This window comes from Gordonia heveisoli, from assembly GCF_030315745.1.
Classification (GTDB): Bacteria; Actinomycetota; Actinomycetes; order Mycobacteriales; family Mycobacteriaceae; genus Gordonia.
On sequence record NZ_JASXSH010000004.1, the window covers coordinates 1 to 115343 of the forward strand.

The window sequence follows — 115343 nt, forward strand, 5'->3', positions numbered from 1 at the left end:
TGAACATGCTCTGAAAGCATGTTCGGTGTCAGGTCCTCGGAATTCGCCGTCGTGTGGTGTATGTGGTCGCAAGCTCGTCAAGAACGGCAGCACCAGCGCCGGGCGCACCCGCTGGCGCTGCAAGACCTGTGGTGCCTCGTTCACTCAGTCGCGCCCCGACATCACCCGCAAAGCCCAACTCGTAGCGTTCGGGGCCTGGCTACTCGATGGCCGAAAGCCCGGCGAACTGGCCACCAGCACCCGCACCTTCTTCCGAGAAACAGCCTGGTGCTGGAACATCACGATCCCGCCACCACCGCCCTCGACGACACCCGCGGACGTGCTGATGCTCGACGGCACCTACTTCCAGTCCTGGTGCCTACTCATCGCCTTCGACGGCCGCCACGTCATCGACTGGCAATGGTGCGATCGGGAAAAGAAGATCGCCTGGCAACAAATCCTGGCCCGGCAACCAGCCCCGAAAGTCGCCGTCATCGACGGCGGCACCGGACTACAGGCCGCGCTCGCCGAAGACTGGCCTCACACCCGCATCCAACGCTGCTACTTCCACATCTTCCAAACCGTCCGCCGCCACCACACCTACCGACCACGACTGGACGCCGGCCGCGAAATACGGTCGCTGACAAGAGCATTGATGAATATCCGCAACCCCGACCAAGCGGTGTTGTGGCTGGGCGCTTACAACGACTGGGAACAACGCTGGGACAGCTTTCTGCGGCACCGCACCTACGCCAGAGCGCATACCACCCGCCCTACCGGCGTGCCCGAACATCGCACCTGGTGGTACACCCACCGCGACCTACGCATGACCCGCGGCATGTTCCGGCGCCTGATCACCGGCAACCAACTATTCACCTGGATCGACCCCGCCCTCACCACCGAGGACCACCCCTTGCACCGCACCACCTCCCCACTAGAAGGCGGCCCGAACAAGGCCCTCAAAGACCTATTCCGCGCGCACCGAGGCCTGCCCACCGAACACGCCCGACGCGCAGCGGAATGGACACTGAACAGCCTCACCACCCACCCACACCAGCCATGGACACTCGTCCGACCCCAGCACTACAACCCACCACCAGCACGACCGGCCTCCACACCCGAGGACGACCACATCGGACCCGACATGGGCACACACTTCAGCTGGGAAGACGGCAACGGCATCCAAACCGGCTGGGCCGGACGATCACGCCGCTAACACCTCGACACGCCGACAGCCATACACACATTTTGGCAATTAACCCGCAATTGAAAAAGCCCCCGGGATTACCGGGGGCTTTTCAGCAAGGTGGCCAGAGTCGGGATCGAACCGACGACCTTCCGCTTTTCAGGCGGACGCTCGTACCAACTGAGCTACCTGGCCGGAAGGTACGGTGTGCACCGAAACCTTTTGCGACCCTGACGGGACTCGAACCCGCGACCTCCGCCGTGACAGGGCGGCGCGCTAACCAACTGCGCCACAGGGCCTTGCTGTACTGCATATTCAGTTATCCGCGTGACACGTTACCGCACCGCGCAGGCGTACCCCCTACGGGATTCGAACCCGCGCTACCGCCTTGAAAGGGCGGCGTCCTAGGCCGCTAGACGAAGGGGGCCGGTGTTCTCCGTTGGGAGCTCGATCAGCTTAAGACACCGCGAGCTCAAAGCACAAATCGCTAGGTCGGCCACCACCCGCACCCTATCTGACCTGCACTCTCCCATCCGCAGACCGTGCTGCAAACCGCTTCTGGCACACAACTCCAGATAGTGATGGCCACCACATTTTCGCCCATCGGCATTGAATCGGCGTACAGGGCCCGGCCCGTGTCCTGACCCATGAACGACAAAACCCCCCGGCCCAGAGGACCGGAGGGTGATGGTGAAGCGGAGTGCCCCCACCAGGGCTCGAACCTGGGACCTGCGGATTAAAAGTCCGTAGCTCTACCAACTGAGCTATAGGGGCAAGCCCCGCGAGCGGGGCCGAGACGAGCTTACAGGCACGCGTACGAGATGCCGCGCCGGACACCCACCGTGTCTCGCAGCAGCGATCGGTCTGAGATCAGCCAAGCGTCATCCGACAGACTGCGATCCGCACGTCGTGGGCCCCATCCCGGCTTCGAGCACCAGCGGTCCCACTACTGTGACTCGGATGACGACACCCCCGATGACGCCGCAGTGGCACAACAATCCCAACCCCCCTCCCCCAGGATGGCCGACGCAGACGCCGCCGAAATCCCGCACCGGCGTGATCGTGGTTCTGTCACTGCTCCTGGCGGCGTTCATCGCCGCCACGTGCGTCCTCGCGGTGCTCTACGCGACTTCTTCCGACGACGATTCCGCAACGAGCCAAGCGGACGCACAGCAGTCTCAAGCGGCTGCGGTCGACGCCTCGCGGGCCGAGGCGGTCGACGTCGCGCGGAAGGTGGCAACTGCCATGATGTCGCTCGACTACCGGCAGCCAGACGCTCCCGCCGCTGCGATCGCACCGCTAAGTACCCCCGAATTCGCCGCGAAATGGCGCAAAACCCTCGACTCCTCGCGCACCGTGTACGAAACGTCCAAGGTGGTGACAACCGGCACGGTCAGCCACGCCGCGGTCGAACGTATCGACGCCACGACCGCCACCGTGATCGTGTTGGCCGAACAGAAGACGTCGAGTCTCATCGCCCCGCAGGGATCGACCACCAAAACCCAACTGATCGTCGAGCTGAACAGAGTCGACGGCAAATGGCTCGCCGACGACGTCACGGTCATCTGACCGTCGCGACGGGCTTCGACCGGCCGTCAGCGGGGTCGGGTGATGATGGTTTGTCCGGTGCGGGGGTTGTGCCAGCTGATGCAACGGTCGGCGTGCATGGTCGGTATCCATAGCCCGAGGTGTTTGCGGTGGTGGTCGGGTGTGCACAGCGGGATGAGGTTGGCTGCGATCGTCCATCCACCGAGTTCGGGATGATCGGGATCGAAGGGGACGAGGTGGTCGAGTTCGCATTCATCGGCCGGCCGCCCACACAGGGGGTAGCGGCAGATCTTGTCGGTGGCGATGATCTGTGCCCGCAACCGCGGTGATGGCCGGTACCGCAACGCTCCGGGCGGGGGCCGGGTCAACCCGCCATGCCCGGCCGGGTCGATGATCGGCGCCACCTCGGTCCCGGCCACTACCAGCCCGGTGGTGTCGATGGTGAGTGGATAAGGTTGTCCGAGACCGGTATCGACAATGTCGGCGGCATGGGCGGCATCGAGTGCACCATGGCCGAGTAGATGTGGCACCGCGATGCCTGCGGGATCGGTGAACACCGTCAACGACGGCACCACCAGCCCCGTGTCAGAGCCCGCGTCCTCGGTGGCGGGCTCTGGTGTAGTGGATTCCGATGGTGGGGTGGTGTTTTTGGGACAGTCGGCACGTCCACACGCACACCTCAGGTGCGCCTGGGGTAAGCCGTGCAGTTCGGCCAGCGCGGCGACGCGTTGCCGCCCGATCGGCCGGGGGTCATCGATACAGATACGGGCGTCGATGAGTGCGGCGATCTGTTTGGCCAGCAACACCCCATGTTCGGCCGGGACGGTCGCGGCGATGGTGGCGTGGCCGTGCGCGTCACCGGTGATGACCACGTTCTGGTGGCGTTCGGCGAAATCGTCTCGCGCATCGACGGCTTTGTCGGGGTCCAGGGAGATGACCAGTTCGTCGAGTTGATCGCGTAACGTCCGATCCGCGGTATATCGCTCAGCAAGGTCCAAGGCCACCGCCTGCGCACCATCACGTACCTCGGCATCGAGCAGCATCAATGCGTGGGCGATCAGGGTGATGCGGGCCAGACTGTGCTCACCGTTGAGGAAGGACCGCCGGACCAGGGGCAGGTCGACGAGTAGGTCGGCCAACGCCACCCAACGGGCGGCCTGGCTACGAGAAACCTTCAACTGCAACGAGATTTCCCCGATCGCCGCTTTCATCGCAGCATCGGTGATCCGGCGACCATGGGTATGGGTGGGACAACGGCGGGGACGGGAGAACTCGTCGAACACCGCCAGCCCGATGCGGTACGCCAGATACACGGTGCGTGCCTCGGCCTCCCGGGCGAAGCGATGCACCATCCGGGCATGACCGGCAACCCGCTCGGCGGGCAGCGACGCCAGGAACGCTTCCGCGCTGTCCTCGATTGCGGCCGTCATCCTCAATCACCCCCTGGCGATACCCGGTTTCGATTGCTGCCCACAACCTATCGCCAGCCACCGACAAAATTGATCGCGCGACCAGGCCGGCCGACATTCACACATCCGACACCGTCGACGCCGACGCGCCCCGAACCGTAGGATCAGGCGACCGGCAAGCGGCTAGGGGGAGATCAATCGATGATCGGTGACGTGCTGAGCTCATATGCGGCGCGATTCGGACGTATGCATGCCGCACTGTCGGCCGTCATCCCCGACAATCCCACCCTCGCCCCGCCGGTCACGCAGCAGCAGTACGCGATCTCGCCGATGGCGATGTGGGCCCAACTCGCGCTGCTCGGTTCGGTGTCGGAACAGGCTGCGCCGGAACTGTTCGGCGACGCCGCGCGCACACGCGAGGCTCTGTGGAATGTCCTGGACCAGCCGCACCCCGGCTGCACCATCTCATCGATGCTGTGGCTCGGTCACGGGATCGACCTACCCGGCATCGACGCTGTCGCAGACAAACTCGCCGAACGCGGCCACTGGACCGGCCGCGGTATTCCCGACCGCTTCGACATCGAGCACTGGACGCGTCAGCGGACCGGCGGCATCATCGCCGAAGATCCGTCCGGAGAACATGATCCGATTCACTTCCAGCCATTCTCGGCCGCCCCACCGGCACTCACCGCCGCCGTCGCCGCGGTGACCGCGGGAACGTGGCCGATGCCGCTGGAGATCTGCCCGGCCGGGGAACTCGGTGACGACTGGCCGATTTCCCGGGTGCTGCGCAGCTCGGGTCCCGACTGTGGACTCGTCCGCGACCGCGTACTCGGACTGGTCGGTCTCACCCTCAACCGCTGTCCCAACGGACTTTTCGTCGCATCGGTGATCGCCGACCCGCACCGCAGTCCCGACGAGGTCAACGCCGCCGCGCTACGCGTCCTGCGACGGTTCTCCTCCGGCGAACGCGTCTTTCTGACCAACGCCCAGCTGAGTGCGGGCGAGGGCGACTGGTGGCGGGTCGGATCGAGCCCACTGTACGCGGGTGGATTCGTTGAACAGCAACATAACTCATCACTGATGCCGGCGTGGTCGACGACTGGCTCCTACGACCTGATGACCTACGGTCTCGATCACTGGCGAACATTGCACGAAGGTGTCGTGAAACGTGTCGGTCCGCCCTACGACACCGCACTTGCCGAACACACCACGCACCTGGAGTTCACCGCGACGGGGTTCACCGCGGCCGGGGTGAGCGGTAGTTCGATCGTCGCGGGCGGCTTACTCACCGCACTGCTCGCCGACACGATCCCATCGGAGGAACCCGACGCACTGTTCACCCCGGCCACCGGCGGGACGATCGTCGAACTCGAATACTGCCATCCGTTCGCGGTGATCGTCGGAACATCATCGGAGGCCAGCGGCCATCTGTGGCAAGGGGTTCCGCTGTACTCGGCCTGGGTGGCCGAGGTGACCGAAGCCGTCCGGTAGTCGCGCCGGTCAGGATTCGGCGAGCGGTCCGCGAGCGGTGACGGCGGCCGTGACCGTGTCGATCGCCTCGACGAAGGGCGGGATGAACCATTCGGCGCCGAGGACGCAGCAGGCGTGTCCGCCGTCGACGTCGAACCGCCGGGCACCCGGTATTCCGTCGACGAGCAACTGCTGACGCGCGGGTTCGACAACCTTGTCACGAGTCGAGACGACCACGGCGGTCGGCACATCGACTTCGCCGAGCCAGTCGCGGGAGTCGAAGCGCCCCAATCCATCCCCGAAGTCACCCAGATGCGACAGCGGCGTCGACAAGAACTGGCGGATCGCCCACAGCGCGGCATGGCCGGTGGTGTCGTCGAGCCGCTTCGCCGAGGGCCGGGGCAGGATCCGGTAGAGCGGGGTGAGCAGCCGTCCGGTCCGGTGCGCCTGGGCCCGATGCTGCGGGTCGTTGGTGGTGAAGTACGGCCCGGTCGAGCACAGCACCAGTCCGCCGACCCGATCGCGATGTCGTCGCCAGGTCAGCTGCGCGATACCGCCGCCCATCGAGAAGCCGGCCGCGGTGAACCGGTCGATCCCCAGCACGTCGGCAAGTGCGACGACGTCGTCGGCGCAGTCATCGAGGTCGAATCCCGGCGAGGTGATACCCCGACCGTGCCACCGCTGATCCATCGTGATGACCCGATAGCGCTCGGTGAGCGCCGACAGGCTCGGGTACCAGCAGAGCAAGCCCGTGGTGAGTACCGAATGCAGCAGGAACACCGGCGGGGCCTCGCGCGGACCGGAGTCGGTGACGAAGGTCTGACCGCGTCCGGGCAGGTCGACGAGCCGACCGGCCGGCAATCCGGCCACCGGATGGGGTTTGAACACATGGTTGGCGGCTCGCATCGAACCGCTGACGAACTTGGGTGCCACCCTCATGACGCTACGCGCGCACGGGCGTGAAGGTGGGATGGTCACCCGCTTCGATCGGGTCGCGGGAAATGCCGACCAACCGATCGGGTGTGATCTGGGTCATGTCATGCTAGAGGGATGCTGGATATCGCGCGCCCCAAGATCGAGGGGTCGATCGCCGTCGGCGAGAACAAGCGACGGATCGGGTTCGCCGAATACGGTGAGGCCACCGGCCGCCCGATGGTCTGGCTGCACGGCACCCCCGGTGCCCGGCGCCAGATCCCCACCGAGGCTCGCGAACATGCGGTGACCCACGGCATCCGGCTGATCGGCATCGACCGGCCCGGCGTCGGGTCGTCGACGCCGTATCACTACGCCAACGTCGCCGCCTTCGCCGACGATCTCGCCAAGGTGGTCGACGCCCTCGGCATCGACGAGTTCGCGGTCATCGGGCTCTCCGGTGGCGGGCCGTACACGCTGGCGGCCGCGCATGCGATGCCTGAGCGGGTCGTCGCGGCGGGGATTCTCGGCGGTGTCGCACCGCGCGTCGGCCCGGAGGCCATCGGCGGCGGTCTGATGGAACTGGGCAGCTTCGTCGCCCCGGCGGTCGAGGTGGCGGGCGCCCCGATCGGCAAGGTGCTCAGCACGATCCTGGGCGTCGCACGACCGATCGCCGATCCGGCGATCCGCATCTACGGCCGCTTCTCCCCCGAGGCCGACCGGGCGGCACTCGCCCGCCCCGAGTTCCGGGCGATGTTCCTCAACGACCTGCTGCACGGCGGCCGCCGCCGCATGGAGGCCCCCTTCAACGACATCGTCGCCTTCGCCCACGACTGGGGTTTCCGGGTCTCCGACGTCACGGTGCCGGTCCGGTGGTGGCACGGCGACGCCGACCACATCGTCCCCTTCGAACACGGCGAGCACATGGTCTCGCTCCTCCCCGACGCCAAGCTGTTCATGCTCCCCGGCGACAGCCACCTCAGCACCCTGAACATGGCGACCGACATCCTCGACGAGATCGCGACGTTGTGGGATCAGCGTGCGGCGTTGCGTTAGCGCGACTGCCCGGGACATCCGGTGCTACCCGATTGCGAACCCGGTCAGACGCTCGTGATGTGGATGTCACAGCACTGAAAGCTGCTCACGACACTCGAACCACCGCTCACGGCGCAGTCGCCGACAATCCGGCCGCGAGGCCGAGGACGACAGCCATCAGCATCACCTCGGCGACGCCGTGGCGAACCGAGACCGCCTCGGACATGCGGTGCCGGGATGCCGCGGGCACCCAGGTGCGCCGGTGCCACCAGCCCAGGCCGGCCAACGCCGACAGTCCGGCGAGTTTGGCCAGCAGGATCCGGCCGTAGCCGGTGGTGGCCAGTTCGGTGATCCCGCCGACCTCGACCACCCCGACGATCACCCCCGTCGCCGCGATCACCCCGACCGCCCACACCGCGAACCGGGAGAACTCGGGAAGGGTTGCCGCCCAGCCGGATCGGCCCCGCAGGGTGAGTACCATCGCGGCCAGGGTGCCGCACCACCAGGCGGCGGCCAGCGCGTGCGCACCGACCAGTACCGGACCCCAGACATGCAGGGAGGCATGGCCACCGACCGCGGTCGCCAGCACACCGACCGCCGCGACGACCGCGACCGCCCGCACCCCGATGACCACCGCGGTGAGCAGGTCGACGCTCACCCACGCCAGGATCAGCAGCGCGGCCGCGGCCGAGACGAGTTCGGCGGCACCGGAGCTCATCGCGGTACCGAACTGATCGATGTCGACGTCGACCGCCGCCACCCCGGACTGATCCGCGGTGCGCAACCAGCCGGCCACGACCGACGCCGACAACCACAGTGCCGCAAGGACACCGATGATCCGTGTGGATGGCTGTGCCCCCAGACTCGGCAACGCGCCGAGCCCGAGCAGGACGGTCGAGGCTCCGAGCGCAATCGACGCGGGCAATGCCACCGCGCCGGGCCCGTCGGGGCGGGCGAGTACCCAACAAACACCCACCCCGACGAGCAGCACGGGCAATGCGGTGGCGATCAGCAGATCACCGGTGCGGGCCCGCATCATCGACGATCAGGACTTCCCGGCAGATCCGGGCTTACGCCGACCGAGCCAGAACACCACGCCGAGTCCGACGATCAGTATCAGCGCACCGCCGACGAGGAACGGCACCACCGACAGACCGTCGCCTTCGGAGCCGGGCTGCTCGCTCTCGGCGAGCGGGCCGGGGGTACCCCCACCGGCGACCGTCAGTTCGAAGGAGCGTCGGCCCTCGATCGGGTGACCGTCGCCGGAGGTGACCCGGAAATTGATCCGGTACTCACCGACCGGCCCCAGTTCCCGCAGCGCGACGCTGATCGTCGCGCCGTCCACCCGCGGGTCACCCTGCTGCCAGTAGTGACCGTCCGGGCCGACGACGTTCAGCGTCGCGAAGGACGACTGCAGATCCTCGTTGAAGGTCAGGGTGACCTGCGCCGGGGCGGTGGCGAGTTTGGCGCCGTCGGCCGGGTCTGAGGACTTCAGACGCGAATGGGCGGACGCGGCCGGAGCAGCCCATGTCCCCACCACACCCACACAGAGCAACAGGGCAGCGATCATCACCAACGGCAGGCGGCGCATCGTGGTTCTACGCATCGTCGGACCCCGATTCGGTCGAGGTCGTCTCCGTCCGGCGCGACCGGGTCAGCGCCGCGACCGCGACAACCGTGCCCAGCGCACCGATCAGCAGCCCGATCCCCCCGATCCAGCGGGCCGTGTCGTCCGTCGCGTCACCGGGGGCCGCCATCTCATGCGCGTCGTGATCGTCCGGCATCGACGCGGCCGACGATGCGGGCGGGGTCTGGCCGTGTCCACCGTGATGGTCGCCCGTACCTGCCGGCAGGGTCAGCGTGGGTGCGGGCCGCTCGGGCTCGCTGCCGTCCGGATTGGCGGGCTGGGTCCACTCCACCTTCTCGCCGCTCTCATAGATCTGCACGGTCGGCAGGCTCACACTCGCCTGCTCGGGGAAGGCCCCGCCGAGCAGCCGGAACTCGCCGAACTGCCCGACTGGGATGCCCTGGCCGCGATCGGCCGTCCAGACGATGCCGGTGACGGTGTCCGAGGCGGTGTCCTTGACGACAACCGCCTTCCAGCCCGGCGAGGTCTGCGGGTACGCGCGTTTGAGATTGGGCAGGGTGACCCGGACGGAGACGGTCGGGGTGTCGGATTCATTGGGCACCACCAGGGTGACGACCCCGGCCCCACCCTGGGTGACGGTCGGCGCGTTGGCTGTGACGTGTGCCGATGCGCTCGGTGCGGCAAGGAGGGAGGCGAGACTGACAGCCGCGGCGGCCGCGGTTGGGACGAGCAGGCGGCGGGTCGCCGTGGCGACGCGCACGCGGGAAGAATTGCGAAACACGAGGAGTACCTCTTTCGACGGCAGGGTCCATCGGCCGGCGAACCGGCGCGACAGCGGGACGGGCGATCAGCGGCCGGCCGGCGGCCCGCGCACTCCAGCACCACCCCACGCCACCGTGGCGGGCGCGAACACCCGGCGCGCAAGGACCCGCGGGCGGGTGGCCACCAGCGGCACCCGCGACGCGGTGATCGCCGCGATCGTCGCGGTCAGCAGATCGGCGCAGGCCGCGGCCACGACCACGGCCACTGCGGTGACGGGGATGGCCACCAGGTGGCTCCCGATCATCGACGGACGGCCGTCGTGCCATCCGTGCGACGGATCGCCGAGCACCAGCGCCCAGTGGCAGGCGACCTGTGCGAACCCCAACAGCGCCGCGACGCCGACGACGGCCGTCGCGCGCGACCGCCCTCGCACACCGTCGACCGTGGCCAGCAGTGCGCCGATCGCGGCGCACAGGGCCACGCCCCGCGCACTGGCAGCAGTGCCCGACGCCACGCCGTGGGCGGCCACCGCGATCGCCGGCACGGCCACCCCGACGCCGACACGCGTCAGCATGTCGGCCGGTGAACGGGTGTCGGCGGGCATGACCTGCATCTTAGGAGGTCGGCGTATCCCCGGCCGAGTCGGGCGAGATCGTCCTGCGAAGGCCATGCGGATGGAAGAATGAGCCGTATGCCGCACGTACCCCCGGGCGTGGAGATCCGTGAACTGCAGTCCCCCGACGAACTCGACGAACTCGTCTCGATCTTCGACGACGTCTGGCGCCCCGACCCGGGCAGGCGTCCGGTCACCACCGACATGCTGCGCGCCCTCTCCCATGCGGGCAATTACGTCGCCGGGGCCTTTCTCGGCGATCATCTGGCCGGCGGCAGTGTGGCCTTCTTCGGCACTCCGATCGGCGAGAACCTGCACAGCCATATGACCGGGGTGTCGCGCCGCGGTCGTGGCCACAGCGTCGGACATGCGCTGAAGATGCATCAGCGGGCGTGGGCGTTGCGACGCGGGCTGACGACGATCACCTGGACCTTCGACCCGCTCGTCGCACGCAACGCATATTTCAACTTCGCCAAACTCGGTGCGCGACCCCGGCATTACTACGAGGACTTCTACGGCGATATCGGCGACGAACTCGGTGGCACCGACGACTCGGACCGGGTGCTGGTCACCTGGGCCCTCACCGAACATCCCGACGAACTGGCCGAACGACTCGACGCCGACGGCGACCCCACCGCCGAGTCACTGCTGGCCACCGGCGCTGTGCTCGGGATCGACACCACCGATATCGCACGCCCGACGACCGACCTGACCCCGGTGACTCACGACGCGACGGTGGTCATCCCGATCCCCCGCGACATCGAGACGCTGCGCCGCACCCGACCCGTCGAGGCCTCGCGTTGGCGACTGGCGCTGCGTCGGTCATTGTCGCCGCTACTCGTCGACGGCGAGGCGGCGCGTTCGGTCCGCTTCCTCCGGACCGGACACTATGTGCTCGGCCCGGCCGGGTCGGCGGTGCCATCGCCGTCGAAGTCACCCTCGAAGTCGCCGTCGGGCGTATCGACCAGCACGACCACGCTGGGAGCGGGACGCGCGTGAGTGTTTCGATCGATCTGCCACCCGCGGCGTGGTCGGCATATCCGCACTCCCTCGCCGACGTGTTGCCCGCGATCGCGACCGCCTTCGGTCTGGACCCCAGCGCGGGCCAGACCTCCACCGACGTTCCGGCGCTGCACATACCCGAACGCAAAGACGTCGTACTGCTTCTGGTGGACGGACTCGGATCGGTGTTACTCGACGAATTCGCCTCGTACGCGCCGACATTGGCATCGATGCGCACCCAGACGCTGCGCGCCGGGTTCCCCGCGACGACAGCCACCTCACTCACCAGCCTGACCGGCGGGACCGCGTGCGGGGTACACGGCATCATCGGTTACAGCTTCCGGCCCGGGGATGAATGTCGCACCCGGGGATCGCGCCGGGTACTCAACGCGCTGCGTTGGTCGCTGGACAGCGCGGACGGCCCATCGGCCCTCGTCACCTACCCGCCCTCCCTGGTGAGCAATACTGCCGACGAACCATCGAGCGGGTTGGAGTGGTTGTCGCACAACGGAGTCCGGATCACCTATGTGATGCCCGGCGAATTTCGCGGTTCGGGTCTGACACAGGTAGCCTTCCGCGCCGCGGGTCGCTACCTACCCGCGGTCACCCCCGACGGCATCCGCGCCGCGGTGGGCGGCGTACTCGCACGCAACAGTTCTCATCTGCGCTTCGTCTACGCCTACTTCAGTGAACTCGACATGGCCGGTCATATCCACGGCCCGGGGTCGTCGGCCTGGCTGGAGAAGCTCGCCGTCGTCGACCGCCTGGTCGCCGACCTCGCCGCCGACCTCCCCGTCGATGCCTGCCTGCTGGTCACCGGCGACCACGGCATGATCGCCGCCGAAAACTCCGTCGACATCGACGCCGCACCGACCCTGCGTGCGGGTGTCGCCGACATCGCAGGCGAGGCCAGGGTTCGCCACGTCTACGCGCAGCCACACGGTGCCGACGACGTGCTGGCCGCCTGGACCGCCGAACTCGACGGATCCGCCCACGTGGTGAGCCGCGAACAGGCCATCGACGAAGGCTGGTTCGGCACACCAGTGACCTCCGCCGTCGCGGAACGGATCGGCGACGTCGTCGCCGTGGCCCGCGGGGCGACGACCCTGATCCGCAGTGAACACGAACCGGTGGAGTCGCGGATGGTGGGCCACCATGGCGCGTGGACGGCGGCCGAACTGCTGGTGCCGCTGCTCGACGTCGCCACCTGAGCCTGCCCGACGTCGGGTCAGAATGCGGGCGCGACCGCGACACACGGCACCGGTGGCGCATGTGCCGGATCGAGCGCCCCGAGCACCAGTGCGGCCGCTCGTGGATCGGCGGTGAGCGCGAGATGGTCGGCGTGATCGCGTGAACATCCCTGCTGTACAACGATATTGGTGACGTAGATACCGGGCGGGCCGGCCAGTAGACCCGCGGTGTATGGCGTCACGATCTGGTCGTCGCGGGTGACGATATTGGTGTACCGGATGCCCGGCACATAGGGCGTCGGCTGACGGACCGCGGCGTTGAACGATCGATCCCGGGGCGGGGCAACACATCTCGGGCATGGCTCACGCGGACCCCCCGGCAACCCCAATCGGTCGCGGAACCAGGCGATCGTCTCGCCGCGGGTGTCGTCGGAGTCAGGTCCCTGCCGCCAGTACGGCGCCAGCGACACATAATGCGCGACCGCCCCAGCGCCGCCGAGATACTTGATCCAGTAGGTGGGGATCTCGGTGCCCATCGAATGCCCGACGATGTCGACCTGGCGGGCACCGGTCGATGTGAGGACCTGTTCGGCGAACAGTTTGATCTGCCAAGCACTGTCGACCTTGGGCCCCATGCCGCCGATCGCCGACGACGGCCAGATGCCGCTCAGCGCACCGTAGGTCGGGGCGAAGACGCAATAGCCTGCGTTGTGCAGGACCGGCGCAATCGTGCCCCAATTGGTCTGACGGCCCCCGCCGCTGCCGTGCAGCAGGATCACCGGTCGCGGATGTGCGGCGCTGGGCCGACAGCCGAAGTCGTTGGTGCCCGGCAGGGATCCACCGGGATTCCGCAGTTCGGCGATGATGCCGCTGCGGTAGCTGTAGTCGACCGGCAGCGGCGCCGCGCCCGCCCGACCACCGATACCGACGACCGCGAGGACCACGACCAGCGCCGCGGTCACCGCCGGCCGTCGGGACTCTGCCCGCGCCCACCTCGCCCTCATCTCACTCACCGACCTCCCTGCGGTCCAGATCCCTGCCGTCCCGATCGGTACCGTCCTGCTCATCTGCCAGATCCAGTCGTACCCCGAGCAGGCGGACCGGACGGTCGAGTTCGAAGCGGCCCAAGAGGTCTTCGACCACCGGAGCCAACGCCGCGAAATCGTCGGTCGGCGTGGGTAGTTTGCGGGATTTGGTGCGCGTATAGAAGGTCGAGGTCCGGACGGTCACGGCCACCCGAAAGGGCATGCGGCCCTCGGCGCGTACCTGTTCGAGCAACTCGCGCAGCAAGTCGGTGGCCGCCGCGGCCATCTCCCCCGGCCGGGTGAGGTCGGTCGCAAAAGTCCTCGACTTCGAATGTGAACGCGCCACCCACGGTTCGACGGTGATGGTCGCGTCGCCGCCACCGCGGCTGAGCACATAGAGCCAGTTGCCCTGGTGCGGACCGAACCAGCCGATGAGCTCATCGCGTCCGGTCGCCACCAACTCGTCCACCGTACCGACCCCGTGCTGCCCCAGCTTCGCAGCCGTTCTGGGCCCGACACTCCACAGATCCTGGGTCGGGCGCTCACCCATCAGCTCCGCCCAGTTGCGCTCGTCCAGACCGAACACCCGAGTCCCCTCGAGTCGCTTGGCGAACCCGGTGGCCATCTTGGCACGCTGTTTGTTGTCGCTGATGCCGACACAGCACAACAGCCCGCAGCGCTGCCGGACTTCGTCGACGATGCGGGCGGCGATGTCGGCGATCGCATCGTCATCCGGGGCGTCGACCTCGGAGCCGAGCGGCCCGACCCCGACATACGCCTCGTCCCAACCCCACACCTCGACCGGATATCCCTGCGCGCGAAGAACATCCATGACCTCGGCGGAGGCCGTGTCGTAGGCGCCCATATCCAGCGGCAGGTACACCGCGTCGGGCAGCTTCCGGTGTGCCGCGCGCAGTGGCATGCCGGCCCGCACCCCCGCTTCCCGCGCCTCATACGACGCGCAGGTCACCACCTTGCGGGCCTCGGTCGGATCTCCGTTGCCACCGACGATCACCGGCACACCGGCCAGTTCGGGGCTTCGTATCCGCTCGACCGATACCTGGAACTGGTCGAGGTCGACGTGCAGGAGCCACCGATACCGTTGCGGCGTGCCAGTGCTCACCTCTTCGAGGGTACTGGCGGGCGCGGCCGTCCGGTTCTGCGCCAACAGATCCGGCAATCCGGACCGCAGATGTCCGCGATCGCGCGTAGACACAGAACCGCAAGCACGCTCGGATTCCACCACCGACCACCACGGAGGACACCATGGACTGGACCCTCGAAGTCGCCTTCCTACCCGTCACCGACGTCGACCGCGCCAAGGATTTCTACACCTCGATCGGCTTTCACCCCGACCACGACCTGAGCCCGGGCGGCGGAGTCCGCTTCGTTCAGTTCACCCCACCCGGATCGCACTGCTCGATCGTCTTCGGCGAAGGTCTATCCGACCAACCCCCGGGCTCGCCGAGCGAGCTGATGGTCTGCGTATCCGACATCCATGCCGCCCGCGAGCACCTGCTTGCCGCCGGGGTGGACGTGGGTGAGGTCGACATCCAGCCGTGGGGGCACTTCGTCTACTTCACCGACCCCGACGGCAACCGCTGGTCGGTGCAGTACCTGCCGGACCGCCATCAGACCTAGTGGGTGGATTTGCTGGTGATCCAGTCGATGGCCGCCAGCCCGATCGCCGACAGGACGAAGACGCAGTGGATGATCGTCTGCCACATCAGTGTCTCCGACGACAGGCTGCTCGCCTCGATAAACGACTTCAGCAAGTGGATCGACGAGATGCCCACGATGGACATCGCCAGCTTCACCTTGAGCACATTCGGATTCACATGGCTCAGCCATTCCGGCTTATCCGGATGCTGCTCCATCCGAATCCTGGACACGAAGGTCTCATAGCCGCCGATGATGACCATGATCAGCAGATTCGCGATCATGACCACGTCCACCAGCCCCAGGACGATGAGCATGATCTCCTCTTCGCCGAGTCCGGCGAAGTCGGTGATCAGGTGGACGAGTTCTTTCCAGAACAGGACGACGTAGACGGCTTGCGCGACGATCAGGCCCAGATACAGCGGCGCCTGCAGCCAGCGGCTGATGAAGATCGTCGACCCGACGATCTTCACGAAGGACGGTTGGTCGGCCACGACCGGAGCGGGGTCGCCCGCCGGTGGCGCCGGCTCGGATCTGGGCACCTGCGGGTCGTCGATCTGGCTGGTCATGCGCACACCACCAGAGGTAGCGAGGAACCGATATCGCCTGTGCGGCGCGAGGAGAACATGAGCAGAAATGGTACCGAATAGTCTGTTTTGCCTGCTTTGCGACCGGCCGCGAGCACCCACATCCCATCGGCGATACTGAGGAGCGCCCCTTCACCCCGAGAGGACTCACCCCGTGAATCGCGTCACCGATTCGGCCGTGCCGCTGTGGAACACCTCAGGCGCGCTCGTCGTCATCCTCGTGCTGGCCGCGATGTTCGGGGGTACCGCACGCTGGCTGCTCCGCCGCCGTGCGCACCTGAACATCACCACCGGCATCGTCCTGTCGATCCTGGGCTCGGCGCTCGGGCTCTTCATCGCCGGCGCCATCGACCGCCACCTCCGCGTGTGGAGCCCCCTCACCGTCGCCATCTCCCTGGTCAGCTCGATCCTGGCGGTCGCAGCCTACGGCGCGGTCGCGGCACATTTCCAGCGGCCGGTCCCGGTCGACATCGCCGCGTTGATCGCCGCAGGCGAATCGGCCGACGTCGAGTTCAAGTCGACAGCACGCATCAACATGCGAACCGGGGACAAGGACCCTCGGATGGAGCAGGTCATCGTCAAGACGGTGTCGGCGTTCCTCAACGCCGACGGCGGCACCCTGCTGGTCGGAGTCGCCGACGACGGGGAACTGCTCGGCCTCGACGCCGACTACGGGACCCTCAAGGTGCCCGACGCCGACCGCTTCGAACTGTGGCTGCGAGACCTCTTCACCACCGCACTGGGCCAGAATGCGGCCGCGGCGATCGAGGTCGTCGTCGAGGAACTGGCCGCCGGGGACGGAAACACCCGGCCGGTGTGCCGCATCGGATGCTCCGCCTCACCCCGCCCGGTCTATCTGCGTCCCGGGAAGAACGCCGCCCCCGAGTTCTGGGTCCGCACCGGCAACTCGTCGCGCCAGCTCGGCGTCGACCAGGCCAGCGAGTACGTCATGCACCGGTGGCCGTTGGGCGTCGGCTCGGCCACCGCGGCTCAGCTGAAGGCCGCAGTCCGGTTCTCGGCCTGACCACCTTCGCTCCCGCACCCGGCACGGTGCTGTAACGGAACCAAAGGTGCCCCGGGCGCGTCCAAGAAGGACATGACCTCCGACCGCACCAGTGGCGCCTGCACCTCCGGCGTCTACTCACTTCGGGAACTCGCGGCGCGCGCATTTGTCGTGTATCAGCGCTGTCGACAAGCGCCCTGCGATTCCATCGGGCACACGGTTGCCCCGGAATCTGGGTTCCGCCGGGTCACCCGGAAACCCACGTTCGGCGCAGCAAACACATGAAGTCGAAACCGCGGCGTGCCGGGCCGTTCCGGTGGTGCCAGGGATACGGTCGGCCACAGCGGGTGATCGCCGCCGTCGACTCGGTTGCGCTGGCGCTCGGCTGCGCGGCACGCTGTCTGCCTGCCGAAGAGTGGATCGCGACCACCGACTCGATCCTCAACTCGACCGACTGGACCATCCCCGACCTGCAGGCGCCGATGGGTCCCACGCCAGACGAAACCTTCCCCACAACGACACAACCCCCGCACTTACCAGGAGTGCGGGGGTCGCGTCGTTCGAACTGTGGGTGACTACCGGTAGTCGTTGGAGAAACCGTAGTCGTCCAGCGGCACCGCAGCGCCGGCCGGAGCACCGAAGGTACCGTCCGGGCTGTAGTAGGTGTCGTCGTAGGACGGCACCGCGTAGGCCGCCGCACGGGCTTCCTCGGTCGGCTGAACCTGGATGTTGCGGTAGCGGTTGATACCGGTACCGGCCGGGATCAACTTACCGATGATCACGTTCTCCTTCAGACCGATCAGCTTGTCGCTGCGGCTGTTGATGGCCGCATCGGTCAGGACACGCGTGGTCTCCTGGAACGACGCCGCCGACAGCCACGAATCGGTCGCGAGGCTCGCCTTGGTGATACCCATGAGCACCGGACGACCGGCAGCCGGCTCGCCACCCTCGGTGACGACCTGGCGGTTGGCCGCCTCGAACTCGGCGCGCTCGACGAGCGAACCGGGCAGGAACTCGGTGGAACCGTGATCGATGATCGTCACGCGACGCAGCATCTGACGCACGATGGTCTCGATGTGCTTGTCGTGGATCGACACACCCTGGCTGCGGTAGACCTCCTGGACCTCGTTGACCAGGTGGATCTGCACCTGGCGCGGGCCCATCACGCGGAGCACCTCGTGCGGGTTGGCCGAGCCCTCCATGAGCTGCTGACCCACGTCGACATGATCGCCGTCGGCGAGCAGACGCTCGGAACCGTCGTCGTGCTTGAACACACGCAGACGCTGACGCTTGGAGATCTTGTCGATGACCACTTCCTCGGAACCGTCGTCGGGGACGATGGTGATCTTGTAGAAGCGGTCGTCGTCCTCCAGGCGAATCCGGCCGGAGACCTCCGCGATCGGCGCGACACCCTTGGGCACGCGAGCCTCGAAGAGCTCCTGGACACGCGGCAGACCACCGGTGATGTCGTCACCGACGCCACCCTGGTGGAAGGTACGCATCGTCAGCTGGGTACCGGGCTCACCGATCGACTGGGCGGCGATGATACCGACGGCCTCGCCGATGTCGACGAGCTTGCCGGTGGCCATCGAACGGCCGTAGCAGTGTGCACACACGCCGGTGCCGGTCGCACAGGTCAGGACCGAACGGACCTTCACCTGCGTGATACCCGCACCCAGCAGAGCCTCGATGGCCGGGTCGCCCAGGTCGTGTCCACGTTCGACGACGACGTTGCCGTTCTCGTCGACCGCATCCGCGGCCAGGGTCCGGGCGTACGCCGAGGTCTCCACATGTGCGTCACGGATGATGGTGCCGTCGGCACTCTTCTCCGCGAGCGGCACGATGATGCCGCGCTCGGTGCCACAGTCGGTCTCGCGAACGATGACATCCTGGCTGACGTCCACCAGACGACGGGTCAGGTAACCCGAGTCAGCGGTACGAAGCGCGGTGTCCGCCAGACCCTTTCGGGCGCCGTGCGTGTTGATGAAGTACTCGAGCACGGTCAGGCCCTCACGGAACGAGGACTTGATCGGACGCGGGATGAACTCACCCTTCGGGTTGGTCACCAGACCCTTCATGCCCGACAGGTTACGAACCTGGGTCAAGTTACCGGTGGCACCCGACCGCGGGATCATGATGATCGGGTTGTCCTCGGGGTAGTAATCCTCCATGACCTTGCCGACCTCTTCGGTGGCCTGCTTCCAGATCTCGACCAGCGCATCACGCCGCTCGTCCGGGGTGAGGGCACCACGCTGGAACTTGCGCTCCAGTCCGTCGGCCCGCTCCTCGTAACGCTCGAGGATCTCCGCCTTCGCCGGCGGCACCAGAACGTCGGACATGGCGACGGTGACACCCGAACGGGTAGCCCAGTAGAAGCCCACGTCCTTGAGCTTGTCGACGGTCTGCGCGACGACGATCATCGGGTAACGCTCGGCGAGATCGTTGATGATCGCGGCCTGACGCTTCTTCGGCATCTGCTCGTTCACGAACGGGTACTCCACCGGGAGCAGCTCGTTGAACAGCACCCGACCCAGGGTCGTGGACGCATCCCAAGCCTGGCCGTAACGCCAGCCCTCCGGGAACTCCTGCTCCTCGATGTCGGCCGGCGGACGCTGGTTGGTCAGACGCACCTTGATCTGCGACTGCACCGTCAGCGCACCGCGGTCGACGGCCATGATGGCCTCGGCCGGGGTCGAGTAGACGCCACGCTCGACGTCGTCGGCGGTGGCCGGGGTGAACTCGCCTGCCGCACCCTCCTTGAGGGTGGTCAGGTAGTACAGACCGGTCACCATGTCCAGACGCGGCATGGCCAGCGGGCGACCCGAGGCCGGCGACAGGATGTTGTTCGACGACAGCATCAAGATGCGTGCCTCGGCCTGCGCCTCCGCCGACAGCGGCAGGTGCACGGCCATCTGGTCACCGTCGAAGTCGGCGTTGAAGGCCTCACACACCAGCGGGTGGAGCTGGATCGCCTTGCCTTCGACCAGCTGCGGCTCGAAAGCCTGGATGCCCAGTCGGTGCAGGGTGGGTGCACGGTTCAGCAGCACCGGGTGCTCGGCGATGACCTCTTCGAGGACGTCCCACACCGCGGGGCGCTGACGTTCGACCATGCGCTTGGCCGACTTGATGTTCTGCGCCTGGTTCAGGTCGACCAGACGCTTCATCACGAACGGCTTGAACAGCTCGAGCGCCATCAGCTTCGGCAGACCGCACTGGTGCAGCTTGAGCTGCGGGCCGACGACGATGACCGAACGGCCCGAGTAGTCGACACGCTTACCGAGCAGGTTCTGACGGAAACGACCCTGCTTGCCCTTGAGCAGATCCGACAGCGACTTCAGCGGACGGTTACCCGGTCCGGTGACCGGACGACCACGGCGACCGTTGTCGAACAGCGCGTCGACCGACTCCTGCAGCATCCGCTTCTCGTTGTTGACGATGATCTCGGGCGCACCCAGATCGATCAGTCGCTTGAGGCGGTTGTTGCGGTTGATGACACGACGGTAGAGGTCGTTGAGGTCCGAGGTGGCGAAGCGGCCACCGTCGAGCTGGACCATCGGACGCAGCTCCGGCGGGATCACCGGCACGGCGTCGAGGACCATACCCAGCGGCGAGTTGCCCGACTGCTGGAAGGCCGCGACGACCTTCAGCCGCTTGAGCGCACGCAGCTTCTTCTGGCCCTTACCGTTGCGGATGGTGTCGCGCAGCGACTCCGCCTCGGCATCGATGTCGAAGGTCTCCAGGAGCTTCTTGATCGCCTCGGCGCCCATCGAACCCTGGAAGTACTCGCCGTACCGCTCTTCGAGCTGGCGGTAGAGCTTCTCGTCGATGATCAGGTCGCCGGGAGCGAGCTTGACGAACTTGTCCCACAGCTCTTCGAGCGCGTCGAGCTCACGCTGGGCGTGATCGCGCATACGGCGCATCTCACGCTCCGCGCCGTCCTTGACCTTGCGGCGGACGTCGGCCTTGGCACCCTCGGCCTCCAACTCGGCGAGATCCTGCTCGAGCTTCTGCTGACGCTCGTTCAGGTCGACGTCGCGCTGATCGGCGACAGCCTTCTTCTCGACCTCCATCTCGGCCTCGAGGGTCGAGAGTTCGTTGTGGCGCAGTTCGTCGTCCACCGCGGTGATGACGTAGGCGGCGAAGTAGATGATCTTCTCGAGATCCTTCGGCGCCAGGTCGAGCAGGTAGCCCAACCGGCTCGGCACACCCTTGAAGTACCAGATGTGGGTGACCGGGGCGGCGAGCTCGATGTGGCCCATCCGCTCACGGCGCACCTTGGCCTTGGTCACCTCGACACCGCAGCGTTCGCAGATGATGCCCTTGAAGCGCACCCGCTTGTACTTGCCGCAGTAGCACTCCCAGTCGCGAGTAGGTCCGAAGATCTTCTCGCAGAACAGGCCGTCCTTCTCGGGCTTGAGCGTGCGGTAGTTGATCGTCTCCGGCTTCTTGACCTCACCGAACGACCAGTTGTGGATATCGTCGGCCGTGGCCAGGCCGATCTTCAGTTCGTCGAAAAAGTTGACGTCGAGCACTTGTTACCTTTCCAGAGCTCTGCGGTCGTAGGTGGTGTCAGTTGGCGAGGTCGTCGACCGTGGCGGACTCGTTGCGCGACAGGTTGATACCGAGGTTGGCCGCAGCGCGTTCCAGATCCTCGTCGTCGGTGTCGTGCATCTCGATCGCCGCGCCGTCGGAGCTGAGCACCTCGACGTTCAGGCAGAGCGACTGAAGTTCCTTCAGCAGCACCTTGAACGACTCGGGGATACCCGGCTCGGGGATGTTCTCGCCCTTGACGATCGCCTCGTACACCTTCACGCGGCCGACCACGTCGTCCGACTTGATGGTGAGGAGCTCCTGCAGGGTGTAGGCGGCACCGTAGGCCTGCATCGCCCAGCACTCCATCTCACCGAAGCGCTGGCCACCGAACTGGGCCTTACCGCCGAGCGGCTGCTGGGTGATCATCGAGTACGGGCCGGTGGAACGCGCGTGGATCTTGTCGTCCACCAGGTGATGCAGCTTGATGATGTACATGTAGCCGACCGACACCGGGTACGGGAACGGCTCGCCGGAACGGCCGTCGAACAGCGTCGCCTTGCCGTCGCCGTTGACCATGACCTCACCGTCGCGGTTGGGCAGCGTCGAGGACAGCAGACCCGTCAGCTCCTCCTCACGCGCACCGTCGAACACCGGGGTGGCGGTGTTCGTGTCGGGCTCCGCCGCGTACATGTCCTCGGGCAGCTTCGACGCCCACTCCGGCACGCCCTCGGCGACGTTGATGTTCCAGCCGGCCTTGGCGATCCACCCGAGGTGGGTCTCCAGAATCTGGCCGATGTTCATACGACGCGGAACACCGTGGGTGTTCAGGATGATGTCGACGGGGGTGCCATCGGGCAGGAACGGCATGTCCTCCTGCGGGAGGATCTTGCCGATGACGCCCTTGTTGCCGTGGCGGCCGGCGAGCTTGTCGCCGTCCTGGATCTTGCGCTTCTGGGCAACGTAGACACGGACCAGTTCGTTGACGCCGGGAGCGAGATCGTCGTCGTCGTCGCGGCTGAAGACGCGAACACCGATGACCTTGCCGGTCTCACCGTGCGGCACCTTCAGCGAGGTGTCGCGGACCTCACGGGCCTTCTCACCGAAGATGGCGCGCAGCAGACGCTCTTCCGGGGTCAGCTCGGTCTCACCCTTCGGGGTGACCTTGCCGACCAGGATGTCGCCGTCGCGGACCTCGGCACCGATACGCACGATGCCACGCTCGTCGAGGTCGGCGAGGACCTCGTCGGAGACGTTCGGGATGTCCCGGGTGATCTCCTCGGCACCGAGCTTGGTGTCACGGGCGTCGATCTCGTGCTCCTCGATGTGAATCGAGGTGAGGACGTCCTCTTCCACGAGGCGCTGCGACAGGATGATCGCGTCCTCGTAGTTGTGGCCCTCCCACGGCATGATCGCGACGAGCAGGTTCTTGCCCAGCGCCATCTCGCCGTTCTCGGTGCACGGACCGTCGGCCAGGACCTGACCCGACTCGACGCGCTGTCCCTCGTCCACGATCGGACGCTGGTTGGCGCAGGTGCCATGGTTGGACCGGGCGAACTTGCGCATGCGGTAGGTGTCGCGGGTGCCGTCGTCGGCCATCACGGTGATGTAGTCGGCGGAGACCTCCTCGACCACACCGGTCTTGGCGGAGACGATCACGTCACCGGCGTCGACCGCGGCACGAAGCTCCATACCGGTACCGACCAGCGGCGACTCGTTGCGGACCAGCGGCACGGCCTGACGCTGCATGTTCGCACCCATCAGGGCGCGGTTCGCGTCGTCGTGCTCGAGGAACGGGATCATCGCGGTGGCGACCGACACCATCTGACGCGGCGAGACGTCGAGGTATTCGACATCGTTGGCGCCGACGAACTCGACCTCCGAACCCTTCTTACGCACCAGGACACGCTCGTCGGTGATCCGACCGTTGAGGTCGTAGGAGGTGTTGGCCTGACCGATGAGGAAACGATCCTCCTCGTCGGCGGTCATGTACTCGATGTCGTCGGAGACGACACCGTCGACGACCTTGCGGTACGGGGTCTCGATGAAGCCGAACGGGTTGACCCGCGCGTACACCGAGAGTGAACCGATCAGACCGATGTTCGGACCCTCAGGGGTCTCGATCGGGCACATGCGGCCGTAATGCGACGGGTGGACGTCGCGGACCTCGAGGCCGGCACGCTCACGGCTCAGACCGCCGGGGCCCAGCGCCGACAGACGACGCTTGTGGGTCAGACCCGACAGCGGGTTGTTCTGGTCCATGAACTGCGACAGCTGGCTGGTTCCGAAGAACTCCTTGATCGCCGCCACGACAGGCCGGATGTTGATCAGGGTCTGCGGGGTGATCGCCTCGACGTCCTGGGTGGTCATGCGCTCACGCACGACACGTTCCATACGCGAGAGGCCGACGCGGATCTGGTTCTGGATCAGCTCGCCGACGGTACGCAGACGACGATTGCCGAAGTGGTCGATGTCGTCGACCTCGATCGGCACCTCGATGCCACCGGGGCCGGTGACCGAGGACAGGCCGACGGTGTGCGGGTCGGCGTCGTGCAGGCGCACCAGGTACTCGACGGTGGCAGCGATGTCCTCGCGGGTCAGGGTCGACTCGCCGGTCATCGGGTTGCCGGTCAGACCGAGCTTCTTGTTGACCTTGTAGCGGCCGACGCGGGCCAGGTCGTAGCGCTTGTCCTTGAAGAACAGGTTCTCCAGCAGGTTCTCCGCGGACTCCTTGGTCGGCGGCTCACCCGGACGCAGCTTGCGGTAGACCTCCAGCAGCGCCTCATCCTGGTTGGCGGTGTTGTCCTTCTCCAGGGTGGACATCATGATCTCGGAGAAGCCGAACCGCTCCGCGATCTCCTCGGTGGTCCAACCGAGCGCCTTGAGCAGCACGGTGACCGGCTGACGACGCTTGCGGTCGATACGCACACCCACGGTGTCGCGCTTGTCGACGTCGAACTCCAGCCACGCACCGCGACCCGGGATCACCTTGACGGTGTGCAGGGTCTTCTCGGTGGTCTTGTCGATCGACGAATCGAAGTACACGCCCGGGCTGCGGACCAGCTGGCTCACCACGACACGCTCGGTGCCGTTGATGATGAAGCTGCCCTTGTCGGTCATGATCGGGAAGTCGCCCATGAAGACGGTCTGCGACTTGATCTCACCGGTGTTGTTGTTGATGAACTCCGCGGTGACGAACAGCGGCGCCGCGTAGGTCATGTCCTTGTCCTTGCACTCCTCGACGGAGGCCTTGACCTCGTCGAAGTGCGGGTCGGTGAAGGACAGCGACATCGAACCGGAGAAGTCCTCGATCGGGGACAGCTCATGCAGAATGTCTTCGAGACCCCCGGTCGGGCTCTCCTCACCGCGCGCGATGGCCTTCGCACGCCATTCCGGGGAACCGACGAGCCATTCGAAGGAATCAAGCTGGAGATCCAGGAGGCCGGGAACCTCCAACGGCTCGCTGATCTTTGCAAAAGACGCGCGATGCGGCGCGCCCGGGATTGTTGAGGTGGACTGGCGGTTGACTGCCAAGATGCGTCCTTCCAACACGACGTGTTCACTATGCGGTGAGTGGCTTGAGGGCCGTTCGCTGGTGTCGAACCTGAATCGGCGATAACCACAGCACACACGCAAAGTGGGCCGGAAGGAATCGATAGATGGACAGGAGGCAGCCAGCGCAACGTCCAACTGTATCAGAAAATAGACGGACTTTGTCAAGTCTGACCGGAATCAAATCCAGGTCGGACGCCAAGTCACGTCTGGCAGCATCTCCGCGCCGGTGGCTGCCTTCGCATCAATCGCTGGTGACAGCGTGGCCCCACAACGCCCCGACGTCAAGCGCTACGCGCGTTTTCGTCGAAGAAATCTCGGTTCCGGCGACGACGGAAGAAGTCGTACCGCACCAACGAGACCGACGACGAACAACCGCCAACGAACGACAGCCACGATGAACGACACGACGCGGTCCCCCGGAGGGAACCGCGTCGGACGTTCGGAGACCGCGATCGGCGGATCAGGCCTGCGGCAGCTGGTTGACCGGGGTGATCGTGGAGAACAACCACTGGTCGCCGCTGCGGGTGGTTTCTGCCAGCACACCGGGTGCGCCGCTGTTGACGGCGACGCCGTTCACCGACTGGCTCACGATGAGGTAGGCCACCACGGTGGCCGAGTCACCACTGGACGACAGATCCCGTACGCCGACATTCTCGACGCGACATTCGGCGATCGCCTTCGTCTTGGTCAGCACCTGGCGCTGAGTCGGAAGGTAGTCACGGAAGTTCTTCAACGCCTCACCGGTCAGCACCGTCTCGGCGGTCTTCGCCCAGCTGTCCACATCCGGCCCGGGGTAGGCGATCGCGGAGCAGAGCTTGGCGCGGACCTGCGCGGTCAGCTCGCTGGTGGCCGCACCGTCGACGAATGCCTTGTTGTCGGGGCGCGCGCCGGGATGAAAGGCCGCGACGGTCGCGAAGACCGCGAAGACCGCGGCCACCGCCGCCAGGATCGCGATGGTCCGACGGCTCAGCCAGCCGCCATCATCCCGCACGCCGGCTTGCGCCCGACGTCGGGGTTCGGCCGGCCGGGTGGTCGTCGTCGCCGACGCCGCACGTTTGCCTCCAGCGTCACCGGGACGGATCGTCGACACCCGCGACACCGGACGGGTACGGGTCGGCGGCTCGGTGGTCTCAGCGTCTGCATCCTCCGCTTCGGCCTCGGCCTCGATCGTCACCGTCTCGGCGTCAGCACCGCCCGACTCGGTCTCGGCACTGTCGGTCTCGGCGCTGTCGGTCTCGGCGCTGTCGGTCTCGGCGCTGTCGGTCTCGACACTCGGGACCTCGACCGTGGTGTCCTCAGCCGTGGCGTTCTCGACTGCGGTGTCCTCAATACGCGTACGGTCGCCGGCCGCAGGGGTCCGCCCGGCGACCTTGGGCCGGTACCCGGACTTACGGTTCGGTTTGGGGGCCATCAGTTGCCACCTCCCTGGGGCTGCGGAGTCTGGGCAGGTGTCTGGGGCTGCGGGTTCGCACCCTGGCCGGTGTCGGTGAACTCGATCGCGTCGAGCGGCACCACCTGACTGGCCTTCCAGACATCGCCGTCACCGCGCAGCATGGTGAGCAGGAAGCCCATCGTCGCCGGATCACTCTTCTTGCCGTCGACCACCCCGACGACCGCCACGTAGACGAGCACCTTGGCGGTGCCGTCGTCGGCATTCACCTCGGTGGCCGCCGCCGTCCGCGGGAAACCGACGGTCCGGCCCGGCTGCCCGTTGGACTTGCGCAGCGGCTCCACCAGCGAGGTCTGGATCTGCTGCTGAACCTGCTTGAGCGCATCCCCGGTGAACGAGGCGTTCAGGTTGCGATTCCAGTCCTCGAGCTTGGCCGGGTCGATCGTGGTCACATTGACCATCGCCTGCTCGGCCGCGTCCGTAGCCTCATCACGGGCCTGTGCCGTCGGCTTGTCGACGAAGTAGGCCTGATAGGCGTGGTAGCCGAAGACGCCGGCGCAGACCACCGCGGCGACCACCGCGAGTACGGCGACCACCGACAGCACGCGCCAGGTGAGCACCTCGCGGTCCGTCGATGTGTCGTTCGTGGTCGTCGGGGCCGGCGCACCGGCCTTTCCCGCTACCTTGCGGGCCGGGCCTGTTCGCCGCGCACCACGCTGCTTGTCTGTCTTACTGCTCATCGGGCGTCACCTTAACGATCGCACCTGAGAACGCGCCAATCTCGCACACGGCGAGGCCGACCTCGGGAAACGATCTCGACTACTGCTATTTCGGATGCACACCCAACAGCGCCGCGAGCTGCGTGGCCAGCGGGTTGAGGTTGAGCTTGTCCGGATCTTTCTTGGGCGTCTTGTCCCACGGCTGCGGGTAAGCCGGATTGGCGAACACGGCGCGCTCGGCACCGCGAACACCGGTCGGGTTGCCCTGCGGCACCGTACAGCGAGCGTTCGTGTTGAACGGGAACTCGTCGTAGTGCACGTCGAAGGACGGGTCACGACGCTTCATCTCGTTGATCATGTTGCGCGTGCCCTCATAGCCGCGAGTACACGACGCCGGGTTGTTGGTCTCCAGCACGATGCCGAAGTGGATCTGCCCATCCCCCGGTGCCGGGCTGTGGCTACCTGCCGACAGTGCCGACAGCATCGCGAAGGTCGCCGACGTCGCGAACGCGGTCGGTTCGATCGTGCGGACCACCTCGGAGAGGTCGGCCACGACCTTGGTCATATCTCCGCCGTACTGCTGGATCAGCTTCGAGATCTGCGTTGCCGACAAGGTGCCGGTGGTCAGCAGGCGGCGCAGGTCGGGGTCCGCCGACACGAGCGTCGCCGTCACCAGGTTCAGACCGTTCGCCCACGCCAGGATCTCGTCGGACTGCTCGGCCTGGGTGGCCAGCACGACATTCGAATTGCCCAGCAAGTCGATGGTCTCGCCGATGTTGTCCGCACCGGACTGCGCCAACTTACTCAACGAATCGACCAGGCGGGTCATGTTCTCGTTCTGGCCGTTGAACGCCTTGCCCAACTCGGTGATCACCGTGTGCAGGTCGTCGACCGGAATCGATGAGGTGAAGTCCAGCGCCGAGGAGACCACATCCTCCAGCGGCGGCGGCAGCTCCGACTTGGTGATGACCGAACCGTCCTCGAGGAAGGGGCCCTCGGCTGACGGCGGTCGCAGGTCGATGAACTGCTCACCGATCGCCGACCGTTCGGCGACAACGGCGACGGCCGACGCGGGGACGTCGGGGGCCGACGAATCGAGGTCGAGTGTGACGTCGACACCCTTCTCGGTCAGCTTCAGTTCGCCGACCCGGCCAACCGGAACACCCTGATAGGTGACCTCGGCGTTGGTGAAGATGCCGCCGCTGTCGGGCAGTTGCACGGTCACGTGGTAGACACCGACACCGGCCAACTTGTCCAGGCGGGCGTATTTGGCGCCGACGAACACGACCGCGACCAGTCCGACCACGACGAACACGATCAGCTGGATTCTCGCGAGCTTGCTGATCATCGCTGACCTCCCAGAATCGCCAGCGGACCGTCGAGTAGTTGCTGGCCGCGCCGAGCCGGTGCCGGCAGGGTGACGCCGGAACCTTCACGGGTCGCCGACGCCGGGTACCGACCGCCCGAGGGCGGGGTGTTCGGCCCGGGCCGCGAATTCGGCGCCGGTGGCAGCAGGCTGATCGTCGGCCAGCCGTAGCGCGGTCCGTTGCCGTTGTAGTACGGGTTACGCGGATCGACCGGGACGTTCACCCGGACCGGCGGCGAGTACTTCGGCGTGCCCTGTCCGACGCCGAGTGCTTCGAGCTGGTTGAGCAGACGCAGATCGAGGGTCATGAACAGGTTGACCGAATCACCGTGTGCGCCGGGCAGGATCCAGTCCGGGAACGGATGGGTCAGCATCAGCGGGGCCGCGGTGATCAGGTCCGGAGCGGCCTTAGCCAGCTCGGTGAGCACCGGACGCAGCGCCTTGAGGTCGGTGATCAGCGCCTTGCGCGACTTGCCGAGCACATCGGTACCGACCTGGCCGAGCTTGTCGAGTTTGGTCAGCAGGTCCACGAACTGCGGACGCTGCTCTTCGAGCACCTCGATACCCTCGGGCAGCTGCTGCAGGATCCGCTCGATCTGTTTGGTCTGGCCTTCCGCCCGCGTGGACAGCCGCGACAGACCGTCGATCGCGGTCACGATGTCGTCGCGCTGCTTGTTCAGGCTGCTGATCAGGATGCTGGTCTGTTTGAGCAGACTCTTCGCGTTTCGGGCGCCGGCACCTTCGAGGGCGGTGTTCAACTCGGTGACGATCGGCTTCAGCTGGCTGAAACCACCGCCGTTGAGCAGCATCGCGAGCGCGCCGAGGACCTGCTCGATGTCGGTCGCGGTCCGTGTCCGGGTGAGCGGGATCGGCTCACTCTCGCTCTGCCGAGGCGCGGTCGCCGCGCCGGCCGGCTCGACCAGGGCGACGAACTTCTCGCCGAGCAGTGAGGTCTGGTCCACGTTGGCGGTCGCCTTGGTGGACAGTTCGACGTCGTTCTTCACCTGCACGGTCACCTGGGCGTACCACTGGCCGTCGGGAACCTCGACCTTGGTCACGCGTCCGACCGGGATGCCGTTCTGCTTGACCATCGACTGCGGGACCAGATCGAGGATGTTCTCGAACTGGATCTGATAGGTGCGCGGGTTGTCCCCGGTGTCGACGCCGCCGGGCAGCGGGATCGACTGGATACCACCCGCACCGCAACCGGCGACCGCGACGACGACGGCCAGCAGCACGGCGACCAGCCCGGCGCGGGTGGCACCGCTACGCGTCACAGCACGTGGCGAACGCATCAGTTACCTCCCCGCGGGGTCGTCGTCGCCGGCTTGGGCTTCGTGGTGGTCGTCTTGGGCTTGGGTTTGGTCGTCGGCGACTGCAGACCCGGATCCGGGTTTCCGGGTTTGGTACCCGGCACCGGATAGCGCTGCAGCTTGTTGTTGCTCATGATGCCGAAGGGCAGCGACGGCAGGATCGGCGTCAGCACTCCGTCGGTGATCTGCTGGCCGAGTTCCTCACACTTGGAGATCAGCGGGCGCAGCGTCGTGGAGAACTGGGTGGCCGACGGGTTGCCCGGCAGCACCGCGCCGAGATCGAGCAGACGACACTGGGCACCGATCAGATCCTGCAGATCCGGGATGGTCAGACGCATCGCCAACGTGCCGGACTCGGCGTCGTAGGCGTTGATCAGGTTGTTCAACGTCACCGGCAGGACCGTCAGCACCTCCTTGAGGGAGGTCTTGGTGTCCAGCAGGGCCTGGGTGGTCGGCCGCAGATCCTTGAGGGTGCGGCCGATCTTGTCCCGGTTGTCGTCGAGGAATCCGGCCACGTCACCGAGGGCGATGGACAGCTTGTTCAGGGCGAGCCCGAGCTGCTGGCGTTCCCCGGAGAGGAAGACGTTGAACTTCGCCATCTGCGTGTTGAACTGACGCACCTGGGTGTCGTTCTCACGCAACGCGCCGACGAAGACGTTCAGGTTCTTCACGGTGTCGACCAGGTTGCCGCGCGAATCGGCGAGTGTGGTGCTGGCCTTGGAGAGCTGCTCGATGGCCCGGCCCAGGTCGGCGCCGTTGCCGCGCAGGTTGTCGGCTCCGGTGGCGATGGCCTCGTTGACCGCGCCGTTCTTGTTGACACCGTTGGGTCCGAGCGCGTCGGACAGTTCCTTGACGCTCTTGTAGATCTGGTCGACCTCGACGGGCACCAGGGTCTGCTTGAGCGAGAGGGTGATGTCTTTGCCCGCCTTCGGCCCCCCCGAGTAGGCCGGGGCCAGTTGCACGAACCGGTCGGCGACCACCGACGGGATCACCTGTACCGCACGCACATCGGCGGGCAGTTCGACGCCGCGCTGGACGGTCATGGTCACCTTCACCGTGTCACCCTGCGGCTCGACCGAGTCGACCTTGCCGACCGGGACACCGAGGATGCGGACGTCGGAACCCTTGTAGATGCCGACCGTGCGCTGGAAGGTTGCGGTGATCTTCGTGGTGCCGATCGAGGAGAACACCCACCACAGGGCGCTCGCCAGGATCAGCGCGAGGATCAGGCCGAGGACGAGACCGACGATGTGACGTGGGGTGAACCAGCGTCCCGGTCCCGTGCTCTGGGTGAGATCGGGTGCAGTCATCAGCCGGCCGCCGTTCCGCCGTTGTTCTCATCTGCCGTCTTGTTCGGCGGACGGGTGGTGTTCTGTTGCGGCAGCGCCGGCGGTAGCAGGTTGACGACCACCTGGTCGAACCAGCGACCGTTGCCGAGCACGTTGCCGTAGAGCCGATAGAACGGCGCCATGTAGGTGATCGTGTCGCGCAGATTCTTGTTCTGCTTCTTGAGCAGCTCGTTCACACCCTTGAGTGATTCGAGTGCGGGACCGATCTGCTCCTCGTTGTCGCGCACGATGCCGCTCAACGAATCGCCCAGGCTCGTGGTGCTGGCCAGCAGCGTCGCGATGCTTCGCTGCCGGTTGTTGAGCTCGTCGAGCAGTTGGCCCGCTCCGGCGATCAGCCGGACGAACTCCTCGTTGCGATCGGCCAGGATCTTGGACGTGTCGGCGGTGGCGGCGAGCAGTCGCTGCACCTCCTGGTCGCGGCTGGCGATCGTCTGCGACAAGCGTGCGACACCGTCGATGGCGGCGCCCATGCTGCCCGACGTATCGGAGAAGGCGTTCGAGAGAACACGCAGCGACTCGGCCACCTGCTGGGTGTCCATACCCGCGGTGGTCCCGTTGGGATCACCGGTGAGCTGCTTGGCCGCATCCGAGAACGCCTCGACGACGTCATACGGGGAGACGGTGTCGGTCAGCGGGGTGTCGGGGTCGGCGGGCTCGTTGCCTCGCGGGACCAGCGCCAGATACTTCTGGCCCAGGATCGTCTTGATCTGGATGGACGCCTGCGTCTGATCGCCGATCCAGGTGTTGTTCACCCGGAACACGACGTCGACGCGGTCACCGTTGAGCTTCACGTCGTCGACCTCGCCGACCTTGACGCCGGCCACGCGGACCTCGGCGCCCTTCTTCAGGCCGGCCGACTCGGTGAACTTCGCGGTATAGCGCGCGCTGGCGCCGAGGAACGGAACCGAGGTCAGGTAGAACGACGACACCGCGACCATCAGTATGATCAGTAGGCCGATGGCGCCGATGCTCACCGGGCTGCGACGTCCGGCGAACCGTCGATTCGGGTGCGCATCGGACGGCGCGGCATCTGTGTCGGGCACTTCGTCGGTGTCAGGCACGTTGTTGTTGTCGGTCATCGCTCACTCACCCCCCGTTGTTTCCGTCGGCCCAGCAGCGGGTTGCCGCGCTGGTGTACAGCACATGGTTGATCGGCGGCAGCGGCACCAGCGGCTGCGTCAGCAGTGTCGACTTACCGTTGCCTGCGACGACGTCGATACCGCACATGTAGAACTGGAACCACGAGCCGAAGGTCGCGGCGCGGCCGATCTTCTTCAGCTTCGTCGGCAGATTGTTGAAGATCGCGTTGACGTCGTCATCGCGGGCGTTGATCTGGTCGGCCAGCGCCTTGAGTCCGGCGATGTCGCCCTGGATCGACGGCCTGGTCTGGCCGAGGATGTTGGCCGTCACGGCGGTCAGGTTCGACACCGAGCTGATCGCCGAACCGACCGAACCACGCTGTGCGGCAAGCCCGGTCACCAGCTTCTCGGTGTTGTCGAGCAGCGCGGTGAACTGGTCGTCGTTGCGGTTCACCGTGTCCAGGACCTTGGTCAGGTTGGTGATCAGCTCGCCGATGACCTTGTCCTTGTCGGCGATCGTGTTGGTCAGTTCCGCAGTAGAACTGACCAGCGTCGAGATCGATGTCCGCTGTCCGTCGAAGACCTCGATGATGTTGGCCGAGAGCTTGTTGACGTCCTCGGCGGACAGCTGTTGGAACAGCGGACGGAAACCGTTGAACAGTTCGGTGAGGTTCACCGGCGGATGCGTCGCGTCGTTGTCGTCGCCCTCACCGAAGGTGAAGCCGTCGGAGACGGTCGCGTTCGGATCGCCCGCACCCTTCTCCAGCGCGAGGTACCGCAGACCGGTCAGATTCCGGTAGCGGATGTACAGCTGGGTTCCGGCAGGCAACGAGTCACGGTTGACGTTGAAGGTCACCAGCGCCTGGTCGCGGTTGTGCACTTCGACGTTCTCGACCTGGCCGACCTTGACACCCGCGATACGGACGTCGTCGCCCTTGTTGAGCAGGGTGGCGTCGGAGAACACCGCCTTGAACCCGGTGTCCCCGCCACCGCCGGCGTTGGCGATGGTCAGGGCCAGCAGGCTGGTGGCCACGACGGTCACGACCGCGAACACGATCAGCTTGATCAGCGGTCCAACGATGGATTTCATTTGATGTCGACCTGCGCTCCCTGCAGCGTGCCTCCACCGATCATGGTCACCCAGGCGGGCACGTCCTTGGGGTCGTGGCCGCTGGTGGCTCCGTAGATCACCTTGAGCTGATTGACGTAGTCGGGATCGTCGTACGGGTTGGACCGCACCTGTCCGGCAGGCGTCACGCCGAACTGCGGCTGCGGCAGCGTCTTCGGGTTACGCGGGCCGGGGTTGCGTGACGGTGGTTGATAGCTGCCGTCGGCGAGACCGCCGCCGGGGTACTGCGGGAACGGCCGGCCGTTGGTGGCGGGCTCGTAGCAGACCGCGGGCGGATCGAGATCGAACAGCCGTGGCTCGTCCTGGTTGGGCAGGTAGCGACCACGCGGGTTGACGAACTGCAGGTTCACCCGGACACCGGGGTTCTTGGTACCCACACCGACGATCCGCTTCGATTCCGGGATCAGGCCGGCGAAGTTGCGGAAGCTACAGGTGAATGTCGGGGACTGCTTGGCCAACCCGACCAGGAAGTCCTCCGACCCGACGAACAGGTCGATGAGGTCGGTCCGGTTCTGCTGCAGCCAACGGGTGCTGTCGGTGGCGGCCACCCCCAGCGTCGAGATCAGCGTGCGCAGGTCGCCCTGACGTTCGACGATCGTGTTGCTCGTCGTACGGAAGTTGTCCAGTGCGTCGATCACGTCGGGCAGTGCCTCGGAATAGGTCTGCGAGAAGGTCGCGAGACCGCGCAGGGTGCCCTGGAGGTCGCCCAGCGCCTCGGTGTTGATGCGATAGAAGACCGTGTTGAGCTGCTCGATGGTGGTGCCGAGTTGCTCACCACGACCCGACAGCGCCGACGACAGCGCGGTCAGCGTGACATTCAGATCCTGCGGCGGAATGGCCTCCAGGACCGGTAGCAGACGATCGAAGAGGCTCTGCACCTCGACCGCGTTTCCGCTGGTGTCGGTCGCGATCGTCGAATCACTGGACAGCTTGGGTCCACTGGTGTCGGCCGGGACCTGCAACGCGACATAGCGCTCGCCGAAGAGGGTCTTCGGAAGGATGCGGGCGGTCGTCGACGCAGGCAGCTGTGCCGCCATATCGGGCTTGAGCCCGAGCTTCACGTGGACGGTGCCGTCGGGACCCGGTTCGACGTCACGAACCTCGCCGACGACGACGCCGCGCGCCTTGACGTCGGCATTGACCGGAAGCGCGTTGCCGGTCGAATCGGTCGTCAGCGTGACCGTGGTGAAATCGGTGAACGACTTGTTGAACTTCATGATCGTCACTGTGAAGAACAGTGCGACGACGATGAAGAACACCAGGCCGAGCAACCGTCGGCGCAAAACCGCCATCGAGGTCAACCCCCCACTCGAACGGTCGTCGTGGTACCCCAGATCGCCAGACCCAGGAAGAAGTCGAGGATCGCGATCAGGACCAGCGCGGCGCGTACCGCGTGACCGACCGCCACGCCGACACCTGCCGGGCCGCCACTGGCGTAGTAGCCGTAGTAGCAGTGCACCAGGATGATCACGAATGCGAAGATCAACACCTTGCCGAAGGACCACAGCACGTCTGCGGGCGGCAGGAACAGGTTGAAGTAGTGGTCATAGGAACCACCGGACTGCCCGTTGAACACCGTGGTGATCACCCGGGAGGCGAGGTAGGCCGAGAGCAGACCGAGGACGTACAGCGGGATGACCGCCACGAAACCGGCGATGACGCGGGTGCTGACCAGGTACGGCACCGACGGCACCGCCATGGTCTCCAGGGCGTCGATCTCCTCGGAGATCCGCATGGCGCCGAGCTGGGCGGTGAAACCACAGCCGACGGTCGCGGACAGCGCGAGGCCGGCGACCAGCGGCGCGACCTCGCGAGTGTTGACGTAGGCGGACAGGAAGCCGGTCAGCGCCTGCGACCCGATCTGGTCGAGGGCGGAATAGCCCTGCAGACCGACGACGACACCGGTGAATCCCGACATCAGGACCATCACGCCGATGGTGCCGCCGATGACGGCCAGGCCGCCGGATCCGAAGGCCACCTCGGCCAGCAGCCGCAGCACCTCACGGGTGTAGTGCACCAGTGTCCGCGGAATCCAGGCCAGCGTGCGGCCGTAGAAGGACATCTGCTCACCGGCACCGTCGAGCACCTTGAGCGGCTTGGACAACTGCTTACGAGCCTCGTACGCGTAGTACTCCGAGCGGCTCTTGGAGATCGTCACCCCACCTTCGGTCATGGTCAGCTTCCCTTCGCCGGGATGATCTGCAGGTAGACCGCGGTGATGATCAGGTTCGCCAGGAACAGCAGCAGGAAGGTGATGACGACGGACTGGTTGACCGCGTCGCCGACACCCTTCGGGCCGCCCTTGGGGTGCAGTCCCTTGTAGGCGGCGATGACCCCGGCGAGAACACCGAAGATCGCGGCCTTGAAGGTCGAGACATAGAGATCCGGTAGCTGGGCCAGCGCACCGAAGGAAGCGAGGTAGGCACCCGGCGTACCGCCCTGCACCACCACGTTGAAGAAGTAACCACCACCGATGCCGATGACGGCGACCAGACCGTTGAGCAGCATGGCGACGAGCACCATGGCCAGCACGCGGGGCACGACCAACCGCTGGATCGGGTTGATGCCGAGCACCTCCATGGCGTCGATCTCTTCACGGATGGTGCGTGAGCCGAGGTCGGCGGCCACCGCCGACCCGGCCGCACCCGCGATGAGCAGCGACGTCACCAGGGGTGACCCCTGCTGGACAACCACCAACACGCTCGCCGCGCCGGTGTACGACTCCGCACCCAACTGCTTGATCAGCGAGCCGGTCTGGAGCGACACGATCGCGCCGAACGGAATCGCGATCAACGCCGTGGGCAGGATCGTCACGCTGGCGATGAACCACGCCTGTTGAATGAACTCCCGCCACTGAAACGGGCGCACAAAGGTCTGGCGTGCTACGTCGACGAACAGCTGAACAATGTTGCCGGTTTGTTCCAGGGCACTGGTTCCGGCCTGCGCGATTCGGTCGACGCCACGCGTGGTGGCACTGGTCATTCCTAGGTTGTCCGCCCTTCGTGACCTGGAGTGTCACCACTGATCTCTTGGGTTACGTCAGCGGGCGTTGCCCACTGCTGGGTTGGGGCGTCGTTGCCCCCGAAGTCGATGACGTCGGTCTTGGAGTCGGCCGTGCGCGAATCGGCAAGGGCGACGCCGCCCTGTCCGACGGTGCTCCACTCGCCGACGTTGGCCGCGACGTGGGTCTCGGCGTGGGCGCGGTTCTCGGCGCGAAGACGGTCCTCCTCGGCCATCGACCGACGGATCGCCTCCTGCGCATTCGGCGGCAACGTATGCAAAATCTCGTGCACCCGCTCCCGATGACGAGCCACCGCCTTACGCTCCGGCATCCCCGGATTCGGCTGCACCTGCGCAATGATCTCGGTGAAGTCATCCTTCGTACCACCACCAGAAATACCCGCAGCCTGCATCGCCGCCTCCGCCGCGGCCACCGACTCGTCCTTCTCCTCCGACATACCGATCGGACCGAACCGATCACCGGAAAGGAACTGCTTGACCACCGGCTGCTCCGAGGTCAACAACTGCTCACGAGGACCGAACATCACCAATTCCTTACGGAACAACATGCCGATATTGTCCGGAATGGTGCGGGCAATATTGATGTTGTGCGTCACGATCAGAATCGTCGCGTCGATCTGCGCATTGATATCGATCAACAACTGCGAGATGTAGGCGGTACGCACCGGATCCAAACCCGAGTCCGGCTCATCACACAAGATGATCTGCGGATCCAACACCAACGCACGCGCCAAACCCGCACGCTTACGCATACCACCAGAAATCTCACCCGGCAGCTTGTCCTCGGCACCAGCCAGACCGACCAGGTCGATCTTCTCCATCACAATGTTGCGGATCTCGGCTTCCTTCTTCTTCGTGTGCTCACGAAGCGGGAACGCGATGTTGTCATACAAACTCATCGACCCGAACAGCGCACCATCCTGGAACAGCACACCGAACAACTTGCGGATCTCATACAACTCTTTGGCCGAACACTTGGTGATATCGGTGCCATCGATGACCACCGACCCCTGCTCCGGATGCAGCAAACCGATCAGCGTCTTCAGGAACACCGACTTACCCGTACCCGAAGGCCCGAGAAGCGCACTCACCTCGCCCGACGGCAACGTCAACGACACATCCCGCCAAATATTCTGCGAACCGAACGACTTCGTCAGCCCTTCGACACTGACCTCAACACCCACTGCATCCTCCAGACGATCGTTGCCCCCTGCGGCGGCCACGGTGTGACCAACCACGCCACGGCGGCGAATGTGGTTGGGGTCACTGTAGCCGACGGACCGTCGGGCACCACCCCACCGGATCGTTTTCCGTTGACGGCTCACGAGCAAGTTACCAGTCGGTAACCAATTCCCGCGAGTTGAGCGTAGCCCATGCCATCCCCTGCGCAAAAGAGCGACGTAGACCACTCTTTGGCGAGCATCGTGGCGCGCGACTCCCACGCGTCACATCCGTATCGGCGACACCCGATCAGGCGTCCTGGACGCCCGACCCAGTAGGTGTTTGTGGCGCCGTCTGCGCCGGGCCGCCAGCGGCGCTCTCAGGACCCGTTAAGGCCACGGTGGTGTCCGCGGTGGCATCCGTCCCGCCCGCCCAGCGGCTCCGGATCCGCGACAGCGGCAACCACCATGCGACAGCCAGAACCACGATGAGCCAGATAAGCGAAAGATTGCCGTAGACGACCTGCCACCACGACCAGTCGAGTTCACGAAGCTCGGTTTTCGGCAGCGACAACGCCGGCCCGGGCAGCTGGGCGAGGACGCCCAGCACTCCGAGTCCGAGGAAGAGGCGGCTGCGGGCCCGCACCCCGACGACGACGAAGACCAAGATGAAGACCGTCGTCAGCACCCAGTGATGGATCCAGGCAGCGGGTGAGGCCAACAGCGCGATCGCCGACGCCGCCAGGAAGGACAGTTCGTCCTCCCCTCGGCGTGCGAGGACCGCCGCCAGGATCAGGCAGTACACCGAGGCCGCGAAGGCCAGCACCAGCCACACGTGCGAACGATCGGTGTCGGAGAGGCCCGCACGCGCCAGCACTCCGGTGAACCCCTGGTTGTAGACGAAGGCCAGGCCACCGATCCGATCGGGATCGAAAAGGGTCTCGGTCCAGTACCGAAAGGAGTCCGACGGACTGATCGCCCACGCGAACGCGGACGCCCCCAGGAACCCGAGGACGACATTGATCGCCGACCGCCAGTCCTTGCGCGCGATGAAGTAGACGATGACCACCATCGGCGTCAGCTTCACCGCAGCCGCGACACCTACGAGGACACCGCGATAGCGTTCCGACCACGCCGGACGCCGGTCCCAAATCGTGTCGAGAACGGTCAGCGCGACCAGGATCAGGTTGACCTGTCCGAGGTCGAGGGTCACCCGCACCGGCTCGAACTGGAAGGCCAGGCCCGCCAGGATCATCGACCACCCGACCGACAGATCACCGCAACCGACCCGGCGGAGCAACAAGCGCAGCAACCACCAGGTCAGCAGACAGCCGACGATCATCGACAGCACCGAGATCGCCCGCACCGGTAGCCAGGACAACGGCACGAAGACGGCTGCGGCAAACGGCGGATACGTGAAAGGCAGGTTCTGGACGTCGTTGATGGTGGGGACGTCGTGCTCGTAGAGCGACCATCCGTGCAACAGGAACTGTCCGCCGTATCGGTACACCTGGAGATCGACCGGCGGTCCCCAGTACTTCGGATCGCCGATATGCCACAGCCACGGCTGGCCGAACACCCGACACAACCCGAGGACGAGGACGATCACACCGACGACGTCGACGGTGCGGAATCTACGCGAGCCTGCGAACACCCGGCAATCCTAATGACTACCTGAGACGCCATCGGCCCGGCACCCAGAAACGAACCGACCCGGAGAACGACGAAACCCGGGACGGTTGACCCGTCCCGGGTTTCGTGAGGTTTCGCGGCAGAGCGACCGAACAGCCCCTCAACCGAGAAGCAGCGCGCCCGACGGCGCACCGATCACTTGACGGTGAGAATGCGCAAGCGCACTCGCTCCGCTCGCTTACTTGACGGTGAGAATGCGCAAGCGCACTCGCTCCGCTCGCTTACTTGACGGTGATCTTGGCGCCGGCCTCTTCGAGCTTGGCCTTGGCAGCCTCGGCGGCGTCCTTGTCGACCTTCTCCAGCAGAGCCTTCGGAGCACCCTCGACGAGGTCCTTGGCTTCCTTCAGGCCCAGACCCGAGACGACCTCGCGGACGACCTTGATGACCTGGATCTTCTTGTCGCCGGCCGACTCGAGGATGACGTCGAACTCGTCCTGCTCAGCGGCAGCGTCAGCGCCACCGGCAGCCGGGGCACCGGCAGCAGCAACGGCGACCGGAGCAGCGGCGGTGACCTCGAAGACCTCTTCGAACTTCTTCACGAAATCGCTGAGCTCCAGCAGGGTCAGTTCCTTGAACTGATCGATGAGCTCGTCAGCGGTGAGCTTCGCCATGGTGGCGTCCTTCCTGTAGTCCCCAGTACGGGGGGTTGGTCATTCCCGCACTGGGAATAGATTGTGGTGCGACGAATTACTCGCCGGCTTCGTTCTTCTTCTCCTGCAGGGCCGCGGCCAGGCGCGCCACCTGCGAAGCCGGCTGGTTGAACAGGCCGGCAGCCTTTGCCAAGTTGCCCTTCATGGCACCGGCGAGCTTGGCCAACAGGACCTCACGGGTCTCCAGGTCGGCGATCTGTTCGATCTCAGCCACAGACAGCGCACGGCCGTCCATGTAGCCGCCCTTGATGACCAGAGCCTTGTTGTCCTTGGCGAACGTCTTGATCGCCTTCGCGGCCACCACCGGCTCGCCTTCGATGAAGGCGATGGCGGTCGGACCGGTGAACAGCTCGTCGAGCCCCTCCACGCCCGCCTCATCGGCGGCACGCTTCACGAGGGTGTTCTTGGCGACGGAGTAGGTTGCGCCCTCGCCGAGCGAACGACGCAGCTGGGTGATCTGGGTGACGGACAGGCCACGGTATTCCGTGACGACCGCTGCCGTGGATCCCTTGAACTGCTCAGCGATCTCCGCAACTGCGGAAACCTTGTCGGGGTTGGCCATACTTCGCCTCCTCTCCTCAAATTAGAGTTGGTCGGGTTCGACCGGTGAGACCGCCTTCGATGGTCGGCAAGAGGCAGAAATGACGAACGCCCCGGCACAGGAGGCACGGGGCGTAGAAATATGCGACCCGGCAACGGGCGCACATCAACTTTCCTCGTTCATCCTGCGTGGGCCGGCGAAACTTCGCACCTTAGTCCGGGTGTTACCCGGTGACCGACGGTCTCTGGTTGAACCGATACGACACACGGTTGTGCATCACATCGCCGACAACGGTACGGCACGACCAGTGATTTCCCCAAATCGCCCCAGATCAGCTCCCCGCGAGGGCAAATCAGACGCCGACGTCGGCCATCGAGATGACAATTGCATCTCGCCGACCCCGCTGACCTGCGCATTGTCCGTAATACCCGAACTGCGACCCCCTGGTTAGCGATCCGATATGTCCGCTGAGTTACAGTTCATCGACGGCGAGGTGACCTAGACCACAATCAAGCAGTGGTCGGCAGGTTCCCTCGCCTCCGACAACGGGGTGGTGCTCGCCTCAAGGGATCTCGGGGATCCGGGATCGTCCGACACGCGGCGCGCGTTATCCCAGGCAGGGGTGATGCACCATGACGTACCAGTTGGACACGACACAGCAGACCGCCGCACAGCCGGCCGATGCCCGCACGCTTCGAACCCGGACCATCGGGTCGCCGCATTTCGGCACCCTCCCGCTCGGGGATCCGACCGGGGGCGCCGACGCCATTCGCTGGCGGGAGCAGGTCGACGGCGCGCAACTGTATCCGCGAGTCTCCATCGACCGGGGCGTCAGCCTGCAGATGAGTGACGGCGTCGTACTGCGGGCCACGGTCATCCGCCCCGCGAACCGATTCGGCCAGACCGTGTTCACCCCGTACCCGGCCATCGTCAACATCAACCCGTACAACCGCGCAGCCATCGACTTCCTCGATCAGACCCTGCACGCGCCGGTGCTCGGCAAGGTGTTGTCGCAGGCCTCGCGGTCCGTCGACGCGGCGGGCACCGCGCTCGAAGGTCTGACCACGCTCACCCAGACCCTGGCCGGCGGTGTCTTCGACGTCTTCGGCATCAACCGCAACCTGGTACGCAGCGGGTACGCGCAGGTCATCGTCGACGTACGCGGCACCGGTGCCAGTCACGGGAAGTGGGAGATCCTCGGACCGCGCGAACAGCAGGACTCGGTGGAGATCATCGACTGGGTCAGCGAGCAGGACTGGTGCAACGGTGTCGTCGGGCTCGCCGGCTGGTCATACTCGGCGATCAACTCACTACAGGCCGCCGACAAGGGCCATCCCGCGGTGGGTGCGGTGTTCGCGGTCGAAGGCTGCGACGACATCGTCCGCGACATCTACATCACCGGCGGTATGCCGTCGGCGTTCATCCCGGCGTGGCTGTCGGCGGTCAATCTGCTCAAGTGGGTCCCGAACCCGGCGAATGTGATCCGCGATCTGATCAACGGCAACGCGGCGAAGTGGGCGCTCGACCGCATCAAGTCCCCGGCAACCGAGATCCCGTCGCTGCTCTGGGGCTTCCTCACCGCCCGCGACGACCGCATCTTCGACGACCCCTACTTCGACGAACGCGATCCGCAGGTAGACCGGATCACCGCACCGACCTTCACCGTCGGCGCCTGGCACGATCTGTTCGGCCGCAGTGCCACCGGTGTCTACGAACGCCTGGACATGGAACCTGGCCGCAAACAGATGGTCGTCGGCGACGGCTACCACTTCGACGTCGGTTCCGGCTTCGGCGGCAGCTGCGCTCCCCCGCGTCTCGACGTCCTCGAACGTGCCTGGTTCGACCGCTGGCTCAAAGGCCATCGCAACGGTGTCGAGTTCTACGGGCCGGTGACCATGTTGCAGCAGGGCGGCGCCTGGACGTCGGGTCAGAGCTTCCCGCGCGCCGACGTCGCGCCGCGACGGCTCTACCTGACCGGACCGTCGTCGGGCAGCGCCGAGCACGCCGTCTACGACGGAACACTGAGTGCCGCACCGAATGTCGGGGTTTGCTCGCTCGATGTGCGCCCCGACCTTCGCGGGCTGCGCTCACGCGACATGTCACAGGTGACCGCAGGCGCGGCCATCGCCCTGGGCAGTTCGTTCAGCCGCGACGCCCGCTACCAGGAGGGCGGCGCACTCTGTTTCACCACCGAGCCGGTCGAGGTCGCCACCCCGCTCAGCGGGGCGATGAACCTGCGGCTCAACGTGGCCACCACCGCGCATGAGGCCATCTGGGCGGTCACGGTCAACGACGTCGCACCCGACGGATCGTCGACGGTGCTGACCAACGGCGCACTGTCGGCGTCGAACCGGGCTCTCGACAAGTCCAAGTCGACCTACGCCAGCGACGGCAATCTACTTGGCGCACACCACTTCCTGTCACGTAAACGCAAGCTGGCCGTCCCCGCCGACGAGCCGGTGCGGATCGACGTCGACCTCGTCCCCACCGACGCCGTCCTGCAACCCGGACACCGCCTGCGTGTGGACGTCTACGCGGCGAGCTTCCCGCGCTACCTGACCGTCGTCCCCGACCTCATCAAAGCTCGCGGCCGTCAGCAGCGCCTGGTCCTCGACCCCGACCACCCCAGCTACCTGACCTTCCTGGCGGGTGACGGGATCGGCTGAATCCCTCCGGCGCAAGGTGTTCAGGAGTGTCGACTGGCACCGACCTAGTGCGGCCCATCCTCACCAGAATGGCGAACGCACGGCGACGATGAGGTGATCTCGACCTGCGTTACCGAACCATCCGGGGACGGCGACACCGACATGCTGACCTGAAATCCGCGCGAATCCCGCAGGACGACGTCACGCGGGTCGTCACCATTGCGGGAGGCCGGCCGGGCCAGGACCTCAAATCCTCGTCCGGCCAGCGTCAGCACCGCATCCCGCCGTTGCTGAATCTGCTCATCGGTGACTCCAGAATGCCGACGCTGGACCTTGTACCACCACGGCGGACCCTGCGGCAACGCGGATGGAAACGCGGTGTCGCATCCGTATTCCTGCACCTTGGCGGTGTCCTGGGGTACCGATGCACTCCCCGGATCCACCGCATCGAGATTCTCGCTGATGATCGCGAGTACCTGTGCCTTCGGCATCGACAACCCTTGATCATCATCATCGTCGGAAAACAATCCGCACCCACTCACCGCCAGCGCGACGACGAATCCGGCGACAATCGTCACTCGTCGCCGACCGCGCGCGGGGTTCATCGCCCACCAGGTATGAGCAAGTCGTTTGGCATCGGCCCCGGGGCGAGAATCATCGGCGGCGGATCCGTGTTCTCCAGGCGGCTGTCGGGTGCGCGCCATACGTACGGGGTCGGCTCTTCCCCCTTGATGACCTTGACCATGTTCTGGAATGCGTCCGACTTGGGATCGTCCCAGTACTTGCCGTGTCCGTCTGAACCCCATACCAGCTTTCCTGGAAAGTCCTTGTTGTCCGCGCCGAAATATCCAGTGTCCATTCGCGTCACACCTGGCGCGGTGTCCGGATCGCCCCCGTGCTGGGTGGCCATGCCTTGGAAGTATTGAATCGGATCTCCGGGCGCAGTCATCGAATACCGCTCGACGTCCGGATTCGGGTTCGACCACGGCTGATCATCCAAGGTACCGATTCCCGCCGATGACGCATAGATCACGCGATCGGCATTGAGCCCCATCTGTTCTGCGGTACCGACGATCGATCCACCGTACGAGTGACCAAGGAAAGTCGTCTTCGCTTGCGGCGCAGTTGTGTCTAGCGTGCGGTCGAGTTCATGACCGAAGGCCACCAGATCTGGCGCCATTCGTTTAGCCATCGTGGTGTCCATCGCATCGTTGTCGCTGAACGGGTCGACAAATGCGGAGACGCTGCCGCCATGCGGGAATTCTCCGTCCATGTACAAGATCACCGGACCGCCGGAGCGATTCGCCAAGTTCCACGCCGCATTATGGTTGGACTGGCTACCATCGAGCGTGGAGTTCGTACCGGGTACGTAGACTGCGACGTTGCGGGTATTCGGTCCGATCGCGCCGACAATTTCGATCATGTTGCCATGCGGAGTGTTCTCGAACGCCAAGAAGGTGCGCTCCACCATTCCATTGTCCGCACCATTTGGCCCAGAAAGAGGGTCCTCAATGGGTTCGAGCATCGCCTTCAACTGGTTGATGCGGCCTTCATTCCGCGGATACTTCTGCTCCTCATCAGCCAGCGCGGCGCGGATATTGACCTCATTGGCGTCGATCCGCACCGGGAATGGGACGCCGTCCATATTGCCCACTGCCTGCGGGTCGGCCTGCGCAAGCCTGCGCACCTGTTCAGGCGTCATCTCAGACAGCAGCGCGGCGCGCTCATCCGGGGTCATCGATCCCAAGCGCTTGACGAGTGCATCTGGGTCAATCTGACCGATTCCCGGAACGTCGATGTCGGGTTGACCATCGATCATCGAGGCGAGATCGGAAACCAGACCCTCCAGTTTCGCGCCGTATGTCTCGTCAAGACGGGCAATCGTGTCCAACCCACTGTTGATACGCACTTGGATGGTCAGCGCTTCATCAGTCTTCTCCGGATGCGAAACCTCAACATTTCCGGTGAGCTTAAATCCTCCCGCAATCGCGGAATTTGCTTCTCGCAGCACAAAATCTTTCGCATATTCCAGGTCTGTCGCCGCCTCTTGCAACTCATCACCTATTTGTGCGAAAACACTTCTGAGTTCGTTCACATGGTCGCTCTCCTGCTTTATCTTGGCATCTGCGGCATCATGTGTCCGACCAGTCCAGCTTCCAACCTTATTCATCGTCCGAACTGCATCGTCCATCCAATAATCAAGCGTATCCGCGGTAAACAGCGTTTCGGTGGCCGCACTTACCAGAGTGCCGATGTCCCACGTCTTCAACTGCGCGATCGTCGGCCGCATCAGCGCAGTCGCAGACTCTCGATGCCGCGCGCCGCGGCACCGTCGGCGTCGACGACCTTGGTGGTGAAGATGCGAATATTTGCGGCCAGTGCGTCGAGCCTGTCCGCCACCGACGCAATAGACTTCTTGGCCGGATCATGGCCGGCCACGGCGGCCGCGCCGATACGACTACCCGGCATCGAGACCTCAGAAAGCGTGAGGCACTCATACTGCCGAATAGCGGTGGCCTGCCCTTCCCACTCCCCTGCCATCGTGGTTACCGCTTCGGGCTGGATTCCGAAACGCTGAGGCTGTCCGGGCGGCACCTGCGTCGGAGTCGGCGGCGCCGGCGTCGGGGAGGTCGGTTCCGGCCTCGGCGCCCGCGGAGTAGGTGCCGAGGGTGTAGGAGTAACCGAAGGTGTAGTCATGTTCCCCCCAGGAATGTCGATGACGCGAACCCGCAGCAGAGGTCGCCACTATCCGGGATAGTAGCCATGCCGAGCGCACCCATCAACGACTCAGCGCAGCAGTGTCCACCGCCCAACCGACCGTCCAGCCCGCGTGCGCCGGCCACCTCGTCCAGGTGATAGGCCGACTGACGCAGCACCACCAGTTCGTGTAGCTGGACACCACTCACGACGACGGCCCGATTCCGCTGTCGCCGAAGATGACCCGGTACACGAACGCGGCCTCGGGACCGAGGACCAGGCCGGTCAACTCGATGAGCGTCTCGGCGAAGTCGGGTCCATGTGGTCGGCCGCCAGAATCGTCGAGATGATGGGCCAGTTCGTGCAGCACCACCAATTCCCGTAGCGCCCACCGTCCCTGCGACGACTCCGGGATGGCGATCTCGGGTGTCTGCACGTCACGCCGGTAGTGAGCGGCCGTCTCCCCGCGCCGGGCGCGGACGAGCACCGGCAGGCTCGCCCGGTCGAACCGATCGATGACGTCAGGCAGGGCCAGCACCCTTGTGACGTAGTCGCGGACCGAGTCGACCGAGCCGAATCGCGCCTCGACGGGCAGCGTGAGGTCGGTGCCGGCCAACCGGACTGTCCGCGTCGTACCAGCGGTGTCGAACAACCGATGCACCATCCGCTCGGCGCCGTAGAGGCGGCTGCGCCCGACGTCGCGTGTCATAGTCGTATCCTCTCGCACGCCGATCGAGGTGCTTGCCCTCGCGTCGGCGCCCATCTTCGGGGTGTGGGCGGCCATGATGGATCCCAGCACTCGACCCGAAAGGACCGCCGATGTCCGCCGAACTCGATCCGTCCCCCGACCCGGAACCCGACACCGCCGGGTCGTCGCGGCCGGGTTCGAGGATGTCGCGACTGACCGCGCGCGGTGAAGAGTGGGCGGTCGCGGCGCTGACCTGGGCTCGCAGAACGCCGGGCGCGGCTCTGGTCGTGCGGATCGCCACCGACATCGCGCGTGGCAATGTGACCGATCGCGCGATGACGCTCGCCGGGCAGGCGTTCACCTCGCTGCTGCCCATCGTCATCCTGCTGACCACACTGCCCGGCAAGGACGTCGTCGACGACGCACTTCACGGTCTGGGTATCAAGGAGAACGCCGGCATCGTCGCGCATTCGACGCCGGAGAGCTTTGGTGCCTTCGGGATCTTCGGTGCGCTGATGACGATCGCGGGCGCCACCTCGCTGGCCCGTGCGCTCGGCCGCATGTACGTCTCGATCTGGGGTGTCACCAAACTGCCGTTGCGCGGGTGGTGGCGGTGGGTGATCGTCATCTTCGTGATCCCGGTGGCCGCCACCGTGCAGGGCCTGGCGGCGGGGTTGCGGTCGATGTCGATCTTCGGGGTGCATATCGAGGATCGCGGCCTCCTGGGCTTCGGGCTGGAGATCGGGGTCACGCTGATCGTCTGGTCGTTGTTGTGGACGGTGATCCCCCGGCTGCTCGTCTCGGCTCAGGTCCCCTGGCGGCTGCTGGCGATCAACGGGATCGCGACGGGCCTCTGCGTCACCGCCCTGCTGGTCGGCAGCCGCGTCGCCCTGCCCCGCATCCTGGAGAGCACCACCGATCATTTCGGCACGCTGGGCGTGGTCTTCGTCGCGATCAGCTGGCTGTTCTTCTTCGCCTGCATCCTCGTGGTCGTCACGCTGGTGATCCATGCGATCGCCTCCGACGCCGGGTATCTCGGCCGGTGGGTCCGCCGCCATGCCGGGGTGCCCGTCCCCGCCGTGCGCGAGCAGTCGTCGCGCTGGTACGACCAGCTACCCATCTGACCGTGGCTCCTCAGGCCTCCAGCGCCCCACGCGGAGAACCGAATTCACGATCCGAACCGATCTTCGCCCGACGACCCGCCCGGTCCCCGGCTTGGCGTGCGGCCTCCGAATAGCCGGCCGTCGCACTCGACGGCCGCCAGGTGCCCCGCGCCGTCGACTCCGCGCGGTAGTAGTCGGCGACCTCGATCTCCTTGTTGCGCAACGCGATGGCGGTCGAACTCGCGGACACGACTCCATCACGCTCGGCCGACATGGCCTCATCGCGCGCCTCGTCCCGCGCCTGCACAAGGCGCTTCCCGATCCGTTCGGCGAAAGCCGACTGGAAGTTCAGCCGCGCGGTGATCGGCGACAACGGTTTCTCTTCGATCACCCGCCGCGCACGCCAGCCGCTGCCTCGTTTCACCACCCGGGCGAAGGTCTCCCCCTTGTATGCACCCGACCGCAGGTAGGCGTCGCTGGCGGCGACCATCTGCACGATCAGCGACGAGTACAGCGCCTGCGTCGCGTCGATGTCGTCGGCGTAACCGTAGGCGAGCACGAACGTCGAGTTTCCGGCAACGTCGACGGTCAGGTCGTTGGCACGGCCGATCGCGACGAACAACTGCACATAAGTGCGGAGTCCGCGTTTACCCGGCTCCCCGATCGCGATCTGCCGGGACTGCGGCACCGTCGTGGTGCGGCCGGTCGGGTCATGGGCGCGAGCCACCGCGAGGTCGATCGCGGCGGCGGTGGCCAGCCGTTGGGCGGCGGCCATGAAGGTCTCCGCCTCGTGCGGGTTGTCGGTTCCCTCCGCCTGCCGCAGCAGCGCCGAGATCCGGGTCAGCAGCTTGTCATCGCGCATATAGACGAGACTAGCCAGGCCCCGATCCGGTTCCCCGACACGCCGGAGGCGTCGAAAAGTTCCAGCCGGAGGCGTCGAAAAGTTCCAGCCGGAGGCGTCGAAAAGTTCCAGCCGGAGGCGCGTCGGCGATGAGCGGACCGCTCGGCTCAGTTCTGCTCGCAGGCGATGCCGTCGCCGTCGCGATCGCGGCTGGTGTTGGCGTTGTACAGATCGGCGTCGACGGTGAACTCGGTGACCGGGGTCCCCGACGTCGAGTCGACGGCTCCGGGTTTGCCGACGCCGTGCGGGTAGTCGGCGTTGAGCGCCTTACAGTTGGGGTACTTCGTCGCCGCGGTCGCGGGACCGGCACCCATAGCCGGACCGAGTATCGACAACGCCGCCCCGGTCAGCACCGCGGCCGCAGCCATCGTCGTCTTCACTGACATCTTCGAACCCATCGCGTCGCCCTGTCTCGTACCCCCATGTGAGCCGAAGGCTAGCGGGCGCGACTTCTGCGCCGGTACCGATTCGGCAGGGTTCACCCGATCGGCGGACACCCCAGACCTGACGCTGCCCTCATTCCCGGCGTGCGGGTGTCGCGATCGTCTCGGGCCGCCGCGCCGACGCATCCGCGGGCGAATCGATGTCACCGGTGGGAGTACCGTGCACCGCGTCCAGGGTGGGCACCCGGCGCAGCCATGACGGCCAGTACCAGTTGTAGCGACCCAAGATCTCCATCGTGGCCGGCACCAGCAGCATCCGGACCACCGTGGCGTCGATGAATACCGCCGCCGCCAACCCGAGGCCCATCGCCTTGAGACCGCGGTCGTCGAAGAAGACGAAGCTGGCGAATACGCAGACCATGATCGCCGCCGCCGCGGTGATCACCCGGGCGGTCGCCGCGAGCCCCTCGGTGACCGAGGTGGTCGCGTCGCCCGAGGCCAGATACCTCTCCCGGATCCGCGAGACGAGGAACACCTCGTAGTCCATCGCGAGCCCGAAGGCCACGGCGAACAGCACGATGGGGACCCAAGCCTCGGTCGGCCCGACCTTGCCGACCCCGATCAGCTCCATCCCCCATCCCCACTGGAACACCGCGACGATCACGCCGAAGGCCGCACCCAGCGACAGCAGGTTCATGATGATCGCCTTGACGGGGATGACCACCGAGCGGAAGGCGAGCGCCAGCAGGACGAACGAACAGGCCAGCACCACCGCGACCATCAGTGGCAGCCGCTGCAGCGTGAGTTCGGCGAAATCGCTCCCGCCGACCGCCATTCCGGTCATCTCCGCGGACACCCCGGAGGCGGGTACGACGGTGTCGCGGATGTGGCGCACCAGGTCGAGGGTCGCCGACTCCTGCGGACCGGTCGTCGGGTTCACGATGACCAGCGCGACGTCGCGCCCGTCGACGGTGCCCAGCGGGATCGGCGGCGCCACCGACGCCACCCCCTCGGTCTCCCGCAGCGTGGTGACCAGCCCCTGCAGCTTCCCGTCGTCACCGGCACCGGCTGGCTGTTCGGTGACCAGGAACAACGGCCCGTTGGCGCCGGCACCGAAACCGCGGGCCAGGTCGTCGTAGGCGATCCGGGTGGTGTCGGAGGTCGGCCGGTTTCCGGCGTCGCCGAAGCCCAGACTCAAACTGAACGCCGGGATGGCCAGCACGATCAGGATGCCGAGCGCGGCCACCACACCCGCCCACGGATAGCGCTGCACGGTGCGGCTCCAGCGATGCGCGAATGCACCTTCGGCCCCCGGCCGGGTTCGTAGGCCCGGAATCGCCAGCCGATTGATCCGGGTCCCGATGATCGTCAGCAGTGCGGGCAGCAGCGTCAGCGCCGCGATCATCACGCTCAGGACACCGGCACAGCCGGCCAGCGTCATCGTCACCCCGATCGCCCCGCCCTGGGTGAGCAACCCGGCGATGGCGATGGTGACCGTGGCACCGGCGAAGGCGACCGATCGACCGGCGGTCTCCATCGAGTGGACCACCGCATCCGGCACCGCCAGTCCATCGTCGAGGGCGGCACGGAAGCGGGTCAGGATGAGGAGCGCATAGTCGATGCCGACACCGATACCGAGCATCGCGGTCAGCGAGACGGCGAAGCTGGGCGTGTCGATGACGTTCTGCAGCAGCAGCAGAACCGACGCGCCGACGCCGACCCCGAAGAGCGCCGTCAGCAGCGGCAGCCCGGCCGCGACCAGCGTTCCGAAGGCGACCAGCAGGATGATCATCGCCAGTCCGAGTCCGATCGCCTCGCCCATTCCCGCCGGGGCCTGATCGGCGAACCAGTCGCCCGCGAAGTTGACGCGCACGCCCGGTGCGTCGAATTCCGTTGCCGTGTCCTTGATCTTGTCGACCAGCTCCGACCGCTGACTGTCGGAGTCGGCCAGCACGGTGAGCGTCGTGTATGCGACCGTCCGATCCGGTGAGACGGCCACATCGCGGGAGACACCCGGTGCGTACAGGTCGGCCATCGCGGTGGCCGGGTCGATCGCGGTGATCCGTGCTCGCAGCGCGTCAACCTGGGCACGCACCTGCGGATTGTCGATGCCGCCGGGCACCGACGGATCGACGGCGAAGACGACCTTCGACTCGTCCGCGGCCGATCCCCCGCCGGCCGCGTTGAGAGTCGCGAGCGCCCGGCCCGATTCGGTCCGGTGGTCGTCGGCGAAGTCGGTGACCGAATCTCCCCCGAATGCACCCGCGAGCGCGATGCACGCGATGAGCGCGACCAGCCACCCCCCGACGACCGTCCAACGATGCTGTACCGACCAACGCGCGAGCGAAGTGAACATGTCTCGATCGTGCCAACTCCGGTGCGCACAGGGAATAGGGGGAAACCCCCAAAGTTCGGCCGTTACAGCCCGAATCTGGCCTGCATGTCCCGCAAAGTATCCGCCGAGGCGAGCAGGCCGTCGTGCTCCTGCTCGGACATCGGGATGTGCAGCCGGGAACCGGCACCCTGCCGGTCGACGATGGTCGGCAGGGACAGACAGACGTCGCCGAGCCCCTCGTAGCCCTGGGCGACGGTCGACACCGGCATTACCCGGTGCTCGTTGTTCAGCACCGCCTCGACGATGCGGGCGGTGGCCAGCCCGATCGCATAGTTCGTCGCGCCCTTACCCTCGATGATCTGGTAGGCGGCATGCACCACGTCGTGGTGGATCCGTTCGCGGGCCGCGACATCCATCGGCCGCCCGCCGGGCAGCGGCTGCCAATTCAGCAGTGGCACACCGCCGATCGTCGCCGAACTCCACAGCGGGATCTCGCTGTCACCGTGTTCGCCGACGATGTAAGCGTGCACATTCTGCACCGCGACGTCGCAATGCTGGGCGATGAGGAAACGTAGCCGCGACGAATCCAGCACGGTGCCCGACCCGAAGAGCTGATTATTCGGCAGCCCGGTCGCCCGCAGTGCGGCGTAGGTGACCAGATCGACCGGGTTGGTCACCATGAGGTAAATGGCATGGGGCGCAACGGACACCACCCCCGGCAGGATGGTGTTGGTCAAACCGATTGTCGCCTCGGCCAATTCGAGCCGCGATTGACCGGGCTTCTGTTTCGCGCCTGCGGTGAACACGACGACGTCGGCGTCGGCGCACACCGACACGTCGTCGCCGCCGACGATGTCGGCGCGCGGCACGAATTCCAGTCCATGCGACATGTCGAGGACCTCGGCGGTCACTTTCGCGGCGTTGATGTCCATCAGGGCGATGGTGCGCGCCACGCCCCGGATCAGCGAGGCATAGGCGATCGCGGTGCCCACGGCACCGGCACCGATAATCGCCAGTTTCGTCGGTCGGGCCTCCATCGTCGAACCTCCTTGTGCCATCGTGCGGAGTGCGTCTACCTCCGTCTTAGACGATCGGCGACCGCACGTCGCGCCGACACCCGATTTGGACACCCAGGTTTCACGCCTCGACCCCCGGCCTTCACATCAGCCCCGAGAGCACGAAACCCCCCGACCAGCCGGTCGGGGGGTTTCGGAGCGTTGGCGCGTTTCGCGTCAGGCCTGCGGGGCCTCGGCGAAGTTGCGTGTGACCGCCGGGTCAACCGGGATGCCCGGGCCGGTGGTGGTCGACACGGTGACCTTCTTGACGTAGCGGCCCTTGGCTGCCGACGGCTTCGCACGCATGATCTCGTCGAAGGCGGCGCCGTAGTTCTCGGCCAGCTGGGTGGCGTCGAAGGACGCCTTGCCGATCACGAAGTGCAGATTGGCAGCCTTGTCGACGCGGAAGTTGATCTTGCCGCCCTTGATCTCGTTGACAGCCTTGGTCACGTCCGGGGTGACGGTGCCCGTCTTCGGGTTCGGCATCAGGCCACGCGGGCCCAGGACGCGGGCGATACGACCGACCTTGGCCATCTGGTCCGGGGTGGCGATCGCGGCGTCGAAGTCCAGCCAGCCGCCCTGGATCTTCTCGATCAGGTCGTCCGAGCCGACCTCGTCGGCACCGGCAGCGGTGGCCTCGGCGGCCTTGTCGCCGACGGCGAAGACGATGACGCGGGCGGTCTTACCGGTCCCGTGCGGCAGATTGACGGTGCCTCGAACCATCTGGTCCGCCTTACGGGGGTCGACGCCCAGACGGATCGCAACCTCGACGGTCGCGTCGGTCTTCTGCGACGACGTGTCCTTGGCCAGCTCAGCAGCCTCCAGCGGGCTGTAGAGCTTGGTCTTGTCGACCTTTTCGGCCGCGGCCTGGTAGGCCTTGCTCTTCTTGCTCATTGCTCTGTTCCTTCTCCGCCATCACTGGCGGGGTTTGTGGTGCGGACCGAGCCGGCCCTCCCACGACTCCGCGTCCCGAGGCATCGGGACCGTCGGAGATTTGACGATTGGTGGTGAATCAGGCTTCGACGGTGATGCCCATGGACCGAGCAGTACCGGCGATGATCTTCGCGGCCTGTTCGATGTCGGTGGCATTGAGGTCTTCAGCCTTGGTCTTGGCGATCTCGCGGACCTGGTCCATCGAAACCTTGCCGACCTTGTTGACGTGCGGCTCGCCCGAGCCCTTCTGCAGGCCTGCGGCCTTGAGCAGCAGCTTGGCGGCCGGCGGGGTCTTCAACTTGAAGTCGAAGGAGCGATCTTCGTAGACGAAGATCTCCACCGGGATGACATTGCCGCGCTGGGATTCCGTCGCAGCGTTGTACGCCTTGCAGAACTCCATGATGTTCACGCCGTGCTGACCGAGCGCCGGACCCACGGGCGGGGCCGGGTTTGCCTGGCCTGCCTGGATCTGGAGCTTGATGATCCCGGCGAGCTTCTTCTTCTTGGGAGGCATCTCTAGTTCCTTGTTTGTCTTCTTGCAGATTCACGCCCGCTGGAGACGTGAAAGTCTTGTGTGGCCGGTGATTCCGGTCAGATCTTCTCGACCTGGTTGAAGCCGAGTTCGACCGGGGTCTCGCGACCGAAGATCGACACCAGCACCTTCACCTTGCGCTGCTCGGCATTGACCTCGCTGATCGACGCAGGCAGCGTCGCGAACGGGCCGTCCATGACGGTGACCGACTCGCCGACCTCGAAGTCGACCTCGATGATGGCGGTCGCGGCCGCGGCGGCCGCCTCCACGCCTTCGGCGGCCGACGCCTTCGACGATGCCGCCTTCTTCGCCGGGGTGCGCGGCATGAGGAATTGCAGCACCTCGTTGAGCGACAGCGGCGACGGCTTGGAGGTCATGCCGACGAATCCGGTGACACCGGGGGTGTTGCGCACGGCGCCCCACGACTCGTCGTTGAGGTCCATGCGGACCAGGATGTAGCCGGGCAGCACCTTACGGTTGACCTTCTTGGGCTGGCCGTTCTTGATCTCGGTGACCTCTTCGGTCGGGACCTCGACCTGGAAGATGTAGTCGCCGACATCCAGGTTCTGCACGCGGGTCTCGAGATTGGCCTTCACCTTGTTCTCGTAGCCGGCGTAGCTGTGGATGACGTACCAGTCACCGGGCGCACGTCGAAGCTGCTTACGCAGTTCCTCGACCGGATCGAGCTCTTCTTCGGCGACCGCTTCGGCGTCGGCGGCCTCGACAGCGGCCTCGCCACCGTCGACGGCCTCAGCCTCATCGACGGCTGCCTCGACCTGAGCCTCGACACCCGGATCGTCGGTCTCGTCGACGGCCACCTCGGCATCGGCGAGAGCCGCACCGTTGTCGGCGACATCGACGGAATCGGTCGCGCCGATCTCCTCGGGATTCGAGGTGATCTCATTCTCCGGGGTGCTCACGCCCATGCTCCTCTATCGGTTTCCGGTCGCCATCTCGCGTCCGGCCGACGACCACTCGCGTGGCGGGTCAGCCGAACAGCCAGAGGACACCCTTGGCGAAGGCGATGTCGATGCCGGAGATGAACGCGGTCATCACGACGACGAACACCAGGACGACGATCGTGTAGACGATCATCTCGCGGCGAGTCGGCCAGATGACCTTCTTCAGCTCGGCGACAACCTGCGTCAGGAAGACCCAGATCCGTACGAACGGATTCCGGCTTTCCTCGGCAGGGACCTTCTTCTTTTCCTTGCGGTCCTTCACGGCGACCGCGGAATCACCTTCCGCGTCACCGTCGGTGGTGGACACAGCTGACGACTTGCGGCTTCGCGCCGAACGCTTACCGGACGGACGCAGCTGCGCCGAGGATTCCTCCGCGGCGTCGGCCACATCGTCGGCGGCTTCGTCGAGGATCTCGCGCTCGGCAGCCGAATCAGCCGCGGAGTCCTTCGCGGCGTCTTTGGCGCGGGCGGCCCGATCTCGCTTGCTCACCTTCGAGTCCTCTCGTCAATGTGTGCCCTTCACCAGGGCAGGGGCGACAGGACTTGAACCTGCAACCTGCGGTTTTGGAGACCGCTGCTCTGCCAGTTGAGCTACGCCCCTTTGCGACCGTGTTGCCCACGATCACCGTCGATCGACTCCCTACAACACCAACGCGCCACCCTATGGGTAGCGCGCAAGTCAAGAGTCAACCTGACAACTCAGTGTAGAACACGCATGGCCCCGAACCCAAAACGGCCTACCGATCGTCGCCGATCGGCACACCGACCTGGGCCTTCGATCAGTTGAACTGAATGCGTGCCTGTGCGCGACCGAAGATCTTGCGGTCGCCCTGCTTGCCGACCAGTGCGATGACACCCTGACGGGTCTCGGCGTCCAGCGACTTGATCTTGCCGGTGAAGTCCACCGCCGCACTGTCGTCGGCGGGCACGTACACCGGGCTGGTGAACCGCACGTTGTACTCGCAGAAGGCGGCCGGATCACCGATGAACTCGGAGATGAACGTCGCACCCAGACCCATCGTCTGCATACCGTGCGCGACCACACCATCGAGCCCCGCGGCCGAGGTGAGGTGGTCGGAGAAGTGGATGGGGTTGGGATCGCCGGCGACACCGGCATAGTTCGTCAGGTTGCCGCGGGTCAGCAGGAAACGCTTGGCGGGCAGTTCCTGGCCGACGGTCAAGGTGTCGAAGTTGATCGCGCCGTAGGCGGCAGGCGACTGCGTCGGGTCGGGCAGGGCGTAGCGCGCGGGCTGCGGCTCCACGGTCCGGCCGGCGACACCGGTCTTGTCGACCTTCATCATCACGTGGTCGAGCGACTCGGCCAGGGCCGGATCGACCTCCATGCCGGGGCGCGCCGCGAGCGAGGTGTAGGTGGTCATCACCGGCTCGTCGTGCTGGTTGAAGATGACGTTCTTGGTGACCATGAGGTCGATCATCTCGGGGCTCGTGACATGCCGGAACGAGTGCAGCGAGACGTCACACACCAGTTGGTCGCCGACCTTCATCGGCTGGTGGTAGACCAGACGCTGGTCGGTCTGCATGATCTGCCACAGGTCGTAGCCGGTGACGACCTCTTCGAAGAGTTTGCGCTGGGCGATGATGCCCATCACCGAGACATAGGTGGGGGCCGCGATCAGCGTGTCATGACCGAGGGCGCGCGCGGATTCCAGATCCCAGTGGGTGGGGTGGGCGTCCTGCACGGCCAGGGCGTGCTTGCGGACTTCCTCACGGCCGATCTCGTAGTAGTCGTCGACGGTGTAGTTGAAGCCGACCAGGGCCTTGGTCTGCTCCGCAATCTCCTCGGGAGTCAACTTCGCACTCCTTCCGCCGCCGAATTGTTCTTTCAGTTCGGCATCGGTGATCTGGGTCATCGGCTTACCACTCCTTTGTATGCCACGCCACGGGAGTCGGACCGACAATCAGTCCGAGGCACGAAAGCAGCGCGTAAAACAATCAGCGGGCCACCTCGGTGAGGCGGCCCGCTGATCTGAAACTTCTGTGCCGGATACGCCGACGCGAAGCGTCAGCGCGATTCCTTGTGCGCCTGGTGCTTGCCGCAGTTCGGGCAGAACTTCTTGATCTCGAGACGATCGGGATCGTTGCGACGATTCTTCTTGGTGATGTAGTTACGGTGCTTGCACACCTCGCATGCCAAGGTGATCTTGGGGCGAACATCTGTGGAGGAGGCCACTTGATTGCCTTCTTTCGGGTGGTACGTGGTCGAGGTCGTCGGCTGCCGTGTGGCCTCGACCTATGCGCTCGGTGCCGAACTATTCGGAACCGATGTGTAGCGGTGGAGGGACTCGATCCCTCGACCTCACGATTATGAGTCGTGCGCTCTAACCAGCTGAGCTACACCGCCCCGTTGGACTAGTCTCGTCCAGCGAGCCCCCTGACGGAATCGAACCGTCGACCTTTTCCTTACCATGGAAACGCTCTGCCGACTGAGCTAAGGGGGCGTTGTCCCGATCCCCCGCGGTCTTCACCGCGGCGGCTCGTGAGCCTTAACGAGGTTACACATCCTTCTGCTCGCTGACCAAATCCCCAGGCGGGGCCTGCTCAGCGAGCAAAATATGGATGAATCACCACGTTGTGGCAGGTATAGGATTCGAACCTATGTAGCTTGCGCGACGGATTTACAGTCCGCTCCCTTTGGCCGCTCGGGCAACCTGCCGTGCAGTTCTCCGCGCCGGCGAACCAGTGCGATGAACAACGCCGAGAAGAATACAACGAAGTGCCCGCCTACATACAAACCGGCAGGTCAGAGGCCTCGTTGACGACCCCCGGCGTCACGTTACCCGCCCCCACCCGCGCCGGCGCGACGACCCGAACGCAGCCCCGCCATCGGGTCGGAGCCCTTCGGCGCCCACTCCCGACATGTCGCCGACATCACCCGGCTACCCTGTCGGTCATGGCTGATTCATCGTTCGACGTGGTGAGCAAGATCGACCGCCAGGAGGTCGACAACGCCCTCAACCAGGCCGCCAAGGAACTGGCGCAGCGCTACGACTTCCGCGGCACCAACACCAGCATCGCCTGGTCCGGCGAAGAGGTGATCGTCATCACCTCCGACGCCGAGGAGCGCGCCCAGGCGGGCCTGGAGGTCTTCAAGGAGAAGCTGATCCGCCGCGACATCTCACTCAAGGCCTTCGACGCCGGCGAGGTCCAGGCCTCGGGCAAGACCTACAAGATCTCCGGCACCCTGGTGCAGGGCATCGATTCCGAACACGCCAAGAAGATCTCCAAGAAGATCCGCGACGAGGGTCCGAAGGGCGTGAAGGCGCAGATCCAGGGCGACGAACTGCGGGTGTCGAGCAAGAAGCGCGACGATCTGCAGGCCGTGATCGCTCTCCTCAAGGGCGCCGATCTCGACATCGCGCTGCAGTTCGTCAACTACCGCTGACCCAGCGCGCCCACCGCTCGGCGCCGATCCCGGGAACCCGAATCGGCCTCTGCTTCGTTTGAGAAGATGAAACGTCCGCATCCATCGCGGGCGAGTGACAAACGAGGATCTGATGCATTTCAACGGTTTGAAGACCGCGTTCCTGCTGGGTTTGATGTCGGCGCTGATCGTCGGCATCGGCGCGCTCTTCCGCAGCCCCGTCATCCTGTGGGGTTCGGTGATCGTGGCGATCGGCATGAACGCCTACGTGTACTTCAACAGCGCCAAACTGTCGCTGAAGGCGATGCACGCGCAGCCGGTGACCGAGGTCGAGGCCCCGGTGCTGTATCGGATCGTGCGTGAACTCGCGACGTCGGCGCACCAGCCGATGCCTGCCCTGTACATCAGCCCGACGGAGTCACCCAACGCCTTCGCGACGGGTCGCAACCCGAAGAACGCGGCCGTCTGCTGCACCACCGGCATCCTGCGTCTACTCGACGAACGTGAACTGCGTGCGGTCCTCGGCCACGAGCTGTCGCATGTCTACAACCGCGACATCCTGATCAGTTCGGTGGCCGGTGCGATGGCCGCGATCATCAGCGGTCTGGCGAACTTCGCGATGTTCTTCGGCGCCTTCGGCGGCAACCGCGAGAACGGCCCCAACCCGCTGGTGATGATGCTGGTGGCGCTGGTCGGCCCGATCGCGGCGACGATGGTCAAGATGGCGGTGTCGCGTTCGCGCGAGTTCCAGGCCGACGCATCGGGCGCCGAACTGACCGGCGACCCGCTGGCCCTGGCATCGGCGCTGGCGAAGATCTCCGGCGGCGTCCAGGCCGCGCCGCTGCCGCCGAACCCCGACATCGCCGCGCAGTCGCACATGATGATCGAGAGCCCGTTCCGCGCCTCGGACAAGATGGCGAAGATGTTCTCCACCCATCCCCCGACCGAGGAGCGCATCGCGCGGCTGCAGGAGATGGCCCGCCGCGGGCAGTGAATCCGCCTCGTTTGTCGCTATCCACCCGTTGCGCGCACTGATCACCCAAGCGGAGACTTTCCAAATCCATTGAGCGCAGTAGCGACGCGGCTAATTCCCTCAGTAGTGTCTCCATCAGCAGCCTGAATGCGAGATGCCAAGGACACGATCCTATTGCCAACGGCCACTAGATCGTTGATCGTGGAGTTAATCTCCGACTCGCACATGCGTGCGAAGATAGCCAACTTTGCGCCGGTGTCAAATCCCTGATTCCCAGCCGCAGCAGGCTGCGCTGAATCAAACAACGCAATGAGCGCCCGTCGCGCCTCGTCGGCTTCCGACGAGATGATGCCGCCAGCTGACTTCACCGCAGTCGGCTCAATCTCTATCCGATCATTCACGCGTCCTCCTGAGGTTGATGATCACTAGCCACTTCCGCACGGCAATCCACTTCCGTCAGGCCCACCAGCAGGATCGGTCGGCGACCCGACTACAACCAGAAGCGCAAGCACTGTAACTACGACGGCGACAACCAGCAGAGCGCTGATCACAACAGACGCCACCGCAACCTGAATGGAACCAAGCGCAGCTCGCGCACCAAGAAGGGCAGCAATCGTCGACCCGAACGCCACGACTGCTGCGATCGCAATAGCTGTAGCAACGCCGCCGTACATCAAAGCTGACGGCAGCGGCGGCAAGTGAAATGCGCTGCATCCTCCGGCGCGTACCACGCTGATCCACTCGCGCCTCCTGTTCTCCAAGAGCAGCAGAAATGCGACCGAACCCGCGAGCATCGTTGCTCCAAGCAACGAAAGCACCACGCAGCGCGTCCGTTGCCTACTACCAGAGGCAGCAGAGGATTCCATCACCAGGTCTCCTTTGGTCGAACAATCGTGACTGACTGTTGCCCTTCCGATTGCTCAACCATCGGGAGTCGGTCCTGCAGACTGTAATCTGCGGCTCCAGGCGTGTGCTGGGCATACAACACCTGACCATCAGGCAATATCCCTGTCACTAGGGCAGTGTGATGACTGAAATCGCCAGACTCATTGGGTTGAGCATAATTGAAATACAAGACATCGCCAGGCTGTGCGTCAGACACCGCAATCTGCACACCTCCATTCTCCAGGAAGAACTCCCTTTGAGCGTCAGCGTTGTACCACGACTTGGTATGAGTGACGCCTTCGACGAACGGCACTCCAAGATCCCCGGCAAGTGACCGGCCCCAGTTATCCCTCTCGAGAGTCGTCCCCCACCCCGAGCGCCGCTCCTTGAGACCTCCTTCGTTCAGAGATCGAGAAACGAAGTTCGTGCAATTATTTCCAAATACATCAATATCGGCATTATTCACGTTGTCACGCGCCCATCGGACTGTCGCAAGAGGATCGTATCCTCGGCCATTTTCCGACAGCGAATTTCTCACGTCACTAGGAATTCCAGGAAGGTCATAGAGTTCTATAGGAACCGCCCGCTTGAGCATTATTTGCTGCTCTGGCGTCAATCCCGCCCACCAACGCTGAACTCCGGACTCCGGCTGCCCGTACGGCAGGAGGCCGACAATCTCCTCGACCGCTTTTCGAGTTGCAACGGCTTGCCGTTCCCGCGCATTCTCAGTCGTTATGCTATCGGGATCAACCGCACAGGCCACGATCGCTGCTACACAAGCAGAGTCCGCCCTCGCCGCAGAATCGACCGCGTCATCAATCATCGATTGCGCCTCCACCAAAGCCAAGGCCATGCCCGTGACATCCGTCACCTGCGCATCGGGTGGAATTGATACCACACCGTTCTCCGATACGGTCAGCCCCTTCGCAATCGCATAGTCGCGCGCCCCATTTAGCATTCGCTGAGCCGTCGCGACTACGTCTTCAAGGGTATCTAGAGCAGTCGACACGCCACGCGCAAGAATCCCAGTGTCCACCATCCGGTCAGCGCATGTACTCAGAACTCCCCTAGCAAGTGTTCCAGTGTGGTCAGGCCAATTCTCAGACAATGGAGCAACACCGTTGGCATGTATGTTATCCGCCGCCCGCTCCGCCTGGAGAATAGTCAGCCGATCCGTTCGATGGTGTAGCGCACCAGCGACGACAGCGCCTGATGGGCGGGGCCATCGGGCAATTGGGCCAGTTCGGCGTCGGCGGCGTCGGCGTACTCCTGCAGCTTGGCGCGCGCGGCGGCCATCCCCGACGATGAGGTGAGCAGATCCAGGGCCTCGGCCACTTCGGCGTCGTCGGTCAGCGGACGCGTGGTGCCGTCGGCATTGAGCAGCAGTGCACGCAGGCGGTCGGCGGTCGCGTCCTGCTCGCGTAGCGCGTACAGCACCGGCAGGGTGTGCACACCCTCACGTAGGTCGGTGCCCGGCGTCTTGCCGGAGTCGTCGGAGGCCGACGCGATGTCGATGATGTCGTCGGAGACTTGGAAGGCGACCCCGACGGCGTCCCCGATCCGCGACAGCCGTTCGACATCCTCTTCGGTGGCCCCGGCCGACATCGACCCGAAGCGCGCGGCGGCGGCGATGAGCGAACCGGTCTTCTCCCACACCACCTTGAGATAGTGCTCGATGGGGTCTGATCCGGGAGCAACGCCGACCGTCTCACGCATCTGGCCGGTGACCAGTTCGGCGAAGGTCTCGGCGATGATGCGAACAGCCTCGGGTCCCAGCGTCGACACCAGACGCGACGCGCGCGCGAAGAGGAAGTCGCCGGAGAGGATGGCGATGCTGTTGGTCCACCGGGCGTTGGCGCTCGGCGCACCGCGGCGCATCGAAGCCTCGTCCATCACGTCGTCGTGGTAGAGGGTCGCGAGATGGATCATCTCGACGACGGTCGCCGACGTGATGACGTCGGTACCGCCTGCCCGCGGACCGAATTGCGATGCCAGGATCGCGAACATCGGACGGAACCGCTTGCCCCCGGCCTTGGCCAGATGCGTGGCCGCCTCGGTCATCACGTCGTCGCCCGACGACAGTTCGGCCAACAGCAGATCCTCGACCTGCGCCAGCGCGGTGCGTACGGTCTCGGCGAACTCATCCGACACCAGGTCGACCCCGGCGAATGTGGACTTCACTCTCGGCCCGCTCCATCTCGTCTCATCCGACGTGCCACTATCGGACGTCGCACATGGTGCCCGCCGAGGTCCGGCGAGCCTGCCTGCGAGCCTATCCGTTTGTCGGTGACGACATACTGGTCGGGTGAACAGCGACACCCAGGGCGCGGCGATCCCCGCAAGTGCCGATGTGCTCATCGTCGGCGCCGGCCCGGGCGGTTCGGCTGCCGCCGCACACGCCGCGAGCGCCGGACTCGACGTACTGCTCGTCGACGCCGCGGTCTTTCCACGTGACAAGACCTGCGGCGATGGCCTCACCCCGCGCGCGGTCGCCGAACTTGAACGGCTCGGCTTCGGCGACTATCTCGGCAAACGTCCCCGCATCGACGGCCTGCATCTGAACGGCTGGGGCGCCGATCAACGCGTGCGCTGGCCGTCGAGCGTCTTCGGCACTCAGGGCAGCGCGGTGGCGCGTACCGAGATCGACGAACAGATCCGGGCGCTCGCGGTCTCGCGTGGGGCGCGGATGCTGCAGGGCGCCAAGGCCGTCGACGTCGAGATGGACGGCGACCGGATCTCCTCGGTGATCCTGACGACGCCGGAGGGACGGTCGTCGGTCGCGGTGCGCGAGGTGATCGTCGCCGACGGGGTGCGCTCGACGCTGGGCAAGGTGCTGGGCCGGCAGTGGCATCGCGACACCGCCTACGGCGTGGCGGCGCGCGCCTACGTCGACTCCGGACGCGCCGACGACAACTGGATGGGATCGCATCTGGAACTTCGGGGCCCCGACAGTGAGCTGTTGCCCGGATACGGCTGGGTCTTCCCGCTGGGCAGTGCGGGTGGCGGGCTGGTCAACGTCGGGGTGGGCGCGCTCGCCACGGCGAAGCGGCCCGCGAACATGCAATTGCGACCCGTGCTGGAGCACTACGCCGAGATGGTGCGCGACGAATGGCAGCTGTCCGGCTCGCCGCACCGGCTGACGTCAGCACTGCTGCCGATGGGCGGCGCGGTCAGCAATGTCGCCGGACGCAACTGGATGCTCATCGGCGACGCCGCGGCGTGTGTGAACCCGCTCAACGGCGAGGGCATCGACTACGCGCTGGAGACCGGGCGGCTGGCCGTCGACCTGCTGCTGGAGAACCGAGGCCCGGCCGGCCACACCGACAGCTGGCCGACGATCCTCGTCGAGCATTACGGTCCCGCCTTCTCCGCGGCCCGACGCCTGGCCGGCCTGCTGACCATGCCCAAGACCGTGCCGATCCTCGGGCGGCCGGGCATCCGGTCGGCGCGACTGATGTCGATGGTCGTGCGCGTGATGGGCAATCTGGTCACCCCCGACGACAAGGACCTGATCGCGCGGGCCTGGCGTGGCGTCGGGTCGGTGTCGACGCGGGTCGACGATCGTCCCCCGTTCTCGTGAGTTGTGACCCGGATCATGACAAGTTGAAACATTTTGGCTAATCTGTTTCAACATGTCGTCGGCTGACGACGAGCACCACCTCGCACTTCGGGAGAACAGCCCATGCCCAGCGCCTCCGCCCTCACGTCCCGCGTCAAGCAGACGATCACCGACCGCCTGACCGACCGGTACCGCCTGCGCGGCCGGCTGTCGTCGCTGGACCCGGCCGTCGACCAGGTGGAGATCGCCCGCGAACTCGGCACCCGCGAATTCCCGTGGGGCATCACGCAAGCGCTGAGCTTCGCACTCTTCCGCACCTATGCGGTGCCGTCGATCGGCGACCTGCTGTACAAGACCGGACAATTCACCGAGGTGACGCAGAAGCGCTACGACGACACCGTCCTGCTGCTCGACGCCCCGATCGAGCACGGCTTCGACGCCCCCGCCGGACGCGCCGGAGTGCGTCGCATCAACCAGATGCACGCCATGTACGACATCTCCAACGACGACATGCTCTACGTGCTGTCGACCTTCGTGGTGTGCCCGGTCGAGTGGGTCAACGCCTACGAGTGGCGCAAGCTGACCGACGCGGAGGTCACCGGCCTGACCAACTACTACCGAACCCTCGGCAAGCACATGGCCATCAAGGACATCCCGGAGACCTACGCCGACTTCGAGAAGTTCTACGTCGACTACGAGGTCGCCAACTTCGCATACAGCGCGGACTCGCTCGCGGTCGCCGACGCCACTCTCGACCTGCTGTGCACCTTCGCGCCGTACAAGTTCCTGCCGCGGTCGGTGGTGCGCCGGATGTCGTTCGCGCTCATGGACGACCGGCTGCGCGAGGCCTTCGGCTACCCGAAGCCGTCGGCCGTCGAGATCGCTGCCGTACGCGGTGGCCTGAAGGCCCGCGGACTCGCGATCCGCTTCTTCGCCACACCGCGCGCGGAGAACATCTTCGGGCGCCAGATGCCGCAGGTGCGCGGCTACGGCGACGGATACCAGGCCGAGGATCTGGGCACCTTCGCACCGAAGTGCCCGGTGCCGCACGCCGCGTCTTAGCGCCCTTCGTCGCTCAGCGGATGGCCGAATGCACCGCGGCGATGCCGCCGGTGCGGTTGTCCCAGCGGACCGACGTGAACCCGGCCTCGCGGATCAGGTCACCGAGTCCGAACTGGTCGGGCCACGCCCGAATCGATTCGGCGAGATAGACATACGCCGCCGGCGCACTCGACACCCGGGTCGCGACGGCGGGGAGCGCCTTCATCAGGTACTCCATGTACACCGTGCGGAACGGCTTGAAGGTCGGGGTGGAGAACTCGCAGATGACCAGCCGGCCGCCGGGTTTGAGCACCCGGCGCAGCTCGGCCAGCGCCGTCGGGACGTCGTGCACGTTGCGCAGTCCGAACGAGATCGTCGCGGCGTCGAAGGATTCGTCGGCGAACGGCAGCGCGAGGGCGTCGGCGGCCACCTTCGGCACCCGACGACGAGATCCGGCCTTCAGCATGCCGAGGGAAAAGTCGGCGGCGATGCAGTGCGCGCCGGAGGTGGCGAGTTCGACCGTCGACACCGCGGTCCCGGCCGCCAAGTCGAGCACCACATCGCCCGGGCGCAACGCGAGCGCCTTGCGAGTCGCCTTGCGCCAGCTGCGGTCCCGACCGAAGGACAAGACGGTGTTGGTGATGTCGTACCGGCGGGCGACCCCGTCGAACATGGCCGCGACCTCGGCCGGATCCTTGTCCAGGGACGCCCGGTCGGCCGTCGCATGCTCCGGGTTCACACGGTCTGGGTTCACACGGTCTGGGTTCACACGGTCTGGGGTCACACGGTCTGGGGTCACACGGTCTGGGGTCGATCCCGACGCAGCTGCCATGCCCGTCACGCTACCCGGCGCGCCGCACCCCGATCACGCCGGACGGGCCAGCCCCCGCGACTCGCCGGTGACGTCGCGATAGTGCTCGACGAGTTCGGCGCAGACCGCGGGCCAGGTCCGCGCCCGGACGGCATGAACGGCGGCCGCCCCGAAGGCGGCGCGGCGTGCGTCGTCACGCAGAGCCCCCACCGCCTCGGGCAGTCGGGTCGCGAATTCGGCGACCGGCAGCAGGAAGCCGGTACGCATCGGGGTGACGAGGTCGCGCGGTCCGCCTGCGTCCGGCCCGATCACCGGTAGGCCGCTGGCCATCGCCTCCTGGATCGCCTGGCAGAAGGTCTCGTGCTCACCGGCATGCACGAAGACGTCGAGGCTCGCATAGGCGCGAGCCAGTTCCGGCCCGCGTAATTCGCCGGTGAAGACGGCATCGGGCATACGCCGGGCCAGCCGATCCCGTTCCGGACCGTCCCCGACGATGACCAGGCGGATCGTCGGGTCCCCGGACAACGACGCCAGCCGCTCCACATGCTTCTCCGGCGCCAGTCGACCGACGAAGCCCACGGTGAGCCGGTCGCCGACATCCCACGCCGCGCGCAGCCCGTCGTCGCGGCGAGCGGGGTCGAAGAGGTCGATGTCCACGCCGCGTCCCCAGCGCTTCAGACGTGGCACGCCCTGCGCGGCGAGCATGGCCATCGTGTCGGTGGACGGTGCCAGTGTCAGGTCGACGAGTTCGTGCAGCATCCGGATATAGCCGCGGGCCGCGTGTTGTACCGCCCCGAGCCGGTAGGAGGCGGCGAACCCGGCGACATCGGTCTGGAACACGGCCACCGCGGGAACCCGTAGCCGGCGTGCGGCCAGTGCCCCGGCCCCGCCGACGACGAACGGCGACGCGAGGTGGACGACGTCGGGCCGGAAGTCGCGCAGTGCCCGGTAGAGCATCGGCGAGGGCACCCCGACGGGCAGCGAGGTCACCATCGGGAACCGCACCGACCGCACCAGGTGCACCGGTGTCCGGCGGCCGACCATACGTGGACCGCCGGCCTCGCCGCGCGGGGTGTCCGGTGCGATGACGACGCCCTCATGGCCGTGGGTCTCCAGATGATCGACGACCCGCAGAACGGAGTTGACCACGCCGTTGATGTGCGGGAGGAAGCTCTCGGCGACGATTGCGACGCGCATGCGTCGATGGTGTCGGGCGCCGGCGTCGGCCACGGATGCACGGGCTGACCCGGCCGCGAACAGTTGGTGAACTCCCCCGCGCATCGACACCGTGGCGCGGCACAGTGGGGGTATGACCGATCTGCTGCTGCTCAGCCGCTGGCTCGACGCGGTGCCCGGGTTTCTGCGGGAGCGGGTACCCGCAGGCGCCCGGATCGGTTTCGTGCCGACCGCGTCGGCGATCTACCCCGACACCGCGTGGGTCGACCTGGATCGTGACACGCTGCGCGGGCAGGGCTGGCACACCGTCGATCTGGATGTCGAGTCACTCTCGGCGGCCCAGCTGGCCGCCCGGCTCGCCGACGTCGATGCCGTCTTCGTCGCCGGCGGCAACGTCTTTCACCTGCTCGGCGCGCTGCGCCGGTCGGGCGGTGCGCAGGTGCTCGCCTGCGCCGTGACCGCGGGCCTGCCGTACATCGGGGTGAGTGCGGGTGCGGTCGTGGTCGGTCCCGACATCGGTGCACTGGATCTGCTCGACGACCCGGCCGAGGCCGCACCGCTGGACGACACCGCCGGCCTGGGGTTGATCGACGTGACCGTCGTGCCGCATGCCGACGGCCGGGTGGGTGGACTCGGGCGGATCACCGAGACCCGCCGACGCTACGCCGACGCCCCGCTGCTGTTCCTTCGCGACGACGAATCGCTGCTGGTGGTCGACGGCGTGCGGACCATTCTTCCGATGCGGTGACCGGCCGCACCCGGAGCGGTCAGTGGGTGGAAACAGTCTCCGCCGGTTCGGGGTCGTCGGCGGCCGCACCGGCCGTAGTGGTCGCCCGCCGTGCGAGGAAGCGGTTGAGCTCGGCGATCGCCACCATCAGCACACCGACGATCAGCCACGCGGTGACCGCGATGGACAGCCCCGGAATGATGGCCAGGGTGGCGCTGCGTCCGGCCGGGCGGGCCAGGTCGGGGTTGGACATCGCGTATTCGACCCTGATCCGCTGGTTCTGGCTCAGTTCGGTCGGATACAGCAGGCCCAGCTTGGGGCTGTGGAACCGGCCGTCCGGAGTCTGGAAGTAGACCTGGGCGTGGCGCGCATCGGCCGACACCACATCGGCCATCACGGTGCCCTTGGATTCGTTGATGGTCGCGTCGTTGCGGAAGGCCGCGCCGATCAGGGAAAAGGACATCGCCGTGATGACGACACCGACGATGAGCAGGCCGAACTGCACACGCCGGGTGATCGTCGGATTCATGCCAGTCAGGATAACCGGCGGGTACGTCGGGACCGCCCTCCGCCCGCGTACGGGCACCACCCGATGGTCAGGCCAGCCGGCCGGCGATGCGGGCGTGGATGTCGCGCAGCCGCTCACGGTCGGTGGTGACCTCGATGACCTCGATACCGCCGACCGGCGGATCCTGCGCGAGGACCCGGCTCACCTCGGTGACCGCCACCCGGCGATGCGGCAGGTGGAATCCGGCGCACAACGCGGCCAGGTCGGTGCGGTGCGGGGTGCCGAAGACACGTTCGTAGGCACCCGCGTACACGCCGGTGTTGAAACGCGGGTCGCCCTGTTCGAGCAGGCCGAAGATGCCGCCGCCGTCGTCGTTGGCGACGACGATCCGCAGCGACCGTGGCCGCGGTTCCGACGGCCCGATCAGGAGTCCGGTCGCGTCGTGGACGAAGGTCAGATCCCCCATCAGCGCCACCGTCCGGGCACCCGGGTCGACGGCGTCGAGGGCCAGCGCCGCGCCGATGGCCGACGAGTTGGTGCCGTCGATGCCTGCGACGCCGCGATTGGACAGCACCCGGACGCCTTCGCCGACGCGGCCGGCCAGCGCGACGTCCCGGATCGGGTTGCTGGCCCCGACGACGAGTTGCTCGCCGGGGCGCATCGCGGCACTGACCGCACGCGCCACATGCAGGCCGGTCGTCGGGCCGGGCGCGTCGAGTTCGGCGTCGACGGCGCCGAGGGCACGTTGGGCGACCGCGGCCACTTCCTTGAGCCAGGCTTCGCGGGGTTCGCCGATCGGTTCGGCCCGGGTGCCGGTGGCGTAGACGTTGCCGGACACGTCGGGCCAGCGCGGCCCGGTGGTGAGCGCGTACACCCGGACGCCCGGGTCGGCGAGCAGCCGCGACACCCCGCGATGCAGGGTGGGACGACCGCAGATGATCGCCTGCTGCGGCCGCAGCCGATCCAGGGCCAGCGGATGCAGCGGGGTCGCCGGTGCGGGTGCGGTCGGTTCGGCGACGGTGGGGATCGCGGCGAGCTGTGGGTGCACCCCGGCGCCGTGCCCGGACACGACGACGGTGTCCGCGGACAGGTCGATCGGCAGCGGGACGTCGAGCCTGCCGACCGGCGCCTGCGTCCACGGCAGACCATCGGGGCGACCGGCGAACTCGCCGAGATCGCCGGACAGAGCATCGACATCGGGGACCAGGGGTTCGCGCAGCGGGATGTCGAACTGCACCGGACCGGCGTTGCCGGTGCGGGCACCGCGCGCCGCGGCGAGGACTCGGCCGACCGCCGACCGCCACTGGCTGTTCGTGTCCAGGTCCTGTTCGGCCAGGCCGAGACTGATCGCGGCCCGCACCTGGGTGCCGAAGATGCCGAACTGCTCCACGGTCTGGTTGGCTCCCGAGCCCAGCAGTTCGTAGGGACGGTTGGCGCTGATCACCACCAGCGGCACCCGCGCGTAATTGGCTTCGAAGACCGCCGGACTCATGTTGGCGACCGCGGTGCCGCTGGTCATCACGATCGGCACCGGCTGCCCGGACGCGACCGCGAGCCCGAGTGCCAGATATCCCGCCGACCGTTCGTCGATCCGCACATGCAGGCGCAGCCGTCCGGCGGTGTCGGCGGCATACAGCGCGAAGGCCAGCGGCGCGTTGCGCGAACCCGGACAGAGCACCGCCTCCCGCACGCCGCCACGGATCATCTCGTCGACGATGACCCGGGCCTGCAAGGTGGAGGGATTCATGTTGCCAAGCCTATTAGCATGGATCTATGGGCTTCTACGACGACCGCGTCCTGCCCCACCTGATCGAGCTGACCTGCGGTGCGACGATGCTGACCGCGTCCCGGCGACGAGCATGTGCACCGTTGACGGGCGACGTCGTCGAGATCGGATTCGGTTCGGGACTCAACGTCGCGCTCTACCCGGACGCGGTGACCAGGGTGGCCGCCGTGGAACCGTCGGACGTCGGCTGGTCGATGTCGGAGAAACGTCGCGCCGCGGCCACCGTCCCGATCGATCGGGCCGGACTCGACGGTGAGCATCTCCCCTTCGACGACCACAGTTTCGACGGCGCCCTGTCCACCTTCACCATGTGCACGATTCCCAACCTGCCTGCCGCCCTGGCCGAGCTTCGCCGGGTCGTCAAACCCGGTGGCGTGGTCGGCTTCCTCGAGCATGGCGCCGCCCCCGACGAGTCGGTGGCCCGCTGGCAACACCGGCTGGAACCGATCCAGCGTCGCGTCGCCGGTGGCTGTCACCTGACCCGCGACACCCGCGCCGCGCTGACCGACGCCGGTTTCGAGGTCGACGAGATCGACCGCTTCTACCAGCGCGGGGTGCCCCGGCCGTTCGGCTACCTCAGCGTCGGCGTGGCACGCAGCCTCTGAACCCACCGCGCCTGCACGTCGACCCGCGTTCCCGCAGGTGGACGGACAAGGGTGGTGACGCAGGCGACGAGTGCTACTAGGCTCGCGTGCATGACCGGGGATGCACAGCCTGCGACCACGTCCAGCGCCGACCGGAAAGGCCGCGAATTCGATGTCGTCGTATTCGGCGCCACCGGTTTCGTCGGGGAACTCACCGCCCGATATCTCGCCGACCACGCACCGATCGGCATCAAGGTCGCGTTGGCCGGACGCAATGAGACCAAATTGGCGTCGGTGCGCCGCAACCTCCCCGAACGCGCACATTCGTGGCCGCTGATCATCGCCGACTCGGCGTCGCCGAGCGCGCTGGACGCCCTCGTCGCCCGGACTCACGTCGTCATCACCACCGTCGGCCCCTACCTGCGCTACGGCGAATCACTGGTCGTCGCCGCGGCCAGTGCCGGTACCGACTACGTCGACCTCACCGGCGAGGTCCCGTTTGTGCGCTACTCCATCGACAAGGTGCACGAGACCGCCACCGCCACCGGTGCCCGGATCGTGCATTCCTGCGGATTCGATTCCGTCCCTTCCGATCTCGGCACCTACGCGCTGTACCGCAAGATCGCCGACGACGAGGCGGGCGAGCTCACCGACACCACCATGGTGCTGCGGTCCTTCGCCGGCGGCGTGTCCGGCGGCACCATCGACTCGATGCGGGTGATCGCCGAACAGGCGCGCGACGGCGAGGCCCGGCGACTGCTGCTCAACCCCCAGGCGCTGTCCGGCGGACCGGGCGACGTCCCGCGGGCGAGCCTGTCCTCGGAGCCGAGCGACATCGGGGTGATCAGCGCCAAGAAGGTCGACCCTTCGTTGCGCGGCACGCTGGCGCCGTTCTTCATGGCCAGTTACAACACGCGTATCGTCCGACGGTCGAACGCCTTGCTGGACAACGCCTATGGCGAGAACTTCCACTACGGGGAGACGATGAGCGTCGGCAGCGTGCCCGCGCTGTCGACGCTGGCGGCGGGTGCGGTCGCCGTCGGCACCGGATCATTCCTCGGCGCGATGAGTTTCTCCCCGACGCGCAGGCTGCTCGACCGGATCCTGCCCAAGCCGGGCGAGGGGCCGAGCGAGAAGACCCGCAACAAGGGCCACTTCACCACCGAGACCTACACCCGGACGACGACCGGCCGCCGCTATCGGTCCCGGATGATCGCCCAGGGCGATCCGGGCTACAAGGCGACGGCGGTGATGCTCGCCGAAAGTGCGCTGACATTAGCTCTCGAACGCGACCGGCTACCCGCACGCAGCGGCGTGCTGACCCCGGCCGCGGCGATGGGCGACGCACTCATCGACCGGCTGAGCAACGCCGGATTCGTGATCGAGGCAACCGAACTCACCGACTGACGGTTCCGACGACGGAGAGCCGGCCCGGCTCATTCCTCGATCGACAGGCTGCTCGTCGGGCAGTCCTCCACCGCGCGGCGGACCGCGTCGAAGTCCGCCTCATCGATCTCGTCCACGAGCAGATGCGCCTGACCGTCGTCGCCGACCTCGAACAGATGCGGCGCACCCGCCTCACACTGCCCGATGCCGACACACGTGTCGGTGTTGATGCAGACCTTCACGTCTTCGACGCTAAGCCTTCGACGGCCCGGTGTTCAAGGAATCGTTCCGGTGGTCGGGTCCGGGTGGCTACGCCTGACCGGGATTGAGCCGGATGAAGAGCGCATCCATCTCGGCACACAACCGGTCACCGTCGTGCAGGGTGCCCTTGATGTACACCTTGCGACCGTCGATCCGTTCGGCCCACGCGCGACACTGCAGGGCCGTGTTGAGCGGGGTGATCGACCGATAGGACACGTTGAGGTAGCCGGTACGACTGACCCCCTGAACCGCGACCGCCGACGCGAACCCGCCGAGATCATCGAAGGCGGTGGCGATCTGACCGCCGTGGGCGGCGTTGTTGCCGCCCAGGTGGAAGTCGCGGAAGGTGATGGTGGCGTCCACGCCGTGTTCGTCGTAGTGGTCGACGGTGTACGGCGGCAGGGTGATGTTGCCGCGCGAGGGCAGATCGATTCGCGTGCCCGCCGGGGTGTGCCATTCGTCGATGCGCACCGCAGCCAGTTTCGCGTTGATCGCGGCAAGTTCGTCGATGAGCTCGTCGGTCAGCGCATCCTCCGGGCAGGCGTACCGAACATTGTCCATCAGGGTGCGCACCTGCTCGCTGAACTCGCCGTACCGCACCCCGCCGCGTTCGGTCGTGATCGCCGTGTGCGCGCGGAACCCGCCTTCGTGGGGATCCTCGGTCACCTCGCCGGCCGGGCTGGTCGTGTCGCTCATCGTCCCACCGTATAAGAGCATGTTCCCCGGTCGCCCCGCAGTCCCGGCGGTGGCCCCGGACTGCCCGGGCCACCGACGTTCTAGGGTTGTGACCATGACCGCGCAACCCGACACCGCGAACCCGTTCGACCCCGCCCAGTGGACCGTGGTGCCCGGCTTCGAAGAGCTGACCGACATCACCTATCACCGCCACACCGGCGAGGGCCGGGCCAACGGGATCGTGCGGATAGCCTTCGACCGACCCGAGGTCCGCAACGCCTTCCGCCCGCATAGCGTCGACGAGTTGTACCGCACCCTCGACCACGCGCGACGCTCCCCCGACGTCGGCACGGTCCTGCTCACCGGCAACGGCCCCAGCCCCAAGGACGGCGGTTGGGCGTTCTGCAGCGGCGGCGATCAGCGTATCCGCGGACGGTCGGGGTACCAGTACGCCACCAGCCACGATTCCGACGTGAGCGCAGCCGGTGTCGAGGGTGTCGACGAGGCGCGGGTCAAGGCCGAGGGTGGACGTCTGCACATCCTCGAGGTCCAACGACTGATCCGCACGATGCCCAAGGTGGTCATCGCGGTGGTCAACGGCTGGGCGGCCGGTGGCGGTCACTCGCTGCACTCGGTGTGCGATCTGACCCTCGCCTCCCGCGAACACGCCCGGTTCAAGCAGACCGACGCCGACGTTGGTTCCTTCGACGCCGGTTACGGCAGTGCGTATCTCGCCAAGCAGGTCGGGCAGAAGTTCGCCCGGGAGATCTTCTTCCTCGGCGAGGCTTACGATGCCGAGACCATGCATCGGATGGGTGCGGTGAACCGGGTCGTCGATCACGCCGATCTGGAGAACACCGCGATCGAGTGGGGTCGCAAGATCAACGGCAAATCCCCCACCGCGCAGCGCATGCTGAAGTTCGCCTTCAACCTGACCGACGACGGCCTCATGGGGCAGCAGGTGTTCGCCGGCGAGGCGACCCGCCTGGCGTATATGACCGACGAAGCCGTCGAAGGCCGGGATGCGTTCCTGGAGAAGCGTTCCCCCGACTGGGACAGCTTCCCGTACTACTACTGATCGCGACACTCGGCGACGGTTCCTCCCCGAGTTTTGCGTTCGTCCCCGAAGTGCACTTCGGGGACGAACGCGAACGTCGGGGAAGAACATTCGTCCCCGACTTTCAGTCGGCGAGGCGAGCCGACATCAGCCTCCGAAGATGTCGCGCAGCTGCTCGGTCTCGGTGACGCGCTCGGCGTGGCTCGACGCGGTCGACGACACCAGGATGCAGGTGACCCCGGCCTGGCGGAACGCGTCGACACGTTCGGCGACATGTGACTTCGACCCGATCAACGACATGGAGTCGACGAGGTCGTCGGGCACGGCCGCCGCGGCCTCGGCCTTCTTGCCGTCCAGGTAGAGGTCCTGGATGAGCTTGGCCTCGTCGGCGTAGCCGTAGCGGATCGCCAGCTGGTTGTAGAAGTTCTTGCCACGTGCACCCATGCCGCCGATATAGAGCGCGGCGTGGTGGCGGACGAGTTCCTTGGCGCGGTGGATCTCGTCGGCGTCGTCGGAGATGCGGGCGGTCGACTGCACGACGATACCCAGTTCCCCGAGTTCCGGGTCGCGCTTGGCCCGACCCGCGGCGAGGGACTCACCGAAGGCGGCGTCGATCTGTTCGGGGTTGAACAGGATCGGCTGGAATTCTTCGAACTTCTCCGCGGCGAGTTCGGTGTTCTTCGGTCCGATGGCGGCCAGCAGCATCGGAATCCGCTCGCGGATCGGGTGATTGATGATCTTCAGCGACTTACCCAGGCCGGAACCGCCGTGTTCGACGTCCAGCGGCAGCGTGTAGTGCTTGCCCTGGTAGTTCACCTTCTCGCGACGCCACACCTGACGGCAGATGTCGGCGTGCTCGCGCGCACGGCCGAGCGGGTAGTCGTATTTGACGCCGTGGAAACCTTCCACGACCTGCGGGCCCGACGCCCCGATACCCAGCACGAAGCGGCCGCCGCTGATGTAGTCCATACCGGCCGCGGTCATCGCCAGGTTGGTCGGCGTCCGCGAGTACATCGGCAGGATGCCGGTCTGCAGTTCCATCGTCTCGGTCTTCGCCGCGATGTACCCGAGCTGGCTGACCGCGTCGAAGCTGTAAGCCTCCGGAACAGTGATGCGCTGCACGCCGGCCTTCTCGAAATCGGCGAGGTTGTTGATGGTCTCGCGGAAGTCGCCTGCGTAATTGATCGGCATGCCCAGCTTCAGTGATGTCATGAAGCCGCATTCTTCCACAGCCGCTCGACCATGCCGAGCGTTCGCTCAGTCCACGGCCGATGGCCGCTCCCCGACCCGCACATGAACACTTGGTGAACATCCTCACAAAGCGGACATATCCGCAGGTCACGATCAACACCCGGGGTTTTGGATTTTTAGGTGTAAACCACCACCGCATCGCATCATTATTGACATGAGCGGAGAGATGCTGATTCTGGTGCTGCTGGTGATCACGGCACTCGGTTTCGACTTCACCAACGGCTTCCACGACACCGGCAACGCCATGGCCACCTCCATCGCCACCGGAGCTCTCAAGCCCAAGATCGCCGTGGGACTCTCGGCAATCCTGAACCTCGTCGGCGCCTTCCTCTCCGTCGAGGTGGCCGCGACGATCACCAAGGACGTCCTCAAGATCCAGGACAAGACAGGCGAACTCGTCGCCGGCCTCGACGCCACGACGGCCCTGCTGATCATCTTCGCCGGCCTCATCGGCGGCATCCTCTGGAATCTCTTCACCTGGCTGTTCGGCCTGCCGTCGAGTTCTTCGCACGCCCTGTTCGGCGGGCTGATCGGTTCGGGCCTGGCCGCCATCGGCATGAGCGGGATCAACTGGCACGGCATCACCTCCAAGATCCTCATCCCCGCGCTGCTCGCCCCGGTCATCGCCTGCCTCGTCGCCGGATGCGGCACCTGGCTGGTGTTCCGGATCACCCGGTCCATCACCGCGCACAAGAAAAAGGAAGACGGCTTCCGCACCGGCCAGGTCGCGACCGCTTCGCTGGTCTCCCTCGCGCACGGCACCGGTGACGCACAGAAGACGATGGGTGTCATCGCGATGGCGCTCATCGCCTCCGGTCACCTCGACTCCTCGTCCGTCAGCCACGGCCTGCCGTTCTGGGTGGTCTTCAGCTGCGCAGGCGCGATCGCACTGGGCACCTATCTCGGCGGCTGGCGCATCATCCGCACGCTCGGCAAGGGACTGGTCGAGATCTCCTCGCCGCAGGGTATGGCCGCCGAGGCGTCGTCGGCCGCGATCATCCTCACCAGCTCGGCCGCCGGCATGGCACTGTCGACCACCCACGTCGCCACCGGTTCGATCCTCGGTTCCGGTGTCGGCAAGAAGGGCGCGCAGGTCCGCTGGTCGGTCGCCGGCCGCATGGTCGTCGCGTGGGTGACCACGCTGCCGGCCGCGGGCGCTGTCGGCGCCGCGTGCTACTACCTGGCCCACCTGCTCGGTGACGTGGCAGGCGCGATCGCCATCTTCATCGTCCTCGTCATCGCCGCGGGCTACATGTACTGGCGCGCACAGCAGAACAAGGTCGACCACAACAACGTCAACGAGGAATGGGAAGAGCAGGACGAGGTCATCCCGGCCACCCCCGCCGACCCGACCACCCCCACCACCCCGTCGACCCCGGTCGCCTGAGACCGCACCGCAAAGGACTGACATCTCATGGACATCGTCGAAGCGATCAGCAAGGTTCTGCTCGTCGGCCTACTGTTCGGTGCCGGCCTGCCCGCCCTCTTCGCGCTCGGTCTGCGCTATCACGCCCAGTCGGAGGGTGACGTCTCCGACGACGGCACCATCACCGCACCGAGTCCGGCGCTGCGCGCCCTCTCCTACGTCCTGTTCGGCATCGTCACGCTGGTGATCGCGGTCGGGATCCTGTGGATCACCCGCCAGACCATCTACTACTACACCGGCGTCAAGTTGTTCCCCTTCGGCTACAAGTGATCCCGGCGCAACACCGTCCGGGTGCGACCCATCGGGGTCCGCACACTCTCCTCGCTTCCGACACCGAAAGCCACCGCATGTCCTCACCTTCGTTGTTCGAATCTGCCGTCAACTGGATCCGTACCGGATATCCCAACGGTGTGCCGGCGACCGACTTCCCGCCGCTGCTCGCGCTGCTCGTCCGCACCCTGAGCGAACGTGAGGTCACCGACATCGGGTTGCGGCTGGCCCGCGAGAACGACCCGGACACACCGGTCACCGAAGAGCTGATCCGGAACGCGATCGCCAAGGTCACCGACGAGACCCCGACCGACGCGGAGATCAATCAGGTCGCCGGTCGCCTCGCCGCCGCCGGGTGGCCGCTGGCCACACAACCGGAGTCCGAGGATCCGCAGACAACCAAAGTTGCGGTTTGAAGATCGCCCCGAAAGGGTAAGAATGGTGCGCTGACCAGCACACCAGCCCGACGCCGACCCCGCGGGGCGGCGTCGGACCGCTATAGAATGTCCAGAATTGCGACTCAGGGGCCGCACGCGAGGAGATCGGAGCAGACGGTGGACCGCCCACAGTTCCTCACCCGGGTTGTGGAGTGGCTGCGCGCCGGATATCCCGACGGTGTGCCCCAAGGTGACTACATCCCACTGGTGGCGCTACTGCGCCGCCAGCTGAGCGCGGAAGAGGTCGAGGCCGTCTCGGCCGACCTGATCCGGGAGTCGGCGCCACCACCCGAACCGATCTCGAAGATCGACGCCGGGGTGAAGATCACCAAGGTCACCCACGAGATGCCATACGAAGCCGACATCGACCGGGTCCGCCAGCATCTGGAAACCGCCGGCTGGCCCTTCGACAATCATCCGCTGGACGACGGGATCATCGACACCGAGCCCACACCCGACGAGAACACGGCCGGTGAGGAAACGGGCAGCGGCGACTCGGGCAGCGGCAACTCGGGCAGCGGCAACTCGGGCAGCGGCGACTCGGGCAGCGGCGATACGACCGATGACACCGACTCCGAGTAGCGCCGAACCGACTGCCGAGGAACCCCACGACATGGGCGCCGACCGCATCCTGCGGTCCCTGACCCTGCCCGCCGATCCGTCGGTCCTGTCCCGGCGCCCCGACCTCCTCGAGATCCTCGCAGGCACCGGCGCCTTCCTGCCCGTCCCCGACGACGAGCCAGCCGCGACCCGGCTCGCCGCCGCACTCGGTGCCGGTGTGCCGATCGACGACGATGTCGCGCTGGTCATCTCGACGTCGGGTTCCACCGGAACCCCGAAGGGTGCGCAACACACCGCCGCGTCGCTGGCCGCGTCGGCGCGCGCGACGGAGATCCGGCTGGGCGGGCCGGGCGGCTGGCTGCTCGCCCTCGCACCGCACCACATCGCTGGGCTGCAGGTGATGTTGCGGTCACTGGCGGCTGGTGTCGACCCGGTGATCCTCGATCTCCGAACGGGTTTCGACCCTGAAGCCTATGTGCGGGCGCTCGACGAACTGACCTCGCCGCGCCGCTACACCTCGCTGGTGCCGACCCAGCTGATCAAGGTTCTCGACTCTCCCGCCGCCACCGCGGCCACCGCACAACTCGACGCCGTCCTGGTCGGTGGTGCCGCCACCCCGGCGCCGCTGCTGGCGCGCGCCCGCGACGTCGGGCTGCCGATCGTGTGTACCTACGGGATGAGCGAGACCGCCGGTGGCTGCGTCTATGACGGCATCGCACTGCCCGGGGTGACGGTGCGGCTCACCGACACCGACGACGGGGTGGGGCGGGTCGAGTTGTCCGGACCGATGATCGCCCGCGGGTACCGGAACCTGCCCGACCATCCCGCATTCGCCGACCCCGGCTGGTTTCGCACCGACGACCTCGGCCGGGTCGACGACGGGGTGCTCACCATCGTCGGGCGCGCCGACGAGGCGATCTCCACCGGCGGACTGACGGTGATCCCGCAGGTCGTCGAGGCGGTCATCGCCGATGACCCGGCGGTCGCCGAATGTGCGGTGGTCGGGTTGCCCGACGACCGGCTCGGCGAACGCGTGGTCGCCTTCGTGGTGGCCGCTGCCGGTGCCCGCGTCGATGAACAGCGAATCCGCAACGCCGTCACCGAACGACTCGACCGCTATGCGGCGCCGCGCGCAATCGTCGAACTCGCCGAACTACCCGCGCGCGGACCGGGAAAGGTCGATCGGCGGGAACTGCGCCGACGCTTCGGCTGACCCGGCGGTCACGAGCGGCCCGCCGATGCCCGCGATCGGCGATGCGTGACACGATGATCGGGTGGCTACCCCTACGCAGTGGATCCAAGGCGCACGCCCCCGCACGCTGCCGAATGCGATCGCCCCGGTCGTCGTCGGAGTCGGCGCCGCGCTGCGGCTCGACGACATCACCTGGTGGAAAGCGGCGCTCGCGCTGGTCGTGTCGCTGGCACTGATCATCGGCGTGAACTTCGCCAATGACTACTCCGACGGCATCCGGGGTACCGACGACGACCGCGTCGGACCGATGCGGCTGGTCGGGTCCGGCGCCGCGACTCCGGGTGCGGTGAAGACGGCCGCATTCGCCTGCTTCGGCATCGCCGCCGTCTGCGGTCTCGTACTCGCCGTCACCACCGCATGGTGGCTGGTCGTCGTCGGCGCGGTGTGCATCGCGGGCGCGTGGTTCTATACCGGGGGTAAGCGCCCCTACGGGTACATCGGCCTCGGCGAGGTCGCCGTCTTCGTGTTCTTCGGCCTGGTCGCCGTGCTCGGCACGCAGTATGTGACCGTCGATCGGGTCGACTGGGTCGGACTGTTGTGCGCGATCGCCGTCGGGTCGTACTCGACCGCGGTGCTGGTGGTGAACAACCTGCGCGACATCCCGACCGACAGCGAGTCCGGCAAGATCACGCTGGCCGTCCGGCTCGGCGACACCGGCACCCGACGATTCTTCGTGGAATTGCTGGTGGTGCCGGTCGTCGTCACCGTCGCGCTCGCCTTCGCCACACCGTGGGCGCTGCTGGGGCTCGTCTCGCTACCGCTGTCCTATCTGGCCGCCAAACCGGTACGCGCCGGTGCGCTGGGACCTGGTCTGATCCCCTCGCTCGGTGCGACCGGTCAGGCGATGCTGGCGTGGTCGGTACTCACCGCCGCCGGCCTGATCCTCGGGGCCTGAGCCGGCCGCAGTCGGGTACCGACCTGCGCGTCAGACGGCCGCGTCGACGGGCGGAAGTGCGGCGACTACCGCGGCCCGCAGATCGTCGGCGGTGGTCGCCGATTCGATCACCGCTCGCGCGGCCTCGTCGGCGCTGTCGAGGATGCCCAGCAGTAGGTACTCGACGCGCAGTCGGTTGTCGCCGCGTTCGCGGGCGATCATCACCGCCCGCTCGAAGGCGCTGCGGGTCTCGGGTGCGAACCGCGGGCGCGAACCGCGGCCCCGCGGCCCTCGGCGTCCTCGCCCGGCATCCCACGGCCCGACGGGTCCGTCCGCGGGTCCGTCGCCGGGCCTGCCGAACATCGGCGGTCCGCCGAATTCCATCGGCCCGCCGAAGGGTGCGTCGCCCCGTCGCGGCCCGCGCCGTCCGTGCGGATGACCGTGGCCGCGCCGGCGACCATGCGGGCCGCAGCCCTCGGGTCCACCGCGACGGCCGCGTCCGCGCGAATCACGTTCACCCCAGCCTTCACTGAGGTCTTCGCCGAAGCGATCGCGGACCGCCGCACGCAGTCGGTCGAGGTCGATGCCGATGCCGCGCAAGGCTTCTCGATCCTCGTCGTAGCGTTGCCTGGCCGAGGCCTCCTCGTCGGCGTCGGGATCGGACGCCACGTTTTCGTCATGGTAGGACCGACATGCCGCACGGGCCCCCGCCAGGGTCAGCCCCTGCTCGCCGAGCACGGCGAACAGCGGGCTGCGCGCGTTGCACAGCATGCCCAGGATCAGATGGTCGTTGCCGAGACTGCGGTGTTCGAGGTCGGCAGCCTCCTGGGTGGCGAAGGCGACGAGCATGCGGTCTTCCCGATTGAATCTTTCGAACATGGTTGGTTACTCCTTGCCGGTCCGTTCGTCACTGGATCGCTCGTTGCGGACCTCGCGTTGTGAATGCTTCTGATGCACGGCCTGGCGACTGACCTGCAGCACCTCGGCGATCGCCTGCCAGCTCCAGCCGGCAGTGCGCGCGTTGGCGACGTGGACGTCTTCCAGACGGTCGGCGAGGGTGCGCAGGGCGCGTACCGCGGCGAGTCCCCGGGCGGGATCTTCACTGGCCGCACCACCGGGCAGGTCGCTGCCGCCCGCGGTGGATTCGGGTTGCCGATCGGCCGTCACTTCGTCGTGCATGATGTCAGGTTATCTTGACATCGTCCGGTCGTCAACATTTCTTGACACCGCTCTGCTGACACGACTGTGCACCGACATTCACACCTCGACGACGAGAGGTCGGCCGTGCGCGTGCGACTATTCGCTGAGGATCGATTCCGAGATGTTCATCCGGGCCGCGCGGATGGCCGGGACTACCGCGCCCACCAGGCACAACGCGACCGCGACCGCGACGAAGACCAGCGTCGAGGGCCGGAACTCGTAGACCACGTCGAGGGCCGTGGTGGACCCGAGGATGTGATTGCTCAGCAGATGCAGGGCACTGCCCAGAATCAGCCCGACCGCCGATCCGACGAGCGCCACCGCCGCCGCCTCGGCCAGCACCATCCGTCGGACGAAGCGCCGCGAGGCCCCCATCGCACGCAGCACACCCAGTTCCCGTCGGCGTTCGATCACCGACAGCAGCAGTGTGTTCAGCAGGGCGACCGCGGCGGCGAGTGCGACGATCCACTGGATCGCAATGGTGAACGCGCCGGCCTGTTCCACCGACGCCTGGGTCGCCGCCAACGCCTGGGCGCCGCTGTAGACATGGATCGGCTTGTTGCCGACCATCGGGTGCGCGGCCGAAATCCGTTCCAGCGCAGACCGAACCGCGAACTCGTCGGCCCCCGGTGTGGTGAGCACCTGCAGGTAGGTGTCACCCGGCCGGTCGAACCACGTGGCCATCAGCGACGAGGCGATCGCCGCGGTCCCCGAATCGACCGAGACATAGTCGACGGTGTCGCGGACGATCGTCTCGTGATAGCCGGTCGGCGTCGCGATCCGCACCGGATCCCCCACCTCGACGTCGAGGATGCGGGCGAGCACGTTGGACAGCAGAATGCCGTCACCGGCCAGCACCTGCGCGACCGCCTGCGGGGACGCCTTACGCATGAACGGCGCCTTCGAATCGGGTTCGAGGCCCTGGAGCAGCGCACGATCGGCGCCGATGTTGACCGCCGCCCACTGCCCGCCGACAACCTTGTCCACGCCGGGTACCCGCGCGACCTGTGCCCGTACCTCCGGCGGCAGTACCGGGCCGAGCGGGATGGCGTCCTCGGTAGAGGACGACACATAGAAGTCGGGGTCGCCGAGCCCATCCAGTGAGCGCGAGACCGACGAGATCAGATTGTCCAGTGCCCCCGACGTTCCCATGCCGACCGCGATCGCCACCGCCACCGTCATCAGGGTCGCCCAGGCACGCCGCGGCGCGCGCTCGGTGTTCACCGCCGCGAGCCTGCCGGGTCCACGGAACCACTGCGCTACCGCGACCACCAGCCGCCCCAGCGGTGCGCTGAGTGCGTAGCAGACCAGCAGCGCACCGATCGCGTACACCGCGCCGGCCAGGATCGCCGGGCGCCCGGGCACGGTGGCGACGACGACCACCGACCCGATCAGGGCGCCGATGCCGCCCAGGGCCGCGAAGGTGACTGCGAGCCACCGCCGCGACGACGCGTCGGCGACGTCACCGGGCACCATCGCCTCCACCGGCGACACCGCGAACACCGACCGCGCGGCCAGCGAGGTCGCGGCCACGCAGGCGATCACACAGGCCGCGACGGCCACCACCGGCGCATAGCCCGGCAGGTAGAAGTCGACCGTGGCCGAGACCTCGTTGCCCGTGGGTTCGGGCAGTCGGCTGATCGCCCAGCGCCCCGCGAGGATGCCCAGCGGCACCCCGATCAGGCCGCCGACCACACCGAACAGGGCCGCCTCACCGAGCAGATCCCCGACGAGGTGTCGTCGCCGAGCGCCCAGCGCGCGGATCATGGCCAGCGAGCTGCGCCGTGAGGCGACGGCCATATTCATGGTGTTGAACATCAGGAAAGCCGCGATCACCAGCGAGACCAGCGACACCAACAGGGTCGAATCCCAGGTCACCGAACTGGCCACCTCGGCCTGTTGTGCCCGAAAGTCCGGATCGACCACCGCGGCACGACCATTGACGACGCGTTCGGCGTCGGCCCGCAGCCGGGCCGTGTCCGCACCGGGACGTCCGACGATGAGAATGGAGTCGAGGCGGCCGTCGAGGCCGGTGAGTCGTTGGGCCAGCGGCAGATAGGCGAAGGCGAAGTTGCCCTTGTTCAACGCGGCGGCGGCATCGCCGCCGACGACCTCGACGACGGTGAGGTCGATGCCGCCGACCGAGATCTGTTGCCCCTTGCGTAAACCGGTCCCCGAGCCGACGACGATGCCCGAATCACGCTGCGCGAACAGTGCTTGCCCGGACCCGGCGGCAGCCTGGAGATCGTCCGACAGCGCACCGACCCGAAAATCCGAGCCCAGCAGGATGATCCGCTTGTCACCGACCACGATGGTGTTGCGGATCAACGGCACCACGGCCTTCGCATCCGGCACACCGCGGCGTAGGTCCGCGGCGACCTGCTCGTCGACGCCGGAATCGGTGATGGCGGCGACCTCGACCTGGGCCGAGCCGGTGATCGCCGCGTTGAACTGGCGTACCGATTCGGTCAGCGAACCGTAGGTGGACAGCACCGCGATCAGCAGTGCCGAGGACACGATCACCACCGCCAGCGAGGTCACCACCCGCAGCCGGTGATGCCTGATCTCGCGGAGATTGAGGACTCGGATGCGGGTGAGTCCGGCCGCCAGGGCACGCACCGGCGCCAGCACCGACCGGCCCGGGCCGGGACCGTCGGCCATCAGGCGAGCTTTCCGTCCCGGACGGTGATGGTGCGGTCGGCGATCTGCGCGGCCTTGGCATCGTGGGTGACCATCATGACCAGCCGGTTCGGGGCGTCGTGTGCGACTTCGGAAAGCAGTTCGAGAACCGCCGCGCCGGTCTTCGAGTCGAGGTTGCCGGTCGGTTCGTCGGCCAGCAGGATCGTCGGATCCATGATCAGGGAGCGGGCGATCGCCACCCGCTGCATCTGCCCACCGGACAGTTCGGCCGGCCGGTGATCGACCCGGGCGCCGAGCCCGACGCGTTCGAGCAGTTCCACCGCACGCGGTTTGGCCTTGCGTAGCGATTGATTGTCGAGTAACCGGGGCAGAGCCACGTTCTCCCAGGCGGTCATCGTCGGCACCAGATTGAAGAATTGGAAGACGAATCCGACCCGATGGCGCCGAAAAGCCGACGCCGCTTCGTCATCGAGTGATCCGAGGTCGACGCCGTCGATGGTGATACGTCCCGACGTCGGGGTGTCGAGCGCACCGAGGATGTGCAGCAGCGTGGACTTACCCGCCCCCGACGGTCCGACGACCGAGACGAACTGCCCGCCGTCGATGCTCAGGTTCAGGCCGTCGAGCGCGCGGACGCGTTGATCGCCAACCTGGTACTCCCGTACGAGATCTTCCGCCTGAACGAGCGACCGCTCGGTACCCGTGGACACTCAGGAATGGTAGCGCACCCAATCCACCACCATCCGCGACGGAAAGTCGGTGGCCGCACCGACCGGGCCAGGCCACTGACCGCCGACCGCGAGGTTGAGCAGCACATACATCGGCTTGTCGAACACCCAGCGCGCATCGGCCGGGACGCTCAGCGGGGTAAAAGCACTGACCACCTTGCCGTCGATCAGCATCGCGATCACCCCCGGCGCCCGGTACACACCGTAGACGTGAAAATCGTCGGACTGATCGGCGAAGGGGCCGGTCCTCGACTGCTGCCAATGGCCACCGGTCGTCGTCGGTCCGTGCAGCGCGGTATGCCATTTCGCGCCGTCGTTGATGAACTCCATGATGTCGATCTCACCGGAGGCCGGATAGCCGACCGAGCCGATGTCGGCGCCCAGCAGCCAGAACGCCGGATGGAGCCCGGTGCCCTGCGGGGTCGCGATCCGCGCCTCGAGCAGGCCGACGGTGAAGGTGAACTTTCCGCGGGTCGTCAGCCGTGCCGAGGTGATGGTGTCGCCGTCACGTCGGGCCTCGATGATCAGCCTGCCCTTCCCGTCGAGCCGGGAGTTGGCGCGCGCGTTGGTGTAGACCTGCTGTTCGCCGTTGCCCCAACCGCCACCGCCGACGTCGTAGGTCCAGATCGACGAATTCGGTGCCGCCCCCGCGGGCCCGTCGAATTCCTCGGACACCGTCGCCGCCCGCGCGGGCGCGTGGGTGGTGAACCCGCCCACCGCGGCCAGGGCAACGGCGGCGACGGCCGATGCGACCAGCGTCGCGCGATATCCGACTCGAATGGTCATCGGTCGCCTCCTCCGGACACCCCGATGGTGCCCTCAGCAGTTGCGTCGAATGTGGGAACGACCGGCCGTACCGGCAATGTCGCCGTCCTGGCGACGCGGACCGGGATCTCCGCGCGGGCCAGTCGTCCGCGGGCATATCCGTAGGTGGTCACGAGCAGCCCGCCGCCCAGTAGAGCGGCCTGTGCGAGCAGGTCACGGCGCGCCTGCAGTCCGACGCCGGGGCGTACGACACCGACGAGCCGTCGGGCCAGGCCGAGGGGCAGCACCCGCGTGGAGTAGACCCGCTCGCTGCGCAACCCGTCCCCGCTGCCGACCAGGCCCGCGACGGCCGCCTTGGATAAGCCTTCGGCCCGGCACCGGCGCAGGAAGTAGCCGACGGCGACCCGCTCCGCGGACACCCGATGTCCGACTCGCGCCGCGGGCTCGTAGCGGATCCTCGCGTCCACTCCCGCCCGCCGGATGCGGATACACAGTTCGGTCTCCTCACACCCCAGCGGGATCTTGCCCACCCGGCCGAGACCGGTGTGGAAACCACCAGCGTCGACGATGTCGGCTCGGCGCAGAGACATGTTGGCCCCGATGGGATTCCGGATCTCGGTTGCGTGGTCGGGGCCACCGACATAGCTACATCCGACGACCCAGTCGAATTCCGCCGGGAACCAGCCCGGCCGCTGCGGCTCCGGCCAGATGGCCCGCACATGTCCGCCCACCCCGCGCACCGATGCCGACGTGTAGGCGCCGACCAGCGCGGCGATCCAGTCCGGCTCGGCGACCGCGTCGTCATCGAGGAAGGCGACGATCTCGGTGCCGGCGAAGTCGACCCCGGTGTTCCGCGCCCCGGACAGCCCCCGGGGCCCGGCACTGGGGATCACCGACACCCCACCGGCGTATCCGCAGCGCGCCACATAATCGGCCAGGTCCGCGGCCAGGTCCGGATTGTGGTCGACCACCACTACCAGGTGGGCCACCGGACATGACTGTCGGACAACAGAAGTAATCGCCGAGCAGACATCGTCCCACCGCTCGTGCGTGTATGCGCAGATGATGACGGTGACATCCAAGCCACCCAGAGTCCCCGAACTCATGCGGGCCAGTATGCGCCCGATCACCCTGAAAGTCCGATCGAAAGATACTTGCAAGTGAGAGCAATCACAGCGGCCGGATCTGCTCGCCGACCACTCCACGTTCGAATGATGCAGTCCACCAGGCATTTACCCTCAACCGAGCACGCCATGGCGGCCCGAAAATCAGCCGATTCCCCGGACTCACGGTGAATCCAGAACTTGCGGACCACCGCCGGTGAGCGCACCCTTGTCTTCGACGAGAAGTCCGCTGCGGCGGGACATTTCGTCGCAACAACAAAGTGAAACCGTCGCCACATCCAGTGGCAACCGACGGTTCACCTCCAATTAACCGGCATCCTATTTCGGGGGAATGTGGAATGCGCCTTCAGCATCGTGATGTCACCGTTGTCGTACCAACACGCAACGAGGCCAAGAATCTGCCCTATGTCGCCAAACGTATGCCGGACGGCATCGCCGAGATCGTCGTCGTCGACGGCGGCTCGACCGACGGCACACTCGACGTCGCGGCCGACCTCTGGCCGCGAGCCCGTTTGATACAACAGACCCGCAAGGGCAAAGGAAACGCCCTGGCCTGCGGTTTTGCCGCTGCACGCGGGGAGATCATCGTGATGATCGACGCCGACGGGTCCACCGACGCGGCCGAGATCCCCGACTTCGTACAGGCCCTCTGCGACGGCGCCGATTTCGCGAAGGGCTCGCGATTCACCTATCGCGGCGGATCTTCGGACATCACGCGCCTGCGCCGGCTCGGTAATCTCGGTCTCAACGGCATCGTGAACTATTTGTACGAGGCGCAGTTCACCGACCTCTGCTACGGCTACAACGCATTCTGGCGCCATTGCCTACCCGTCATCGACATGCCCGACCCCGCGCTCGCCGATGCGCAGTGGGGGGACGGATTCGAGGTCGAGACCTTGATGAACATCCGCGTCGCACGGGCCGGCCTCCGCATCGCGGAAGTCGCCAGCTATGAACGCGACCGCATTCACGGGGAGAGCAATCTGAATGCGATCAGTGACGGAATTCGGGTTCTCCGAACGATTTTCGATGAGCGTTCGATTCCGGAACCAGTGACCTCGCCGCGGTCGGCGACCCCGACCCGCGTCGCAACCGTCCGGGCCCGACTGGGCCGGGCGATCGCCGGTTCGGACAACCTCGCACTCGGCGCGGCCTGAGAACCACCTATGGCGCGCGACATCGTTCGCGCACTCGTCCTCGACCAGGGACCGGGACTGTGGGGCGCACAGAAGTATCTGCTGCGCCTGCGCCCCGGCCTGGCCGAACGAGGCGTCGAACTCACCCTCGGCTGCCCGCCGCAGCTCGAGCAGTACCGGCATTGGCTCGACCAGGGCCTGCCGACGATCCCTCTCGCTCTGCCGATCGACCGTTCGATTCGTGTCGACGGTCGGATCACAGTGCGCCACACCGCCACCGAGGTACGAAACTCGCTGCGGGCCGGCCACCTGATCGCCCGAGTCGTCCGCGAGCACGGCTTCGACGTGGTCCTGGCCAACTCGCATTGGACCCACCTCGACGCCGGACTGGCCGCACGTCGGTGGCGGATTCCGACGGTCCTCAACCTGCACGAGACGCCGATGCCCGGCGTGGGCAGCAGGCTGCGGGAGGTTGCGGTGGCCGCGGCACATCACACCATCGCGGTCAGCACCTCGGTGGCCGACACCGTACGCACCGGCCTGCGGAGCAGGGTCACCGTCATTCCCAACGGGGTGGATACCGACGAGTTCGCCCCGGCCGCCGACACCGCGACTCGGGCGGCCCTGCGCACCCGCCTCGGATTGCCCGCCGGCCGTCCAATCATCTTGGCCGCCACCAGAATCGACCCGACCAAACGTATCGAGGACCTTCTCGATCTGGCCCGCGTGGTCGGCGACCGCGCGACCGTCGTGGTGGCCGGGACCACCAGCGCGTTCCCCGACTACCACCGGGAGATCCTCGCGGCCGCCGCCGAACTGCCGACCGGGGCGATCACATTCCTCGGCGCGCGCGACGACGTTCCATCACTGCTCGCCGGGGCGGACGTCTTCGTACACACCGGGGTCGTCGAAGGCATGCCACTCGGCCTCGTCGAGGCCCAGTCGGCCGGGGTTCCGGTCGTCGCCTACGCCGCGGCCGGGGTCCGGGAGGCCGTGCTCGACGGAACATCCGGTCGCGTCGTCGGCTGCGGTGACACCGGCGCGCTGATCGCGGCCTGCGCCGATCTGCTCGCCGACGCCGATCGACGGCGTGACTACGCGGCCGCGGCCCGCGCACACACCCTGGCCCATCACCGGATCGATGATCAGGCGGCGGCGAACGCCACACTGCTGCACCGTATTTCCCGAGGTCCACGATGATCGGTCGGGGCGCACTGCGCCCGCCTCGACGATTCGGCGCCAACCCGCTGGCGGTGGATTCGGCAGCCCTCATCACCACCTCCGCGTTGTCGGCGTTCACCGGCATCGTGTTCTGGACGATCGCCGCACGGCTGATCCCGCCGGATGAACTCGGCGTCCAGACCGCCGTGCTGTCGCTGATGACCACCGCGGGTGCCGTTGCCGCCTCCGGTCCGGGCAATGCGATCACCGCGATGCTCCCGGCCACCGGCGTCGAGTTCCGCCGGACCCAGCTGGTCCACGCCGGGATCGTCGTCGCGGCGGGCGCCCTGTTCGCCGGCACCGTCGCCGGTGTCGTCGGCGGCTGCACCATCGGTGACGGGTCGCCGGGGAGTGTCCTCCTCATCATCGGCGGTGCACTGGTCCTGGCCCTTTTCGCCTTCAAGGACACCGTCCTCACCGCACTGTCGGCGGCCCGCCGACTACCGCTGCTCAACCTGCTCATCAGCATTCTCAAGGCGGTCTTGCTACCGCTGGCGGTCGTCGCCTCACTACCCGCGGGTGCGGTACTCGCGACGTTGGTGTCCGCGGTCGTCGCGGTCGTCGTGGTGGTCGCGATGTGCCGCGGGCTGCTCGATCGGCACCCGCCGGCAGCCGCGGCCGCGCGCCCTCATCAGCGGCGCGCCCTGCTCGGATTCGCCCTGCGTGACGGCACCGCAAGCCTGGTGTCGATGGGGACGCTGCTGGCCGCACCCTTCCTCACCACCTGGCTCGCCGGGCCGGTCCAGGGCGCGATCCTGGCGTTGATGCTGCCCATCGCGGCCGGGCTGGACTTCGTGTCGACCGGAGCCGCGATGGCCCTGACCAAACACCTGGCCACCGCCGCCGATCAGTCCCATGCCATCCGACGCGTATGGCTGCTGTCGCAAGCGGCCGTCGCCCTGCTCGGTGTCATCCTGTGCGTCGCCATCGCCCCGGTGCTGTTCGGCTTCTTCGGCCATGGATACGACCACTCGACACTGTGGATCACGCTGGCCGTCCTCTGCCTCGGCTCGACCGCTCGGGTGAGTTTCGTGGTGTGGGCGGCGGTGCTGCGCGCCCGGCTGGCCACCCGCACCCTGCTCACCACCAACGCCACGGCCTGCCTCGTCACCGTCCCGGTACTGGTCGTCTGTACGGCGTGGTGGGGATCGATCGGCGCCGCGGCCGGCGCCGGATGCGGCTCCGCGGTACTCGGTGCCACCGGCGCCGTCGGCCTGTCCCGCACCGTCGGGCACCGGACCGCCCGGACAATCCGCGGGGAGGCGGCATGACACATATCGTCCTGGTCAACGCCTGGCATGACGACAACAAGGGTGACTCGGCCATCACCGACGGGATACTGCGACTGGCCGCCGTCGCACATCCCGACGCCACCGTCACCGTGGTCGGGCTGACCGAGAACCCCGACCCGCACACCGACGGTATGCGGCACGTCGCACACAACCACCCGGACGCGATCCTGCGCCCCACTCCGATGCCCTCCGAACTGCGCGGACAGAGCCGGTCCCGGCCTGCGGTAGACGTGCCGATCTGGTTCGGCAGGCTCGTCGGGCCGGCCGCCGCCGCCGCGGCCGGACGGGTACCGGCCCGGTATGCCCGGTTGTTCGCCGACGCCGACCTCGTCGTCGGCGTCGGTGGCTCCAACCTGTACACCGACGCCTCGGTGCAGCCCATGGTGAGCCTGGCCCGCCTGTTCACCCTGTCCGCACCCATCCGGGCGGCGACCCGGATGCGCATCCCCACCGTATTGCTCGGTCACACGCTGGGTCCGTTCCCGGCCGATCGCCCGGGCGCGCGACGGCTCGCGCGGCACATGCTCGCCGACGCCGACCGCGTCGTCGTCCGCGACGCCGCCTCGGTCACCGTCGCCGAGGAATTGGGCTTGGGCACAGCCGAACTAGCACCCGATATGGCCTACGCGCTCACCCCGAACCTCAGTCCACGGGTCGCCGCGATCATCGCCGGTCTGCCCGGCGCGGTGTCCCGGACCGCGGTGATCGCGCTGCGCTCACATCCGTCGCTGTCGGCGAAGGCCAACAGCAGGCTGGTCGCCGAGATCGTCGACGCGGCACAAGCGCTGTGTCGCACCGGATACATCGATCGGATCCTGGTCGTCGCGCACACCCTAGGGCCGACGCCGATCGAGGACGACCGTCCGATGTCGGACCGGTTGTACACCTCTCTCACCGCCCGCGCGGTGCCGGCCACCTACCTCGACGCCGATCTGAGTCCCACCGAACTCGCCGCGCTGTACGGCGCCGCGGGGGCGATGATCGCCGTGCGGCTGCACGCCGCCGTCCTCGCCACCCTCTCCGGCACACCGACATTCGCCATCGCCTACTTCTCGTCGAAATCCCACGGCGTGATGGCGTCGTCGGGACTCGACGACGCGGTGGGCGACTTCGCCAGCGTCACCGCCGCCGACATCACCGCCGCCCTGACCCGCCAACTGAGTTCGACGACCGCCCGCCGCGACCTCGCCGACATCGCGGCCGGCCACCACGCGACGCTGACGAGCCGGGCCCCCGAGTGGTTCGGCACACGCGAATCCTGTTCCCCCGGCATCGCATTCCCATCCGCCGACCACCTATCGACTTCGAATGACTGAGGAATAGACATGACCGGAACACGCGTCGAGGTTCTGCACCCGATCCTGCCCGCCGCCGGTGCGGCCACCACCGACCTCGCCCGGTGGATCGGCGAGGCACAGATCGGCGACGACTTCGCCGACGAGATCACCGCCACCGACGCACAGGGTTATCACCGGGCGCGGCTACTGGTTCGCGACGGACGTGCGGTGCGCGGCTACATCGAGGTCGGAGTCGAGGACGCCACCATCCTCGGCCGGGAGGTGCGGCGGGAGATGTCCCGACTGCCGCAGCGGCCGGCACCGACGACCACCGAGGACTTCACCCCACCGGTAACCGTCGTGGTGTGCACGCGGGACCGTACCGATCAGGTCCGGCGAACGATCGAATCACTACTCGCACTGGACTATCCGTCATTCGAGGTGGTTGTCGTCGACAATGCGGCGAGCACCCTGGACACCTGGCGCTACATCGATTCTCTCGACGACCCCCGGGTCCGGGTGATCCACGCGTCGGTGCCCGGTCTGGCCGCCGCGCGCAACCGCGGACTGGAGTCCGCCGCGCACGACATCGTCGCCTTCACCGACGACGACGTGGTCGTCGACCGGCAGTGGCTGACCTGCCTGATCCAGCCCCTGGCCGACGCCGACGTCGCCTGCGTGACCGGACTGGTGCCGGCCGCCGAACTGCGTACTCCTGCCCAGGTCGCCTTCGAGCAGCGAGTGCACTGGTCGTCGAGCCTGGATCGCCGGGTGTACCGGATGACACAGCCGAGGGACCGACGAACGCTGTTCCCGTTCCGGGTGGGCGACTACGGAACCGGCGCCAACTTCGCCGTGCGCCGCCCGGTCGCCTTCGAACTGGGCGGCTTCGACGAGGCGCTCGGTGCCGGTTCGCCGACACGCGGCGGAGAGGACATCGACTGGTTCGTCCGCACCATCGTGTCCGGCCGTGCCCTCGCCTTCGAACCCGACGCCATCGCCTGGCACCAGCACCGCGACGACGACGACGCACTGGCCACCCAGGCGCACGGCTACGGGATCGGTCTCGGCGCCTGGCTGACCAAGGTCGCCCTCGACCGCGACCTGGCACCGTTGGCGCTGGCCCGCGCCGGCGCGGCGATCGGGCACCTGTTCACCTCGTTCTACAGCCGCACCGCCGCGGCTGCATCCGGCGACCGCACCGGGCCGACCGGTCTTCCCGGTGCCGCCCGCCGCGAACTGGCCGGACTCATCGCCGGGCCGCGGGCACTGCTGACGGCACGCGCCCAAGGCCGAAAGCCCAAGCCGTTCCAGTCCTTCGCGCCGACCCCGGCTTCCCGCCCCGCAGTGGCGGCCGCACCCGAACCGGCTACGCCGTCGTCGTCGGCGGCCGCCGGTGCCGAAGAAGGAGTGTCGTCATAGAAACGTTGATCCTGCCGCGAACCGAGGGTGACGAACCCACCGAGATCGCCACCGCCCCAATCGAGTCCGCTGACCGGGAGTCCGGGGTGCGAGCGGTGATCGCCGGGTCCGCCGGCCTGCTCGCCCTGGCTTCGACGATCCCGGCGCTCCCACCGCTACTACGTCTGGCACTGCTGGCCCCGCTGGTGGTCGCCGGGCTGGGTGCCGCGGTCGCGCACTGGGTCGAGGTGCCCGCCCATCTGCGGCCCGCGGCCTATCCGGCCATCGGCCTGGCCGCACCGATCGCGCTGGCCACCTGCCTACTGTGGTTGCGCAGCTATTCGGCAGCCGCGGTGACCGTCACGCTCGCACTCGTGTGTCTGCTGTGCGCCGCAGCGCGCCTGCGCTCGGCGCCCGCGGCCGCGGCTGCGATCGCAGACACCCGCAACAGTCTCACCCGCACGGTGCGCACAGTGGCCGACAGCCTGCGCACGCGACGAACGGTGCCGGTCGTCGGGGCGCTGGCGATCTGGGCCGTCGGCCTCATCCTCGCCGCGGGTGAGACCGCGGGACTGTTCGGTCTGCTGGCCACCCCGGGCGGCATACTCATCGCCGTTGCGACCGTCGTCGTCGTGGTCTCCGTCCTGGCGAATGTCGTCGTCGGTGACGTCCCGGCGGCCACCGCCGGGGTGATCGCGACCATCGTGATCATCCGGTTGCCCGCGACCCTGCTGACCGACGCACCCATCTACGCGTGGACCTACAAACACATCGGTCTCGTCGACTACGTCCAGCAGACCGGCGCACTTCCCGCCTCCTACATCGACATCTACACACGCTGGCCGGGGTTCTTCGCCGGCGGCGCGTGGCTGAGTTCGTCGACCGGCATCGACCCCGTCGACGTCGCGCACTGGTTCGCCCCGGCGATCCACGCGCTCCTCGCGGCCGGGGTGTGGAGTCTGGCACGAGCGCTGTCGTTGAGTCCCCGCGCCGCGATCCTCGCGGTCGCGGTCGCCGAGATCGTCAACTGGGTCGGTCAGGACTACTACGCACCGCAGGCGGTGTGCCTGGTCCTCGCCGTGGCGACACTCGCACTGCTCGCCGACTCCCGTACCCACTCCGCCGCAGCACTTCTCGCGATCCCGGTCTTCGCGGCCATCGTCATCTCCCACCAGCTGACCCCCATCTGGGTGGTCGCCTGCGCCGTGCTGCTGACGCTGAGCAACCGGGTCCGCCCGCTGTGGCTGCCGATCGTCCTGATCGCGGTATGGGTGGCCTATGTCGTGCCCCGACTGTCCTCGGTCCTCAAATACGGGCTGTTCACCGGTTCCAATCCGGTCAAGAACGCGCAGACCAACATCGGGGCAGCGACCGGCGACTCGACGGCCCGCGCGCTGACCGAGGCGATCGACCGCGGGGTGGCGTTCGCCGTCTGGGGTGCCGCACTACTGGCGTTCGTCTACCTGTGGCGCATCGATCGGGCGCACTGGAGTCTCCCCATCGTCGCCTTCTCCCCGATCCTGCTGCTAGCCGGGCAGAGCTATGGCGGCGAGGCCATCTTCCGGGTGTACCTCTATTCGGTCATCGGGTGTGCGATCCTCATCGGTGCGGGCGTCACCGCCGCGCTGACCGGGGAGAAACCCGGCCACGACGTCGCCGACACGACACCCAGGCCATCCCGCATGCGTGCCCGGACGGCCCGACTCGGAGTGCTCGGTCTACTCCTCGCCTCGATGGCGGTCGGCGCACTACACGGCTACTACAGCGGCTGGGCCTACAACGTCATCACCCCGTCGCAGGTGGCGCTGAGCCGCCAGATGCTCGCCCAGGCACAGCCGTCGACGATCATCGTCCGGATGGCGCCTGCCGGCTGGCCGGAACGGCCCAGCGGCGACTACGTCCGGATCGCCGAGGCCAACCCCGGTTTCGACCGCCCGCTGGTGTTCCTGAAGAACTCCCTCTCCCGCGGCTTTCCCACCGAGGAGGACATCTCCTTCATGAACAACCTCGGCCGTATGAGCAGCGGCGGCTTCTACCTCGTGCTGCCGCGCCAGATCTCCACCTACAGCGACTATTTCGGATACTTTCGCCCACACGCGATCGAATCGCTGATCGCGCGCCTGGACCGCGAGCCACGGTGGCGGCGTGCCCCCGGCGACGACGACACGATCATCTTCGAGTACGTCCGCGACAGTCGCCCGGCAACCGCCGATGACGGCGGTAGCCGATGAGCACCAGCACATTTCGACCGACCTGGCTGGACCTGGCCCGCGGCGACTCCCGGGTCGTCATCGGCATGGGCCCCTGCCGCGTACCGGCCGGCCCCGACCTGGCCGCCGATCTGTTCCGGTTGGCCCGGATCTCGACCGGCAACCGACTGGCGGTGCGGCGGGTGCCGCACGTACGGCACTGGCGGGTGGATCCCGATCGGCTGATCGACGCCGTCACCGACTTCGCGGTGGCCTTCCCCGGGTCCGACCATCTGAGCCTGCGCGAGAAGGTCACCCTGCTGCACAACAGCACCCCGACACCGGACGGTCTGCGCATCTACACCACCGGCGACCAACTGATCACCGACATCCCGCATGCCGTCTTCGACGGGGTGATGATCGTGCAGTTGTGGTTGTACCTGACCAGGTGGCGACCCGGCATGACCCCGGCCTGGGCGCAGGCTCCCCTGCTGCGGCCGCACCTGGCGTGGGCGCTGACCCGGCATCTCGCACTCGACCCACGACGGCTGGCCGCCATCGCGCGCACCGGTCGTCCGGCCGGCTCGGCCGCGGGTACCCCCGCGCCGATTCCCTCGACCACCGCTTCGCCGGTGGCCCAGCTGGCGACCCGGTCGGCCACCCTCGACCCGGCCGGGCTCGCCGGACTGCGGAACTGGCGAACCGAATCCGCTCCGGACACCACCATGGCGGTCATCCTGATGACCGTCCTCACCCGGGCACTCACCGAGGCGGGCGTCCAGCTGGCCCCGCGCGTGCACGTCGTGGTGGATGGGCGCCGCTACGACCGGCGTCTCGGCGCCCATCTCGGCAACGCCGCAGTCGGACTGAATCTCGAATTCGCCCGTGCCGCACCGCCCCAGGACCTGCAACGCGAACTCGGCCGAGCTGTCGCCGCCGGCCGCCCGCTGGCCGCGATGCTGGCGATCTCCTTCGGTCAGTTCATGTCCCGGCATCGCACGCAGGAACCGAGTGCGGTCGCCTCCGCCGTGACCGAATCCGACGGCGCGGTGGCGTCGTTCAGCCATCTTCTCGGCCTCGACACCATGCCCGACGGGGATTGGCTCGGCGGCTTCGACCGCCACGAACTCATCGGCATCACCGAACCGATGGGCCAGGACGGGATCGCCTTCCTGATGCTCAAGATGCGCGACCGCTATGACCTGTCGGCCTCTTTCCGCCCCGGCGAACATGACGCAGGCGCCATCGAAGCCGCCCTCGACCGGGCAACCCGCCATCCGGTCGAACTTCTCGCACCAGGACTCCCCGCCGTCCCCGGCCCAGATCGCGAGCCGACCGGGGACTTCGCGCTTCCCGAAAACACAGGGGGAACACAGTGATTCGCAATGTACTGACACGACCATTCGCCGCAATCGCACGCGTACCGACTCGTCTACGCCACTATCTGACCGCGCTCGTCGTCACCCCGAACGGCCGTCCACGTCCGGCCGGGGCGGTGATCTTCGTCTGTCTGGCAGTGACCTTCCTGGTGGTGTGCACCTCGCTCGACGCCGCGGCGCGCGGACGCGAACAGTCCGACGACTTCACCCGGTTACGCTCCGACCTCGGGCTGGTCGCCTCCGACGACTTCAGCGGACCGGCCGGCCACCTACCGTCGGGCACCATGTGGAACATCCGTACCGGGGGTGGCGGCTGGGGTAACGACGAACAGCAGATCTACACCGCCGCAACGGATAACATCGCCACCGACGGTCGCGGCAATCTGGTGATCACGGCCCGCCGCAGCGGCTCCACGATCACCTCGGCCCGGATCGACACCCTCGGAAAGCTGGACGCGTCGACCGGCCTGATCGCCGTGCGTGCCAAGCTGCCACAGGGGGCCGGGCTACACCCGGGGATCTGGATGCTCGGCTCGTCGATCGACGTCGTCGGCTATCCCGAGGCCGGTGAGATCGACCTGTTCGAACAGGTCAACAACCATGCGTCGGCGACTGTGGGCGCTCTCGGCCCGCGCACCGACCTCGGGATCAAGACACCGTGGAAAGTCCAGGTGCAGCCACCCACCGAAACCCTCGCCGACCCCGACGGATTCCACACCTACTGGGTCAACCGCTCACCTGGGCGGATCGAATTCGGGATCGACGGCAAGAGGGTGATGACGTTGACGCCCAAGGACCTTCCGCGCTCCTCGGTGTGGGTCTTCGACGACCCGTTCTTCGTGGTGCTCAACCTCGCGGCCGGCGGTGAATGGCCGGGTCCGCTGGACCCGTCGTCGCTGCCGGCGTCGATGCTCGTCGACTGGGTGCGGGTGTACGCATGAACCGCCCGAACGCCTTAGGCACGCTGCTGATCCTGTGGTGCGCGGTCCTGTCGGCTGTCACCGCCACACTCACCGGATGTTCGGCTCCCCCGGCACCGTCGGGTCTCTCGGCCGGGATCGTCCGCGAACCACTCGGGCCCGATATGCGCGCCTACCGGCAGGAGGACCTCAAACCCGTCGCCCTGATGGTGTGGTTCCACGGGATGGACTCCGACGGCACCGAATTCGAGTTCGACCCGCGGCAGAAGCATTTCGCCGAACCTTTCCTGCGCAGCGGCTGGATCGTCGTCTCCGCATCGGCCGGTGGTAACTCCTTCGGCAACGACGCCGCGATGGCCACCTACCGCACCCTCGTCGACAACGCCCACGCCCGCTACGGTGCCGCATTGCCGACACTGTTCGCCAGCGAGTCGATGGGGTCGGTCGCGGCGATCCGACTGGCCGCCGAACCGCGGTACGCGCCGCGGGCCGGTGTCGTCGGCGTCTCGCCGCTGACCGGCATCCCGGACACGCTACGCAGCGTCGATTTCATCGCAGGAGCCTGGGACGGACCGGTACCTGCCCGCGCCGACCCGCTCAGCTATGCGCCGAACCGCTTCGCCCACCATAGATTTCGCTTCTACTACTCCCCGGCGGACACGGTGGTGCCGACCGGGGCCAATGCGCGAGCCTTCGCCATCCGGGTGGGAAAGTTCGCCGACGTGGGGATCGTCGAATGCCGCGGCGACCACGCCGACCCCACCTGCTATCAGGGCGAGGACGCACTCACCTTCGCCCGCCGGGGACTACTTCCGCCGCAGGCGGGCTGACCGCGACCCGCGGTCGGCGTCAAACCGACCAGGCACCGGTGTCGAAGAATGCGTCGAGAACACCTCGGGCCGGGGCCAGGTCGAACTCGTTGGACGCCAGCCAGCCGTCGTCGAAATAGGTCGTCTCGTAGCGATCACCCGAATCACAGAGCAGGGTGACCACACTGCCCGCATGACGCTGCTCGACCATCTCGGCGACCAGACCGAAGGCCGCCCACAGGTTGGTGCCGGTGGATGCGCCGATGCGACGGCCGAGCCGCTCGCTGACCACCCGGGCGGTGGCGATCGACGCTTCGTCCGGTACCCCGACCATCCGGTCGATCACCTGGGAGACGAACGACGGTTCGACCCGCGGCCGCCCGATGCCCTCGATGCGCGATCCGGTGTCCGCGGTCAGGGTGCCGTCACCCGACTCGAACGCGGGCAGGAACACCGAGTTCTCCGGATCGACGACGCACAGCCAGGTCGGGTGCCGCCGGTAACGCAGATACCGGCCCAGCGTCGCCGATGTGCCGCCGGTACCCGCCCCGACCACGATCCAGGTGGGCACCGGATGATCCTCCTGCGCCAGCTGCGCGAAGATCGATTCGGCGATGTTGTTGTTGCCACGCCAGTCGGTGGCCCGCTCGGCCATCGTGAACTGGTCGATGAAATGCCCGCCCAGCTCGGCTTCGAGGCGTTGCGCCTCGTCATAGACATCACCGGCGCGTTGCACGAAATGGCAGCGGCCACCCTGGCGTTCGATGAGGGCGGTCTTCGCCGGTGACGTGCTGGCCGTCATGACCGCGACGAACGGCACCCCGATGAGTTTCGCGAAGTACGCCTCGCTGACGGCGGTGGACCCCGACGACGCCTCGATCACCGTGGTGTCCGGACCGATCCACCCGTTGCAGATGGCGTAGAGAAACAGCGAGCGCGCCAGCCGATGCTTCAGGGATCCGGTCGGATGCGTGCTCTCGTCCTTGAGATAGAGATCGACTCCCCGCGCGTTCCCCGCCTCATCCGTCCAGCGAGACCAGTCCGGTAGTTCGACCCGCAGGAGATGGGTGTCGGCACTGCGCAGTCCGTCGGCCTCGATGAGCCGCACCGCATTCTCCGACCACGACCGATCGGCCCGGCGGTCGACGCTGCGCGTGGGCTTCACGCGCTACTTCTGTCCGCGCAGCCGCGCCTGCAGGTCTCCCTGGCGGGCCCGCCGTTCACCTTCGACGGCGGCGATCTGCCGGTTCACCCGCAACCGGAGCGGCTTGAAGGCGACCATGCCCAACGGGAGGGCGATCAGCACACCGAAGACGGCGGCCACGAACAGCGGGACGTCGACGTCGACGAGCCTGCCGACCCCCATGATGATCGCCGCGACGACCACGACGAGGGCGAGGCGTGCCGCGGTGTAGGCCGCGATCGCCAACAGCAGGGGGCCGGTACCCACCCGCTCGGTACTGTCTGTCGGACGGCTCTGTTCCTGCTCGGCACTCACGTCTGCCAGCCTACTGCCCGGCGCGACCCGACAACCATCGGCCGCGAATGATGGTCGATTCTGCGCATTCGTCCGCTTTGCCTGTTCTTTACCTTCTGCTGAAGGTTCGAGTACCCGAGGGTGCGGCGTGTATTCATGAATCACTCGATCCATGTCTTGCCCATTCCACCAGGAGCGGGCTGCAGTGAGAGGAAACGCCGTGACCACTATTGAGACCGCAACGTCGCCGGCATCGTTCATCACCCCCGGGATGGCCAGCCAGCACACGCTGACCCCCGGACAGGTCGCCGCCATGTTCAATGTGAACCCCAAGACGGTCGCCCGCTGGGCCAGCTCCGGCATCCTCGGCTCCATCCGGACGCCGGGCGGTCACCGCCGCTTCCGCGAGGAGGACGTCGTCGCCCTCCTCAATCACCGCACCAACTGATCGACCGGCGCCCCACGCCCACACCTTCGACCAGCCACTCACGTACGCTGGTGTCCGGAGGTTGCCATGACGTATCTGCTCGCCGCTATCGGTGTCATCGCCGTCACATTCTTGCTGTGGCGTGCCTTCGGCCCGCAGCACGACTCGTCGTCGGCGTCCCCATCACGCAACAGCCGTAATCGAGGCCCGTCCGGACCGGTCGGCCCCGACGACGATCCGGATTTTCTGCGGGATCTCGACAATCGCACCCGCGGCCCCAACGGCACCGATTCCGACGAATCCTGACACCGATTTCCCTCCCCATTGTTGTTGGGGATATTCGGGTTTCGATCGCGCCCCGTTCTCAAATCATTCCGCACGGTCCGCAGAAGTGACTCGCCAGTAATATCTGCACAATGTCCACTTTCGCCGAATGCGTTGCGGAACACCCCATTTGGGTCAAGTGACCCAGAAGCCAGCGTACCCCTACGTAGGGTAATGTTCGGGCGATATCCGATCAGGGGGTGCACGGATTGAATCCGGGACGAGTGGGACGTAAGGCCGAAGACGATCTCACCTTCGCCGACAAATTGGGTGACCTCTTCGAGCACACCCGAGATGAGAACGGTGTTCGCTACACGGGAAAGAAGATCGCCGAGAAGGCCAACGCCCTCGGCTATTCGCTCTCCGACGCCTATATTTCGCAGCTCCGCACCGGCAAGGCGCGGACACCGTCATTCCGCACGGTCGAGGCCATCGCCCGCGCATTCGACGTCAGCGTCACATACTTCCTGTCCAATCCCGACGAGGATCTCGAACGCGTCCGCCAGCAACAGGAGTACGTCGATCTGCTGGCGGTCACCGGCACACATCTGTCCGGCGTCGACCTCAGCGCACTGTGCCCGGACACCATCGACGTGCTGATCGACCTGCTCAAGGTCGTCAAGACGCAGCTGATCACGGCTGAGCGTCAGGCCGCCCCGTCGGGTGTCTCGACAACGCGACCCGAGGCCTGAGGGCAGGAGTGCGTGTCTACAGGCCCGCGTAGGAATGCAGGCCGGACACCACCAGATTGATGATGAACAGGTTGAACAGCAGCGCCACGAATCCGGCGACGTTGATCCAGACCGCGGCCACGTTGCGCCAGCCCGCGGTGGCACGGGCGTGCAGGTAGGCCGCGTAGATCACCCACGCGATGAAGGACACGGTCTCCTTGGGATCCCAGCCCCAGAACCGGCCCCAGGCCGCTTCCGCCCAGATGGCACCGCAGATGACGCCCAGACCGAACAGCGGGAAACCGAACACCACGCATTTGTAGGCGAGCCGGTCCAGCGACTGGGCGGTCGGGATGTGCGCGACGATCCGGCGCAGTGCGGCACCGACCCCACCCTCGGACTCGACCGCGGCATCGTCGGCGGGAGTCCCCCAACGCATCTTGACGAGGTAGAGGACGCTCGCCACACCAGACACCAACAGCACACCCGAACTGATCGAGATGATCGAGACGTGAATGGCCAGCCAGTACGACTTCAGTGCGGGCACCACCGGCGCGGCCTGCGTATACAGCCACCGGCCGGCGATGAACATCAGCAGGGTCGCGGGCAGGAGCACGAAGGACAGCAGTGGCCGGTGCTCGGGCTTGCGCAGCACCACCAGGCCGGCGAGTACACACGCCGCGCAGGTGAGCGAGATGAACTCGTACATGTTGCCCCAGGGCGCCCGCTCGGTGGCCAGCCCGCGGGTGATGATCGACGCGACATGCGCCAGGAAACCGACGATGACGACCGGGTAGGCCATCCCGCCGAGCTTCTCACCGAGGCCCCGGCGCTGCGGGCCGGACACCCGACCCGGGGTGCGAACAGCCTCGGCGGTGGTGGTCGACGCGCCGCCGACGGCCGCACCGACGAGCTCCCGGCTCTCCATCCGCCGGGTGCGCACGGCGGCCAGCGACCAGAGGAACAGGACCATCGCCAGCACATAGACGGTGATCGCCGTTCCGAACAACAGGTCGGAATACCGTGCCAGCGTCTCGTCGACGTTCATCGAAATGTCCTCTCCTGGCTGTTCTCGCCTACGAACAGCCGGTTACCACGCGGTGTGGATCTCGCTAGAGCCGACCGCGGCGCGGTCGCTTTCCGGTGTCGTCGGAGCCATCGACCGCCAGCAACGCGGCAACCTGCTCGTCGAACCCTTCGCCCCAGCCGGCCTGATCCGTACGGGCCAGCCCGGCAACTTCTACTACAGTACGTCGTTTGTCGGCGTCCGTACCCGCTGCACCGGCGGCAGCCGACGACGCGACGGGCACCAGCCGCGCCCAGATCCGCCGCCGGCGCACGAGCAGGGACACCAGCAGCCCACCGAGCATCGTGATCGCCGAGACCAGCACCCAGGTCTGCGCCGGGTCATGCGACACCTGCACCGACACCCAACGCTGATACCCGTCGAAGCGGACGGTCACCCCGTCACCGAGATCGTGGGTCTGCCCGACCGTCAGATTCACCCGGGCCACCTGCCGCAACCGGTTCTGCTCGATGAGCTGACGGTCCAGCGAGTAGGCGTTCTGCGGCTTACCGGTGTCGAGGCCGGTGTCGCCGCGGTAGATGTCGATCGCCACGAACGGATTGTCGGGGGTCGCCGAGGCCGACGTCAGCAGTGATCCGTGGAAGCGGCCGTCGGGTGCGAACAGGCCCTGCAGCGCGATCTGGTTCTTGCGGCGCACATCCTCGTCGGGGTACAGCCCGGCCGGGGTGTCGAAACGCGCGGCCCCCGACGACAGCATGGTCGCCGTCTCCTCCGGGATGAACGGCACGGTCTGGGTACGGGTCTTGCCGTTGGGGAAGGTCACCGTGAACGTCGGCGCGAAACCGTTGCCGAGCACGTAGACGCGGTCACCGGCGATCCGTAGCGGCTCGTTGACCTTGACCGAGGTGATCTTCCAGTCCCGCGGGTCACCGGCCCGCGGTCCCTCGACGTAGCGGACGGTGGCGTCGTACATATCCGGCTGCCCGCTCGGCAGGAAGGTCGCCGAGAAATTGTCGATCCGGATGCAGAACGGTGACAGGTCGGTGCCGTCGACGAGACTGCCCGCCCGGAACGAGTCGTAGACCGCGGTCGAGTTGTTGCACAGTCCCTGCCGGCCGTCGGCGACCAGCGTGCGGGTGCCCTCGTAGCCGTAGAGCTTGCCGACCGCGATCGCCACCAGCAGTGCCAGCAACGCGAAATGGAAGACGAGGTTGCCGAACTCGCGCAGGTACCCCTTCTCCGCGGAGACCTCGACGACCCCGTCCGGATACTTATCACTCGCCGGATGCACCACGACCTGGCGACGCCAGCCGCGCAGCCGCCCGTTGATGCGTTCGGCGACCTCGTCGGGGGAACCCTCGACGGTCTCGGACACGTGGCGCGGCAGGCGTGCAAGATTGCGCGGCGCGGCCACCGGCTTAGCACGCAGGCTGTGGAAATGCTCGATCATCCGCGGGGTCAGGCAACCGACCAGCGACACGAACAGCAGGACGTAGATCGCGGTGAACCAGGTGCTGCCGAAGACGTCGAACATCTGCAGCCGGTCCATCAGCGTCCCGACGGCACCGTGATCGTCGATGTACTGCGCGGTCTTCTGCTCGTTGAGGTCGCGCTGCGGCAGCAGGGCACCCGGGATCGCGGCCAGCGCCAGCAGGAACAGCAGCATCAGCGCCGTGCGCATCGAGGTCAGCGACCGCCACAGGTTGCGCACCGGCCACCACAGTCGCCGCAGCGCCCAATGCGGCCGGCGCGGACCCGACGGCGGCGTCGGGGTCTGCGGATCGTCGGTCAGGGTGTCGGTCATATCGGGAGCTCCACATCGCTGATGAACGCCCGCTGGATCCACAGGGTGAACTCCGCCCACATGCCGGTGATCAGCGCGATGCCCACGGCGATCAGCATGACGCCACCGAAGATCTGGATGGCCCGCGAGTTGCGGCGCAGCCAGCCGAGGCTGCGCAGTGCCCACGCCGAGGAGAAGGCCAGGATGACGAACGGGATACCCAGCCCGATGCAGTAGGCGACGATCAGGGTCACACCCTTGGCGGCGGTCATGCCGTCGGTGCCGTACGCCGTCGCGGTCACACCGACCAGCGTCGGTCCCAGACACGGCGTCCAGCCGAGCGCGAAGACACCACCGAGCAGGGGCGCACCGACGATGCTGGAGACCTTCGCGGGCGAGAAACGTACCTCACGCTGCATCATCGGGACCAGCCCGATGAACACCAGCCCCATCACGATGGTGACGACACCGCCGATGCGTTGCAGCAGATCGTTGTTGACGCGCAGCGAGGTGCTGACCCCGAAGACGGTGGCGGTCGCGGCCACGAAGACCGCGGTGAACCCAAGAACGAACAGTCCCGCGGCCAGCGCCACCCGGGATCGGCCACGTTTGGCGTCCTCGCCGACCGTCACCGCGGGAGCTTCGGCGCCGACCAGCCCGGCCAGATAGGACAGATAGCCGGGCACCAACGGCACCACACAGGGGGACGCGAAAGAGACGAGTCCGGCGAGCACGCAGGCGGCCAGCGCGAGCAGGAGCGGACCGCTGATCACGGTCTCCTGAAAGGTGTCGCCGATGGCGGCCTGGGGCTGGGCGGCGATCATCGCCAGACTGGTGGTCATCGAGGCGCAATCTCCGGCGCAGAAGGGATGGGCGCAGAAGGGATGGGCGCAGAAGGGGTGGGCGCTGCCGGTGGCGCCTCGGCGGCGACCTCGGCTACCTTCGCGGCCAGGTCGTCGGCGTGGATGGGTTTGATGAACACGACGGCCGGGCGGTGGCTGCGGTCGAGGATGACCGTGGTCGGCACCACCGGCGCCGGGATGCCCAGGTCACGCAGCGTCGCGCCGTCCGGGTCGTAGATCGTCGGGTAGGTGATGCGGCGGTCCCCCACGAAGTCGCGGGCGCTGTCGCGGTCGTCGCGCAGGTTGATCCCGAGGAATGCCACCCCGGACGACGCGGTCTGCTGGAAAACCTGTTCGAGGTCGTCGGCCTCGGATCGGCACGGGCCACACCACGACGCCCACACGTTGACGACCATCACCTTGCCCGCGAACCGGGGATCGGCGACCGACAGCGGTCCGCCGGTCTGCAGGTCCTCACCCGCGAGCGGGCCGATGGGTTTGCGTTCGTCGGCGGAGTAGTCGATGACGGTTTTGCCGCCCGGCGAGACGAACTGGAAGGTGTCCCCCTGCACCACGGCGTCGTCACCGGTGCTGCATCCGGTCAGCGCGAGGAGTCCCACGACGACGAATGCCGCCGCCACACCGCGCAGCCACCCGGCACCCGGGGTCGAGCGCAGTGCGCCACGGCTTCGTCGCCGTCGCGCCCGGACCTCTGTACAACCCACCGCCGTCACTCGCCCGATCAGGCTCCCGTGGCGAGCGGGTCGGATGCGCCCGCGGGTTCGGAGTAGATGATGTCCACGAGTGCGTCGTCGTCGTAGACGAGGCTCGTCAGCGACGCCAGCGAGCACTGGCGGCGACGCGGATCGTGCCACAACCGCTGACCTTCGAGGAACCGGCGCAGCGTGTACACCGGCAGTTGGTGGCTGACACAGACCGCCTCGTGTCCGCGCGCGGCGTCGCGGGCCTTGTTCGCCGCGGCCAGCATGCGATGCGCGAGCTGGATGTAGGGCTCACCCCAGGACGGGGTGAACGGGTCACGCAGCTTCGGCCAGTGCCGTGGCTTCGACAGCGCACCGTCACCGACCGACACCCTCAGTCCCTCGAAGACGTTGTCGGCCTCGATGAGGTCGTCGTTGGTGAGGATCGACAGGTCGTGAGCTGCCGCGATCGGGGTCGCGGTCTCCTGCGCACGCTGCAGCGGCGACGCGAAGACGGCGGTCACGTCGTGATCGGCGAGCGTGTCGGCGACTGTCTGCGCCTGCCCCCGGCCGATGTCGGACAGCCGGAATCCGGGCAGGCGGCCGTAGAGGATGCCCTCGGGATTGTGCACCTCACCATGGCGCATCATGTGGACGATCGTGTGCATCAGTCGGTCTCCCCCGGTTGACTGCGGTCTGACTGGTCGGGGTGCGGGGCACGGGCGGCCGCCTCCGCGGCCGCGGGCAGCGCCTCCGCGATCTGGGAGAAAGCATCCTCGTCCAGGGCCGCAGAGACAAACCACGCCTCGAAGGCGCTCGGCGGCGCGTACACCCCACGTTCGAGTAACGCATGGAAGAACGGCGCGAAACGCCAGGTCTCGGTGGCCGACACCCCGGCGTAGTCGACGATCGGGGTGTCGGGCGCGGAGGTGAAGAACACACTCAGCAGGTTGCCCGCGAACTGCACCCGATGCCCGACCCCGGCCGCGGTGAGCGCCTCGGTGAACAGTGCGCCCAGTCTCTTCGCGTTGGCGTCGAGGGTGGCGTAGACGTCGACGTCGGCGTGGCGCAGCGTGGCCAGGCCGGCCGCGACGGCGACCGGATTCCCCGACAAGGTGCCCGCCTGGTAGACCGGGCCGGTCGGTGCCAGCCGTTCCATCACCTCGGCGCGACCGCCGAAGGCGGCGGCGGGCAGCCCACCGCTCATCACCTTGCCGAAGGTGTACAGATCCGCGCCGACACCTTCGAGTCCGTACCAGCCGCTGGGGCTGACCCGGAATCCGGTCATGACCTCGTCGATGATCAGCAACGCGCCGTGGCGTCGGGTCAGTTCCCGCAGGCCGGCGTTGAAGCCGTCATGGGGTGCGACGGCCCCCATGTTGCCCGCGGCCGCCTCGGTGATGACCGCGGCGATCTCGTGTCCGTACTCCTCGAAGGCCTTGGCGACGGCCTTGAGGTCGTTGTAGGGCAGCACGACGGTGTCGTGCGCGGCGGCGCCGGTCACGCCCGGCGAGGTCGGCAGACCCAGAGTCGCGACACCCGAACCGGCCGCGGCCAGCAGGGCGTCGACGTGACCGTGGTAGCAGCCGGCGAATTTGATGATCTTGGATCGTCCGGTGAACCCGCGGGCCAGCCGGATCGCCGACATGGTGGCCTCGGTCCCGGAGTTGACCAGCCGCACCCGCTCGACCGGATCGACCCGGCCGATGATCTCCTCGGCCAATTCGATCTCGGCTTCGGTGGGTGCGCCGAAGGACAGACCGCTGGTCGCAGCACGCTGCACGGCCTCGACGACGGCCGGGTGCGCATGCCCCAGGATCATCGGCCCCCAGGAACAGACCAGGTCGACGTAGGTCTGGCCGTCCGCGTCGTGCAGTCGGCAGCCCTGTGCGCTGGTGATGAAGCGGGGTGTACCGCCGACTGCGGAGAACGCCCGGACCGGCGAATTGACGCCTCCGGGGGTGACCTGGGCGGCCCGCGCGAAGAGCGCGGCGGACTTCTCGGCGGTGTCAGGGGATCCGGTCACGGCCTCCAGTGTTCCAAATGGCACTCGGTGACCCAAATCGTCGCCGGTCAGATGCGGTGTGGTGGGCTCGAGGACTACCGCGAGAGGTGTTCGACGACCTGTTCGGCCATCGCCGCCTGCCCCGCGACATTCGGATGTACGGCACCCACACCCGAGGTCGTCATCGGTTCGATCCACCGGATTTCGGGGCCCGCGCACGCGTCGTGGCCGTCGGAGACCGCCGACATGTCGACGAAGGTGGCGCCGGTGTCGGCGGCCGCGCGCGCCACCGCGTCGTTGAGCGTGCGCTGCAGGTCCCGCAGGTAGGGCACATCCCCGGCGGCGACCTGCATCGTCGGGTAGCAGCCGACGGTCGCGGGCAGGATCCACGGGTACCCGACGATGAGTACGCGGGCGGCCGGCGCCCTGCGCCGGATCTCCCGCAGCGCGGCCTGCAGGCTGGGCAGCGTCTTCGACGCGATCGGCGCGAACAGCGTCCGGCCGTACTTGTCGCGGCACGGCGAGCCGGTGGGATCGTCGGGGGCCACCGCCCGGCAGGCCCGGATCGCACCCCCATAGGTGTCGTTGTCGTTGCCGCCGATGAGCAGGGTGACGATGTCGGTGCCGGAGTTCAGCGCGTCGAACTGGGCGGGTACGCCTTCGTATTGCGGCGCGCGCAGGTCGTCGGTGTCGGCGCCGGCGCAGCTGACGTCGGTGAGGTGCAGCCCCTTCTCGGTGGCCACCACATGGGCGAAGTTCACCGACGACCGTTGGCACAGGAACGGCGACCCCGCCACCAGCGGGTGGGTCCCGGTCCCCGACGAATAGCTGTCGCCGAGATTCACATAGTCGACCCCCGGGGCGACGGACGTCGGTGAAGCCGCGGTGCCCGTGGATGGGGGCGACGCGGTGTCGGAGTCGGCGCAGCCCGCCAGCAGTCCGACGACGCACAGTGCCGCCGACAGGCCGAGGGTGAGGCGCGAACCGATCACGCGGCTCAGCCTACGGGACCCGAGATCGGGGCAGACTGGGAATGTCGGGGCACGAATACGAGCGACAACCCTCAGGAGTGGATCGTCTGATGAGTGCAAGCGAGCAGTCTGACCAGCGGGAAAGCGAACAGTCTGAGCAGCGTGATGGTGTGGACGGCACCACCGTTCTCGATCCGCAGGCTGTTCTGGACGGGGTGCCGACCGGACTGTGGATCGGCGGACGGTCGGTGCCCGCACGCTCGGGACGGACCTTTCCCGTCTACGACCCGGCCACCGAGCAGGAACTGACTTCCGTCGCCGACGCGGGGACCGACGACGCGCTGGCTGCTCTCGACGCGGCCACCGCGGTGGCAGGCGAGTGGGCCGACACCGCGCCTCGGGAACGTGGCGAGATCCTGCGGCGTACCTTCGAACTGCTCACCGACCGCGCCGACGATCTCGCGATGCTGATGACTCTGGAACTCGGCCGGGCACTCCCCGACTCGGTCGCCGAGACGAAGTACGGCACCGAGTTCCTGCGCTGGTTCGCCGAGGAGGCGGTCCGCATCGGCGGCCGGACCACCACGGCTCCGGCGGGTAACGGCCGGATCCTGGTCAGTCGCGCGCCGGTCGGGCCGTCGCTGGCGATCACGCCGTGGAACTTCCCGTTGGCGATGGGCACCCGCAAGATCGGTCCGGCACTGGCGGCAGGCAACGTCATGCTGGTCAAACCGGCGCGGGAGACCCCGTTGACGATGCTCGCGCTCGCCGAGACCTTCGCCGAGGCGGGGTTGCCGCCCGGTGTGCTGTCGGTGCTGCCGACCAGTGACAGCCGCGGGGTGGCCACCGCGATCATCACCGACGACCGCATCCGCAAGATCAGCTTCACCGGGTCGACGCCGGTCGGCCGCGGGCTGCTCGCACAGGCATCCGAGCGGGTACAGCGCACGTCGATGGAGCTCGGCGGCAACGCCCCCTTCGTCGTCTTCGACGACGCCGACGTCGACGCCGCGGTCGCGGGCGCCTTCCTGGCGAAGATGCGCAACGGCGGCGAGGCGTGCACCGCGGCGAATCGTTTCCTGGTGCAGGACGGGGTCGTCGAGGAGTTCACCGCCAAGCTCACCGAGCGGATGTCTGCGGTGCGAATGGGTCCGGGTTATGCCGAGGGCGTGACACTCGGGCCGCTGGTCAACGCCGATCAGCGGGATAAGGTCGCGCAGATCGTCGACGACGCCGTCGCCGCAGGCGCCCGGCTGCGACTGGGTGGCCAACGGCCCGATGGCCCTGGATTCTTCTACCCGGCAACCGTTCTCGATCAGGTCGCCGCCGACGCCGAGGTGACACGTGGCGAGATCTTCGGTCCGGTGGCGGTGATCAGCCCGTTCGCCACCGAGGATGACGCGATCGCAGCGGCGAATTCGACCGAATTCGGCCTGGCCGCCTACTTCTACAGCCGCGACATCGACCGCTGCCTCCGGGTGGCCGACCGGCTCGATTCCGGGATGGTCGGGGTCAACCGTGGTGTGATCTCCGATGCCGCAGCCCCTTTCGGCGGGGTGAAACAGTCGGGCATCGGCCGGGAGGGCGGTTCCGAGGGCATCGAGGAGTACCTGTCGGTCAAGTACATCGCGCTGACCTGAACGGGCCGTCCCACCTGCCTGTTACTGAAGTGACAGGTGTTACCACATTGCAACCCACAGATCGGACACCGGCCCGTAGACTCGCGGCCATGCGTGTACGAAAACTGGTCTCCTCCCTGGCAATTGGTACCGCGGTGGCCACCAGCGCCGGCATGGTCGCCGCACCGCCGGCCGACGCCGCCCCCGTCGCGGGCAGCAGCATGGACTTCGGCAGCGTCGAACTCAATCCGGGAGAGTTGTTGACACCCAACAGCATCTTCCTGTGGCAGAGTCCCCCGACGCGCTACATCGTCGTCCTGGGCGCCAAGATGGGCACCTTCGGGCAGACGCCGGGCATCCTCAATCAGCGCCTCGACGTCGCCTCCCGCCTGGCCAAACAGCATCCGTTCAACCGAGTCGTGGTCTCCGGTGGCGACACCTGGTGGCTGCCGGTCTCCGAGGCCCAGTTCATGAACCTCGGCCTGATCCGGCGCGGAATCCCGGTGTGGCAGATGCTGAATGAGGGTCGCTCGACGAGCACCGTGCAGAACGCCACCTACACCGTCGGCATGCTCAAGGCCCTCGGCGCCAGCGGCGCGATCATCGTCACCAACGGTTTCCACATGGGCCGGGCGATGAAGAACTTCCGCGACGCGGCCAAGAAGCAGCATGTGCGGCTGGACTTCCGGCCGGCGTACGCGGGCTGACCCTCCCCGACAATCCACCCACCGGCACAACCGTTCGGCACGGTTGACGGCGCCGGTCAGCGATGCGACGTCGTCCATACCCGATCCGACACGGGGCCGCCGAAACCGGTTCCATCCTGCGCCACAACGTAATTCACCCCACCTGTCGCCGCCCGCCCGACGCATGACGCGGGTGGATGACGACCGATGGGGTGAATCGGGTTCAGGCGCAGATCAGCGCAGCAACGCGCGGCTCATGACGACGCGCTGGATCTGGTTGGTGCCCTCGTAGATCTGGGTGATCTTGGCGTCGCGCATCATGCGCTCGACCGGGAAGTCGCGGGTGTAGCCCGCGCCACCGAAGAGCTGTACGGCGTCGGTGGTGACCTCCATGGCGACGTCGGAGGCGAAGCACTTCGAGGCCGAGCTGATGAAGCCCAGGTTCTTCTCGCCACGCTCGGCGCGGGCGGCCGAGGTGTAGACCATCAGGCGGGCGGCCTCGACCTTCATCGCCATGTCGGCGATCATGAACTCGACGCCCTGGAAGCTGCTGATCGGCTTGCCGAACTGCTTGCGGTCCTTGACGTAGGCGATGGCCTTGTCGAGGGCGCCCTGCGCGATGCCGACCGCCTGCGCACCGATGGTCGGGCGGGTGTGGTCGAGGGTCTGCAGCGCGGTCTTGAAGCCGGTGCCCTCGTCGCCGATGATGCGGTCGAGCGGGATGGTGCAGTCCTCGAAGTACAGCTCGGCGGTGGGCGAACCCTTGATGCCCAGCTTCTTCTCCAGCGGGCCGACGGTGAAGCCGGGGTCGTCTTTGTGCACCATGAACGCGGAGATGCCGTTGGCCTTCTTCTCCGGGTCGGTCACGGCCATCACGGTGTACCAGCTCGACTTGCCACCGTTGGTGATCCAGCACTTGGAGCCGTTGAGCACCCAGTTGTTCCCGTCCTTGCGGGCGCGGGTCTTCATGCCTGCGGCGTCGGAGCCCGCCTCACGCTCGGATAGCGCGTAGGAGGCCATCGCCTCACCGGACGCGATCGAGGGCAGCACCTGCTTCTTGAGCTCGTCGGAGCCGTTGAGGATCAGGCCCATGGTGCCCAGCTTGTTGACGGCCGGGATCAGCGACGACGAGGCACACACGCGGGCGACCTCTTCGATGACGATGCAGGCGGCGACCGAGTCGGCTCCCTGACCGTCGTACTCCTCGGGCACATGGATGGCGTTGAAGCCCGACGCGACCAGGGCGTCGAGGGCCTCTTGCGGGAAGCGGGCGTTCTCGTCGACGTCGGCGGCGTGCGGCTCGATTTCCTTCTCCGACAGCGCACGGATCGCCTCGCGCAGCGCGACGTGCTCCTCGGGGAGCTCAAATACGTTGAAGTCGGGATTTCCGAAACCCATGAGACAGCTCCTGCAGTAGTCAACGGCACGGCACTGCGTGCCAAACATTGGATATGACCAGTTCACCACGGCACTGCGTGCCAAGTCAATCGTTCAGGACGATTCTTATTGTCCCCGCCTGGCGCGTCTCCCGTCCGATTTCGTCGTACCAACCTGCGCATTGCGCGGCTTCGTACTAGGAAATCGGCGGGTCGGCGGCCAATTGGCGGGTGAGTTGGTCGGCGATGTCGGCCGGCGGCGTACCGACCGGGTAGGTGACGACGGTGACCACGTGATCGCTCCCGGTTCGCGGCTCTATCGCAGCGGGCACCGTTGCCGAACCGGCACCGAGTGCCGCATGCACACGGGCCAGTTCCGATCGCAACCGTTCCAGGGTGGCACCCGCGTCGCCGCGGATCATCCGGCGCAGCAGGTAATTGTGGGTGCCGGTGACGGCCGCGGCGTAGGTGACCAGATGCACCGGCGGCTCATCGGGGCGGCGCGCGCGCAGAAAATCCTCGAACAGCCGCTGGTAGCGGTAGGTGGTCACCAGTTCACGGTCACGCAGTGCGGGTACCTCCTGAACGACGCCGATGCGTCGCACAGCCAGGTCACGGCTACCGAGAAAATGGCCGAACACAATCTCGGCCGCCGCACAGACGGTCAGCCACGGGTCGTCGGACAGCGGGTCGGAGGCGGTCAGAAAATCGTCGACCTCGGTCAGTAACGACTCGTGGTCGGCGAAGATGACATCCTCTTTGGACCGGAACTGCCGGAACAGGGTGCGCCGCGAGACGCCCGCAGCGGCGGCGATCTGCTCCACCGTCGTCGACTCGTATCCGTTGTCGGTGAACAGCCGGATGGACTCCGCGACGACGCGCGTCCGGAACTCCGAGTCACCCAGTGCCATACGCCCAGTATCACCGCCCGCCGGCGAAATCGCCTAGACCGACATCGCCACACTCGGCGATCCGGCACCCGAGCGCGCCGCCCGCGCCAGGCCGGCGAAGTACAGCGCCAGACCACCGGCGAGCCAGCAGATCAGCACGATCAAGGCATGCACGCCGCCGTGGCCGTCGAAGAATGCGACCGATCGCAGCAGCGAACCCGTCGCACCCGGCGGGAGCAGCTGCCCGATGTAGCCCCACGGCGTTGGCAGCATCTCCGGGGCGCTCGCCAGCCCCGACAACGGGTTGCCGAGGAAGATCAGCGCGATCGCCGCGATCCCCAACCCGGCGAAACCGAAGAACTCCCGCAGGCCCAGGACCCCCATCGCGGTCGCCGCGATACCGAGCATCGCCGCCAGCGATGTCAGCCAGTAGTTGCCGTCGAAGGTGCCGAGGCCGAATTGGATGACCGCGACCAAGGCGAACCCGCCGATCACCGCGAAGGCACCGACCGCGATCAGGCGGTTCCGCGACGACGAGATGAGCTGCATGATCAGCACCGCCGCGATCCATCCACCGAGCGCGAGAGGGAGCGCGCCTGCCGACAGCCCGGCACCGCGCGGGTCATTGTCGGGGAAGGCGCGCACATCGGTGACCTGAACCGGAACATTCTGCGCGGCAGCGATTTTCGTACCGATCTGCCCGATCGTCTGCGCGACGGTGGCGCTGGCAGCAGTAGCCACGTAGGTGTGCAGCCCATCCGGCCCGACGACCAGCGCACCGTAGATCTCGCGGTCGGTGATCGCCTGGCGCGCAGCGGCGGCGTCGTCGTAGCGCGTGACGTCGAATCCGTCGAGCCCGGCCTCGATCTGGGCGGCCGCGGCCGGCGGGGCGACGATACCCAGCCCGACTCCATGCGGACCCGACTTCACCGCAGGTAGCGCGAAGGCGGTCAGCATCAGGGCCAGGAGCACCGTCAGCCCGGCGACGACGAGGACGACCTTGCGCCCCTCCGTGCCGGGATCGGCGGGTGCGGCCGTCGGGGTCGGAGTGGTGCCGTCGGCCTCGGCGCGGACATTCGGATTCGCTGTCACCGGAACTCCCTAGGATACGAACTGTTTCTTATACGGAGAGGGTAGCCTTGGACTGAAAGGAACGCAACGTTTCTTATTGGTACGACTCGGGAGACGTAGTGACGACAACACGACGCCGCGGCGCCGAACTCGAACGCGCCCTGCTCGACGCGATCTCCGCCGAAGTCGACGAGCGCGGTTTTGCGGGGATCACCTTCGAGGGTGTCGCCGCCCGCGCAGGCACCAGCAAACCCGTCCTCTACCGCCGCTGGCCGACGAAAGCGCAGATGGTGCTAGCCGCCTTCACCGAGACGGTGCGCACCCGTCTCGCCACGCTGTCCGCGCTCCCCGGCACCGGGGCCTTGCGCACCGACATCACCGCACTGCTGAGCACCCTGCGCACACTGATCACCGCCGACAACCGGCGCATCCTGCTCTGGGTCATCGCCGAACTCGAAACCGACGCCGCCGCCCCGCTGTTGACCTTGATCCTGGAACGGACCGAGGACGTCGTGGCGCCGATCCTGGCGCGGGCCGTCGCCCGCGGCGAACTCGGTCCCCATCCGATCCCCGTCAAGGTCCTCGGGCTGCCGATCACCCTGGCACGCCACGACCTCGTCGTCCGCGGCGAACTGTCCGACGAGCAGATCGCCACCCAGGTCGACGAGATCACCGTGCCCCTCTGGCGCGCCTACAGCCAGGGCATCGTGACCGGGTCCGAACCCACGTCGAGCGGCTCCGAGCCGACCCCATGATCGCGCGGCGCGACGGGGACCGGGACGTCCAGCCAACGTCGGCCCCGACCACCACGACGCTGCCCGGCGGCGGCATCCGGGTCACGACGACGCTGACCGACGACGTGGTATCCGCACTGGGACGTGCGGACTTCTACGCCAAACGAATCCTCTGGCTGCTCGTACCCGTGATCGTCGGGGTGCCCGCGATCCTCGCGGCACTCGGGCGCACCGACGACGGCCCGCGCGCGATCATCACCTCGCTGCTGACCGGTCTCCTGTTCTCCGGTGCGGTCGGCGCACTCTTCGTCGCGCTCCTCCTACGCTCGGCGGCACCCGACCACCAGCGGCGACTGACACCACCGGGGACCCAGATGTACGCCGACTTCACCCCGGACTGGATCGGTCTCGGCCGAACCGACAGCCACACCGTCGTCGCCCGCGAGTTGATCGTCGGGGTCCGCGAGGTGAGCACGGCACTGCTCGTACGGACCTCCGCACATCAGAATCTGCTGATCCCCGACGCTCTGGTGCCTGCCGCGATCCGCGATGATCTGCTCGCCCGACCGCGCCGCCGACGCCGGGGTGCGGTCTGGCCGAGGGCCGACGCCCCGACATCCGCACCGCCGGAACCGGCCGCCTACACCGGCGCCCCGCCCACACCGAAATCGGATGCGCCACCGTATCCACCACGGACCGCGCACACCGTGGCGAGCGCCGACGACTCGCTGCCGACACGGTTGTCGCGTGCCGTACGGTCGACGACGGCAGCCCGGGTAGCGGCGATCACCGCGATTCCGTTCCTCATCGCCGTCACCGCCCTCGCCTGGGGCACCGACAACGCACCCGCACAACAGGTGTGGACGGTCGCGGTGGTCGCGGCATGTGCGGGCACCGTCGGCTACCTGATCTGGATTCGCACCCCGGCCGCCTACGCGGCCGCCGCACCCCCGGGAGCACCACTGGCCGCCGACTTCGGCCCCGAATGGATCACATTGCGGCTCGGTGGATACGTCGAATCACGTTCGCGCGCAAGCATTTGGCGTGTCCGCCCCGGCCACGCAGCACTGTCGGTCA

The 115343-nt window shown here is 66.9% G+C and carries 107 protein-coding genes, 8 tRNA genes and 1 pseudogene (1 of these 116 running past the window's edge); 41 read left to right on the top strand and 75 right to left on the bottom strand.

Annotated features, from left to right (window positions below; genetic code table 11):
* Positions 1–25 precede the first annotated feature (25 nt).
* On the top strand, positions 26–1195 hold the full coding sequence (locus QSJ18_RS04470) for an IS1249 family transposase (protein WP_286325308.1): 1170 nt from the start codon (positions 26–28) through the stop codon (positions 1193–1195).
* 91 nt (positions 1196–1286) lie between these two features.
* Here the strand turns inward: QSJ18_RS04470 and QSJ18_RS04475 are convergent.
* From QSJ18_RS04475 to QSJ18_RS04490, 4 genes are all read right to left on the bottom strand, one after another.
* Positions 1287–1360 (bottom strand) — tRNA-Phe (locus QSJ18_RS04475).
* Positions 1361–1390: 30 nt separating this feature from the next.
* Positions 1391–1464, bottom strand: a tRNA-Asp gene (locus QSJ18_RS04480).
* Between the two features lie 55 nt (positions 1465–1519).
* Positions 1520–1592, bottom strand: a tRNA-Glu gene (locus QSJ18_RS04485).
* A gap of 274 nt (positions 1593–1866) precedes the next feature.
* Positions 1867–1939 (bottom strand) — tRNA-Lys (locus tag QSJ18_RS04490).
* A gap of 186 nt (positions 1940–2125) precedes the next feature.
* Here QSJ18_RS04490 and QSJ18_RS04495 point away from each other — a divergent pair.
* Entirely contained in the window at positions 2126–2734 is a 609-nt protein-coding gene (locus QSJ18_RS04495; RefSeq protein WP_286325069.1) for a hypothetical protein, read from the top strand.
* 26 nt (positions 2735–2760) lie between these two features.
* On the opposite strand, the gene QSJ18_RS04500 is transcribed toward QSJ18_RS04495, so the two are convergent.
* Entirely contained in the window at positions 2761–4143 is a 1383-nt protein-coding gene (locus QSJ18_RS04500; protein ID WP_286325070.1) for an HNH endonuclease signature motif containing protein, read from the bottom strand.
* A gap of 180 nt (positions 4144–4323) precedes the next feature.
* On the opposite strand from QSJ18_RS04500, the gene QSJ18_RS04505 reads away from it, so the two are divergent.
* The gene (locus QSJ18_RS04505) at positions 4324–5616 is read left to right on the top strand and encodes a hypothetical protein (protein ID WP_286325071.1); all 1293 of its coding nucleotides are present in this window, start codon (positions 4324–4326) and stop codon (positions 5614–5616) included.
* A gap of 9 nt (positions 5617–5625) precedes the next feature.
* Here the strand turns inward: QSJ18_RS04505 and QSJ18_RS04510 are convergent, their stop codons facing one another.
* A complete protein-coding gene (locus QSJ18_RS04510; RefSeq protein WP_462475989.1) occupies positions 5626–6501 on the bottom strand; it encodes an alpha/beta fold hydrolase in 876 nt (291 codons plus the stop codon).
* A gap of 144 nt (positions 6502–6645) precedes the next feature.
* Here QSJ18_RS04510 and QSJ18_RS04515 point away from each other — a divergent pair, with 144 nt between their 5' ends.
* On the top strand, positions 6646–7563 hold the full coding sequence (locus tag QSJ18_RS04515; RefSeq protein ID WP_286325074.1) for an alpha/beta fold hydrolase: 918 nt from the start codon (positions 6646–6648) through the stop codon (positions 7561–7563).
* 106 nt (positions 7564–7669) lie between these two features.
* On the opposite strand, the gene QSJ18_RS04520 is transcribed toward QSJ18_RS04515, so the two are convergent.
* The 4 genes from QSJ18_RS04520 to QSJ18_RS04535 form a co-directional block, all read right to left on the bottom strand.
* Entirely contained in the window at positions 7670–8581 is a 912-nt protein-coding gene (locus tag QSJ18_RS04520; RefSeq protein WP_353507202.1) for a CopD family protein, read from the bottom strand.
* 6 nt (positions 8582–8587) lie between these two features.
* On the bottom strand, positions 8588–9148 hold the full coding sequence (locus QSJ18_RS04525; RefSeq protein WP_286325076.1) for a copper resistance CopC family protein: 561 nt from the start codon (positions 9146–9148) through the stop codon (positions 8588–8590).
* Entirely contained in the window at positions 9141–9890 is a 750-nt protein-coding gene (locus QSJ18_RS04530; protein ID WP_286325077.1) for a YcnI family copper-binding membrane protein, read from the bottom strand. The genes QSJ18_RS04525 and QSJ18_RS04530 overlap by 8 nt, the downstream gene beginning before the upstream one ends.
* An 87-nt stretch (positions 9891–9977) precedes the next feature.
* On the bottom strand, positions 9978–10496 hold the full coding sequence (locus QSJ18_RS04535; protein ID WP_286325079.1) for a YtxH domain-containing protein: 519 nt from the start codon (positions 10494–10496) through the stop codon (positions 9978–9980).
* A gap of 87 nt (positions 10497–10583) precedes the next feature.
* Between QSJ18_RS04535 and QSJ18_RS04540 the strand changes: the two genes are divergently transcribed.
* Together QSJ18_RS04540 and QSJ18_RS04545 are read left to right on the top strand one after the other, a co-directional pair.
* Positions 10584–11504: a GNAT family N-acetyltransferase gene (locus tag QSJ18_RS04540; RefSeq protein WP_286325310.1), complete on the top strand. Its 921-nt coding sequence runs from the start codon at positions 10584–10586 to the stop codon at positions 11502–11504.
* On the top strand, positions 11501–12718 hold the full coding sequence (locus QSJ18_RS04545; RefSeq protein ID WP_286325080.1) for an alkaline phosphatase family protein: 1218 nt from the start codon (positions 11501–11503) through the stop codon (positions 12716–12718). Before QSJ18_RS04540 ends, QSJ18_RS04545 begins: the two co-directional genes overlap by 4 nt.
* A gap of 17 nt (positions 12719–12735) precedes the next feature.
* On the opposite strand, the gene QSJ18_RS04550 is transcribed toward QSJ18_RS04545, so the two are convergent.
* Positions 12736–13701, bottom strand: coding sequence for an esterase/lipase family protein (locus tag QSJ18_RS04550; RefSeq protein ID WP_286325311.1), 966 nt, complete (start codon positions 13699–13701; stop codon positions 12736–12738).
* Between the two features lies 1 nt (position 13702).
* The gene (locus QSJ18_RS04555) at positions 13703–14845 is read right to left on the bottom strand and encodes a DNA polymerase IV (RefSeq protein WP_286325081.1); all 1143 of its coding nucleotides are present in this window, start codon (positions 14843–14845) and stop codon (positions 13703–13705) included.
* 143 nt (positions 14846–14988) lie between these two features.
* Here QSJ18_RS04555 and QSJ18_RS04560 point away from each other — a divergent pair, with 143 nt between their 5' ends.
* The gene (locus QSJ18_RS04560) at positions 14989–15363 is read left to right on the top strand and encodes a VOC family protein (RefSeq protein WP_286325082.1); all 375 of its coding nucleotides are present in this window, start codon (positions 14989–14991) and stop codon (positions 15361–15363) included.
* Here the strand turns inward: QSJ18_RS04560 and QSJ18_RS04565 are convergent.
* A complete protein-coding gene (locus QSJ18_RS04565) occupies positions 15360–15950 on the bottom strand; it encodes a TIGR00645 family protein (RefSeq protein ID WP_286325083.1) in 591 nt (196 codons plus the stop codon). The two genes, QSJ18_RS04560 and QSJ18_RS04565, sit on opposite strands and share 4 nt — an antisense overlap.
* A 172-nt stretch (positions 15951–16122) precedes the next feature.
* On the opposite strand from QSJ18_RS04565, the gene QSJ18_RS04570 reads away from it, so the two are divergent.
* Positions 16123–16992 (top strand): AlbA family DNA-binding domain-containing protein, encoded by an 870-nt coding sequence (locus tag QSJ18_RS04570; protein ID WP_286325084.1) that lies wholly within the window; start codon positions 16123–16125, stop codon positions 16990–16992.
* 260 nt (positions 16993–17252) lie between these two features.
* The gene (locus tag QSJ18_RS04575) at positions 17253–17546 is read left to right on the top strand and encodes a hypothetical protein (protein ID WP_286325085.1); all 294 of its coding nucleotides are present in this window, start codon (positions 17253–17255) and stop codon (positions 17544–17546) included.
* Here the strand turns inward: QSJ18_RS04575 and QSJ18_RS04580 are convergent, their stop codons facing one another.
* From QSJ18_RS04580 to rplJ, 16 genes are all read right to left on the bottom strand, one after another.
* Positions 17547–21503: a DNA-directed RNA polymerase subunit beta' gene (locus QSJ18_RS04580; protein ID WP_286325086.1), complete on the bottom strand. Its 3957-nt coding sequence runs from the start codon at positions 21501–21503 to the stop codon at positions 17547–17549. It abuts the gene before it with no gap.
* A 37-nt stretch (positions 21504–21540) separates the two neighbouring features.
* Positions 21541–25035: a DNA-directed RNA polymerase subunit beta gene (rpoB, locus tag QSJ18_RS04585; RefSeq protein ID WP_286325087.1), complete on the bottom strand. Its 3495-nt coding sequence runs from the start codon at positions 25033–25035 to the stop codon at positions 21541–21543.
* A gap of 481 nt (positions 25036–25516) precedes the next feature.
* Positions 25517–26467: a hypothetical protein gene (locus QSJ18_RS04590; RefSeq protein ID WP_286325088.1), complete on the bottom strand. Its 951-nt coding sequence runs from the start codon at positions 26465–26467 to the stop codon at positions 25517–25519.
* Positions 26467–27186 carry a hypothetical protein gene (locus tag QSJ18_RS04595; RefSeq protein ID WP_286325089.1) on the bottom strand — a complete coding sequence of 240 codons (720 nt, stop codon included), beginning with the start codon at positions 27184–27186 and terminating at the stop codon, positions 26467–26469. Before QSJ18_RS04595 ends, QSJ18_RS04590 begins: the two co-directional genes overlap by 1 nt.
* 85 nt (positions 27187–27271) lie before the next feature.
* Positions 27272–28513, bottom strand: a complete 1242-nt coding sequence (locus QSJ18_RS04600; RefSeq protein WP_286325091.1) for an MCE family protein — start codon at positions 28511–28513, stop codon at positions 27272–27274.
* Entirely contained in the window at positions 28510–29826 is a 1317-nt protein-coding gene (locus QSJ18_RS04605) for an MCE family protein (RefSeq protein ID WP_286325092.1), read from the bottom strand. Before QSJ18_RS04605 ends, QSJ18_RS04600 begins: the two co-directional genes overlap by 4 nt.
* Entirely contained in the window at positions 29826–31154 is a 1329-nt protein-coding gene (locus QSJ18_RS04610) for an MCE family protein (RefSeq protein WP_286325093.1), read from the bottom strand. Before QSJ18_RS04610 ends, QSJ18_RS04605 begins: the two co-directional genes overlap by 1 nt.
* The gene (locus QSJ18_RS04615) at positions 31154–32272 is read right to left on the bottom strand and encodes an MCE family protein (protein ID WP_286325094.1); all 1119 of its coding nucleotides are present in this window, start codon (positions 32270–32272) and stop codon (positions 31154–31156) included. The genes QSJ18_RS04610 and QSJ18_RS04615 overlap by 1 nt, the downstream gene beginning before the upstream one ends.
* Positions 32273–32279: 7 nt before the next feature.
* Positions 32280–33362: an MCE family protein gene (locus tag QSJ18_RS04620; RefSeq protein WP_286325095.1), complete on the bottom strand. Its 1083-nt coding sequence runs from the start codon at positions 33360–33362 to the stop codon at positions 32280–32282.
* A complete protein-coding gene (locus tag QSJ18_RS04625; protein ID WP_286325096.1) occupies positions 33359–34693 on the bottom strand; it encodes an MCE family protein in 1335 nt (444 codons plus the stop codon). The genes QSJ18_RS04620 and QSJ18_RS04625 overlap by 4 nt, the downstream gene beginning before the upstream one ends.
* A 5-nt stretch (positions 34694–34698) precedes the next feature.
* Entirely contained in the window at positions 34699–35574 is an 876-nt protein-coding gene (locus tag QSJ18_RS04630) for an MlaE family ABC transporter permease (RefSeq protein ID WP_286325097.1), read from the bottom strand.
* A gap of 2 nt (positions 35575–35576) precedes the next feature.
* Positions 35577–36383, bottom strand: a complete 807-nt coding sequence (locus QSJ18_RS04635) for an MlaE family ABC transporter permease (protein ID WP_286325098.1) — start codon at positions 36381–36383, stop codon at positions 35577–35579.
* Between the two features lie 2 nt (positions 36384–36385).
* Complete coding sequence (locus tag QSJ18_RS04640) at positions 36386–37606, bottom strand: ABC transporter ATP-binding protein (RefSeq protein ID WP_286325313.1); 1221 nt, start codon at positions 37604–37606, stop codon at positions 36386–36388.
* Between the two features lie 286 nt (positions 37607–37892).
* Complete coding sequence (locus QSJ18_RS04645; RefSeq protein WP_286325099.1) at positions 37893–39236, bottom strand: glycosyltransferase 87 family protein; 1344 nt, start codon at positions 39234–39236, stop codon at positions 37893–37895.
* Positions 39237–39495: 259 nt separating this feature from the next.
* Positions 39496–39885, bottom strand: coding sequence for a 50S ribosomal protein L7/L12 (gene rplL, locus QSJ18_RS04650; RefSeq protein WP_286325100.1), 390 nt, complete (start codon positions 39883–39885; stop codon positions 39496–39498).
* A 76-nt stretch (positions 39886–39961) separates the two neighbouring features.
* Positions 39962–40486: a 50S ribosomal protein L10 gene (gene rplJ / locus QSJ18_RS04655; protein ID WP_286325101.1), complete on the bottom strand. Its 525-nt coding sequence runs from the start codon at positions 40484–40486 to the stop codon at positions 39962–39964.
* A gap of 611 nt (positions 40487–41097) precedes the next feature.
* On the opposite strand from rplJ, the gene QSJ18_RS04660 reads away from it, so the two are divergent.
* Entirely contained in the window at positions 41098–43131 is a 2034-nt protein-coding gene (locus QSJ18_RS04660) for a CocE/NonD family hydrolase (protein WP_286325102.1), read from the top strand.
* Positions 43132–43175: 44 nt separating this feature from the next.
* On the opposite strand, the gene QSJ18_RS04665 is transcribed toward QSJ18_RS04660, so the two are convergent.
* From QSJ18_RS04665 to QSJ18_RS04680, 4 genes are all read right to left on the bottom strand, one after another.
* On the bottom strand, positions 43176–43601 hold the full coding sequence (locus tag QSJ18_RS04665; RefSeq protein WP_286325103.1) for a cytochrome D1 domain-containing protein: 426 nt from the start codon (positions 43599–43601) through the stop codon (positions 43176–43178).
* A 110-nt stretch (positions 43602–43711) separates the two neighbouring features.
* Complete coding sequence (locus QSJ18_RS04670) at positions 43712–45400, bottom strand: alpha/beta hydrolase (protein WP_286325104.1); 1689 nt, start codon at positions 45398–45400, stop codon at positions 43712–43714.
* Positions 45400–45651 carry a hypothetical protein gene (locus tag QSJ18_RS04675; RefSeq protein ID WP_286325105.1) on the bottom strand — a complete coding sequence of 84 codons (252 nt, stop codon included), beginning with the start codon at positions 45649–45651 and terminating at the stop codon, positions 45400–45402. Before QSJ18_RS04675 ends, QSJ18_RS04670 begins: the two co-directional genes overlap by 1 nt.
* Positions 45652–46012: 361 nt before the next feature.
* Positions 46013–46516 carry a TIGR04338 family metallohydrolase gene (locus QSJ18_RS04680; protein ID WP_286325106.1) on the bottom strand — a complete coding sequence of 168 codons (504 nt, stop codon included), beginning with the start codon at positions 46514–46516 and terminating at the stop codon, positions 46013–46015.
* A gap of 110 nt (positions 46517–46626) precedes the next feature.
* Between QSJ18_RS04680 and QSJ18_RS04685 the strand changes: the two genes are divergently transcribed.
* Positions 46627–47619 (top strand): YihY/virulence factor BrkB family protein, encoded by a 993-nt coding sequence (locus tag QSJ18_RS04685; RefSeq protein ID WP_286325107.1) that lies wholly within the window; start codon positions 46627–46629, stop codon positions 47617–47619.
* A gap of 10 nt (positions 47620–47629) precedes the next feature.
* On the opposite strand, the gene QSJ18_RS04690 is transcribed toward QSJ18_RS04685, so the two are convergent.
* The 14 genes from QSJ18_RS04690 to QSJ18_RS04755 form a co-directional block, all read right to left on the bottom strand.
* A complete protein-coding gene (locus QSJ18_RS04690) occupies positions 47630–48460 on the bottom strand; it encodes a DUF2786 domain-containing protein (RefSeq protein ID WP_286325108.1) in 831 nt (276 codons plus the stop codon).
* Positions 48461–48606: 146 nt separating this feature from the next.
* Positions 48607–48867, bottom strand: a complete 261-nt coding sequence (locus tag QSJ18_RS04695; protein WP_462475990.1) for an excalibur calcium-binding domain-containing protein — start codon at positions 48865–48867, stop codon at positions 48607–48609.
* A 148-nt stretch (positions 48868–49015) separates the two neighbouring features.
* Positions 49016–51238 carry an MMPL family transporter gene (locus QSJ18_RS04700; protein ID WP_286325110.1) on the bottom strand — a complete coding sequence of 741 codons (2223 nt, stop codon included), beginning with the start codon at positions 51236–51238 and terminating at the stop codon, positions 49016–49018.
* Between the two features lie 62 nt (positions 51239–51300).
* Positions 51301–52254, bottom strand: a complete 954-nt coding sequence (locus tag QSJ18_RS04705) for an L-lactate dehydrogenase (RefSeq protein WP_286325111.1) — start codon at positions 52252–52254, stop codon at positions 51301–51303.
* Between the two features lie 195 nt (positions 52255–52449).
* Complete coding sequence (gene rplA / locus QSJ18_RS04710) at positions 52450–53166, bottom strand: 50S ribosomal protein L1 (protein WP_286325112.1); 717 nt, start codon at positions 53164–53166, stop codon at positions 52450–52452.
* Positions 53167–53284: 118 nt separating this feature from the next.
* Entirely contained in the window at positions 53285–53719 is a 435-nt protein-coding gene (gene rplK / locus QSJ18_RS04715) for a 50S ribosomal protein L11 (RefSeq protein WP_286325113.1), read from the bottom strand.
* A gap of 77 nt (positions 53720–53796) precedes the next feature.
* Positions 53797–54657 (bottom strand): transcription termination/antitermination protein NusG, encoded by an 861-nt coding sequence (gene nusG, locus QSJ18_RS04720; RefSeq protein WP_286325114.1) that lies wholly within the window; start codon positions 54655–54657, stop codon positions 53797–53799.
* A 67-nt stretch (positions 54658–54724) separates the two neighbouring features.
* Positions 54725–55189 carry a preprotein translocase subunit SecE gene (gene secE, locus QSJ18_RS04725; RefSeq protein WP_286325115.1) on the bottom strand — a complete coding sequence of 155 codons (465 nt, stop codon included), beginning with the start codon at positions 55187–55189 and terminating at the stop codon, positions 54725–54727.
* 38 nt (positions 55190–55227) lie between these two features.
* Positions 55228–55300 (bottom strand) — tRNA-Trp (locus tag QSJ18_RS04730).
* 178 nt (positions 55301–55478) lie between these two features.
* Positions 55479–56570, bottom strand: coding sequence for a fused (3R)-hydroxyacyl-ACP dehydratase subunits HadA/HadB (locus QSJ18_RS04735; protein ID WP_286325116.1), 1092 nt, complete (start codon positions 56568–56570; stop codon positions 55479–55481).
* A gap of 152 nt (positions 56571–56722) precedes the next feature.
* A complete protein-coding gene (gene rpmG / locus QSJ18_RS04740; RefSeq protein WP_003929651.1) occupies positions 56723–56890 on the bottom strand; it encodes a 50S ribosomal protein L33 in 168 nt (55 codons plus the stop codon).
* A 97-nt stretch (positions 56891–56987) separates the two neighbouring features.
* Positions 56988–57061: transfer RNA gene (locus tag QSJ18_RS04745), tRNA-Met, on the bottom strand.
* Positions 57062–57085: 24 nt separating this feature from the next.
* Positions 57086–57158: transfer RNA gene (locus QSJ18_RS04750), tRNA-Thr, on the bottom strand.
* A 134-nt stretch (positions 57159–57292) separates the two neighbouring features.
* A tRNA-Tyr gene (locus tag QSJ18_RS04755) sits at positions 57293–57373 on the bottom strand.
* Positions 57374–57610: 237 nt separating this feature from the next.
* On the opposite strand from QSJ18_RS04755, the gene QSJ18_RS04760 reads away from it, so the two are divergent.
* Together QSJ18_RS04760 and htpX are read left to right on the top strand one after the other, a co-directional pair.
* Positions 57611–58102: a YajQ family cyclic di-GMP-binding protein gene (locus QSJ18_RS04760; protein ID WP_286325117.1), complete on the top strand. Its 492-nt coding sequence runs from the start codon at positions 57611–57613 to the stop codon at positions 58100–58102.
* A gap of 112 nt (positions 58103–58214) precedes the next feature.
* Positions 58215–59075 (top strand): zinc metalloprotease HtpX, encoded by an 861-nt coding sequence (gene htpX, locus QSJ18_RS04765; RefSeq protein ID WP_286325118.1) that lies wholly within the window; start codon positions 58215–58217, stop codon positions 59073–59075.
* A 41-nt stretch (positions 59076–59116) separates the two neighbouring features.
* Here the strand turns inward: htpX and QSJ18_RS04770 are convergent, their stop codons facing one another.
* The 3 genes from QSJ18_RS04770 to QSJ18_RS04780 all read right to left on the bottom strand — a co-directional run bounded on the left by QSJ18_RS04770 (position 59117) and on the right by QSJ18_RS04780 (position 62120).
* The gene (locus QSJ18_RS04770; RefSeq protein ID WP_286325119.1) at positions 59117–59455 is read right to left on the bottom strand and encodes a hypothetical protein; all 339 of its coding nucleotides are present in this window, start codon (positions 59453–59455) and stop codon (positions 59117–59119) included.
* A gap of 464 nt (positions 59456–59919) precedes the next feature.
* Entirely contained in the window at positions 59920–60978 is a 1059-nt protein-coding gene (locus QSJ18_RS04775) for an amidase domain-containing protein (protein WP_286325120.1), read from the bottom strand.
* Between the two features lie 125 nt (positions 60979–61103).
* A complete protein-coding gene (locus QSJ18_RS04780) occupies positions 61104–62120 on the bottom strand; it encodes a polyprenyl synthetase family protein (protein WP_286325121.1) in 1017 nt (338 codons plus the stop codon).
* A gap of 124 nt (positions 62121–62244) precedes the next feature.
* Here QSJ18_RS04780 and QSJ18_RS04785 point away from each other — a divergent pair, with 124 nt between their 5' ends.
* Together QSJ18_RS04785 and QSJ18_RS04790 are read left to right on the top strand one after the other, a co-directional pair.
* Entirely contained in the window at positions 62245–63519 is a 1275-nt protein-coding gene (locus tag QSJ18_RS04785) for a geranylgeranyl reductase family protein (protein ID WP_286325122.1), read from the top strand.
* 102 nt (positions 63520–63621) lie between these two features.
* Positions 63622–64560, top strand: coding sequence for an oxygenase MpaB family protein (locus QSJ18_RS04790; RefSeq protein WP_286325123.1), 939 nt, complete (start codon positions 63622–63624; stop codon positions 64558–64560).
* Positions 64561–64573: 13 nt separating this feature from the next.
* Here QSJ18_RS04790 and QSJ18_RS04795 read toward each other — a convergent pair whose 3' ends face one another.
* Both QSJ18_RS04795 and QSJ18_RS04800 read right to left on the bottom strand, forming a co-directional pair.
* A complete protein-coding gene (locus tag QSJ18_RS04795) occupies positions 64574–65293 on the bottom strand; it encodes a demethylmenaquinone methyltransferase (protein WP_286325124.1) in 720 nt (239 codons plus the stop codon).
* Positions 65294–65404: 111 nt separating this feature from the next.
* On the bottom strand, positions 65405–66547 hold the full coding sequence (locus QSJ18_RS04800) for a glycosyltransferase family 4 protein (RefSeq protein ID WP_286325125.1): 1143 nt from the start codon (positions 66545–66547) through the stop codon (positions 65405–65407).
* Positions 66548–66659: 112 nt separating this feature from the next.
* Between QSJ18_RS04800 and QSJ18_RS04805 the strand changes: the two genes are divergently transcribed.
* Positions 66660–67274: a Type 1 glutamine amidotransferase-like domain-containing protein gene (locus tag QSJ18_RS04805; protein ID WP_286325126.1), complete on the top strand. Its 615-nt coding sequence runs from the start codon at positions 66660–66662 to the stop codon at positions 67272–67274.
* Positions 67275–67293: 19 nt separating this feature from the next.
* Here the strand turns inward: QSJ18_RS04805 and QSJ18_RS04810 are convergent, their stop codons facing one another.
* Positions 67294–67782, bottom strand: a complete 489-nt coding sequence (locus QSJ18_RS04810) for a hypothetical protein (RefSeq protein WP_286325127.1) — start codon at positions 67780–67782, stop codon at positions 67294–67296.
* Between the two features lie 67 nt (positions 67783–67849).
* Positions 67850–69508: a 2-succinyl-5-enolpyruvyl-6-hydroxy-3-cyclohexene-1-carboxylic-acid synthase gene (menD, locus tag QSJ18_RS04815; protein ID WP_286325128.1), complete on the bottom strand. Its 1659-nt coding sequence runs from the start codon at positions 69506–69508 to the stop codon at positions 67850–67852.
* Positions 69509–69534: 26 nt separating this feature from the next.
* Between menD and QSJ18_RS04820 the strand changes: the two genes are divergently transcribed.
* Both QSJ18_RS04820 and QSJ18_RS04825 read left to right on the top strand, forming a co-directional pair.
* Positions 69535–70152 (top strand): class I SAM-dependent methyltransferase, encoded by a 618-nt coding sequence (locus QSJ18_RS04820; RefSeq protein WP_286325129.1) that lies wholly within the window; start codon positions 69535–69537, stop codon positions 70150–70152.
* A 90-nt stretch (positions 70153–70242) separates the two neighbouring features.
* Positions 70243–71538 carry a saccharopine dehydrogenase family protein gene (locus QSJ18_RS04825; RefSeq protein WP_286325130.1) on the top strand — a complete coding sequence of 432 codons (1296 nt, stop codon included), beginning with the start codon at positions 70243–70245 and terminating at the stop codon, positions 71536–71538.
* Between the two features lie 29 nt (positions 71539–71567).
* Here QSJ18_RS04825 and QSJ18_RS04830 read toward each other — a convergent pair whose 3' ends face one another.
* Positions 71568–71759, bottom strand: coding sequence for a ferredoxin (locus tag QSJ18_RS04830; protein ID WP_286325131.1), 192 nt, complete (start codon positions 71757–71759; stop codon positions 71568–71570).
* Between the two features lie 67 nt (positions 71760–71826).
* Positions 71827–72474 carry a PaaI family thioesterase gene (locus QSJ18_RS04835; protein WP_286325132.1) on the bottom strand — a complete coding sequence of 216 codons (648 nt, stop codon included), beginning with the start codon at positions 72472–72474 and terminating at the stop codon, positions 71827–71829.
* A gap of 94 nt (positions 72475–72568) precedes the next feature.
* Between QSJ18_RS04835 and QSJ18_RS04840 the strand changes: the two genes are divergently transcribed.
* Positions 72569–73531 (top strand): 1,4-dihydroxy-2-naphthoyl-CoA synthase, encoded by a 963-nt coding sequence (locus QSJ18_RS04840; protein WP_286325133.1) that lies wholly within the window; start codon positions 72569–72571, stop codon positions 73529–73531.
* A 126-nt stretch (positions 73532–73657) separates the two neighbouring features.
* Here QSJ18_RS04840 and QSJ18_RS04845 read toward each other — a convergent pair whose 3' ends face one another.
* Positions 73658–74722: an LLM class F420-dependent oxidoreductase gene (locus QSJ18_RS04845; RefSeq protein ID WP_286325134.1), complete on the bottom strand. Its 1065-nt coding sequence runs from the start codon at positions 74720–74722 to the stop codon at positions 73658–73660.
* Positions 74723–74915: 193 nt separating this feature from the next.
* On the opposite strand from QSJ18_RS04845, the gene QSJ18_RS04850 reads away from it, so the two are divergent.
* The 6 genes and pseudogenes from QSJ18_RS04850 (at position 74916) to QSJ18_RS04875 (ending at position 79602) form a co-directional block, all read left to right on the top strand.
* Positions 74916–76148 (top strand): inorganic phosphate transporter, encoded by a 1233-nt coding sequence (locus QSJ18_RS04850; protein WP_286325135.1) that lies wholly within the window; start codon positions 74916–74918, stop codon positions 76146–76148.
* 27 nt (positions 76149–76175) lie between these two features.
* Positions 76176–76457, top strand: coding sequence for a hypothetical protein (locus tag QSJ18_RS04855; protein WP_286325136.1), 282 nt, complete (start codon positions 76176–76178; stop codon positions 76455–76457).
* Positions 76458–76534: 77 nt separating this feature from the next.
* A complete protein-coding gene (locus QSJ18_RS04860) occupies positions 76535–76873 on the top strand; it encodes a DUF3349 domain-containing protein (protein ID WP_286325137.1) in 339 nt (112 codons plus the stop codon).
* A gap of 138 nt (positions 76874–77011) precedes the next feature.
* A pseudogene (locus tag QSJ18_RS04865) lies at positions 77012–77320 on the top strand (DUF3349 domain-containing protein); the annotation flags it as partial.
* 187 nt (positions 77321–77507) lie between these two features.
* Positions 77508–78668: an o-succinylbenzoate--CoA ligase gene (menE, locus tag QSJ18_RS04870; protein WP_286325314.1), complete on the top strand. Its 1161-nt coding sequence runs from the start codon at positions 77508–77510 to the stop codon at positions 78666–78668.
* 61 nt (positions 78669–78729) lie between these two features.
* Positions 78730–79602, top strand: coding sequence for a 1,4-dihydroxy-2-naphthoate polyprenyltransferase (locus QSJ18_RS04875; protein ID WP_286325138.1), 873 nt, complete (start codon positions 78730–78732; stop codon positions 79600–79602).
* A gap of 30 nt (positions 79603–79632) precedes the next feature.
* On the opposite strand, the gene QSJ18_RS04880 is transcribed toward QSJ18_RS04875, so the two are convergent.
* From QSJ18_RS04880 to QSJ18_RS04905, 6 genes are all read right to left on the bottom strand, one after another.
* Positions 79633–80460 (bottom strand): Clp protease N-terminal domain-containing protein, encoded by an 828-nt coding sequence (locus QSJ18_RS04880; protein ID WP_286325139.1) that lies wholly within the window; start codon positions 80458–80460, stop codon positions 79633–79635.
* 6 nt (positions 80461–80466) lie between these two features.
* On the bottom strand, positions 80467–80760 hold the full coding sequence (locus tag QSJ18_RS04885; protein WP_286325140.1) for a helix-turn-helix domain-containing protein: 294 nt from the start codon (positions 80758–80760) through the stop codon (positions 80467–80469).
* Between the two features lie 117 nt (positions 80761–80877).
* Positions 80878–83442 (bottom strand): FtsX-like permease family protein, encoded by a 2565-nt coding sequence (locus QSJ18_RS04890; RefSeq protein ID WP_286325141.1) that lies wholly within the window; start codon positions 83440–83442, stop codon positions 80878–80880.
* Positions 83442–84131 (bottom strand): ABC transporter ATP-binding protein, encoded by a 690-nt coding sequence (locus QSJ18_RS04895; protein WP_286325142.1) that lies wholly within the window; start codon positions 84129–84131, stop codon positions 83442–83444. Before QSJ18_RS04895 ends, QSJ18_RS04890 begins: the two co-directional genes overlap by 1 nt.
* Complete coding sequence (locus tag QSJ18_RS04900; RefSeq protein ID WP_286325143.1) at positions 84132–84935, bottom strand: glycoside hydrolase family 16 protein; 804 nt, start codon at positions 84933–84935, stop codon at positions 84132–84134.
* On the bottom strand, positions 84932–86020 hold the full coding sequence (locus QSJ18_RS04905) for a glycosyltransferase family 2 protein (protein ID WP_286325144.1): 1089 nt from the start codon (positions 86018–86020) through the stop codon (positions 84932–84934). The genes QSJ18_RS04900 and QSJ18_RS04905 overlap by 4 nt, the downstream gene beginning before the upstream one ends.
* Positions 86021–86376: 356 nt before the next feature.
* Here QSJ18_RS04905 and QSJ18_RS04910 point away from each other — a divergent pair, with 356 nt between their 5' ends.
* The 9 genes from QSJ18_RS04910 (at position 86377) to QSJ18_RS04950 (ending at position 97683) form a co-directional block, all read left to right on the top strand.
* Positions 86377–87195 (top strand): glycosyltransferase family 2 protein, encoded by an 819-nt coding sequence (locus QSJ18_RS04910; RefSeq protein WP_286325145.1) that lies wholly within the window; start codon positions 86377–86379, stop codon positions 87193–87195.
* A gap of 9 nt (positions 87196–87204) precedes the next feature.
* Positions 87205–88374, top strand: coding sequence for a glycosyltransferase family 4 protein (locus QSJ18_RS04915; protein WP_286325146.1), 1170 nt, complete (start codon positions 87205–87207; stop codon positions 88372–88374).
* Positions 88371–89666 (top strand): polysaccharide biosynthesis protein, encoded by a 1296-nt coding sequence (locus QSJ18_RS04920; protein WP_286325147.1) that lies wholly within the window; start codon positions 88371–88373, stop codon positions 89664–89666. The genes QSJ18_RS04915 and QSJ18_RS04920 overlap by 4 nt, the downstream gene beginning before the upstream one ends.
* The gene (locus QSJ18_RS04925) at positions 89663–91003 is read left to right on the top strand and encodes a polysaccharide pyruvyl transferase family protein (protein WP_286325148.1); all 1341 of its coding nucleotides are present in this window, start codon (positions 89663–89665) and stop codon (positions 91001–91003) included. The genes QSJ18_RS04920 and QSJ18_RS04925 overlap by 4 nt, the downstream gene beginning before the upstream one ends.
* Positions 91004–91012: 9 nt before the next feature.
* A complete protein-coding gene (locus tag QSJ18_RS04930; protein WP_286325149.1) occupies positions 91013–92386 on the top strand; it encodes a glycosyltransferase in 1374 nt (457 codons plus the stop codon).
* A 95-nt stretch (positions 92387–92481) separates the two neighbouring features.
* The gene (locus QSJ18_RS04935; RefSeq protein ID WP_286325150.1) at positions 92482–94596 is read left to right on the top strand and encodes a hypothetical protein; all 2115 of its coding nucleotides are present in this window, start codon (positions 92482–92484) and stop codon (positions 94594–94596) included.
* Positions 94593–95933, top strand: coding sequence for a hypothetical protein (locus tag QSJ18_RS04940; RefSeq protein ID WP_286325151.1), 1341 nt, complete (start codon positions 94593–94595; stop codon positions 95931–95933). Before QSJ18_RS04935 ends, QSJ18_RS04940 begins: the two co-directional genes overlap by 4 nt.
* Positions 95930–96874 carry a glycoside hydrolase family 16 protein gene (locus QSJ18_RS04945; RefSeq protein WP_286325152.1) on the top strand — a complete coding sequence of 315 codons (945 nt, stop codon included), beginning with the start codon at positions 95930–95932 and terminating at the stop codon, positions 96872–96874. Before QSJ18_RS04940 ends, QSJ18_RS04945 begins: the two co-directional genes overlap by 4 nt.
* The gene (locus QSJ18_RS04950; RefSeq protein ID WP_286325153.1) at positions 96871–97683 is read left to right on the top strand and encodes a hypothetical protein; all 813 of its coding nucleotides are present in this window, start codon (positions 96871–96873) and stop codon (positions 97681–97683) included. Before QSJ18_RS04945 ends, QSJ18_RS04950 begins: the two co-directional genes overlap by 4 nt.
* Before the next feature lie 19 nt (positions 97684–97702).
* Here QSJ18_RS04950 and cds1 read toward each other — a convergent pair whose 3' ends face one another.
* Both cds1 and QSJ18_RS04960 read right to left on the bottom strand, forming a co-directional pair.
* A complete protein-coding gene (gene cds1, locus QSJ18_RS04955) occupies positions 97703–98827 on the bottom strand; it encodes an L-cysteine desulfhydrase Cds1 (RefSeq protein WP_286325154.1) in 1125 nt (374 codons plus the stop codon).
* A gap of 3 nt (positions 98828–98830) precedes the next feature.
* Positions 98831–99160, bottom strand: coding sequence for a DUF4229 domain-containing protein (locus QSJ18_RS04960; protein ID WP_286325155.1), 330 nt, complete (start codon positions 99158–99160; stop codon positions 98831–98833).
* 199 nt (positions 99161–99359) lie between these two features.
* On the opposite strand from QSJ18_RS04960, the gene QSJ18_RS04965 reads away from it, so the two are divergent.
* From QSJ18_RS04965 to QSJ18_RS04975, 3 genes are all read left to right on the top strand, one after another.
* The gene (locus QSJ18_RS04965; protein WP_286325156.1) at positions 99360–99587 is read left to right on the top strand and encodes a BldC family transcriptional regulator; all 228 of its coding nucleotides are present in this window, start codon (positions 99360–99362) and stop codon (positions 99585–99587) included.
* A gap of 66 nt (positions 99588–99653) precedes the next feature.
* Positions 99654–99872 carry a hypothetical protein gene (locus QSJ18_RS04970; RefSeq protein ID WP_286325157.1) on the top strand — a complete coding sequence of 73 codons (219 nt, stop codon included), beginning with the start codon at positions 99654–99656 and terminating at the stop codon, positions 99870–99872.
* A 227-nt stretch (positions 99873–100099) separates the two neighbouring features.
* Positions 100100–100582 (top strand): helix-turn-helix domain-containing protein, encoded by a 483-nt coding sequence (locus tag QSJ18_RS04975; protein ID WP_286325315.1) that lies wholly within the window; start codon positions 100100–100102, stop codon positions 100580–100582.
* Positions 100583–100598: 16 nt separating this feature from the next.
* Here the strand turns inward: QSJ18_RS04975 and ccsB are convergent, their stop codons facing one another.
* The 7 genes from ccsB to QSJ18_RS05010 form a co-directional block, all read right to left on the bottom strand.
* Positions 100599–101609, bottom strand: coding sequence for a c-type cytochrome biogenesis protein CcsB (gene ccsB / locus QSJ18_RS04980; RefSeq protein ID WP_286325159.1), 1011 nt, complete (start codon positions 101607–101609; stop codon positions 100599–100601).
* A gap of 64 nt (positions 101610–101673) precedes the next feature.
* A complete protein-coding gene (gene resB, locus QSJ18_RS04985; RefSeq protein WP_286325160.1) occupies positions 101674–103392 on the bottom strand; it encodes a cytochrome c biogenesis protein ResB in 1719 nt (572 codons plus the stop codon).
* On the bottom strand, positions 103389–104213 hold the full coding sequence (locus tag QSJ18_RS04990) for a cytochrome c biogenesis CcdA family protein (protein WP_286325161.1): 825 nt from the start codon (positions 104211–104213) through the stop codon (positions 103389–103391). The genes resB and QSJ18_RS04990 overlap by 4 nt, the downstream gene beginning before the upstream one ends.
* On the bottom strand, positions 104210–104863 hold the full coding sequence (locus QSJ18_RS04995; protein ID WP_286325316.1) for a TlpA family protein disulfide reductase: 654 nt from the start codon (positions 104861–104863) through the stop codon (positions 104210–104212). Before QSJ18_RS04995 ends, QSJ18_RS04990 begins: the two co-directional genes overlap by 4 nt.
* A 92-nt stretch (positions 104864–104955) precedes the next feature.
* Positions 104956–105582: a histidine phosphatase family protein gene (locus QSJ18_RS05000; RefSeq protein WP_286325162.1), complete on the bottom strand. Its 627-nt coding sequence runs from the start codon at positions 105580–105582 to the stop codon at positions 104956–104958.
* Positions 105582–106940, bottom strand: coding sequence for a glutamate-1-semialdehyde 2,1-aminomutase (gene hemL, locus QSJ18_RS05005; protein ID WP_286325163.1), 1359 nt, complete (start codon positions 106938–106940; stop codon positions 105582–105584). The genes QSJ18_RS05000 and hemL overlap by 1 nt, the downstream gene beginning before the upstream one ends.
* Positions 106941–107014: 74 nt before the next feature.
* A complete protein-coding gene (locus QSJ18_RS05010; protein WP_286325164.1) occupies positions 107015–107911 on the bottom strand; it encodes an SGNH/GDSL hydrolase family protein in 897 nt (298 codons plus the stop codon).
* Between the two features lie 149 nt (positions 107912–108060).
* Here QSJ18_RS05010 and QSJ18_RS05015 point away from each other — a divergent pair, with 149 nt between their 5' ends.
* Both QSJ18_RS05015 and QSJ18_RS05020 read left to right on the top strand, forming a co-directional pair.
* On the top strand, positions 108061–109530 hold the full coding sequence (locus QSJ18_RS05015; protein WP_286325317.1) for an NAD-dependent succinate-semialdehyde dehydrogenase: 1470 nt from the start codon (positions 108061–108063) through the stop codon (positions 109528–109530).
* A gap of 89 nt (positions 109531–109619) precedes the next feature.
* Positions 109620–110216 (top strand): YdcF family protein, encoded by a 597-nt coding sequence (locus QSJ18_RS05020; protein ID WP_286325165.1) that lies wholly within the window; start codon positions 109620–109622, stop codon positions 110214–110216.
* Between the two features lie 213 nt (positions 110217–110429).
* Here QSJ18_RS05020 and QSJ18_RS05025 read toward each other — a convergent pair whose 3' ends face one another.
* The 3 genes from QSJ18_RS05025 to QSJ18_RS05035 form a co-directional block, all read right to left on the bottom strand.
* Positions 110430–111593, bottom strand: a complete 1164-nt coding sequence (locus QSJ18_RS05025) for an acyl-CoA dehydrogenase (RefSeq protein WP_286325166.1) — start codon at positions 111591–111593, stop codon at positions 110430–110432.
* Positions 111594–111768: 175 nt separating this feature from the next.
* Positions 111769–112482 carry a TetR/AcrR family transcriptional regulator gene (locus tag QSJ18_RS05030; protein WP_286325167.1) on the bottom strand — a complete coding sequence of 238 codons (714 nt, stop codon included), beginning with the start codon at positions 112480–112482 and terminating at the stop codon, positions 111769–111771.
* Positions 112483–112515: 33 nt separating this feature from the next.
* Positions 112516–113553: a hypothetical protein gene (locus QSJ18_RS05035; protein WP_286325168.1), complete on the bottom strand. Its 1038-nt coding sequence runs from the start codon at positions 113551–113553 to the stop codon at positions 112516–112518.
* 98 nt (positions 113554–113651) lie between these two features.
* Between QSJ18_RS05035 and QSJ18_RS05040 the strand changes: the two genes are divergently transcribed.
* Both QSJ18_RS05040 and QSJ18_RS05045 read left to right on the top strand, forming a co-directional pair.
* Positions 113652–114287, top strand: a complete 636-nt coding sequence (locus tag QSJ18_RS05040; RefSeq protein ID WP_286325169.1) for a TetR/AcrR family transcriptional regulator — start codon at positions 113652–113654, stop codon at positions 114285–114287.
* Positions 114284–115343 carry the 5' portion of a hypothetical protein gene (locus QSJ18_RS05045; RefSeq protein WP_286325170.1) on the top strand. The gene runs 131 nt beyond the window's last position, so 1060 of the gene's 1191 nt are visible here — the first part of the coding sequence; it begins with the start codon at positions 114284–114286; its stop codon lies off the right edge, out of view. The genes QSJ18_RS05040 and QSJ18_RS05045 overlap by 4 nt, the downstream gene beginning before the upstream one ends.

Coding starts and splice junctions, on each gene's coding strand:
- QSJ18_RS04495 (WP_286325069.1), top strand. CDS start 2,126: ATGACGACACCCCCGATGACGCCGCAGTGGCACAACAATCCCAACCCC.
- QSJ18_RS04500 (WP_286325070.1), bottom strand. CDS start 4,143: ATGACGGCCGCAATCGAGGACAGCGCGGAAGCGTTCCTGGCGTCGCTG.
- QSJ18_RS04505 (WP_286325071.1), top strand. CDS start 4,324: ATGATCGGTGACGTGCTGAGCTCATATGCGGCGCGATTCGGACGTATG.
- QSJ18_RS04510 (WP_462475989.1), bottom strand. CDS start 6,501: ATGCGAGCCGCCAACCATGTGTTCAAACCCCATCCGGTGGCCGGATTG.
- QSJ18_RS04515 (WP_286325074.1), top strand. CDS start 6,646: ATGCTGGATATCGCGCGCCCCAAGATCGAGGGGTCGATCGCCGTCGGC.
- QSJ18_RS04520 (WP_353507202.1), bottom strand. CDS start 8,581: ATGATGCGGGCCCGCACCGGTGATCTGCTGATCGCCACCGCATTGCCC.
- QSJ18_RS04525 (WP_286325076.1), bottom strand. CDS start 9,148: ATGCGTAGAACCACGATGCGCCGCCTGCCGTTGGTGATGATCGCTGCC.
- QSJ18_RS04535 (WP_286325079.1), bottom strand. CDS start 10,496: ATGCCCGCCGACACCCGTTCACCGGCCGACATGCTGACGCGTGTCGGC.
- QSJ18_RS04540 (WP_286325310.1), top strand. CDS start 10,584: ATGCCGCACGTACCCCCGGGCGTGGAGATCCGTGAACTGCAGTCCCCC.
- QSJ18_RS04550 (WP_286325311.1), bottom strand. CDS start 13,701: ATGAGGGCGAGGTGGGCGCGGGCAGAGTCCCGACGGCCGGCGGTGACC.
- QSJ18_RS04560 (WP_286325082.1), top strand. CDS start 14,989: ATGGACTGGACCCTCGAAGTCGCCTTCCTACCCGTCACCGACGTCGAC.
- QSJ18_RS04565 (WP_286325083.1), bottom strand. CDS start 15,950: ATGACCAGCCAGATCGACGACCCGCAGGTGCCCAGATCCGAGCCGGCG.
- QSJ18_RS04575 (WP_286325085.1), top strand. CDS start 17,253: ATGAAGTCGAAACCGCGGCGTGCCGGGCCGTTCCGGTGGTGCCAGGGA.
- QSJ18_RS04590 (WP_286325088.1), bottom strand. CDS start 26,467: ATGGCCCCCAAACCGAACCGTAAGTCCGGGTACCGGCCCAAGGTCGCC.
- QSJ18_RS04595 (WP_286325089.1), bottom strand. CDS start 27,186: ATGAGCAGTAAGACAGACAAGCAGCGTGGTGCGCGGCGAACAGGCCCG.
- QSJ18_RS04600 (WP_286325091.1), bottom strand. CDS start 28,513: ATGATCAGCAAGCTCGCGAGAATCCAGCTGATCGTGTTCGTCGTGGTC.
- QSJ18_RS04605 (WP_286325092.1), bottom strand. CDS start 29,826: ATGCGTTCGCCACGTGCTGTGACGCGTAGCGGTGCCACCCGCGCCGGG.
- QSJ18_RS04610 (WP_286325093.1), bottom strand. CDS start 31,154: ATGACTGCACCCGATCTCACCCAGAGCACGGGACCGGGACGCTGGTTC.
- QSJ18_RS04615 (WP_286325094.1), bottom strand. CDS start 32,272: ATGACCGACAACAACAACGTGCCTGACACCGACGAAGTGCCCGACACA.
- QSJ18_RS04620 (WP_286325095.1), bottom strand. CDS start 33,362: ATGAAATCCATCGTTGGACCGCTGATCAAGCTGATCGTGTTCGCGGTC.
- QSJ18_RS04625 (WP_286325096.1), bottom strand. CDS start 34,693: ATGGCGGTTTTGCGCCGACGGTTGCTCGGCCTGGTGTTCTTCATCGTC.
- QSJ18_RS04630 (WP_286325097.1), bottom strand. CDS start 35,574: ATGACCGAAGGTGGGGTGACGATCTCCAAGAGCCGCTCGGAGTACTAC.
- QSJ18_RS04635 (WP_286325098.1), bottom strand. CDS start 36,383: ATGACCAGTGCCACCACGCGTGGCGTCGACCGAATCGCGCAGGCCGGA.
- rplL (WP_286325100.1), bottom strand. CDS start 39,885: ATGGCGAAGCTCACCGCTGACGAGCTCATCGATCAGTTCAAGGAACTG.
- rplJ (WP_286325101.1), bottom strand. CDS start 40,486: ATGGCCAACCCCGACAAGGTTTCCGCAGTTGCGGAGATCGCTGAGCAG.
- QSJ18_RS04660 (WP_286325102.1), top strand. CDS start 41,098: ATGACGTACCAGTTGGACACGACACAGCAGACCGCCGCACAGCCGGCC.
- QSJ18_RS04665 (WP_286325103.1), bottom strand. CDS start 43,601: ATGCCGAAGGCACAGGTACTCGCGATCATCAGCGAGAATCTCGATGCG.
- QSJ18_RS04670 (WP_286325104.1), bottom strand. CDS start 45,400: ATGCGGCCGACGATCGCGCAGTTGAAGACGTGGGACATCGGCACTCTG.
- QSJ18_RS04675 (WP_286325105.1), bottom strand. CDS start 45,651: ATGGCAGGGGAGTGGGAAGGGCAGGCCACCGCTATTCGGCAGTATGAG.
- QSJ18_RS04680 (WP_286325106.1), bottom strand. CDS start 46,516: ATGACACGCGACGTCGGGCGCAGCCGCCTCTACGGCGCCGAGCGGATG.
- QSJ18_RS04685 (WP_286325107.1), top strand. CDS start 46,627: ATGTCCGCCGAACTCGATCCGTCCCCCGACCCGGAACCCGACACCGCC.
- QSJ18_RS04690 (WP_286325108.1), bottom strand. CDS start 48,460: ATGCGCGATGACAAGCTGCTGACCCGGATCTCGGCGCTGCTGCGGCAG.
- QSJ18_RS04695 (WP_462475990.1), bottom strand. CDS start 48,867: ATGGCTGCGGCCGCGGTGCTGACCGGGGCGGCGTTGTCGATACTCGGT.
- QSJ18_RS04700 (WP_286325110.1), bottom strand. CDS start 51,238: ATGTTCACTTCGCTCGCGCGTTGGTCGGTACAGCATCGTTGGACGGTC.
- QSJ18_RS04705 (WP_286325111.1), bottom strand. CDS start 52,254: ATGGAGGCCCGACCGACGAAACTGGCGATTATCGGTGCCGGTGCCGTG.
- rplA (WP_286325112.1), bottom strand. CDS start 53,166: ATGAGCAAGAAGAGCAAGGCCTACCAGGCCGCGGCCGAAAAGGTCGAC.
- rplK (WP_286325113.1), bottom strand. CDS start 53,719: ATGCCTCCCAAGAAGAAGAAGCTCGCCGGGATCATCAAGCTCCAGATC.
- QSJ18_RS04735 (WP_286325116.1), bottom strand. CDS start 56,570: ATGACCCAGATCACCGATGCCGAACTGAAAGAACAATTCGGCGGCGGA.
- QSJ18_RS04760 (WP_286325117.1), top strand. CDS start 57,611: ATGGCTGATTCATCGTTCGACGTGGTGAGCAAGATCGACCGCCAGGAG.
- htpX (WP_286325118.1), top strand. CDS start 58,215: ATGCATTTCAACGGTTTGAAGACCGCGTTCCTGCTGGGTTTGATGTCG.
- QSJ18_RS04775 (WP_286325120.1), bottom strand. CDS start 60,978: ATGGTGGACACTGGGATTCTTGCGCGTGGCGTGTCGACTGCTCTAGAT.
- QSJ18_RS04790 (WP_286325123.1), top strand. CDS start 63,622: ATGCCCAGCGCCTCCGCCCTCACGTCCCGCGTCAAGCAGACGATCACC.
- QSJ18_RS04800 (WP_286325125.1), bottom strand. CDS start 66,547: ATGCGCGTCGCAATCGTCGCCGAGAGCTTCCTCCCGCACATCAACGGC.
- QSJ18_RS04805 (WP_286325126.1), top strand. CDS start 66,660: ATGACCGATCTGCTGCTGCTCAGCCGCTGGCTCGACGCGGTGCCCGGG.
- QSJ18_RS04810 (WP_286325127.1), bottom strand. CDS start 67,782: ATGAATCCGACGATCACCCGGCGTGTGCAGTTCGGCCTGCTCATCGTC.
- menD (WP_286325128.1), bottom strand. CDS start 69,508: ATGAATCCCTCCACCTTGCAGGCCCGGGTCATCGTCGACGAGATGATC.
- QSJ18_RS04820 (WP_286325129.1), top strand. CDS start 69,535: ATGGGCTTCTACGACGACCGCGTCCTGCCCCACCTGATCGAGCTGACC.
- QSJ18_RS04825 (WP_286325130.1), top strand. CDS start 70,243: ATGACCGGGGATGCACAGCCTGCGACCACGTCCAGCGCCGACCGGAAA.
- QSJ18_RS04835 (WP_286325132.1), bottom strand. CDS start 72,474: ATGAGCGACACGACCAGCCCGGCCGGCGAGGTGACCGAGGATCCCCAC.
- QSJ18_RS04840 (WP_286325133.1), top strand. CDS start 72,569: ATGACCGCGCAACCCGACACCGCGAACCCGTTCGACCCCGCCCAGTGG.
- QSJ18_RS04845 (WP_286325134.1), bottom strand. CDS start 74,722: ATGACATCACTGAAGCTGGGCATGCCGATCAATTACGCAGGCGACTTC.
- QSJ18_RS04850 (WP_286325135.1), top strand. CDS start 74,916: ATGAGCGGAGAGATGCTGATTCTGGTGCTGCTGGTGATCACGGCACTC.
- QSJ18_RS04855 (WP_286325136.1), top strand. CDS start 76,176: ATGGACATCGTCGAAGCGATCAGCAAGGTTCTGCTCGTCGGCCTACTG.
- QSJ18_RS04860 (WP_286325137.1), top strand. CDS start 76,535: ATGTCCTCACCTTCGTTGTTCGAATCTGCCGTCAACTGGATCCGTACC.
- menE (WP_286325314.1), top strand. CDS start 77,508: ATGGGCGCCGACCGCATCCTGCGGTCCCTGACCCTGCCCGCCGATCCG.
- QSJ18_RS04880 (WP_286325139.1), bottom strand. CDS start 80,460: ATGTTCGAAAGATTCAATCGGGAAGACCGCATGCTCGTCGCCTTCGCC.
- QSJ18_RS04885 (WP_286325140.1), bottom strand. CDS start 80,760: ATGCACGACGAAGTGACGGCCGATCGGCAACCCGAATCCACCGCGGGC.
- QSJ18_RS04890 (WP_286325141.1), bottom strand. CDS start 83,442: ATGGCCGACGGTCCCGGCCCGGGCCGGTCGGTGCTGGCGCCGGTGCGT.
- QSJ18_RS04900 (WP_286325143.1), bottom strand. CDS start 84,935: ATGACCATTCGAGTCGGATATCGCGCGACGCTGGTCGCATCGGCCGTC.
- QSJ18_RS04905 (WP_286325144.1), bottom strand. CDS start 86,020: ATGAGTTCGGGGACTCTGGGTGGCTTGGATGTCACCGTCATCATCTGC.
- QSJ18_RS04910 (WP_286325145.1), top strand. CDS start 86,377: ATGCGCCTTCAGCATCGTGATGTCACCGTTGTCGTACCAACACGCAAC.
- QSJ18_RS04915 (WP_286325146.1), top strand. CDS start 87,205: ATGGCGCGCGACATCGTTCGCGCACTCGTCCTCGACCAGGGACCGGGA.
- QSJ18_RS04920 (WP_286325147.1), top strand. CDS start 88,371: ATGATCGGTCGGGGCGCACTGCGCCCGCCTCGACGATTCGGCGCCAAC.
- QSJ18_RS04925 (WP_286325148.1), top strand. CDS start 89,663: ATGACACATATCGTCCTGGTCAACGCCTGGCATGACGACAACAAGGGT.
- QSJ18_RS04930 (WP_286325149.1), top strand. CDS start 91,013: ATGACCGGAACACGCGTCGAGGTTCTGCACCCGATCCTGCCCGCCGCC.
- QSJ18_RS04940 (WP_286325151.1), top strand. CDS start 94,593: ATGAGCACCAGCACATTTCGACCGACCTGGCTGGACCTGGCCCGCGGC.
- QSJ18_RS04950 (WP_286325153.1), top strand. CDS start 96,871: ATGAACCGCCCGAACGCCTTAGGCACGCTGCTGATCCTGTGGTGCGCG.
- QSJ18_RS04970 (WP_286325157.1), top strand. CDS start 99,654: ATGACGTATCTGCTCGCCGCTATCGGTGTCATCGCCGTCACATTCTTG.
- ccsB (WP_286325159.1), bottom strand. CDS start 101,609: ATGAACGTCGACGAGACGCTGGCACGGTATTCCGACCTGTTGTTCGGA.
- resB (WP_286325160.1), bottom strand. CDS start 103,392: ATGACCGACACCCTGACCGACGATCCGCAGACCCCGACGCCGCCGTCG.
- QSJ18_RS04990 (WP_286325161.1), bottom strand. CDS start 104,213: ATGACCACCAGTCTGGCGATGATCGCCGCCCAGCCCCAGGCCGCCATC.
- QSJ18_RS05000 (WP_286325162.1), bottom strand. CDS start 105,582: ATGCACACGATCGTCCACATGATGCGCCATGGTGAGGTGCACAATCCC.
- QSJ18_RS05020 (WP_286325165.1), top strand. CDS start 109,620: ATGCGTGTACGAAAACTGGTCTCCTCCCTGGCAATTGGTACCGCGGTG.
- QSJ18_RS05025 (WP_286325166.1), bottom strand. CDS start 111,593: ATGGGTTTCGGAAATCCCGACTTCAACGTATTTGAGCTCCCCGAGGAG.
- QSJ18_RS05030 (WP_286325167.1), bottom strand. CDS start 112,482: ATGGCACTGGGTGACTCGGAGTTCCGGACGCGCGTCGTCGCGGAGTCC.